87 protein-coding genes and 1 pseudogene (1 of these 88 running past the window's edge) are annotated in these 115343 nt (G+C 70.7%); 40 read left to right on the forward strand and 48 right to left on the reverse strand.

Translation table 11 applies throughout. The features are described 5' to 3' along the window. Positions 1-3155, reverse strand: partial view of a hypothetical protein gene (locus WMF17_RS17875; protein WP_437650561.1) — the 5' portion only. The gene continues 1324 nt to the left of window position 1, outside the view; the window shows 3155 of its 4479 coding nt (coding positions 1-3155); it begins with the start codon at positions 3153-3155; its stop codon lies off the left edge, out of view. A gap of 129 nt (positions 3156-3284) precedes the next feature. On the opposite strand from WMF17_RS17875, the gene WMF17_RS17880 reads away from it, so the two are divergent. The 6 genes from WMF17_RS17880 to WMF17_RS17905 all read left to right on the forward strand — a co-directional run bounded on the left by WMF17_RS17880 (position 3285) and on the right by WMF17_RS17905 (position 15146). After that, complete coding sequence (locus WMF17_RS17880) at positions 3285-5705, forward strand: peptide ABC transporter substrate-binding protein (RefSeq protein ID WP_437650562.1); 2421 nt, start codon at positions 3285-3287, stop codon at positions 5703-5705. A gap of 173 nt (positions 5706-5878) precedes the next feature. Beyond that, entirely contained in the window at positions 5879-6895 is a 1017-nt protein-coding gene (gene galE, locus WMF17_RS17885; RefSeq protein ID WP_437603292.1) for a UDP-glucose 4-epimerase GalE, read from the forward strand. A 176-nt stretch (positions 6896-7071) separates the two neighbouring features. Beyond that, complete coding sequence (locus WMF17_RS17890) at positions 7072-9399, forward strand: peptide ABC transporter substrate-binding protein (protein ID WP_437603293.1); 2328 nt, start codon at positions 7072-7074, stop codon at positions 9397-9399. Positions 9400-9496: 97 nt separating this feature from the next. Next, positions 9497-11890, forward strand: coding sequence for a glycoside hydrolase family 31 protein (locus WMF17_RS17895; RefSeq protein ID WP_437603294.1), 2394 nt, complete (start codon positions 9497-9499; stop codon positions 11888-11890). Positions 11891-12204: 314 nt separating this feature from the next. Continuing rightward, entirely contained in the window at positions 12205-13140 is a 936-nt protein-coding gene (locus WMF17_RS17900; RefSeq protein WP_437603295.1) for a fibro-slime domain-containing protein, read from the forward strand. A 278-nt stretch (positions 13141-13418) separates the two neighbouring features. After that, positions 13419-15146: an ABC transporter substrate-binding protein gene (locus tag WMF17_RS17905; protein ID WP_437603296.1), complete on the forward strand. Its 1728-nt coding sequence runs from the start codon at positions 13419-13421 to the stop codon at positions 15144-15146. 48 nt (positions 15147-15194) lie between these two features. On the opposite strand, the gene WMF17_RS17910 is transcribed toward WMF17_RS17905, so the two are convergent. The 6 genes from WMF17_RS17910 to WMF17_RS17935 all read right to left on the reverse strand — a co-directional run bounded on the left by WMF17_RS17910 (position 15195) and on the right by WMF17_RS17935 (position 22901). Beyond that, positions 15195-15548 (reverse strand): hypothetical protein, encoded by a 354-nt coding sequence (locus WMF17_RS17910; RefSeq protein ID WP_437603297.1) that lies wholly within the window; start codon positions 15546-15548, stop codon positions 15195-15197. A gap of 470 nt (positions 15549-16018) precedes the next feature. Then, entirely contained in the window at positions 16019-17548 is a 1530-nt protein-coding gene (locus WMF17_RS17915) for an IS1380 family transposase (protein ID WP_437604211.1), read from the reverse strand. Between the two features lie 129 nt (positions 17549-17677). After that, positions 17678-18292 carry a hypothetical protein gene (locus WMF17_RS17920; RefSeq protein ID WP_437603298.1) on the reverse strand — a complete coding sequence of 205 codons (615 nt, stop codon included), beginning with the start codon at positions 18290-18292 and terminating at the stop codon, positions 17678-17680. A 523-nt stretch (positions 18293-18815) separates the two neighbouring features. Beyond that, a complete protein-coding gene (locus WMF17_RS17925; RefSeq protein WP_437603299.1) occupies positions 18816-20228 on the reverse strand; it encodes a hypothetical protein in 1413 nt (470 codons plus the stop codon). A gap of 247 nt (positions 20229-20475) precedes the next feature. Further along, entirely contained in the window at positions 20476-21282 is an 807-nt protein-coding gene (locus WMF17_RS17930; RefSeq protein WP_437603300.1) for a glycoside hydrolase family 43 protein, read from the reverse strand. Between the two features lie 59 nt (positions 21283-21341). Next, complete coding sequence (locus tag WMF17_RS17935; protein WP_437603301.1) at positions 21342-22901, reverse strand: GH1 family beta-glucosidase; 1560 nt, start codon at positions 22899-22901, stop codon at positions 21342-21344. A gap of 96 nt (positions 22902-22997) precedes the next feature. On the opposite strand from WMF17_RS17935, the gene WMF17_RS17940 reads away from it, so the two are divergent. The 8 genes from WMF17_RS17940 (at position 22998) to WMF17_RS17975 (ending at position 30403) form a co-directional block, all read left to right on the forward strand. After that, complete coding sequence (locus WMF17_RS17940; protein ID WP_437604269.1) at positions 22998-23966, forward strand: quinone oxidoreductase family protein; 969 nt, start codon at positions 22998-23000, stop codon at positions 23964-23966. A gap of 22 nt (positions 23967-23988) precedes the next feature. Continuing rightward, positions 23989-24117 carry a hypothetical protein gene (locus WMF17_RS17945; RefSeq protein ID WP_437603302.1) on the forward strand — a complete coding sequence of 43 codons (129 nt, stop codon included), beginning with the start codon at positions 23989-23991 and terminating at the stop codon, positions 24115-24117. Between the two features lie 120 nt (positions 24118-24237). Beyond that, on the forward strand, positions 24238-24603 hold the full coding sequence (locus WMF17_RS17950) for a glutaredoxin domain-containing protein (RefSeq protein WP_437603303.1): 366 nt from the start codon (positions 24238-24240) through the stop codon (positions 24601-24603). A 145-nt stretch (positions 24604-24748) separates the two neighbouring features. Further along, a complete protein-coding gene (locus WMF17_RS17955; protein WP_437603304.1) occupies positions 24749-25669 on the forward strand; it encodes an ABC transporter permease in 921 nt (306 codons plus the stop codon). A 2-nt stretch (positions 25670-25671) separates the two neighbouring features. Continuing rightward, entirely contained in the window at positions 25672-26733 is a 1062-nt protein-coding gene (locus WMF17_RS17960; protein WP_437603305.1) for an ABC transporter permease, read from the forward strand. A 35-nt stretch (positions 26734-26768) separates the two neighbouring features. Next, complete coding sequence (locus tag WMF17_RS17965; RefSeq protein WP_437650563.1) at positions 26769-27782, forward strand: ABC transporter ATP-binding protein; 1014 nt, start codon at positions 26769-26771, stop codon at positions 27780-27782. Beyond that, positions 27779-28795 carry an ABC transporter ATP-binding protein gene (locus WMF17_RS17970; RefSeq protein WP_437603307.1) on the forward strand — a complete coding sequence of 339 codons (1017 nt, stop codon included), beginning with the start codon at positions 27779-27781 and terminating at the stop codon, positions 28793-28795. The genes WMF17_RS17965 and WMF17_RS17970 overlap by 4 nt, the downstream gene beginning before the upstream one ends. A 138-nt stretch (positions 28796-28933) precedes the next feature. Beyond that, positions 28934-30403: a hypothetical protein gene (locus tag WMF17_RS17975; RefSeq protein WP_437650564.1), complete on the forward strand. Its 1470-nt coding sequence runs from the start codon at positions 28934-28936 to the stop codon at positions 30401-30403. Positions 30404-30423: 20 nt separating this feature from the next. On the opposite strand, the gene WMF17_RS17980 is transcribed toward WMF17_RS17975, so the two are convergent. Next, complete coding sequence (locus WMF17_RS17980; RefSeq protein WP_437650565.1) at positions 30424-31110, reverse strand: hypothetical protein; 687 nt, start codon at positions 31108-31110, stop codon at positions 30424-30426. 327 nt (positions 31111-31437) lie between these two features. On the opposite strand from WMF17_RS17980, the gene WMF17_RS17985 reads away from it, so the two are divergent. Both WMF17_RS17985 and WMF17_RS17990 read left to right on the forward strand, forming a co-directional pair. Then, entirely contained in the window at positions 31438-31788 is a 351-nt protein-coding gene (locus WMF17_RS17985; RefSeq protein WP_437580928.1) for a BolA family protein, read from the forward strand. A 14-nt stretch (positions 31789-31802) separates the two neighbouring features. Then, positions 31803-32615, forward strand: coding sequence for a metallophosphoesterase family protein (locus WMF17_RS17990; RefSeq protein WP_437603310.1), 813 nt, complete (start codon positions 31803-31805; stop codon positions 32613-32615). A 343-nt stretch (positions 32616-32958) separates the two neighbouring features. Here WMF17_RS17990 and WMF17_RS17995 read toward each other — a convergent pair whose 3' ends face one another. Continuing rightward, the gene (locus tag WMF17_RS17995; RefSeq protein WP_437603311.1) at positions 32959-33363 is read right to left on the reverse strand and encodes a CBS domain-containing protein; all 405 of its coding nucleotides are present in this window, start codon (positions 33361-33363) and stop codon (positions 32959-32961) included. 665 nt (positions 33364-34028) lie between these two features. Between WMF17_RS17995 and WMF17_RS18000 the strand changes: the two genes are divergently transcribed. From WMF17_RS18000 to WMF17_RS18015, 4 genes are all read left to right on the forward strand, one after another. Continuing rightward, positions 34029-34850 carry a hypothetical protein gene (locus WMF17_RS18000; protein ID WP_437650566.1) on the forward strand — a complete coding sequence of 274 codons (822 nt, stop codon included), beginning with the start codon at positions 34029-34031 and terminating at the stop codon, positions 34848-34850. Between the two features lies 1 nt (position 34851). Beyond that, complete coding sequence (locus tag WMF17_RS18005; protein ID WP_437650567.1) at positions 34852-38979, forward strand: serine/threonine-protein kinase; 4128 nt, start codon at positions 34852-34854, stop codon at positions 38977-38979. A 455-nt stretch (positions 38980-39434) separates the two neighbouring features. Beyond that, positions 39435-40346 carry an esterase/lipase family protein gene (locus WMF17_RS18010; protein WP_437603314.1) on the forward strand — a complete coding sequence of 304 codons (912 nt, stop codon included), beginning with the start codon at positions 39435-39437 and terminating at the stop codon, positions 40344-40346. Between the two features lie 52 nt (positions 40347-40398). Further along, a complete protein-coding gene (locus WMF17_RS18015; RefSeq protein WP_437650568.1) occupies positions 40399-41403 on the forward strand; it encodes a lipase secretion chaperone in 1005 nt (334 codons plus the stop codon). 97 nt (positions 41404-41500) lie between these two features. On the opposite strand, the gene WMF17_RS18020 is transcribed toward WMF17_RS18015, so the two are convergent. Beyond that, positions 41501-42157, reverse strand: a complete 657-nt coding sequence (locus tag WMF17_RS18020; RefSeq protein WP_437603316.1) for a hypothetical protein — start codon at positions 42155-42157, stop codon at positions 41501-41503. Positions 42158-42626: 469 nt separating this feature from the next. After that, the gene (locus tag WMF17_RS18025; RefSeq protein WP_437650569.1) at positions 42627-44180 is read right to left on the reverse strand and encodes a GMC family oxidoreductase; all 1554 of its coding nucleotides are present in this window, start codon (positions 44178-44180) and stop codon (positions 42627-42629) included. Positions 44181-44353: 173 nt separating this feature from the next. Here WMF17_RS18025 and WMF17_RS18030 point away from each other — a divergent pair, with 173 nt between their 5' ends. Continuing rightward, a complete protein-coding gene (locus WMF17_RS18030) occupies positions 44354-44698 on the forward strand; it encodes a molybdopterin oxidoreductase (protein WP_437603318.1) in 345 nt (114 codons plus the stop codon). A gap of 171 nt (positions 44699-44869) precedes the next feature. After that, complete coding sequence (locus tag WMF17_RS18035; protein WP_437650570.1) at positions 44870-46774, forward strand: protein kinase domain-containing protein; 1905 nt, start codon at positions 44870-44872, stop codon at positions 46772-46774. 27 nt (positions 46775-46801) lie between these two features. Here the strand turns inward: WMF17_RS18035 and WMF17_RS18040 are convergent, their stop codons facing one another. The 4 genes from WMF17_RS18040 to WMF17_RS18055 all read right to left on the reverse strand — a co-directional run bounded on the left by WMF17_RS18040 (position 46802) and on the right by WMF17_RS18055 (position 50527). Continuing rightward, positions 46802-47524, reverse strand: a complete 723-nt coding sequence (locus WMF17_RS18040; RefSeq protein ID WP_437650571.1) for a hypothetical protein — start codon at positions 47522-47524, stop codon at positions 46802-46804. Positions 47525-47601: 77 nt separating this feature from the next. Beyond that, positions 47602-48243, reverse strand: coding sequence for a hypothetical protein (locus WMF17_RS18045; protein ID WP_437650572.1), 642 nt, complete (start codon positions 48241-48243; stop codon positions 47602-47604). 113 nt (positions 48244-48356) lie between these two features. After that, positions 48357-48992 (reverse strand): hypothetical protein, encoded by a 636-nt coding sequence (locus tag WMF17_RS18050; protein ID WP_437603322.1) that lies wholly within the window; start codon positions 48990-48992, stop codon positions 48357-48359. 206 nt (positions 48993-49198) lie between these two features. After that, positions 49199-50527 carry an ISL3 family transposase gene (locus tag WMF17_RS18055; RefSeq protein ID WP_437644356.1) on the reverse strand — a complete coding sequence of 443 codons (1329 nt, stop codon included), beginning with the start codon at positions 50525-50527 and terminating at the stop codon, positions 49199-49201. A gap of 788 nt (positions 50528-51315) precedes the next feature. Between WMF17_RS18055 and WMF17_RS18060 the strand changes: the two genes are divergently transcribed. From WMF17_RS18060 to WMF17_RS18080, 5 genes are all read left to right on the forward strand, one after another. After that, positions 51316-51645, forward strand: a complete 330-nt coding sequence (locus WMF17_RS18060) for a hypothetical protein (protein ID WP_437650573.1) — start codon at positions 51316-51318, stop codon at positions 51643-51645. Positions 51646-51846: 201 nt separating this feature from the next. Further along, positions 51847-53262: a hypothetical protein gene (locus WMF17_RS18065; RefSeq protein WP_437650574.1), complete on the forward strand. Its 1416-nt coding sequence runs from the start codon at positions 51847-51849 to the stop codon at positions 53260-53262. A gap of 307 nt (positions 53263-53569) precedes the next feature. Continuing rightward, entirely contained in the window at positions 53570-55102 is a 1533-nt protein-coding gene (locus tag WMF17_RS18070; RefSeq protein WP_437650575.1) for a hypothetical protein, read from the forward strand. A 644-nt stretch (positions 55103-55746) separates the two neighbouring features. Beyond that, positions 55747-56694: a hypothetical protein gene (locus tag WMF17_RS18075; protein WP_437650576.1), complete on the forward strand. Its 948-nt coding sequence runs from the start codon at positions 55747-55749 to the stop codon at positions 56692-56694. A 75-nt stretch (positions 56695-56769) separates the two neighbouring features. After that, on the forward strand, positions 56770-56949 hold the full coding sequence (locus tag WMF17_RS18080; protein ID WP_437650577.1) for a hypothetical protein: 180 nt from the start codon (positions 56770-56772) through the stop codon (positions 56947-56949). A gap of 328 nt (positions 56950-57277) precedes the next feature. Here WMF17_RS18080 and WMF17_RS18085 read toward each other — a convergent pair whose 3' ends face one another. Beyond that, positions 57278-58597, reverse strand: a complete 1320-nt coding sequence (locus WMF17_RS18085) for a hypothetical protein (RefSeq protein WP_437650578.1) — start codon at positions 58595-58597, stop codon at positions 57278-57280. Between the two features lie 161 nt (positions 58598-58758). Between WMF17_RS18085 and WMF17_RS18090 the strand changes: the two genes are divergently transcribed. Continuing rightward, positions 58759-59718, forward strand: coding sequence for a PPC domain-containing protein (locus WMF17_RS18090; protein WP_437650579.1), 960 nt, complete (start codon positions 58759-58761; stop codon positions 59716-59718). Between the two features lie 30 nt (positions 59719-59748). After that, entirely contained in the window at positions 59749-60633 is an 885-nt protein-coding gene (locus WMF17_RS18095) for a M23 family metallopeptidase (RefSeq protein WP_437650580.1), read from the forward strand. Here WMF17_RS18095 and WMF17_RS18100 read toward each other — a convergent pair. The 3 genes from WMF17_RS18100 to WMF17_RS18110 form a co-directional block, all read right to left on the reverse strand. Continuing rightward, positions 60626-61858, reverse strand: coding sequence for an MFS transporter (locus WMF17_RS18100; protein ID WP_437650581.1), 1233 nt, complete (start codon positions 61856-61858; stop codon positions 60626-60628). The two genes, WMF17_RS18095 and WMF17_RS18100, sit on opposite strands and share 8 nt — an antisense overlap. A 364-nt stretch (positions 61859-62222) precedes the next feature. Continuing rightward, positions 62223-63470, reverse strand: coding sequence for a hypothetical protein (locus WMF17_RS18105; protein ID WP_437650582.1), 1248 nt, complete (start codon positions 63468-63470; stop codon positions 62223-62225). 17 nt (positions 63471-63487) lie between these two features. Continuing rightward, a complete protein-coding gene (locus WMF17_RS18110; protein ID WP_437650583.1) occupies positions 63488-63955 on the reverse strand; it encodes a hypothetical protein in 468 nt (155 codons plus the stop codon). A 255-nt stretch (positions 63956-64210) separates the two neighbouring features. On the opposite strand from WMF17_RS18110, the gene WMF17_RS18115 reads away from it, so the two are divergent. The 3 genes from WMF17_RS18115 (at position 64211) to WMF17_RS18125 (ending at position 69482) form a co-directional block, all read left to right on the forward strand. Next, the gene (locus WMF17_RS18115; protein WP_437650584.1) at positions 64211-64960 is read left to right on the forward strand and encodes an RNA polymerase sigma factor; all 750 of its coding nucleotides are present in this window, start codon (positions 64211-64213) and stop codon (positions 64958-64960) included. Next, positions 64957-67395: a protein kinase domain-containing protein gene (locus WMF17_RS18120; protein ID WP_437650585.1), complete on the forward strand. Its 2439-nt coding sequence runs from the start codon at positions 64957-64959 to the stop codon at positions 67393-67395. The genes WMF17_RS18115 and WMF17_RS18120 overlap by 4 nt, the downstream gene beginning before the upstream one ends. A 590-nt stretch (positions 67396-67985) precedes the next feature. Further along, positions 67986-69482, forward strand: a complete 1497-nt coding sequence (locus WMF17_RS18125) for a glycoside hydrolase family 44 protein (RefSeq protein ID WP_437650586.1) — start codon at positions 67986-67988, stop codon at positions 69480-69482. A 96-nt stretch (positions 69483-69578) separates the two neighbouring features. On the opposite strand, the gene WMF17_RS18130 is transcribed toward WMF17_RS18125, so the two are convergent. The 6 genes from WMF17_RS18130 to WMF17_RS18155 all read right to left on the reverse strand — a co-directional run bounded on the left by WMF17_RS18130 (position 69579) and on the right by WMF17_RS18155 (position 78489). Continuing rightward, entirely contained in the window at positions 69579-70286 is a 708-nt protein-coding gene (locus WMF17_RS18130; protein ID WP_437604270.1) for a glutathione S-transferase N-terminal domain-containing protein, read from the reverse strand. A 170-nt stretch (positions 70287-70456) separates the two neighbouring features. Continuing rightward, positions 70457-72463, reverse strand: a complete 2007-nt coding sequence (locus WMF17_RS18135; RefSeq protein ID WP_437651358.1) for a sodium-translocating pyrophosphatase — start codon at positions 72461-72463, stop codon at positions 70457-70459. Between the two features lie 314 nt (positions 72464-72777). After that, positions 72778-73941, reverse strand: coding sequence for a pyridoxal phosphate-dependent aminotransferase (locus tag WMF17_RS18140; protein WP_437650587.1), 1164 nt, complete (start codon positions 73939-73941; stop codon positions 72778-72780). Positions 73942-74146: 205 nt separating this feature from the next. Further along, a complete protein-coding gene (locus WMF17_RS18145) occupies positions 74147-75283 on the reverse strand; it encodes an endo-1,4-beta-xylanase (protein ID WP_437650588.1) in 1137 nt (378 codons plus the stop codon). A gap of 344 nt (positions 75284-75627) precedes the next feature. Next, positions 75628-76458: a class I SAM-dependent methyltransferase gene (locus WMF17_RS18150; RefSeq protein WP_437650589.1), complete on the reverse strand. Its 831-nt coding sequence runs from the start codon at positions 76456-76458 to the stop codon at positions 75628-75630. A 102-nt stretch (positions 76459-76560) separates the two neighbouring features. Further along, entirely contained in the window at positions 76561-78489 is a 1929-nt protein-coding gene (locus WMF17_RS18155) for an SIR2 family protein (protein WP_437650590.1), read from the reverse strand. Positions 78490-78759: 270 nt separating this feature from the next. Between WMF17_RS18155 and WMF17_RS18160 the strand changes: the two genes are divergently transcribed. Both WMF17_RS18160 and WMF17_RS18165 read left to right on the forward strand, forming a co-directional pair. Next, positions 78760-79659 (forward strand): DNA-formamidopyrimidine glycosylase family protein, encoded by a 900-nt coding sequence (locus WMF17_RS18160; RefSeq protein ID WP_437650591.1) that lies wholly within the window; start codon positions 78760-78762, stop codon positions 79657-79659. A gap of 415 nt (positions 79660-80074) precedes the next feature. Next, positions 80075-80542, forward strand: coding sequence for a hypothetical protein (locus WMF17_RS18165; protein WP_437650592.1), 468 nt, complete (start codon positions 80075-80077; stop codon positions 80540-80542). Positions 80543-80713: 171 nt separating this feature from the next. Here WMF17_RS18165 and WMF17_RS18170 read toward each other — a convergent pair whose 3' ends face one another. From WMF17_RS18170 to WMF17_RS18190, 5 genes are all read right to left on the reverse strand, one after another. Beyond that, positions 80714-81814: an AI-2E family transporter gene (locus WMF17_RS18170; RefSeq protein WP_437650593.1), complete on the reverse strand. Its 1101-nt coding sequence runs from the start codon at positions 81812-81814 to the stop codon at positions 80714-80716. 438 nt (positions 81815-82252) lie between these two features. Then, positions 82253-82783, reverse strand: coding sequence for a pyridoxamine 5'-phosphate oxidase family protein (locus WMF17_RS18175; RefSeq protein ID WP_437650594.1), 531 nt, complete (start codon positions 82781-82783; stop codon positions 82253-82255). Between the two features lie 204 nt (positions 82784-82987). Then, on the reverse strand, positions 82988-83992 hold the full coding sequence (locus WMF17_RS18180) for a zinc ribbon domain-containing protein (protein ID WP_437650595.1): 1005 nt from the start codon (positions 83990-83992) through the stop codon (positions 82988-82990). Next, positions 83989-85056 carry a hypothetical protein gene (locus WMF17_RS18185; RefSeq protein WP_437650596.1) on the reverse strand — a complete coding sequence of 356 codons (1068 nt, stop codon included), beginning with the start codon at positions 85054-85056 and terminating at the stop codon, positions 83989-83991. Before WMF17_RS18185 ends, WMF17_RS18180 begins: the two co-directional genes overlap by 4 nt. Positions 85057-85096: 40 nt before the next feature. Further along, entirely contained in the window at positions 85097-86161 is a 1065-nt protein-coding gene (locus WMF17_RS18190) for an alpha/beta fold hydrolase (protein ID WP_437650597.1), read from the reverse strand. Positions 86162-86513: 352 nt separating this feature from the next. Here WMF17_RS18190 and WMF17_RS18195 point away from each other — a divergent pair, with 352 nt between their 5' ends. Further along, entirely contained in the window at positions 86514-88115 is a 1602-nt protein-coding gene (locus WMF17_RS18195) for a vWA domain-containing protein (RefSeq protein WP_437603343.1), read from the forward strand. A gap of 102 nt (positions 88116-88217) precedes the next feature. On the opposite strand, the gene WMF17_RS18200 is transcribed toward WMF17_RS18195, so the two are convergent. After that, positions 88218-89267: an extensin family protein gene (locus WMF17_RS18200; RefSeq protein WP_437603344.1), complete on the reverse strand. Its 1050-nt coding sequence runs from the start codon at positions 89265-89267 to the stop codon at positions 88218-88220. A 618-nt stretch (positions 89268-89885) separates the two neighbouring features. On the opposite strand from WMF17_RS18200, the gene WMF17_RS18205 reads away from it, so the two are divergent. Together WMF17_RS18205 and WMF17_RS18210 are read left to right on the forward strand one after the other, a co-directional pair. Beyond that, on the forward strand, positions 89886-90488 hold the full coding sequence (locus WMF17_RS18205) for a DUF4360 domain-containing protein (protein WP_437603346.1): 603 nt from the start codon (positions 89886-89888) through the stop codon (positions 90486-90488). Positions 90489-90582: 94 nt separating this feature from the next. Further along, entirely contained in the window at positions 90583-91476 is an 894-nt protein-coding gene (locus WMF17_RS18210; RefSeq protein ID WP_437650598.1) for a hypothetical protein, read from the forward strand. 51 nt (positions 91477-91527) lie between these two features. Here the strand turns inward: WMF17_RS18210 and WMF17_RS18215 are convergent, their stop codons facing one another. The 6 genes and pseudogenes from WMF17_RS18215 to WMF17_RS18240 form a co-directional block, all read right to left on the reverse strand. Further along, positions 91528-91953, reverse strand: coding sequence for a hypothetical protein (locus WMF17_RS18215; protein WP_437603348.1), 426 nt, complete (start codon positions 91951-91953; stop codon positions 91528-91530). A 205-nt stretch (positions 91954-92158) separates the two neighbouring features. Next, the gene (locus WMF17_RS18220; protein ID WP_437603349.1) at positions 92159-92758 is read right to left on the reverse strand and encodes an RES family NAD+ phosphorylase; all 600 of its coding nucleotides are present in this window, start codon (positions 92756-92758) and stop codon (positions 92159-92161) included. Between the two features lie 18 nt (positions 92759-92776). After that, on the reverse strand, positions 92777-93409 hold the full coding sequence (locus tag WMF17_RS18225; RefSeq protein WP_437603350.1) for a hypothetical protein: 633 nt from the start codon (positions 93407-93409) through the stop codon (positions 92777-92779). A gap of 181 nt (positions 93410-93590) precedes the next feature. Next, on the reverse strand, positions 93591-93797 hold the full coding sequence (locus WMF17_RS18230) for a hypothetical protein (RefSeq protein WP_437603351.1): 207 nt from the start codon (positions 93795-93797) through the stop codon (positions 93591-93593). A 271-nt stretch (positions 93798-94068) separates the two neighbouring features. Beyond that, positions 94069-94437, reverse strand: a pseudogene (locus tag WMF17_RS18235) (ATP-dependent DNA ligase); the annotation flags it as partial. 79 nt (positions 94438-94516) lie between these two features. After that, the gene (locus WMF17_RS18240) at positions 94517-95752 is read right to left on the reverse strand and encodes a hypothetical protein (RefSeq protein WP_437604272.1); all 1236 of its coding nucleotides are present in this window, start codon (positions 95750-95752) and stop codon (positions 94517-94519) included. Positions 95753-96186: 434 nt separating this feature from the next. Here WMF17_RS18240 and cysK point away from each other — a divergent pair, with 434 nt between their 5' ends. Then, positions 96187-97179 carry a cysteine synthase A gene (gene cysK, locus WMF17_RS18245; RefSeq protein WP_437603352.1) on the forward strand — a complete coding sequence of 331 codons (993 nt, stop codon included), beginning with the start codon at positions 96187-96189 and terminating at the stop codon, positions 97177-97179. A gap of 7 nt (positions 97180-97186) precedes the next feature. Next, on the forward strand, positions 97187-98182 hold the full coding sequence (locus WMF17_RS18250; protein ID WP_437603353.1) for a serine O-acetyltransferase: 996 nt from the start codon (positions 97187-97189) through the stop codon (positions 98180-98182). 122 nt (positions 98183-98304) lie between these two features. On the opposite strand, the gene folK is transcribed toward WMF17_RS18250, so the two are convergent. From folK to WMF17_RS18300, 10 genes are all read right to left on the reverse strand, one after another. Further along, positions 98305-98841, reverse strand: coding sequence for a 2-amino-4-hydroxy-6-hydroxymethyldihydropteridine diphosphokinase (gene folK, locus WMF17_RS18255; RefSeq protein ID WP_437603354.1), 537 nt, complete (start codon positions 98839-98841; stop codon positions 98305-98307). Between the two features lie 75 nt (positions 98842-98916). Further along, positions 98917-99681: a pteridine reductase gene (locus WMF17_RS18260; protein ID WP_437650599.1), complete on the reverse strand. Its 765-nt coding sequence runs from the start codon at positions 99679-99681 to the stop codon at positions 98917-98919. 29 nt (positions 99682-99710) lie between these two features. Continuing rightward, on the reverse strand, positions 99711-101093 hold the full coding sequence (locus WMF17_RS18265; protein WP_437650600.1) for a tetratricopeptide repeat protein: 1383 nt from the start codon (positions 101091-101093) through the stop codon (positions 99711-99713). 89 nt (positions 101094-101182) lie between these two features. Further along, positions 101183-103993: a condensation domain-containing protein gene (locus tag WMF17_RS18270; protein ID WP_437650601.1), complete on the reverse strand. Its 2811-nt coding sequence runs from the start codon at positions 103991-103993 to the stop codon at positions 101183-101185. A 52-nt stretch (positions 103994-104045) separates the two neighbouring features. Next, positions 104046-106091: a dehydrogenase E1 component subunit alpha/beta gene (locus WMF17_RS18275; RefSeq protein ID WP_437650602.1), complete on the reverse strand. Its 2046-nt coding sequence runs from the start codon at positions 106089-106091 to the stop codon at positions 104046-104048. 7 nt (positions 106092-106098) lie between these two features. Next, positions 106099-106674, reverse strand: coding sequence for a 6-carboxytetrahydropterin synthase (locus tag WMF17_RS18280; protein ID WP_437603358.1), 576 nt, complete (start codon positions 106672-106674; stop codon positions 106099-106101). Continuing rightward, on the reverse strand, positions 106671-107366 hold the full coding sequence (gene folE / locus WMF17_RS18285; protein ID WP_437650603.1) for a GTP cyclohydrolase I: 696 nt from the start codon (positions 107364-107366) through the stop codon (positions 106671-106673). Before folE ends, WMF17_RS18280 begins: the two co-directional genes overlap by 4 nt. A 729-nt stretch (positions 107367-108095) precedes the next feature. Then, positions 108096-108386, reverse strand: a complete 291-nt coding sequence (locus tag WMF17_RS18290; RefSeq protein WP_437580990.1) for a SelT/SelW/SelH family protein — start codon at positions 108384-108386, stop codon at positions 108096-108098. A gap of 39 nt (positions 108387-108425) precedes the next feature. Next, positions 108426-109661: a magnesium transporter gene (locus tag WMF17_RS18295; RefSeq protein ID WP_437603360.1), complete on the reverse strand. Its 1236-nt coding sequence runs from the start codon at positions 109659-109661 to the stop codon at positions 108426-108428. Between the two features lie 107 nt (positions 109662-109768). Continuing rightward, positions 109769-109978 (reverse strand): hypothetical protein, encoded by a 210-nt coding sequence (locus WMF17_RS18300; protein ID WP_437603361.1) that lies wholly within the window; start codon positions 109976-109978, stop codon positions 109769-109771. 166 nt (positions 109979-110144) lie between these two features. On the opposite strand from WMF17_RS18300, the gene WMF17_RS18305 reads away from it, so the two are divergent. Then, entirely contained in the window at positions 110145-111767 is a 1623-nt protein-coding gene (locus tag WMF17_RS18305) for an SEL1-like repeat protein (RefSeq protein ID WP_437603362.1), read from the forward strand. Positions 111768-111780: 13 nt separating this feature from the next. On the opposite strand, the gene WMF17_RS18310 is transcribed toward WMF17_RS18305, so the two are convergent. After that, complete coding sequence (locus WMF17_RS18310; RefSeq protein ID WP_437650604.1) at positions 111781-115080, reverse strand: UvrD-helicase domain-containing protein; 3300 nt, start codon at positions 115078-115080, stop codon at positions 111781-111783. Between the last annotated feature and the right edge of the window lie 263 nt (positions 115081-115343).

Consider the following 115343-nt stretch of genomic DNA (forward strand, 5'->3'; position numbering starts at 1 on the left):
CGGAGGCCGAGGCCGAGCTGGAAGCTCGTCGACCTCTCGAGGAGCCCGGCGCCGTACGAGACGTCAAAGCTGAGCGAGAAGACGCGGGTCGCGGTCATCTCCTGGTAGCGGTAGGTCATGCGCGGCACATGCAGGCCGCGATCGTCGGCGGCCGCGAGGACGCGGTCGAGCGCGTCGCGCGCCTCGGCGCGCCGGCCGCCGGCGAAGTCGCGCATGGCGCCCATGATCGCGAGCACGTCGCCCGCGTCGGCCGTCTGGCAGGCGTCGTCCGACGCCTCGCGCATCGCGTCCGCGTAGGCCGACGGGTCCGGGGGGACGCCGCGCCGGGCCTTCGCGATCTCGCTCAGGTACGAGAGCACCCACGCGACCCGGCTGCCGCTCTCGTTCGCGTGCGCGACGGCCTCCGGCGACGGCGGCCTGCCCACCACGGCCGCGCCGAGGAGCGAGGTGAGCAGCCCGAGGTCGGCCTGATCGCGCAGCCCGAGCGCCGAGAGCGCCCGGGCGTAGCCGACGAACAGGTCCAGGAGGTCGCCCTCCGTCCGGGAGGCGGGCAGCGACGCGAGCGCGTCGAGGAGGGCGCCGCCGCCCGGGCCCTGCCCGGCGCCGGTCTGCGCCGTGTCGTCGCGGAACGCCGCGGCGAGCCCGCGGAGCACCCGGCCGAGCGGGGCGCCGCTCTGCTCTGCGAAGCGCTCCGCGGTGGCGGAGGAGAGGAGCGCGCGGGCGAGGGCGTAGCCGCCGGTGAGCGCGTCCGGGAGGCCGCTGTCGCCCCAGCTGGAGAGGCCCGCGGCGACGGCGGCCTCGGCGTCCGCGGTCGGGACGGTGAAGCGCACGCGGGGCTCCGATGCGCCGGCGCGAGCCGCGCGGGCGCCGGGCGCGGCGAGCAGATCGAGCGCGTCGGAGAGGAGCGTCACGAGGAGCCGCGCCCGGCGCACCCACGCGCCGTCGCCCTGCCTGTACCGCGGCGCGCGCAGGATCCGGCCGCGGACGTCGCCGAGCCGCGCGAGCGCGCGGCGCGCCTCGGGGCTCGGCCCGCGCCCCGCGGCGGGGCAGGCGTCCGCGGCCGGGGGCGGCTTGCGCGAGCGCTCGGTGAGCAGCACGGCGAGGACGCCGTCGGCGAGCGCGGTGACGTCCTCCACGAGGCCGGGCGGCGGCGCTTCCACGTCGCCCGCCGCGCCGGCGCCGGCGTCGCCCGCCGCGAGCCCCGCGACGGCGCGCCGGAGCGCGTCGCGCGCCGCGCGGCGCTCGGGAGGGAGCCGGGGCGCGTCGATCGCCCGCAGATCCAGCGCGCCGGCGGCGTCGAGCGCGGCGTAGCGCGAGAGGCTCGCGGCGAGCGCCGCGAGGCCGGGGTAGGGGAGCGCCGGCGCGGGCGAGAGCGCGCGCTCGATCTGCGCCGACGAGAACGCGAGATCGGGCGACCGCTCCGAGAGGAGCCGGTAGAGCGCGTCGGCGGCGTAGAGGCCGGCGACGCCCCAGCCGGTCTGCGCGGCGAGGTCGCCGCGCAGCTTGGCGGTGAGGGCGCCCTGGAGGGCCAGGAAGTGCGCGGGCTGCACCTCGGGCGGGTACGACATGCCCGCGAAGACGCCGGCGAGCGCCGCGCCGAGGACCGCCTCCGGATCGCGCGCATCGGCCATGCGGCGCTGCACGGCGACCTGCGTGAGGTCGATGATGGCGTCGCGGAGGCGCTCGTCGGCGAGCACCCCGGGGCTGTAGGCGAGGGGGAGCTGCGCGAGCGCGCGGTAGCGGCGCGGCTCGGCCTCGGCGAGCGCGCGCAGCGCGGCGAGGTGCGCGAGGCCGAGCTCGGTGACGCGCCGGTGGGCGGCGCTGCCCGCCTGGCCTGCGGCGGGCGCGGGGCCGCGCTCGTAGAGCAGGCTCGGCGCGTGTGCCCACGCGGTGCTCGTCTGATCGACGGCGCGGACGAGCGCCTCGTAGCGCGGCAGCCACGCGTCGAGCGGCAGCCGTCTGCCCGGCGCTGCCGCCGCGGCGCTCCCGGTGGCGGGTGCGGCCGATGCAGCCGATGCAGCCGATGCAGCCGATGCAGCCGATGCAGCCGATGCAGCGGATACAGCCGCGGCGTCGCCCGGGGCGAGGGCGCCGGCGAGCGCCGAGGCGAACACGAGGTCGCGCGCGCCTTCCATGGGCGGGGCGACGTCCCGGCCGCAGCCCGGCGCCTTCCCGAGCAGGTCGTCGAGCGCGGCGCGCCGGCCCGCGGGCACGGCCCGCAGCACCGCCGCGCCGCGGACGCGCCACGCCGCGCGGCTGTCCCGGGCCGTGCGCACGCGGAGGAGGTCGCCGTAGGGCGTATCGTCCGGCGCGGGCGGAGGATCCAGCCGGGGGGCCGCGGGCGCGCCGGCGGCGCCGGTCGCGTCGCCGTCGTCCTCGAGCGCGACGCCGGCCGTCCCGAGCAGCTGGAGCGCGTACCGGCCGCGCAGCGCCGGCTCGTCGTTCGGGTCGCGCCCCTTCAGCGCGGCGGCGAGGGCGTCGGCCGCGCGCGCGGCCTCGACGTAGCGGAAGCCGCCGGCGGCGTCGAAGGCGCGGCGCACGAGCGCCGCGAGCGCGATGTCGTCCGCGACGCGCGCGAGCGCCGCGTCGCCGCGCGCGATCGGCGCGACGCCGGCCATGAACGGCGCCAGCGGGTCGCTCGGGAAGAGCTGGACCGCGCCGCCGCCGCGGGCGCGCGCGTGGACGAGGTGCTCGACCCCGAGGGCCTCGCCGATCGCGAGGAGCAGCGCGTCGGCGCCCAGCGCGCCGGGGGCTGGCAGCGGCGCGGCGCGGATCCACGTCGCGTCCGCCGCGCCACCGCGCTGCGCCTTGCCGGCGGCCTCCGCGCCTGCCTCGACGATGACCGCGACGCGCGGCGTCGCCCCGCCGCGGCGGTCGAGATCGCGGAGCAGGAGCGCCCACGGATCGCCGGCGTCCCGGGCGGCGCGGGCCTCGACGTAGCCCAGGGCGAACTCGCGCGGCGCGCGGCCTTCGGCGAGGGCCGCGGCGAGGGCGCGCTCGCACGCGTCGAGGTGCGCCGGATCGCAGCGCGACGCTGGCGGGGGCGCGGTGCCCGGGGGGCTCGCGCCGCCGCAGCCGACGGCGAGGAGCCCGAGGACGAGCGCCGAGCAGACCGAGAGAGCGCGCGACGAGACGACCACGCGGGCGTGCAGCATGACGAGCGCGCGACCTTACACGAAGACCGCGGGCCGGCCGCGGTCGTCTCGCAGATCGGACGAGCGACGCCCCCCGGACCGGGCAGCCGCTGCCTTCCTGCCCCCCGGGGGCCGTGCTACTCCCGCGGCATGCGACGGGCTCCGGAGCGACGAGGTGCCGGCGGCGAGGGGGGTGGCGGGAGCGCCGGTTGCGCGGCGCGGGGCGCCCTCGCTGCGCTCGGGCTCGCGTGCCTCGCCCTCGCGGCGTGCAGCGAGGGCGAAGGCGGGTACGCCGGCACGACCGCGCGCGTCGGCAAGGACGAGGCGACGATCTACATCAACAACGGCACGGAGCCCGAGTACGTCGACCCCGGAAAGTCGAACGACTCGGCGAGCTCCACGCTGCTCCAGCAGATGTTCGAGGGGCTGACCACCTACGCGGCCGGCGATCTCCATCCCGTGCAGGGGGTGGCGACGCGCTGGGAGCAGAGCGACGACAACCGGATCTTCCGGTTCCACCTGCGGCCCGAGGCGCGCTGGTCGGACGGCAAGCCGGTGACGGCGCACGACTTCGAGTACGCGTGGAAGCGCGTGCTGCGCCCCTCCACCGCCTCGCTCGCCGCCACGAACCTCTACATCGTGAAGAACGGCGAGCTGTTCAACCACGGCAAGCTCAAGGCGCTGCGCGAGGCCACCCTGCTGCGCACCGCGCCGCGGCTCGACGCGCCGTCCGCGCTCGATCTGCCCAAGGGGTCGTTCGTCGTGGTGCTGGCGCGCTCGCCGATCCAGGTCGACACCGCGATCGCGCCGCTCGCGGCGCTGCCGGAGGGCGCCGCCGCGGTGACGTTCACGAAGGGCGACGCGAAGGGCGGCCCCGGAGACCGGCTCGTGTTCGACGCTGCCGCCGGCGGCGCCGCGCCGCTCGGCCCCGCGCCCGGCGGCGGCTGGCAGGGCGCCGTTGTCGACATCGTCCGCGCGGGCCCGCCGTGCCAGTGCAACGGCGCCGCCGATCGCTGGTTCGAGGTCGAGCGGGGCGGCGCGCGCGGCTTCCTCCCGGGCTGCCTGCTCGTCCCCCCCGCCGCGGGCAAGGACGGCGCGGGCGCCGCGCCCCGCGAGACCTACGCGGTCGTCGCGCCGCACGCGGACCTCCCCACGTACGACGCCGCGGCGGCCCCCGCGGCCGCGCAGGGCGAGCCCCCGGTGGGGTTCGTGCCCGAGGCGCTCCTCGTCGAGGACGACGGCGCCGTCGGCGTCCGCGCCAGGGACGACCTCACGCTCGACGTGCAGCTGGAGCAGCCCACGCCCTACTTCATCGATCTCACGAGCTACGTGACGCTCTTCCCCGTGCGCAAGGACGTGATCGAGGCGTTCGCGCAGCGCGGCGAGCCCGAGCTCTGGTTCCGCCCCGAGAACATCGTGGTCAACGGCCCCTACACGCTCGATGAGTGGAAGTTCCGTTACGAGATCACGATGAAGCGGAATCCGATGTACTGGGACCGTGACAAGCTGAAGATTCACCGCGTCGTCTGGCTGGAGATCGAGCAGTACAACGCCGCGATGAACATCTACAAGGCCGGAGATCTCGATTACGGAGGCGACAACTCCTCGCTCCCCGCCGAGCACCTGGACTGGCTGTCGACAAAGAAGGACTTCAAGCGGTTCCCCTACCTCTCCACGTACTGGCTCGAGTTCAACACGAGGAAGCCGCCGGTCGACGACGTCCGCGTCCGCTGGGCGCTCAACCTGGCGGTCGACAAGCAGCAGATCGTCGAGAAGATCACGCGGGGCGGGCAGATGCCGGCCACGCACTACGTCCCGGACTACACGGGCTCGGGCTACGACGAGGCGCTCGACGAGGACAGGAGGCTCGGGGTCGACCCGTTCTCGTCGCCGGACGTCCTGTTCAACCCGGAGCGCGCCCGCGCGAAGCTCACCGAGGCGGGCTACGAGGTCGTCCGGGAGGGCGACGGATACCGGGCGAAGAACTTCCCGGCCCTGGAGATCCTCTACAACACGAGCGAGGGGCACAAGCAGATCGCCGTCGCTGTCCAGGACATGTGGAAGCGTCACCTCGGCGTCTCCGCCACGCTGCGGAACGAGGAGTGGAAGGTGATGCTCAAGAACGTGCGCGACGGCAACTTCCAGGTCGTGCGGTTCGGCTGGATCGGCGAGTACAACCACCCGGCGACGTGGCTCGGCACGCTGCTCTCCTACAGCCCGCAGAACCGGACGGGCTGGGCCGACAAGGAGTTCGACGACCTGATGCGCACCGCCGCGGCGACGGCCGGTCGGAAGGAGAGCATCCAGGTGTTCCGCAGGGCGGAGAAGCGGGCCGTCGACCGCATGCCCAAGCTGCCGCTGTATTTCTACACGAAGTCGACGCTTGTGAAGCCCTGGGTCAAGGGGTTCAAGGGCAACGCGCGGAGCGTGCAGCTCGTCAAGTGGCTCTGGATCGACCCGCGCTGGCGCGACAACCCGTCGAACGAGATCGCGTTTCCGCAGCTCGAGTTCCCGGCGCCGGGCCGGCTCGGCCCGACGCTGGGTGGGCCGGCCGGGCCGGCGGCGCCGTGACAGCCGATCCCCGTCCACCACGATCTCCGTCGCCGTCCGACAGCCGCTCCGCTCGGCCGCGCGGCGACGCCTTCGCGCGGCCGCGGGGGGTGAGGGGACGTGCCCGTTGACGTGCTGGCCTGGGCCATGGCCTCATTCAAGGAGAGCAGCATGGACGCTCTCGGGAGAACGACATGAGCAAGACGATCCTGGTCACCGGAGGCGCGGGCTACATCGGCTCGCATACCTGCGTGGAGCTCCTCCACGCGGGCTACCGGGTGGTCATCCTCGACAACCTCTGCAACAGCCGCAAGGCGGCCGTCGAGCGCGTGGAGCGGATCGCCGGCAAGCAGGTGACGTTCGTCGAGGGCGACATCCGCGACGCGGCGCGGCTCGATCGGTTGCTCGCCGAGCATCCCATCGACGCGACGATCCATTTCGCGGGGCTCAAGGCGGTCGGCGAGTCGGTCGCGAAGCCGCTCTCGTACTACGAGAACAACGTCGCCGGGACCGTGTGCCTGCTCAAGGCGCTCGACGCCCGGGGCGCGCGGAAGCTCGTGTTCAGCTCGTCTGCCACGGTCTACGGCGATCCGGAGCGCGTGCCGCTGGACGAGGGGTGCCGCCTCGGGCCGACCAACCCCTACGGGCAATCCAAGCTCATGGTGGAGCACATCCTGCGCGACGTCGCGGCCACCGGCGGCTGGTCGCTCTCGTCCCTGCGTTACTTCAACCCGGTCGGCGCGCACGAGAGCGGGCTTATCGGCGAGGACCCGAGCGGCATTCCGAACAACCTGACGCCGTTCATCACGCAGGTGCTGGTGGGGCGGCGCGACAAGCTCCGGGTGTTCGGCGGCGACTGGCCGACGCCGGACGGCACGGGCGTGCGCGACTACATCCACGTTGTCGACCTCGCGCTCGGGCACCTCGCCGCGCTGAACCGCATCTTCACCGTCGGCGACAGCTTCACCGTCAACCTCGGCACCGGGCGTGGATACTCCGTTCTCGATATGGTGGCCGCGTTCGAGAAGGTCAGCGGGAAGCGGGTCCCCCACGAGATCGTCGCCCGGCGCCCCGGGGACGTCGCCTCCGTGTACGCGGATCCGGCGCGCGCGGCGGAGCTCCTCGGCTGGCGCGCGGAGCGCGACCTCGAGACCATGTGCCGCGACAGCTGGCGCTGGCAGGAGCAGAACCCGAAGGGGTTTGCCGACTGACACCGCGTCTCCTGAGCGCGTTCCCGGGTCCGTGATGGGGGGAATTTGAATCACAGAGGCACAGAGGGTACGGAGGAGAGAGAAGAAGATCATATTTCATCTCTCTTCTCTTCCCTCTGCGTCCTCTGTGCCTCTGCGGTTCATTCTCCTATGAAGCCCGGGACCAAGGAACAGCGATGACGCCGTTCGCCCGCGAGCCGCTGCGCCCGCGCGTCGCCCTCCTCGGCGCGCTGCTCGCGCTCGCGGCGTGCACGGGCGAGGGCGATGGGTACGTCGGGACGACGACGCGCACCGGCAAGGACGTCGCGACCTTCTACGTCAACAACGGCGACGAGCCGGAGTACCTCGATCCCGGCAAGGCCGTCGACTCCGTGAGCATCACGCTGCTCCAGCAGATGTTCGAGGGGCTGACCACCTACGCGGCCGGCGATCTCCATCCCGTGCAGGGGGCGGCGACGCGCTGGGAGCAGAGCGACGACAACCGGATCTTCCGGTTCCACCTGCGGCCCGAGGCGCGCTGGTCGGACGGCAAGCCGGTGACGGCGCACGACTTCGAGTACGCGTGGAAGCGCGTGCTGCGCCCCTCCACCGCCTCGCTCGCCGCCACGAACCTGCACATCCTCAAGAACGGCGAGCTCTTCAACCTGGGCAAGCTCAAGGCGCTGCGCGAGGCCGCGACACTGCGCACCGCGCCGCGCCCCGACGCGCCGCCGGCGATCGAGCTCCCCAAGGGGGCGTTCGTCGTCGTGCTCGGCCAGTCGCCCGCCCGGGTCGCGTCGGGGGTGCCGCCCCTCGCGGCGCCGCCTCCCGGGGTGGCCTCGGTGACGTACGCCGAGCCCGACGAGAAGACCGGCGCCGGCGAGCGGCTCTCGTTCGACGCGGCCGGCGCGGCCCCGGTGCCCGCGCCGATCGACGCGACCCCCGGCGGCGGTTGGCGGGGCGCCGAGGTCGCCCTCCTCGCGGCCGGCCCGCCGGTCGCCTGCAACGGCGCGGCCGACCGCTGGTTCGAGATCGAGGGGCCTCAGGGCCGCGGCTATCTCCCGGGCTGCCTGCTCGCGCCGGCCGCGTCCGCGGAGGCCGCCGCGTACGCCCTTGTCGCGCCCCACGCGGCCCTCCCCACGTACGACTCCGCCGCGCCACGGGCGGCGCCGCCTTCAGGCGGGGTGACCGGGTTCGTCGCCGCATCGGAGCTCGTCGAGGACGACACCGCCGTGGGCGTGCGGGCGCGGGACGACCTCACGCTCGACGTGGAGCTCGAGCAGCCCACGCCCTATTTCACCGATCTCACGAGCTTCGTCACGCTGTTCCCGGTGCGCCGCGACGTCATCGAGCCGTTCGAGGCGCGCGGCGAGCCGGAGCTCTGGTTCCGCGCCGAGAACATCGTGGTCAACGGGCCCTACCAGCTCGATGAGTGGAAGTTCCGGTACGAGATCACGATGAAGCGGAACCCGGCGTACTGGGCGCATGACGCGCTCAGGATCCACCGGATCGTCTGGATGGAGATCGCCCAGTACAACGCCACCCTGCAGCTCTACAAGGCAGGGGACCTCGATTATCTGGGCGACAACTCCGAGCTCCCGTACGACCACCTCGGCTGGCTGTCCGGGAAGAAGGACCTCCGGCGGATCGAGTACCTCTCCACCGTGTACTATGAGCTCAACACGAGGAAGCCGCCGCTCGACGACCCGCGCGTGCGGTGGGCGCTGAACCTCGCGATCGACAAGCGCGAGCTGGTCGAGAAGGTCACGCGGATGGGGAAGCCCGCGACCCACTACGTGCCCGACATCACCGGATCCGGCTACGCCGAGCAGGTGGCGGAGGACAGGGCGCGCGGCGCGGATCCGTTCTCGAGCCCTGACGTCGGCCACGACCCCGCGCGCGCTCGCGCGCTGCTCGCCGAGGCCGGATACGAGGTCGTCCGCGAGGGGGACACGCTCCGCGCGAAGGGGTTTCCGCCGATCGAGGTGCTCTACAACACGGGCGAGGGGCACGGGCAGGTCGCCGTGGCCATCCAGGACATGTGGAAGCGCCATCTCGGGATCTCCGTGACGCTGCGGAACGAGGAGTGGCGGGTGATGCTCAAGAACCTCCGCGACGGCAACTTCCAGGTGATCCGGCTGGCCTGGTTCGCCGACTACAACCATCCGCAGACGTGGCTCGGGACGTTCCTGTCGTACAGCCCCCAGAACCGGAGCGGCTGGGCAGATGCGGAGTTCGACGAGACGATCCGCAAGGCCGCCGCGATGGCCGATCCGAGGGAGAGCATCCGGCTCTTCCGGACGGCCGAGCGGCGGGCGCTCGACGGGATGTTCAGGATCCCGCTCTATTTCGAGGAGAAGTCGACCCTGGTGAAGCCGTGGGTGAGGGGGTACATCCCCAACGCGCGGAACACGCAGCTCGTCAAATGGCTCTGGATCGACCCCGACTGGCAGCACAGGCCGGCAGGCGAGCCCCCGCCGGCGCTGGAGATGCCGCCGCCGGGGCGGCTCGGAGGGGGGCAGTGAGCAGGCCTCCGGGACGGTGATCTGCAGGGCGTGGGGCCGTGACGAGCGCCCCGGTCGATTCGTGGTCCGGACGGCCACGCCCGGCTAGACTCGCGCCATGCACCTCACCGACGCCTTGCTCGGCGCGACTCACGTGCTCCTCTCGGGCGCCCGCGCCGCGATCGAGATCCGCTGTCCAGGTCCCGGTGTGCTGCGCGTGCGCCACGCTCCCTCGTCCGCCGTGACGGGCTTCACGCACCCCGATCTCCCCCCCAAGCGCTCGTTCGCCGTGGTCGCCGACGGCGCGCTGCCGCTCTCCGCGCGCCGGGAGGGGGACACGCTCCACGTGACCGCCGAGGGCGCCTCTCTCGAGGTCTCCCTCGCCTCGGGCACATGGACCTTCGGCGACGGACAGGGCTGCATCCTCGCGCGCAGCGAGGGCGTCTCCGGGGAGGTCCGGCCGGCCTTCCCGGTGGACGAGCTCCGCGCCCGGCTCTCGCTCGCGGCGCCCCCGGGCGAGGCCTACCTCGGCTTCGGCGAGAAGGTCGGCCCGCTCGACAAGCGCGGCCTGCGCTTCACCTTCTGGAACACCGACGCTTTCCCGCCGCACGTCGAATCCGACCCGCTCTATGCCTCGATTCCCTTCTTCGTGGCCCTCCGCGGCGGGGTCGCCTGGGGCCTCTTCCTCGACGAGCCGTGGCGCTCGGAGGTCGACATCGCCCTGAGCGACCCGGATCGCATCGAATGGGAGTCGCGCGGGCCCGAGCTCGACGTCTACCTCCTGGCCGGCCCGCACCCGGCCGACGTCCTCCGGCGCTACGCCGCGCTCACCGGGCGCCCGGCGATGCCGCCCCTCTGGAGCCTCGGCGCGCACCAGTCGCGCTGGGGCTACGAGACCGAGGACGACGTGCGCGGCGTCGTCCGCGGCTATCGATCGCGCGGCCTCCCCCTCGATGCGGTCCACCTCGATATCGACTACATGGATGCTTACCGGGTGTGGACCTGGGACCGCTCGCGCTTCCCGGACCCGGCGCGGCTCGCGCGCGATCTCGCGGCCGAGGGGGTCAAGCTCGTGACGATCGTCGACCCGGGGATCAAGGCGGACGTGGGCTATGCCGTCTACGAGGAGGCGCGCGCGCGAGACTTCCTCGTCCGGCTGTCGCGCGGCGACACCCTCGTGGGAGAGGTCTGGCCCGATCCCGCCGTCTTCCCGGATCTGACGCGCGAGGACGTGCAGCGCTGGTGGGGCGATCTCCAGAAGTCCTTCGTCGACGCCGGCATCGCCGGCATCTGGAACGACATGAACGAGCCGGCGTGCTTCTCCGTCCGGCCCGACAGGGGCCTGCCCGCGCCGAACGGCGGGCGCACCTCGGGGCTCGGCACGATCGAGGGCAGCACGCTCCCCTACGACGCGCGCCACGGCGCCCGGCGGCACCTCGAGGTCCACAACGTCTACGGGCTCGGCATGTCGCGGGCCGCCTACGAGGGGCTCGCCCGCCACGCGCCCGACCGGCGCCCCTTCGTGCTCACGCGCGCGGCCTTCGCCGGCATCCAGCGCTACGCCGCTGTGTGGACCGGCGATTTTGCGAGCAATTTCACGCATCTGGAGGCGTCGATCCCGATGCTCGTCGGCCTCGGCCTCTCGGGCGTGCCGTTCGTCGGCGCGGACATCCCCGGCTTTGCCGGCCGCGCGAACGGCGAACTGCTCGTGCGCTGGATGCAGGCGGGGCTGTTCTATCCGCTCATGCGCAACCACGCGGCGAGGGGCAGGCCGGCGCAGGAGCCCTGGCGCTTCGGCGAGCCGTACCTCGGCCTCGCGCGCGCGGTGCTCGAGCGGCGCTACCGGCTCCTGCCGACCCTGTACACGCTGATGCGCGAGGCGGCGGAGACGGGCCTGCCGGTCTTGCGGCCGCTGTCCTTCCTGGCCCCGGAGGATCCCGAGGCGCTCCATGCCTACGATCAGCTCCTCTTCGGCGACGACCTGCTCGTCGCGCCGGTGGTGCGGCCGGGGCAATCGAAGCGGCTCTCGTACCTGCCCGCCGGCGCATGGATGGACTTCGCCAACCTGGAGCGCGCGGGGAAGGTCGAGGAGGGCAGGCGCCACGTCATCGCCGATGCGCCGCTCGGGGTCGTCCCCGTGTGGCTGCGCGCCGGGGGCGCGGTGGCGCTCACCGCGCCGCGGATGCACACGACGACAGCGCGCTGGGAGGAGATCACGTGGCACGTGCACGCGGCGGAGCGGGTGAGCGGCCGTCTTTACGAGGACGAGGGCGACGGGCAGGGTCCGTCGCGCATGACGCGGCTCTCGGGCGGATTCGACGGCGCGACGTTCACGCTGGAGCGCCGCGTCGAGGGCGATCTGCCGCCCGCGCGCGAGGTGGAGACGATCCGGATCTACGGCGTGCCCCCGCCGCACGCCGTGGCCGGGGCCATCTCGCACCGCGTCCTGGAAGGGGTCGTCGAGATCGAGGTCGCGGCCGACTGGCAGCGAATCGAGCTGCGGGCGTCCTGAGCCGGGAGGCGCGGAGACGCGAGGCAGCGCAAAAGCAAGGCGGGAGCTCAGCACAAGCGAGCTCCCCGATCTCGCTTGTCTTCCGCGGCGGACCGACCCACCTCGCCCTGAGCCGCCTGCGTGAGAGCGACGCGCCGCATTACGCTTCTGTCCCGTCGAACAGGGCACGTTCGGCGGGCTGCAGCCGGACTGAATTAAACGATCATCACGAGATCCGGCGGACAGTGCCACGCGATCTCGCGTACAGCGTCCATGGGACGCGGTTGACAACTTCCACCAAATGTGGTTGTCCTACTTTCTCACTGGAGTGCTCTATGTCCCCTCGATCCTTCCTTCTTGTTACCTTCGCGGTCGCTGCCCTGGCGTGCTCTTCGGGGCCCGGCGAGAACGGCAATTTGACCTCCGGCTCCGGCGGCAGCAGCGGGACGACCACCGGCGGCACCAGCGGGACGCCTTCGGGGGGCGATAGCAGCTCGAGCGGCGGCGACTTCGGGAGCATGGCGGGGGGCAACGTGACGGTCGGCGCCGGCGGCGCCGGCGGGGGCGAGTGCAAGAGCACGCTCGAGGTCCTCTACCGCGACTTCAACGCCACGCACCCCGACTTCGAGATGGACTTCAGGGGCGACGTGGTTCGACGCAAGCTCGTCGAGCCGGCGCTCGACAGCGACGGGAAGCCGGTGTTCCTCGACTCGATCGGCTGCCAGGCGGACCTGCAGACCCCGCTCGACTGCGGGGGTGGGAACCCCAATCAGGTCGTCATCAACAGCAAGGCGTCGTTCGACCAGTGGTACCGGGACGTGCCGGGCGTGAACATGACCTTCCCGAAGCAGCTCGAGCTCGAGGAGTCGCCGCCCGGCTCGGGTCAGTACGTCTTCGACAGCATGGATTTCTTCCCGCTGGCGCCTGAGGAGGGGTTCGGGATCACCCCTCAGAACCACAAGAACCAGAACTTCCTCTTCACCACCGAGATCCACCTGAAGTTCGGCTACGTCGCCGGCCAGCAGTTCAGCTTCCGGGGCGACGACGACATGTGGATCTTCATCAACGGCAAGCTCGCCCTCGATCTCGGCAGCATGCACGGGCCCGAGTCGGGTGTCATCGACTTCGATGCGCAGGCCAGCTCCCTGGGCATCACTCCGGGCAACAGCTACACGATGGATATCTTCCACGCGGAGCGCCACACCGACGGGTCGAACTTCCACATCGAGACGAACATCTCCTGCTTCGTGCCCGTCGACGTGCCGAGGTGAGGCGCGCCGGCGCCTCGGGCGCTGGCTGACGACGAGCGTCTCGAGCGGCCCGAGCCCTCCCGATTGCCGGGCGACGGACGCCCGCGCTGACCTGCGCGCGTTCACGCCGCAAGTTGACATGCTCCCAGGTGAACCGGTAAAGTTCGCCCCCTGATGTGCCGCCTCCGGCGCGACCGGGCGGTCCTGAGGTCGCGTTTTCCGCCGTACGGGGCGGCGGTGCGGCGTGCTGGGGCTGACGTGGACTGTCGCGGGTCCTGACTCCCGCGTGGAGCATGCTGATGAAGAGTCGAACGATGACGCGCCGCGTGTTCGCGGCGGCGGCGCTGGCCCTGTCCGCGGGCGTCACGGCGGGCTGTCCTTCCAAGCAAGAGGCGCAGCCCTCGCCCGGCGCCAGCGCCTCGGCGGCCGCGCAGAGCGGCGCGGCGCCCGCGAAGAAGGGCACCGCGTTCGTCACGATCTCCAGGGAGCAGCAGGCCTCCTGGGTGCGCAACTTCAACCCGCTGCTCGCCGAGGGCAGCGTGCGCTTTCCCACGGTCGCCGGCATCTACGAGCCGATGCTCGTCTTCAACACGATGAAGGGCGAGTACACGCCGTGGCTCGCGACGAAGTACGCGTGGAGCGACGGGAACAAGAAGCTCACCTTCACGATCCGCTCCGGCGTCAAATGGTCGGATGGACAGGCGTTCTCGGCGAAGGACGTGGCGTTCACGTTCGAGCTCCTGAAGAAGCACGCCGCGCTCGATCTCTCGGGGGTGTGGAAGTTCGTCGAGTCCGTCAAGGCGACGGACGACACGACGGTCGAGTTCGCGCTGAAGCGGGCGTACGTCCCGGGGCTCAGCTACATCGGCCACCAGCCGATCGTGCCGGAGCACAAGTGGAAGGACGTGGCCGATCCGGTCACCTACTCGAACGAGAACCCCGTGGCGACAGGGCCGTTCACCGAGGTCAAGGTCTTCCAGAACCAGGTGTACGAGCTCGGCAAGAACCCGAACTACTGGCAGCAGGGGAAGCCGGCCGTCGACGGGCTCCGCTTCCCGGCGTACCCGGGCAACGACCAGATCAGCCTGGCGATCATGAACGGCGAGGTCGACTGGGCGGGCGCGTTCGTGCCCGAGATCGAGAAGGTCTACGTCGCCAAGGACCCGGCGAACCACCATTTCTGGTTCCCGCTCGTCGGCGGCATGGCCACGCTCTACCCGAACAGCACGAAGAAGCCGTTCGACGACGTGCGCGTGCGCAAGGCGATCAGCATGGGCCTCGATCGGGAGCAGATCGTGAAGATCGCGTCCAACAACTACACAAGGCCGGCGGACGCGACAGGGCTCGACGACTCCTACGAGCGCTGGCGCAACCCGAAGGCCGCTGAGGCGGGCGACTGGGTGAAGCTCGACGTGGCGAGGGCGAAAGAGCTCCTCGACGAGGCCGGGTACACCGCGGGCCCGGACGGGATCCGGGTGAAGGACGGCAAGCCGATGCGCTTCGAGATCAACGTCGTCACCGGCTGGTCCGACTGGGTCCGCGCGGTCCAGATCATCACGCAGAACCTCAAGCAGCTCGGCATCGACGCCTCGCTCAAGACCTACGATTTCAGCGCGTTCTTCGAGGCGCTCCAGAAGGGCACGTTCGACATGTCGATGGGGTGGACGGTCGTCGAGCCCACGCCCTACAACTACTACCGCGAGCTCATGTCCGCGGAGCTCGTGAAGCCCGTCGGCGAGGCGAGCGCGCGCAACTGGCACCGCTACGGCGACAAGGGGGCCGACAAGCTGCTCCAGCAGTTCGAGGCAGCGACGGAGTTCGCCGAGCAGAAGCGCATCCTCGACGAGGTGCAGATGCTCTACGCGCAGAACGCGCCGGTGATACCGCTCTTCAAGAACCCGTCCTGGGGCGAGTACAACACGAAGCGCTTCACCGGCTTCCCCACCAAGGAGAACCCGTACGCCAAGCTCTCGCCGAACAACCCGCCGGAGTACCTGCTCGTCCTGACCGAGCTCAAGCCGAGGTGACTCCGATCGGCCCGCGCCGGCGCGGGCCGCGAGCCTGCGTCTCGCCGGTCAGCTGCCCGAGGCCGACACGATGCAGGCGTCGAGCTCCGGCGTCTCGCGCCAGCCGCACTGTCCGGACGCGTCGCGCTCGCAGATGCCGTGCTCGCCATAGAAGGCGTACTCCTCGCGCCACTCGCACGTGGTGGCCACGTGCTCGCTGGCGCAGACCTGCCCGCTACAGCCGGTGACGACGCATCGGCCGGGACGCACGATACCCGCGGCCTCCTCGACGCCGGGCGCCCGGAGCTCGTCGAGCGCGGGGGCAGGGCGGCCGCAGCCGCTCTCGTCGGCGCCGGTGAGCGCGGGGACGCAGAGAAGGAGCACCGAGAACGCGAATCGATGACGCTTGACGAATGAGCTCATCCTGAGACCGCCTTGATAGAGACGCAGCAATGCCCCGAGCAGGGCGAGTCGGCGCCTGTGTACAACGCGACGCTCCTCGGTTCATGCGCTCTGAGCGTCGAGCGATGCGGTCGCCCGGGGGTAGGACCGGCCCGAGATCTGCGCTACTCCCTGACGACGCGATGGCGTCACTCCGTCGCTGCGGCGCCGTGTCGACGGCGGTCCGCGCGTCGCACGCGAAAGGCGGGTCGGCGGCGGCGACGATATCATCGTCGCGAGGCGGGGACGGTCCTAGTCCTCAAACAAGCGCTTGGCGACCCTCGAAATGGGCCGAACCGCCGTCTCGAATCGCCGAGCGGATCCGTCCTGCCGGAGAGCCGGGATTCGGTGATCGTCGCTGCGGCTGGTCAAGGATCCCTCGTTTCGTGGTTCGAGGTTGTGGGTTCGCGGTCGGGCTGCCCGTGCCTCAGTGCGTCGGGCAGCCCCGGCCGTCAGAGCGCATCAAGGAAGCGGAAGAAGATGGGCAGCTCGGGACGCCAGGCAAGGAGCCGATAGACGAGAGTTCGACCGGTATGGAGGATCTGCGCCGGAACGAGAATGAAACGCTGCACGAAGGAGCGGAATTCCATGCGCAGAACGCGCTCTCGATCGGCTTGGTGTGCTTCGTGCCATCGCGGCGCCGTGGGCATGAGCAAAGAGAACCAAGCCTTGAGCGACCACGCGAGCGACGCGATCACCATATAGGCCCAGTTCGACTCGAGCGTGTTCAGCGGGGCGCGCAACGCCGGGACGCCGCTCTTCAATTGCGCGAGCAGATTTTCCTGGTTGCAGCGGCAGTTGGCCTCGCGGACGACCTGCTCGCACGTCATCTCGCGATCGTTGGTCACGTAGAAAAAGTAGCGGAAGGTCTGTCCCAGGTACCGCTGGCCCCTTTCCTCAACGATCGTCTTGCGAAGCACGACGAAGCGGTACGATCGCGCCGCCTTGGTGGGTCGATGCTCGAATTCCGCCAACTCCTCACGCTCGAGGCGCATATTACGATACTCGCGCTCACGGACGATCTGCTCCTTGATGCGTGGTTGCTTCGCGCGCCGCTTGCTCTCCTCGAAGAGGGTGTCGGCCTTGCGAACGAGCTCTTGATAATCGCTCACATCGTCACCTTCAGCGCGTGCCACCATCGGCTTGTAGGCATCGTACCCGAACACGAAGCGTACGCCGTCGTCGTGCCAACGGTCGAAGTACGCGGCCTGCGAGAAGGCCGTGTCGCCGCGCAGCAGGATGTCCGTCCAGCCGGCGCGACGGCAGAGCGTGATCGCGCGCGCGAAGAATTCGGGCGCTCTCTCCTCGGAAGGTCGGTTCCCGCTGCGGTTGACGACGAACAGCGGCTCCCCGGTGTTCGCCAGCGAGACCACAAGCGGGTGGTAGCCCCATATTCCGTTGTACGCGATGTCCATGCCCTGCTTGCACTCACCGCTGGTGGCGACGAGCGAGCCGTCCGCGTCGATTCGCGCCGTCTGCTCGAAGAACGCCTGCGACTGCCTCTGCCAGACGCCGACGCGCACGTCGTTCACGACGTCCATCAGGCCCTGGATCTGCTCGGCCCCGAAGCGCCTGCAGAAGTCGCCCGCAGTGGTGGGATCCGGGATCGTACGCGCACCGAGCGCATCGAGGAACGCCCTGTCGTTGCGGCGCACCTCGATGTCATCGAGCACCGCTCCGCCGCACAGGAAATTATAGGCAATGTTGAGAACATGGTCGGCCTCGCTGTACGGGCGCCGGCGCTTCAAGATCGGCAGCCTCGTGTCGAGCGCGGTCACCAGCCCGACCTTCCAGGCCAGTTGATGAATGGCCCCGAGCCCGCCACAGGGGATGGCGTGAACCCGGTCGGACGCCTCGTAACGAATCGTGCGTGCAGCGAACTCGGGACCCGTTCCACGCGGCTCGCGTCCGCCCTCGACGGGCTTCAGTCGGCGCGCGATCTTTCTCGCTTCACTTTCGGCCCAATTTCGTCGATCCTTCACCTGAAAAGCCTCCGGGTGTTTTGTGTCAAGCTTCAGCAACTCGACGAACACCCGGGCTTTTCATTTTGATCCCGCTACGAAGCGATTTCGACGCGCTTGATCGAGGCCTAGTCCGCAGGCCCGGTGGCCTCAAGGGATCGCGCTGTCGATGGCGTAGCCGGCGCTCCCGTTGGGGACCGTCACGGCACCGGAACCGATCGCGAACAGGCCGTTCGGCGCGAGGTTCGCCGGGGATTGCGCCGCCAGGATCGTCTGGTACCAGGTCAGCTGCGTGATCTCGCCGCCGTCGACGTCCACGCGGAGGTACATGCTGCCCTTGTCGTAGCGGAAGCCGCCGCTCACCGGGTCGTTCGAGAACGAGGCCCAGGGCAGCAGCCTGGGCACCTGGAATTGCTGCGTACCGCTCAGCTGCGGAGGCGTGCCATCGCCGTCGACGTGGTTGAAGAACACGTTTTTCTGGCCGAGGTAGCCCAGGTTCGCCTTCGTCACATACCAGTACTCCGTGTTGGCCTGGTAGGGGCCCACGTTGCTCCCTGTGATTGCGAGCATTCGAAAGAAAGGCTGGCCGTTCGAGAACGTCGCCGTGTACAGACGCCATTTCTTCATTCCACCATCGAGCTGCGCCGCGCTCGCCGAATCGAGGTCTTCGTCGTCCTCGGGCTCCCCGCCCGCGGTCGCGATGCAGCCCGCCGTCGCGAGGCACAGAAAGACCGCCGCCCCTGCCTGCATGAGAATGCTTTTCATGTGATTTGTGCTCCTGTGGTGATTGTATCGTTGATGCTGGCTGCTCGACCAAGCGGGGCGAGCTGCCGTTCGAGGACGGTACGGAGGAAGCCCATGCGCGGTGGTATCAAGGAATCGCGCTGTCGACGTAGTGGCCGATGCTCCCGTTCGGGGCCGCCACGGACCCGGAGCCCGCCATGAACACGCCGTCCAGCGTGACCTTGGCGGGTTGTCTGCGCCGCCGGGATCGTCTGGTACATGGGGGGGGCCGGCCAGGGGCAGATTGCAAGCGCTGTGCCGATCCGTCGCGCGAGGACAGCGGACGGCGGGGCGCTCGGCGACACGTCCCGCAGGTCAGGGCTGCATCGGCGTCCATCGTGACATGTCACGGATGTCACGTGACATGTCACGGATGTCACGTGACATCCGTGACGGCGAATGGATTCCCACCTGAGCGCTTCACGACGGGGTGGATGCCTCTCCTCTGTGCCCTGTGTGGTTCAAATTCTTCCCATCGCGGAACCAGGCACGAAACACCGATGCGTTACTGGTCTTCCGGGCAGGTGGGCATCGGGTCAGGGCACATTTGACCCTCGACCCAGGGGCGCGTCTGCTTGCAGCCGCTCACGTCCTCGAACGTGTTCCCGGCGACGAAATCGGGCCCGGCCGTGCCGACCCACCCGCGGGTGACGCCGTGGCCGGCGACGTGCCGGAACGTCGATCCCTGGATGAACGCGCTGGCCGGCGCCTCGCTGAAGATGACGGCGCCGTTGAACGTCGTGAGGTCGTTGCAGCTGAGCAGGCTGCAGCCGCAGTCATAGCCCGCGTACTCGATGATGACGTTCTCCAGGACGTTCTCGTCGCGCGGGATGCCGCCGAACCAGAGCCCGCCCCAGTCGCCGGGCGCCGGGTTCTCGGCGGCCGAGGTGAAGACGATGGGCCTCTCCGGCGTGCCCAGCGCGCGGAGGACGCCGCTCGCCGCGAACTCGCCGGTGAAGTGCTCCATCTGCATGACGTTCCCGGGCTCGAACCGGATGGTGACGCCGGGCTCGATGGTGAGCGTCGTGAGCGGCGCGCCGTCGCCGCCCGCGCCGATGTTGAAGCGGGCGTCGTGCCAGTCGCCGAAGTGATAGGGCACGCCCCGGTCGCGCAGCGTCGTGTCCTGCTGCAGCCCGTAGGTCTGATTGGCGCCCTCGTCCAGGATCAGGATCTCGTCCCTTCGATTGCCGGTGTACTCGCCGACAGGGATCGAGCCGATCGCCTGCTCCCCGAGCTCCAGCGGATACGGGTGCTCCTCACTGCCGCTCTCCGTGATCACGAGGTCCGTGGAGCCCTCGGCGAACGACGACGCTTGCAGGAGGAGCACCCCGGCGCCGAGCGATCCGCGCACCGTCACGTGATCGACGAGGAGGGCCGGCGCCGCGGGGGTCACGGACGCCCCGTACGCGGAGAGCGTCGCGTTCGCGTGGAAGCGATCGCCGCCGCCCCCCTCGAGGATCACGTGCCGGAGGGTCGCCCTGGCCGGCCACGCGACGTGGACGTTGTTCCACCGCGCGCCCTCGCTGCCGCGAAACGCGATGGGCTGCGCCTCGGTGCCCTCGGCGTTCAGCTCGGCGCCCTCTTCCATCGCGGAGATGCCCGTGTCCTCCTCGAGCAGCACCTCGGCGCACGGCTCGATCGTGAGGGTCACGCCGGCGCGGAGGCGGACAGGGAAGCTCACGATGTGCGGGCTCCCCTCCGCGGTCCAGGTCTCGTTCTCGCTCAGATCGCCCTCGTGGACCGTCGGACCGCCGGAGGGCGCGCGACACCCCGGCTCGACCGTGCCGCCCGAGCCTCCAGAGCCGGAAGCCCCGCCCGCGCCGCCAGCGCCGGAAGAGGGCGGGTCGCCGGGATCGCACGCGGCGAGGAACATCCCACCTGCCGCGGTGAGCGTGACTACAACGTTGCGTAGAGCCATATCCTTGTATTCCTTGTGAGCGCCTGTGTGTTCATACGCGCCCAGGCAAAGGCGCAGAGAGTAGCTCATCTGCGCCCGATCCGCAGAGCCTTCGTAAACATCTTTGCAATCTTGAGCCCGGCCGCTCGCGGCTGGCCTCGCATTGCGAATCTGCCGAGCCAAGGTGTTCTCCGGGACGGTGGACAGCAGCGCTCGTGTGACGGTCGACGCCCGGCACTCCCGCGGTCGCGCGGTCGACCGATGGGCTTCAGCGCCGCGGCGCCGGCTGCGCCATGCGGAACGACGCGAACCTCGCGGAGGCCTCGCTCGGGCCGCGCACGAACAGAGCCGCGCGCACGCCGCGATCCCAGGGCGGCAGATCGGGGCCGGCCTCGGCGTCCACCACGTCGCCGACCGGGGCCCAGGCGGCGGCCCCGCCGGCGCGGATCGTGAAGCGGAACAGATGCCCGTCGGCGACCGTCATCCGGAGCTGCGCGCGGTCGGGCGCCCTCGTCTCGGCCACCACCGCGAGGGCGCCGTTCGCGACGCGGAATCGAGCGCGTCGCCGTCGAGCTCGTCGACGATCTCGGCAGGCCAGGGAGCCGACCTCCATGCACGTGAGCGGCCCGTGATCGGTGTACGGCCCGCCCGGCGCGGCAGCGCTGGCCGCGGCGACGCACAGCGGGCCGCCGCGCTGCCGGGCCGTGTAGAAGACGTCGTATCGGCCGCCATCCTCGCTGATCTCGGGCGCCCAGAGGCTTCCGGCGGCCCAGGACGGGAGCTCGGGGAACACGGTGTCCACGCGCTCCCAGTTCACGAGATCGGTCGAGCGGAGGAGCGGAAACGGCGCGCCCCACTCGGAGCTCGTCGCCGTCGCCCAGGATTCGTGCCCCACGCGGATGACCGACGGGTCGGCGAAGTCCCCGGGAACAACCGGGTTCGTGGACACAGCGGCGGCGCCGCTGTGCCCCGCGGCGCCGGTGGACCGCGGCGCGCCCGCGAGCTCGGTATCGTCCCCGCAGCCGCCCAGGAGCAGCAGGGAGACAAGAATTTGAACGGGCGTGACGAGGTGCACGGCGCAGGATAGCGCCCGCCGCGCGGCCCGAAGCGAGATCGGGCCGCGGGCCTCCCGGATCAGCCGGTCACGTTCTCCCAGGCGACGGCGGTCGGCCCGAGGAGCGAGCGCCCGTTGGTGGCGATGACCTCCTTGTACCAGGAGAAGGAGTCCTTCGGGATCCGGCGCTGGGTCTGGTAATCGACGTAGACGAGCCCGAAGCGCTCCTTGTAGCCCTCGGCCCACTCGAAGTTGTCGAGGAGCGACCAGGCCCAGTACCCGACGACGGGGACGCCCTCTTTCACCGCCCGTGCGAGGCCGAGCAGGTACCGGTGCATGAGGTCGATGCGCTGCGGGTCGTGCACCTTGCCGTCGAGGAAGACCTGGTCCCTCGTGGAGGTGCCGTGCTCGGTGATCCCGATCGGCAGCTTGTATCGCTCCCAGAAGTACCTGGAGCCCCAGTACAGGGTGCTGGGGACCACCTGCAGCCAGTCGAGCGTCGCGCGCGGGTAGCCGGGCGGGGAGGCGACGCGCTCGGGCTTGCCGTCCTTGCCTTGCCGCCACGTGCCCGCCGAGTACATGTTGAGCCCGAGGTAGTCGATAGGCCGCTTGATCTGGTCGAAGTCGCTGGCGGGGAAGTCGGGCATGTCGTTGCCGAAGAGCCGGAGGCCGCTCTCCGGATACCGCCCCTCGAGCACCGGCGCGATCCACCAGGCGTTGTTCCACGGGTGCCGCTCGTAGACCGAGAAGATCGCCTCGCGCGCCGCCTCGACGTCGCCCGGGTCCTCCGTCGCGGGGCGCTGCACCTGGGTCGCGAGCACGTAGCCGATCTTCGCGGCTTTGACCGCGGCCCGCAGGGCGTCCACCTGCTTGCCGTGGGCCCGCATCTGGTTGTGGGCGGCGGTCAGGTACTCCCGGTACGGGAGCTTGAGCCCGGGGGCGAAGTGCCCATCGAGGAGCGCGTTGCCGATGAACGCCTGCGGCTCGTTCTGCGTCACCCACCACGGCACGCGATCCCCGAGCCGCCTGGCGACGACCGTCGTGTAGTCGGCGAACCAGTCGGCGACGTCGCGCTGGAGGAACCCGCCGCGGTCCTGGAGCGCCTGGGGGAAGTCCCAGTGGAACAGCGTGCACATCGGCGTGATGCCGAGGCGGAGGAGCTCGTCGACGAGCCGGTCGTAGAAGTCGAGCCCCTTCGGGTTGACCTTGCCCGTGCCCTCCGGGAGGACCCGTGTCCATGAGACGCTGAAGCGGTAGCTCTTGGCGCCGAGCTCGGCGAGCAGCCCGAGGTCCTCCTTGTAGCGGTGGTAGTGGTCGCACGCGACGTTGCCGGTGTGCCCTTCGAAGACCTTGCCGGGGGTGTTCGAGAAGACGTCCCACACCGAGGGGCCGCGGCCGTCCTCGGCGGCGGCGCCTTCGATCTGGTAGGCCGCGGTGGCGGAGCCCCACAGGAAGCCCGCGGGGAACGGCGCGGCCGTCGCGCCTGCCGGGCCCGCGCCGGCCGAGGGGGCCGGCGACGCGGGCGCGGAGGTGGACGAGGCTGCCGCGACGGGTGGCGCCGCCGCCGCGGCGGACGGGGCGGACGCGGCTCCAGAGGCGTTGTTCTGGGGGAGCGACTCGGAAGGCGTGGAAGCGGACATGGGGACGCATCATCCACAGCGCCCGGTGGGCAAGCAATGGGGTCGTGCCTGCGCCGGTTGCTTGACGGCCCGCGCCGGCTCGACAACATGGGCGACATGCTCGCGATCCGTCCCAAGACCGCCGGTGGCCCGGAGGTGATGCAGCTCGAGGAGCACCCGACACCCGCGCCTGGCCCGGGTGAAGCCGTGGTCCGCGTCGAGGCAGCGGGGGTGAACTTCATCGACATCTACCAGCGGAGCGGCCAGTACAAGCTCGATCCGCCGATCCCGCTCGGGCTCGAGGGCGCCGGGCGCGTCGAGGCGGTGGGGCCTTCCGTCACCGAGGTGAGGGAAGGGGATGAGGTCGCGTGGACCGGCGGCCCCGGCTCGTACGCCACGCACGTCCGCATCCCGGTCGAGAAGCTCGTCCCCGTGCCCGCGGGCGTCGGCGCGAAGCGCGCGGCGGCCGCGATGCTCCAGGGCATCACCGCGCAGTACCTCGCGCGCTCCACGTTCCCGCTCGGGCCCGGCCACACGTGCCTGGTCCACGCGGCCGCGGGCGGGGTCGGCCTGCTGCTCTGCCAGATGGCGAAGCGGCTCGGCGCGCGCGTGATCGGCACCGTCTCGACCGAGGAGAAGGCGCGGCTCGCGCGCGGCGCCGGCGCCGACGAGGTGATCCTGTACACGCAGGCCGATTTCGAGGCCGAGGCGCGCCGGCTCACGGGCGGCGCCGGCGTCGACGTTGTCTACGACGGGGTCGGGCACGACACGTTCGCGAAGAGCCTCGGCGCGCTCCGCCCGCGCGGCATGATGGTGCTCTTCGGCCAGTCGAGCGGGGCGGTGTCCTCGTTCGACCCGCAGATCCTGAACCAGAGGGGGTCGCTGTACCTCACGCGACCGAGCCTCGCGCACTACACCGCGACGCGCGAGGAGCTGCTCCAGCGCGCCGCCGACGTGCTCGGCGCGATCGCGCGCGGCGAGCTCACGATCTCCGTCGGCGCCACGTACCCGCTCGCCGAGGCGGCCGAGGCGCACCGCGCGCTCGCCGGGCGGGCGACGACGGGGAAGGTGCTGCTCATTCCGTAGCGCAGGCAGGGGACGAGCTGCCATGGCGCCAGAAGCAGAAGCAGATTTGAACGCCAAGGCGCCAAAGCGCCAAGATGCGATGAATGATTTGAACGCCAAGGACGCCAAGCGATTGAAATTTCTGAGCACTTCGTCGCGTCCTGGCAGTTGAATCTTCTTCTTTCTCTTTTTCTTGCGCCTCGGCGTTCAAATCTCTCCTCTTCCACGCGGCTCCGATGTTGACCGCGCGTCCTCCGCGCCGGTACGCTGCCGGCGCAGAGGTGCACATCTCATGATCGAACGTCCCACGCTTGCGCCCGAGAAGGTCTCCGAGGCGGTGAAATCGCAGATCGCCAGCTTCCATCGCTCCGTCGTCGACGAGGTCGCGGCCGCGGTGAGCCGCGACCGGGTGGTCGTCGTCGGGATGGCCCAGAATCCCATCGTGAAGAAGGCGCGGCAGCTGCTCGATGGGGAGGGCGTGAAATATACCTACCTGGAGTACGGGAGTTACCTCTCCAAGTGGAAGGAGCGGCTCGCTCTCAAGTTCTGGGCCGGCTTCCCGACGTTCCCGATGGTGTTCATCGACGGGGTCCTCGAAGGCGGCCACAGCGACCTCGTGAAGCTCCGCGACCAGGGCAAGCTCAAGGGGCAGTCGTGACGAGGCGCGGCTGAACGTCGGGCACAGAACGCGCAGACACAAGGACGGCAGCTCGGAGGCACCTCGTGACATCGCTCGGGATCCACGGAAGACGGCGGGATGACGAGGGGAGCCGCGCGGCTCGACGGCCCGGAGGCGGCGCGCCGTGAGCTCCTACGCCATCAAGCGGCTGCTCTCCATCATCCCCACGCTCTTCCTCGTCGCCACCCTTGTGTTCGTCCTGGTGCGCATCGTGCCGGGCGGCCCGTTCGACCAGGAGCGGGCCGTGCCCGTCGAGGTCCAGCGGCAGCTCGACGCAAAGTACCACCTGAACGATCCGGTGCTGAAGCAGTATGGCGACTGGCTCCTTGCGCTCGTCACGAAAGGCGACCTGGGCCCGACGTTCAAGTACCCGAACCGCACCGTCAACGAGATCATCGCCCTCAGCCTGCCCGTGTCGATGCAGCTCGGGTTCTGGGCGATGCTCTTCGCCCTCGCGATGGGCATCCCCCTCGGCATCGTCGGGGCGATCCGCCAGAACACCTGGAAGGACACGGCGGCCATGGCGGTCGCCATGGTCGGCCTCAGCGTGCCGCGGTACGTGCTCGCGCCGCTGCTCATGCTCGTCTTCTCGCTCAAGCTCTACTGGTTTCCGGTCGCCCGCTGGGAGACGTGGCGGCACATGGTGCTCCCGATCATCTGCTCCGGGCTCCCGGTGGCCGCCTACATCGCCCGGCTGACGCGCGGCGGGATGCTCGAGGTGATCCGCTCCGACTTCATCCGCACCGCGCGCGCCAAGGGCCTCTCCGAGCGCAAGGTCGTCCTGAAGCACGCGCTCCGGGGCGGGCTGCTCCCGGTCGTGAGCTTCCTCGGCCCCGGCTTCAGCGGCCTGCTCGTCGGCTCCCTCGTCGTCGAGAAGATCTTCAACATCCCCGGCATGGGCCGCTACTTCGTCGAGGCGGCCACGAACCGCGACTACAACCTCGTGATGGGGGTCATGCTCGTCTACGGCTGCCTGCTCATGCTCTTCAACGCGATCGTCGACGTGGCGTACGCCTTCATCGACCCGCGGGTGGAGCTGCGCTGACCATGCCCGCCGCCCCCCCGCCGCACGCCGCAGAGCGCGCCGCCGGCGCCGCGCCCGGCGACCTGCCCGCCGTCCCCGGCGGCGCGGCGCCGCGCCCGGCCGCCCCGCTGCGGCTCGACGCGCTCGAGCAGGGGTCGAGCCTCGGGCGCGACGCGTGGCGGAGGCTCCGCAAGAACCGCGCGGCGGTCGCCTGCGGCGTCGTGCTCGTCGCGATGATCCTCGCCTGCATCCTCGTCCCCGAGCTGTCGAGCTACCGGTACGACAAGGCCGACCTCAAGCTCGGCGCGCAGCCGCCGTCGCTCGCGCACTGGATGGGCACCGACTACTTCGGCCGCGATCTCATGGCCCGCGTGTTCTTCGGCGGGCGCATCTCGTTCGCCGTCGGCATCGTCGCGACGCTCGTCAGCTTCGTCATCGGCGTGAGCTGGGGCGGCGTCGCCGGCTACTTCGGCGGCAAGGTCGACGCGATCATGATGCGCATCGTGGACGTGCTCTACACGTTCCCGTTCCTCATCCTCGTCATCCTGCTCATGGTCTTCTTCGCGAACGACCAGACGGTCCTCTACCGCGCCTGGCAGGCCGCGCTCGGCCTGTTCGTCGAGGATCCCTCGGATCCCAGCTACTTCCCCATCTTCCAGATCGTCGTCGTCTTCGCGGCCCTCGGCGGCATCTCCTGGCTCACGATGGCCCGCATCGTGCGCGGCCAGGTGATCTCGCTGCGCAGCCAGCCGTTCATCGAGTCGGCGCGCTCGATCGGCGTCGGCCACGCCGCGCTGATCTTCCGGCACCTCGTGCCGAACGCGCTCGGCCCGATCATCGTCTACACGACGCTCACCATCCCCGAGGTGATGATGACCGAGGCGTTCCTGAGCTTCCTCGGCCTCGGCACGCAGGAGCCGCTGTCGAGCTGGGGCCTGCTCGCGTCCACGGGCGCCGACGCGATGGATCTCTTCCCCTGGCAGCTCATCTTCCCGGCGCTGATGCTCGCGCTCACGCTGATCTGCTTCAACTTCCTCGGCGACGGGCTCCGCGACGCCCTCGATCCACGCATCCGAAAGGACTGAAGGGACGCCGCTCCCACGGCGCGCCCGCACGGACCATGCTGCTCGAGGTCAAGCACCTGAAGACCCACTTCTTCACCGAGGAAGGGGTGGTCCGCGCGGTCGACGGCATCTCCTTCAGCCTCGATCGCGGCGAGGTCCTCGGGATCGTCGGCGAGTCCGGCTCGGGCAAGAGCGTGACGAGCCTCTCGCTGCTCCGGCTCATCCCCGACCCGCCGGGCAGGATCGTCGGCGGCCAGATCCTGCTCGAGTCCGAGGGGGGCCTCGTCGAGGACCTCGCGGAGGCGAGCGAGGCGCGGATGGAGCGCATCCGCGGCGACCGCATCGCGATGATCTTCCAGGACTCGATGACGTCGCTGAACCCCTACCTCCGGGTGAGCGAGCAGCTCATCGAGGTGCTGGAGCTGCACCGCGGCATGCGGCGCGCCGAGGCCCGCCGGCGCAGCGTCGAGATGCTGCAGGCGGTGGGCATCCCCGCGGCGGCGTCGCGGATCGACGACTACCCGCACCAGCTCTCGGGCGGGATGCGGCAGCGCGTGATGATCGCGATGGCGCTGCTCTGCGACCCGGACCTGCTCATCGCCGACGAGCCGACGACGGCGCTCGACGTCACGATCCAGGCGCAGATCCTGGATCTCATCCAGGAGCGGAAGGAGGCGCTCGGCGCGGCGGTCCTGCTCATCACGCACGACCTCGGCGTCGTCGCGAAGATGGCCGATCGCGTCGCCGTCATGTACGCCGGGCGCATCGTCGAGGAGGGCCCGGTCGGCGCCATCTTCCACGCCCCGCGGCACCCGTACACGATCGGCCTGTCGCGGTCGATCCCGCGGCTCGACGGCGCGCGCGGCGACGCCCTCGTCCCCATCCCGGGGATGCCGCCGTCGCTCGCGCGGCTGCCGCCGGGCTGCCCGTTCCACCCGCGCTGCGCGCACGCGGTCGCTGTGTGCCAGGAGGAGGCGCCGCTGCCGCGGGTCGTCTCGGGCGAGGGGGACAGGAGGGCGCTGCACGTCGTGCGGTGCCACGTCGAGGACGTCGCCGGACGAGCGCCATGACCACACCCGCCACACCCCCGCCGCTGCTCTCGGTGCGCGATCTCAAGGTCCACTTCCCGGTGCGGCGCGGCCTGCTCCAGCGGCAGGTCGGCACGGTGCGCGCGGTCGACGGCGTCTCCTTCGACGTCGAGCGCGGCGCGACGCTGGGCCTCGTCGGCGAGTCCGGCTGCGGCAAATCGACGACGGGGCGGGGGATCCTCCGCCTCGTCCCGCCCACGTCGGGGAGCGTGAAGATCGACGGCCGGGAGGTCCTGACGCTCGACCCGCGCGCGCTGCGCAAGGCGCGCCGCGAGATGCAGATGATCTTCCAGGACCCGTACGCGAGCCTGAACCCGCGCATGACGGTCCACGACCTCATCGCCGAGCCGCTCTCCACCCACGGCCTCGTCTCGTCGCGCGACGAGTCGCTCCGCGAGGTGGCGCGCCTGATGGAGCTCGTGGGGCTCTCGCCCTCGTACATGCGGCGCTTTCCGCACGAGTTCTCCGGCGGCCAGCGGCAGCGGATCGGCATCGCCCGCGCGCTCGCCCTGAGGCCGAAGCTCGTGATCGCGGACGAGCCGGTCAGCGCGCTCGACGTGAGCATCCAGGCGCAGATCGTCAACCTGCTCGCCTCGCTCCAGCGCGAGCTGTCGCTCACGTACGTGTTCGTGGCGCACGACCTCGCGGTGGTTCGCCATCTGTCAAGCGAGATCGCGGTGATGTACCTCGGCCGGATCGTCGAGCGCGCTCGTCCAGATGCATTATTCCGCTCACCGCAGCATCCGTACACGCAGGCGCTGCTGTCGGCGATCCCGATCCCCGATCCCGACGTGGAGCGCAAACGGCGTCGCTTGACGCTCGTCGGCGAGGTACCGAGTCCGCTGAACCCGCCGTCCGGTTGCCATTTCCACACCCGCTGTCCCTATGCGATGGAGCGGTGCAGCATCGAGGCGCCTCCGCTGGAGGAGCGCCATCCTGGTCACTGGGCTGCTTGCCACCTCACCGAGCTACCCACGGTACCTATGCATCCGTGAGGTGATCCAGCAGCGCTCAGTTCCCGACAGCCGTTCCCGACATCGGTTGAGCTCGCTCTCCAGACATGACGGGGAATGTCCGATGACAGGATTTTCCTGACCTCGTTCTGGGCCGGGGAGGTTAGAATTCCAGGACCGATGCCGCGAATTTCTGACGCCACGCTTCGCGCCCAGATCCCGACGGCCCTTCTCATCGGCGGCGATCAGGCGCTGCTGGAGCGCTGCCAGGCGGCGGCGATGGACGTGGGGATCGTTGTCAAGGCGTGTCCTGTCTCGATGGCTGCGGCGCTGGCGGAGGAGCGTCGGCCGGTGGTCATCGTGGTCACGTCGTCGACCTACGCGCTGGCTCCCGAGGCGTTCGAGGAGATCGCGCGCGAGGTGGTGAGCACGCTCGTGCGGGTCGACGAGACGCTGAAGGACGACGAGCTCGGGGCGATGCTCGGCACGGCGGCGCGCGAGAGCCGCAAGCAGCGCTCGTGGCAGCTCACGCCGGGGCGCTACTCGATGACGCCTGGGGACGATGGGTCCTCGGCGCCGCGCTCGGAGCGCTGGACCCTCGGGGTGATGACGGCGGATGCGTCGTCGCGGCGCGACGCCGAGTCGACGCCGCTGCCGCGCTCCGGGCCGCGGAGCGCGGGCGCGCACGAGCTTGCGTCCCGCGAGCGCGTGGCGGCTGCCGTGGCCGCGCAGCGACTGGAGCGCTCGGGTGCCGGGGCGTCCGGGGAGGCGGCGTACCGGCCGCTCGATCCGGCTGCGCCGCGCTCGGAGCGTCTGGGCGTCATGACGCTGGCGCCGTCATCTTCGCGCGCGCGCCGTGAGGTGCCCTCGTCGCCGCCGACGCCGGCCGGCGTGGTGGTTGCGCGCCGGGAGGGGTCGTTGCCGGGCTCGCAGCCGGCGGGTGCGTACGCGCGACGGGAGACGCCGTTGCCGGGCTCGCAGCCGGCGGGAGGGTACCCGCGGCGGGAGACACCGTTGCCGGGAGGGTACCCGCGGCGGGAGACGCCGTTGTCGGGAGGGTACTCGCGGCGGGACACGCCGTTGGCGGGCTCGCAGGAGGCCGCGATGTATTCGCGGGGGGCGACGCAGCCGCCCGCCACGTATGCGCGGCGGGACACGCCGGCGCCGCTGTCGCAGCAGGCCGCGGTGTACCCGCGGCGAGACGGACAGCCGGCCGCGGGGGGGTACCCGCGGCGAGACACGCCGGCGCCGCTGTCGCAGCCGGCGGCGCCGAGCTCGCGGCAGCCTGCCGGGGCGCCTCCCCGGCGGGAGACGCCGTTGGCGGCCTCGCAGGTGGCAGCGCCGAGCTCGCGGCGGGAGACGCAGCCTGCGGGGGCGCCTCCTCGGCGGGAGATGCCAGCGCCGGCGTCGCACCGGGGGGCGGGGCACCCGCGGCTGGAGACCCTGGGGTCGCAGCCGGGAGCGGCGTCGCCTCAGCGAGAGGCGCTCGCGCCGGGCGCACAGGAAGGTGAGTCCTACGGCGGTCACCCCACGCCGCCGCCGAGCTCACACCGGGCGCCGCCGTCCTCCCGCAGAGCTCAGTTCCACGTCGACATCGCTCTGCTGTTCGATGAGCGAGGCCTGCCGCGCGCCGATCCACAGGCGAAGTGACAGGTCTCCGAGCGTTCGGCTCAGCCGCCGCCTGAGCCCCCTGCGCCAGCCGAACCCCCTGCGCCGTCGGAGCCGCCCGAGCCACCTTCGCCGCCTGAGCCGCCCGAGCCACCTTCGCCGCCGGAGCCGCCCGAGCCGTCGGAGCCACCTTCGCCGCCGGAGCCACCTTCGCCGCCTGAGCCGCCTTCGCCGCCCGAGCCGCCCTCGCCGCCGCCGTCTTCACACGACTCCGCGATGGTCAGCGACAGGCTTCGGGTGAGCGGCTCCTGCTTGCCCTCGCCGCCGAGGAGAGGCTCGCCCGTGTCGCTCACGGCGGTGATGGTGATCGCGAGCTCGCCGTAGCGTTCCTCGGGCTCGAGCTTGTCGAGACGCACGTCGATCACACGGCCGGCCGCGGCGTTGTTCTCCTCGCCGTTGACGCTGAGCTCCAGGTGCCCGCACTGCCGGTACGTCAAGCAAGTGCCGGGAGGGCGGAGGAGGAGCTCCGAGACCGTGACGCTGATCGGAACCGTCGGCCCGTCGTCGGAAGAGGCGGTCGAGCGCGCCCCGATCGCGACGCATGCGCCGTCCTTCGGGCTCACGATCTCGATCCGGGGCGTTCCGGTCGGGCCGGGGGCGCTCGACGTCCCGTCGTCGCCGCAGCCGGAAGCGCCGGAGAGCCCGGCGACGAGGACGAGCGCGAACCGCGCAGCGATCGGGGATGCCATGCCGCGCGGTTTATCCGTTGGCGTGGCGCCGGGCAATCCCTTCGTCCGCGAACGGCCGCGCCCGTGGCCCGCAGAGGGCCCCCGCAGGCACCGCCAAGGGCCGCGCGGCGCCGCTAGGGGCCGTCGCAGGCCCCACCGAGGGCCCCGCGGGCACCCGCCGAGGTTTTGCGGAGACGGCGCCGCCCCCCTGGCGGCCGCGGAGCGATCGCCGCTCGGGCCCGGCGGACCGCGCTCCGCCTGGGCCCCGGCGGGCGGACGCTCCTCCGCCTTCCCGCCGACGCTCACCCGGTGACCGGCGGTGCCGCCGAGGCTAAGCTTCGCGCGGCCATGACGACAGCGACGAGGCAGGAGTCGATCCAGAGCAAGCTCGCCCGCGCGCTCGATCCCGTGCACCTCGAGGTGGAGAACGAGAGCCGCATGCACAGCGTGCCGGCGGGCTCGGAGACCCACTTCAAGGTGCTCGTGGTGAGCGAGGCGTTCCGGGGCATGAGCCCCCTCGAGCGCCACCGGCGCGTCAACGACGTCGTGCGCGAGGAGTTCGGCGCCGGGCTGCACGCCTTGACGATCCGCGCGATGACGCCGGACGAGTGGGAGCGACAGGGCGGCGCGGACTTCCGCTCTCCCGCGTGCCTGGGCGGCTCCAAGGCGGCGCCGGGCTCCGGCGCGAAGTCGAGCTGAGCGGCGAGCCGCGCATGGAGCTCGTCGTCGCGCTCGTCTCGGATCTGCACTTCGGCCCGCAGGCGTCGTTCGGGGGCAAGCTGCGCAAGCTCACGGGCGACGCGCCCGCGCTCACGCGCGCCTTCGTGGAGCGGATGAACGAGATCACGCGGCCCGAGCTCGTCGTGAACCTGGGCGACGACATCGAGGACGAGGGGCCCGAGGCCGATCGGGCGCGCTACGGCGAGTGCATCGCCGCGCTCCGCGGCGTGCGGGCCGAGCTCTTCCACGTCGCCGGCAACCACGACGTCGTCCACCTGAGCGAGGCCGATCTGCTGTCCGCCTGGGGCAGGCCCGAGGTGACCCGGCTCCACTACGCGTTCGACCGCGGCGGGTTCCACTTCACGGTCCTGCACACGCGCGAGCGCAAGGATCACGATGTGTCGGTGGGGCCCGAGCAGCTCGCCTGGCTCGCCGACGACCTCGCGGCGTCCTCGCTGCCCAAGGTCGTGCTGATGCACCACAGCGCGGCCGATCAGGACCTCCGGGGCAACCGCTGGTTCGAGGGGAGCCCGCACATCTGCCTCGTGCGCGAGCGACGGGCGATGCGGAGGCTCTTCGAGGAGCACGGCGTGCTCGCCGTCTTCAACGGCCACCTGCACTGGAACCACCTCGACGTGATCCACGGTATCCCGTACGTGACGCTCCAGAGCCTGATCGAGAACCTCGACGACGACGCGCCGGGCCGCCCCGCCGCCGCGCACGCCGTCGTGCGGCTCGGCCCGAAGCGCATCGTGGTCGAGATCGAGGGCGCCGAGCGGGCGCGGTACCAGTTCGAGCGGCGGTAGGGCGGCCGGCGCGTTCACCGGCGCTTCACCCCGCGCACGCCGACGACCGGTCCGTTCAGCGCAGGATCACGCGAGCTCGAACGTGCCTGTCTCCGCGATCCCGCACTGCATCGATCGCAGCATGGATTCCAGCTCTCGCTCTCCATCCCATCCGCTGCGAGCAGGAGGTATCCAGCGCGATGCACGAGAAGACTTCCCCGTCTGCTGGAGCGGATCGGGCTCGGCCTGAAACCGCTCCAGCGTTCTCAGAGACACAGGTGAACATCGCTTCCAGCGCGCCGGCGCCGAGCGAGATGCCGAGCGAGATGGAGAGCGATGAGCTGCCCTCCGGGGGCCCTTCGCCTCAGGCGGAGGCCGGCGGGAGCGGCAGCACCCGCTCCACGAGATAGCGCAGGATGTCCTGTGGCGTGATGATCCCGACGAGCCGCCCCTCGCGCACGACCGGCAGATGGTGGATCCGGTTCTCGCGCAGCAGGGTCATCACCTCGTCGGTGGGCATGAACTCGTCCACGCAGATGGGCGGGGTGCTCATCACGTCCGCGGCCGTCATGCTCTCGTACTCCTTGCGCAGGAGCACGCCCAGGAGATCCGTCTCGCTGACGAACCCGACGATGCGGTGGCCCTCGTCGATGACCGGCGCGCCGCTCAGGTGATGCTTCGCGAACAGCTGCAACATGTCGGTGACCGGCGTGCCCTGCTCCAAAGCGATCACGCGCTCGGTCATCAGATTGCGCGCATGGCCCTTCATGGTGTGCGGCATGTAATGATCAAGGCGCAGCGGCGTCAAGGGCGCAGCGACGCGCCGCGCCGAGCAGTCCGTCCAGCCGCCGTTCGTCCTCCCCACCGCCCCCCCGTCGGGCGAACGCCGCAGAGAGCGGCGCGCGCCCCGGCCCGGACGAGCTCAGCGCGGCCCTCCCGGCCGACCCCGCAGGCCGGCAGAGAGCCGTCCTCCACCCGGGGCGACGCCAGCGCGGCGAACGCCCCCGCGCGCCGCCCGGCAGGAGGGTGGCTGTCAGCGACAGGAGGCCGCCTCGCCGCTCATCGCGGCTACGTCGCCCATCGCGCCTCCGTCCCCGGTACCAGCATCGCTGTTCTTGATACCGTGGACAGAGCGGGAGTCTCGCGTCGACAGCGCCGACAGAGCGTTCGCGCCGCGACACAAAAAAAGAGCGTATTGCGTGCGCGCCGGTCTTTGCCGCGCGATTCATCAGTGACATCTTTCCATGCGTTGCTGTAACGGAGACGACCGACATCGGCCGCTCCGGCCTTGTTGGTTTCTTCGCGGCTCGTGCACTTGAACCAAGAACTACGTACCGGCGCTGCGACGCGAGCTCCCGTGGCCCGCGTCGCAGCGCCGGTCGTTTCGGGAGCTCACGGGCGAAGAGCTCATGGGCATCCCAGGGGGCGTTGACCATGGAGCATTCGCCGAAGCTGGCTGCACTCGTCCTGGCCGTCGCCGCGCTGTTCACAGGCGCATGCGTGGCCCCGCTCGATCCGGAGGCCGAGGCCGCGGACGACGCCGCGTCCCAGCCCGTCCGGTCGCACAACGCGCTGACGTCGAACGCGCTGACGTCGAACGCGCTCACGGCCGAGGCGCTGACGTCGAAGGCGCTGACGTCGAACGCGCTGACGGGCCAGGCGCTCTCGGGCAACTCGCTCACGGCCCAGGCGCTCCGCGACCCGTCTGCGCGCACCGTGCTGCGGTACATCGCGAGCTGCGCGCTGCCAGCAGGCGAGCGCCTCACCGTCGCGCTCGACGACGACGAGCTCTCCTTCCCGGGAGAGCTCGGCCTCGCGCCGAGCTGGGGCCAGGTGGGCGGCTCCTGCGACGGCGCGTGCCGTACCTGGGTCAGCGGCTGCGTCCTCGCCCGCGTCAACTACCTCGGACAGAAGGTGAGCCTCTCCCTCCGCGGCAATCGCGCGGAGCTCCGCGCCGACAAGGTCGAGCGCTCCGCGTACCCCATGCGGGAGGCGACGTACTACGGCGACATCTTCGCGGAGGTGCCCCGCTACCACGCGTGCCTCCCGCCGGAGGCCTCCGCCATCCCCCGCGTCTGCGGGCCGTCGCTCGAGACGTGCGCGATCGAGGTCGCCGGCTCGTGCGACAGCCTGTGCGACGCGCCGAGCGGCGACGGCAGCTTCCCGAACTGCCGCGGCAAGGTCCGCGGCCGCTCGGGCAAGCTCACCGTCGAGAAGACGCCGCACCCGGGCTCGGTCACCGCGTTCCTGCGCTGACGTGGGCCACGCGGAGATCATCGCGGGGCGCTTCGTCATCGAAGGAGAGGCCGCCGCGGGCGGGATGGGCACCGTCTACAAGGCGCACGACCGCCTCGGCGGCGTCTCGGTCGCCCTCAAGATCGTCCGCCTGAGGAGCGCGATCCAGGTCGAGCGGTTCGAGCGGGAGGCCGCCCTCCTCGCCGCGCTCGTCCATCCGGGCATCGTGCGCTACATCGCGCACGGCAGCACGCCGGAAGGCGACCGCTACCTCGCCATGGAATGGCTCGACGGCGAGGACCTCGCCGCGCGCCTCGCCCGCCGCTTCCTGCCCGCGAGCGAGGGGCTCTCGCTCGTGCGCCGGGCCGCCGACGCCCTCGCGTTCGCGCACGCGCGCGGCGTCGTCCACCGCGACATCAAGCCGAGCAACCTCTTCCTCCCCGGCGGCGACGCCGGGCGGGTCAAGCTCGTCGACTTCGGCATCGCGCGGCCCAGCGCGGACGCGGGGCGCGTGACCGTCACCGGCGGCGTCCTCGGCACGCCCGGGTACATGGCCCCGGAGCAGATCGAGGCCAGGAGCGCGCCCGATCCGCGCAGCGACGTGTTCTCCCTCGGGTGCGTCCTGTTCGAGTGTCTCACCGGCCAGCCCGCCTTCGCAGGCGCGAGCCCGATGGCCGCGCTCAGCAAGATGCTCCTCCTGGATCCGCCCCGCCTCCGCGACCTGCGCGCGGACGCGCCCGCGCCGCTCGACGAGCTCGTCGCGCGCATGCTGTCCAGGCTGCCCGGCGATCGCCCGCGCGACGGCGCCGACGTCGCGGCGGAGCTCGACCGGATCGTCGCGATGGGTGGCGCGTGGACCGCGCCGCCCGACGCGCCGACGCTCTCGGGGAGCGAACCTCCCGGCGCGCCGACGCTCGCGGGGGGGAGCGCGCCGGCCCGCGGCCCCGGCCCGCGCGAGCGCGTCGCCCTCACGCTGGACGAGCAGCGCGTCGTGAGCCTCATCTTCCTCGGCGAGGCCGACCACGGCGCGGCCCGGGCGCCGCAGCCGGCCGCGCTGGCCGCGGCGGTCCCGGGCTCGCCGCCGCCCGCGTCGGCCAGCTCGCCGCCGCCCGCGTCCACCTCGCGCGCCGCCGAGCTCCGCGCGCTCGTCGAGCTCCACGGCGGCAGGCTCACGCAGCTCGCCCCGGGCGTCGACCTCGTCATGATGTCCGGCCCCGGCAGCGCCGTCGATCGCGCCGAGCGCGCCGCCCAGTGCGCGCTCGCCCTCCGCGCCGAGCTGCCCGGCGCACCGCTCTGCGTCATCACGGGGCGGGGCGTCTTCTCCGCGGGCCTCGCCGAGGGCGACGTCATCGACCGCGGCCTCGCCGAGCTCCGCGCCGCGCCCACCGGCGCCGTGCGCCTCGACAGCGCGACCGCCGGCATGCTCGGGCCGCGCTTCGTCGTCGCGCGCGTTGTCCACTCGACGACCCCCGCCCCCTCGGCGCCGGGCGAGCCGCTCGTCCTCTCCGGCGAGCGCGCCGTCGACGAGATCGCCCCCGCGCTGCTCGGGAAGCGCACGCCCTGCGTCGGCCGTGCCCGCGAGCTCTCCATGCTCCACGGCGTGCTCTCCGGCTGCATCTCCGAGTCGCTCGCGAGCGCCGTGCTCGTCCTCGGGCCGCCCGGCGCCGGCAAATCCCGGCTCCGCCTGGAGCTCTTCGCCGCCCTGCGGCAGCGCGACGAGCCGGTCGAGATCCTCTGGGGCCGCGCCGACTCGGGCTCCCCCGGCTCGCCGTTCGGCATGGTCGCCGACGTGCTCTGCCGGGCCGCCGGCCTCCGCGCGCGCGACCCGGCGTCGGCGCGGCACCGCAAGCTGAAGCAGCGGCTCGGGCGCCACCTCGCCGGCCCGGCGCTCGAGCGCGCGGCGGCGTTCCTCGGCGAGATCGCCGGCGCGCCGTCGCCGGAGCACGCCCGCGTGTTGCGCGCCGCGCGCCAGAGCGCGGCCGGCGTGAGCGACGGCGTGTGGGCCGCGTGGGAGGACTGGCTCGCGGCCGAGTGCGCCGCGCGCCCGGTGCTCGTCGCGCTGGAGGACCTGCACTGGGGCGACGTCGCCACCGTGCGCCTGCTCGACGCGACCCTCCGGAACCTCCGCGAGCTGCCGCTCATGCTGCTCGCGCTCGCGCGCCCCGACGTCCACCGGCAGTTCCCGAGCCTCTGGGCCGAGCGCGAGGTGCAGACGATCAAGCTCGGCCCGCTGCCGCGCCGCGCGAGCGCGGAGCTCGTGCGCGCCGCGCTCGGCGCGTCCGTGGCCGAGGGCGTGGTGGCGCACCTCGTCGAGCGCGCCGGCGGCAACCCGTTCTACCTGGAGGAGCTCATCCGGGCGGTCGCGAGCGGCAAGGGCGAGCTCCTGCCCGACTCGGTGCTCGGCACGGTCGAGGCGCGGCTGGATGCCGAGGGCAACGAGGGCAAGCGCGTGCTCCGGGCGGCCAGCATCTTCGGCGATCGCTTCTCGAAGCCAGGCGTCGCGGCGCTGCTCGGCGGCGAGGGGCACCTCGCCGACGTGGAGGCCTGGCTCAGAGCGCTGGCCGACCGCGAGCTCGTCGCGCCGGCCTCCGGGTCGGGGAGCCTCACCGACGCCGCCGACTACGTCTTCCGCCACACGCTCGTCCGCGAGGCCGCCTATGCCATGCTGACCGAGCCCGATCGCGCGCTCGGCCACCGGCTCGCGGGCGCGTGGCTCGAGCGGGGCGCCTCCGCGGATCCGAGGGTCGTGGCCGAGCACTTCCGCCGTGGTGGAGAGCCCGGCCGCGCGGTGCGCTGGTACCGGCGCGCGGCCGAGCAGTCGCTCGAGGCGAACGACCTGCGCGCCGCGCTCGAGCGCGCCGACTGGGGCGAGACGTGCGGCGCCGCGGGCGAGGACCTCGGCGCGCTCCGGCTTGTCGCGGCGGAGGTCAAGGTCTGGGAGGGCGATCTCGCCGCCGCCGAGGAGCTGGGCGCGTCCGCTGCCGAGCTGCTCCCCGCCGGCGCACCCGGGTGGTTCCGGGCCGTCACCCAGATCGCCGCCGCGGCGGGGAAGCTCGGCGCCGTCGATCGCGTGGCGGGGTGGGCGGCCGTCGCCGAGGGCCTCGTTCCGGCCGCGTCGCCGCCCTCCGCGTCGCCGCCCCCCAGCACGCTCGCGTCGCCGTCCCCCAGCACACTCGCGTCGCCGCCCTCCGCGTCGCCGCCCTCCGGCGCGGCCGCGCTGCGGCGCGCGCGGATCGCGTGCTTCTGCGAGTGCGGCGCGCAGCTCGTCTTCGGCGGCCGCTACGCCGAGGCCGACGCCCTGCTCGCGCGCATCGACGAGGACCTCCGCGCGCTCCCGCCGCCGGACGCCGAGCTCGTCGCGATGGCGCAGCAGCTCCGCGCGATCCGCGCCTCGGCCGGCGGCGATCCCGAGGCGTGCCTCGAGGGCCTGGAGGCGGCGCTCGCGGCCTTCGAGCAGGCCGGGGACAGGCGCAGCGCGTGCGTGATCGGCGCGAACCTCGGCTTCATCTACGCGGAGCTCGGCGAGCTCGTGGCGGCCGAGTCCGTCCTGCGCGCCGCCCAGGAGGCCGCCGATCGGATGGGGCTGCGCGAGCTCGCCACCGTGGCGCTCCACAACCTCGGCCACGTGCTCGGGCAGCTCGGCAAGCTCGACGAGGCGCTCTTCGTCGAGCGGCGCGCGGTGGAGGCGTTCCAGCTGCGGGGCGACCTCCGCATGGAGGGCGTGGCGCGGACCTACCTCGCGAAGATCGCGCTGCTCTCGGGCGACGCCGCGACGGCCGAGCGGGAGGCGAGGGCGGCCGAGGCGGCGCTGCACGTGGCCCCGCGGCTGCGCGCGCCCGCCGTGGCGGTGCGCGCGCGCGCGCTGCTGGCCGGCGGCCAGGTCGAGGCGGCGCTCGACGCGGCGCGGGAGGCGTTCGGCGAGCTCGCGGCGCTCGGCTCCCTGGAAGAGGGCGAGTCGCTCGTGCGGCTCGCGTACGCCGAGGCGCTCGCGGCGTCCGGCGCCCACGGCGAGGCGGGCGCCGTGCTCGCCGAGGCCAGGGAGAGCCTGCTCGCGCGGGCCCAGCGGATCGCAGACCCACGGCGGCGCGAGCGGTTCCTGACCGCGGTGCCGGAGAACGCACGCATCGTCCTGGGCGCCGCAGCGACGTAGGCCCGGGCGCCGCAGCGGGCTGGCCGGCCCGAGGGGTGCATGCCCCCCTCCGCCTCGCCCGCCCGTGCGCATCCGCTTCCCGGGCGACTCGGCCCGACATGGACGGTTTGACGCCGCCGCGCTGATGGCCTGTCGCGCCGCCTGGACCAACGCGACCCGTGCGGGGAAGGACACCGACCTGCCGATTGTCCAGGATAAGCGAGACGCTTGTTGTGCTGAGAGCCTGTGAGTTCCTCTTGATTCGAATTAAAAAAATACTCTATCAGAGGTGACAGGTGATCAGACGAGCTCATTCCTCCAACAGGCGCGCTGTACTACCCACTACCGTCACACCTGCTCGAAATCAGCAGAGAGTCGAGAGAAAACGAGGGGCTGGGTGCCGAATGTGGATTGACGCGTTGCGCTGTGCAGCGGGAGCTGCCGTGCTGCTGCTCTCGCAAGGATGCGTTGCGTCGATGGATGAGGCGATTGACGCAGAGCGCGCCGAGGTCGGCGAGGCGGCTCTGGCGCAGAAGAGCTATGCAAAGACGCAGTATCCGATCGTGCTCTGTCACGGGATGGCCGGCTTCAAGGCGATGTTCGGTGTGGTCGACTACTTCGGTGGGATCGCCTCGACGCTGCGCTCCGACGGAGCGGAGGTGTATGCCACCGCGGTGCCCCAGTTCGACAGCACCGAGGCGCGCGGGGAGGCGCTGCTCGCGCAGGTCGAGGATATCGTCGCGCGCACCGGGAGCGGGAAGGTGAACCTGATCGGGCACAGCCATGGAGGGCTCGACGTCCGGTACGTCGCCGCGGTGCGGCCGGATCTCGTCGCCTCGGTGACCACGATCGGGGCGCCGCACCAGGGGGCCGAGCTCGCCAGCTATCTCCAGGAGAACCTCCGCGACGGCGGGCTCACCCAGGGGGCGCTCTCGTTCCTCGCCAACAGCCTCGGCTCGGTGCTCAGCCTGTTCAGCGGGCACTCGACGCCTCAGGACTCGGTCGCCGCCGTGAGGTCGCTCTCCGCCGAGGGGATGCGCGAGTTCAACGCGCATTATCCGGCCGGGCTGCCCGACAGCCGGTGCGGGCAGGGCGCCGCCGAGGAGAACGGCGTGCGCTTCTTCTCGTGGTCGGGGACCGGGATCATCACGAGCCTCCTCGATCCGACCGACCTGACGCTCGGGCTCATCTCCAAGCTGTACTCGGAGTCGAACGACGGGATGGTGGGCAGGTGCAGCTCCCACCTGGGAGAGGTGGTCCGCGACGACTACGGGATGAACCACCTCGACGAGGTGAATCAGCTCTTCGGGTTCATCAACCTGTCTGGACCGAACCCGAAATCCGTGTTCCGGGCGCACGCGAGCCGCCTGAAGAACGTCGGTCTCTGAGCCGGCGAGGGCCCTCGTGGAGCGTCGTGGAAGAAACGTTCTCCTCGCGGCGATGGCGCTCGCCGCGCTGCTCGGCGTCGGGCAGGTCGCCTCGCGGGAGCGGCCCAGGCCGTCCGCGCCGGGCGCCCGATCGAGCGGGCTGACCGCGCGCAGCTGGCGGACGGAGGCGTTGCCGGCGCTGTCGACGGCGCCGGCCCCCGCGCGCCTCCGGCAGGCGCTGTCGGTCGCGCCGCCCGACAGCGCGCCGCGGCGCGTCGCAGCGCCCTCGCTTCGCGGCACCGACGTCGACGGCGCGGTGCTCGTCGACGCGAACGGCGATCTGATCGTCGGCCCCGAGCTCCTTTCGCTGTTCGACTACTTCCTGAGCGCGACCGGCGAGGAGCCGGCGGCGGTGATCAAGGCCCGCATCGTGGCGGCGATCCGGGAGCGCGCCACGGGCCGCGCGGCGGAGCAGGCGATCGCGCTGCTCGACCGGTACCTCGGCTACCGCGAGGCAGCCGGCGCGGCGCGCGTCGCGCAGGCGGCCGATCCGGCGGAGCGGCTCGCCGCGCTGCGCGAGATCCGGCGGGAGCAGCTCGGCGCGGACGTCGCGGCGCAGCTGTTCGGCGACGAGGAGCGGGAGGGGGAGGCGGCGATCGAGACGTCCCGCCTCCTCGCGGACGCGACCCTCTCGCCCGCGGAGCGCGACGCGCGGATCGCGGAGGTCGAGGCGGCGCTGCCCGAGCACCTCCGCGAGGCGCGGGAGGCGGCGGTGCGCCCGCTCGTCCAGCAGGCCGAGGAGCAGGCGCTCCGCGACGCGGGCGCCTCGGACGAGGAGCTGCACGCGCACCGGGTCGCGACCGTGGGCCCCGAAGCCGCCGACCGGCTCGCCGAGCTCGACCGGCAGCGGGCTGTCTGGCAGCAGCGCCTCGACGCGTTCGCCGACGCGCGCGCGGCGATCGCGGCGAGCGAGCCCGATCCGGAAGCGCGGCGCGCCGCCGAGGAGGCGCTGCTCGCGCGCGCGTTCACGCCGGAGGAGCGGCTGCGCGTGCGGGCGATCCTGAGCTCCGCGCCGTGACCCGCGCGCCGGCGCGGCGCGAGCACGCCGCGGCGAGGTGCGTCCCGCGATCGGGCCGCGAGCGGCGACGTCGCGCCGTGGCACCATCGCGCCGTGGCTACATCGAGCCGTGGATCGAGAGCCCGAGCCCGTCGGCGGTGACGAGCGGCGCTGCGCCCATCTGGAGCACGCGGCCGCGCTGCACCGGCACGCGCACCTGCCGCGGCAAGGCGACGCCGCCGAGCAGCATCCCGAGACCGACGGCCTGGCCGGCGCCCAGGACGGAGAGGCCGACCGCGCTGGCCGCCGAGTGCCGCCCCGTGCCGAGGTGGATCCAGGGGCCGGCCACGGGGATGAGCAGCGAGCTGGGGCTGGGCGCGACCCTGCCGCGTTGCGGGACGAGGGAGCAGGCGCACTTGGTGCATTTAGGCACGAGGCGGGGCTCCGGCCGCTCGAGCGAGAGGGCGGCGCCGTAGAGGGCCGACGCGGTCCAGAAGCCGCCCAGCGTGGACGCTCCCGCGATGATCCAGCGCCTCTTCTGAGGGTTCGCGACGTAGGTGGTGGCGGCGGTCTGCTGCGTGGTGATCGCGGCCCGCTGCGGCCCGAGGCTGCCTTGCGTCGAGGCCCGAGGCGAGATGACCTGTGTGGCGTCGCCCGCGGAAGCGCTGGAGATGCCGAGACAGACGCCGAGCCCGAGAAGCCCGGCGAGCCCCGCGACGACGCCTCTCCCTCCAGTTGACCTACGGCTGTATCTCCCCATCTTCGAAGTCCGCATGAGCCCCTCCCGGTGCCATGAAACGCACCTGCGCTGGAGAGAGCAAGCCCCGGGCCCTCTCGAGATGCCTGGGCCCCGGTCGGCTCGAATGCCCGAGATCCGAGCCACGGAGGCACAGAGAGCACAGAGGGCAAGGAGAGCACAGAGGCTCTCTGCGATTCCCGCCGTGTCCTCTGCGCCGCCGGGATTCCGCTTCCTGGAGGGGAGACGCCGGGTCCTGCGTCCGGGGAGGACCTGGAGAGCGGCGCTCGGCTCCGACAGGCACACCGGCCCGGATCAAGAAAACCGCAAGGACGCCAGGGACGCCAGGAGAGGTCGGAAGATTCTTCTCCCGGCGTCCTTGGCCCCTTGGCGGCCCGTATCCTTCTCTTCCGAGCACCGCGCTGGACCGGTTCTCGTCCCGGCGGAATACACACCTCACGAGACAATGCGACGTGACGCGCGTGATTACCTGGCTGAGAACGACAGGCTACACAGCGCCCTCGCGGAGCCACTCGCCGAACCGCTCGCCGATCATCAGCGCGGTCAGGTTCGTGTTCACGCTCGGGATGGTCGGCATGATGCTCGCGTCCGCGACGAGCAGCCCCTCGACGCCGCGGACGCGCCCGCGCCCGTCGACCGCCGCCGCCGGATCCCCCTCGGGCCCCATCGGGGCGGTCCCGCACGGGTGGTAGCCGGAGCCGCAGCTCCGGTAGATCCACCGCTCCAGCGCCTCGCGCCGCATCAGCGTGCGCTCCGTGGGCCAGAGAAACCAGCCGAGCTCGCGCATCGGCGCGGTGCGGGCGACCTCGTACGCGAGCTGCATCGCGTCGACCGCGCGCGCCAGGTCGTCGCGGTCGACGAGCATGTTCGAGACGATGCGCGGCCGCGCGTGGGGATCGGCGCTCAGGTGCTCGATGCGGCCGACGCCGCGCGGCTTGCCGATGCAGCACGCGATGGCGAACGCCGGGATCGTCAAGCGCGGGTGCAGCGGGAAGAAGGAGCCCGGCTGGAGCTGCATGTCGTTCGGGTACGGGCTGCCGCGCGACGTGTAGCGGAGCACCGTCTGGACGAGCGGCTGGCGCAGGACGTCGATCAGCCCGCGGCGGCGCGGCCACAGGCCGATGGCCGCCCCCGGATGATCGAGCAGCCGCGCCCCCACCGCGGGCACGTCGGACACGGGCGCGACCCCGAGGCGCGCGAGCTCGGCCCGCGGCCCGATCCCGCTGCGCAGGAGGATCCCGGGCGTCGCGATCGCCCCCGCGCTCAGCACCACCTTGCGCGTCACGACCACCTCGACGCGCCCGTCGGTCTCGATCTCGACCCCCTCGACCCGGCGGTTCCGCACGAGCACCCGCCGCACCGTCGTGCGCGGCCGGAGCCGCAGGTTCTCGCGCCGGCGCACCTCGGCGGTCAGGTAGCAGCGCGCCGCGCTCATGCGCTGGCCGTCGATCTTGTTCATCGCGTGCGGCCCGACGCCGCCGGGCGCGCGCGGATCGTTCGTGTCCGCGCACTCGGGGTGTCCGAGCGCCCTGCACCCGTCGACGAACGCCGCCTGCCACGGCACGAGCTCCTCGCGCCGCGCGCGGCGGATCGGCACCGGGCCGCCCTTGCCGTGCCAGGGCTCGCCGAGGTCGCGGTCGTCCTCGAGGCGCTTGAAATAGGGGAGGCAGGCGTCGAAGCCCCACTCGGGCAGGCCGAGCGCGGCCCACTCGTCGTAGTCGTACGGCTGGCCGCGGATCGCGATGCAGGTGTTCACGGCCGACGAGCCGCCGACCACCTTGCCGCGCGGAAAGAGGAACATGATCTGCCCGGGCGTCGGCCGGTGGCGGTAGCCCCAGTCGTGCGCGAGCCACGAGTTGCGGGTGCCGTCCCGCAGGTCGGCGGGCAGGCGGTCCAGGTCCGGGTAGTCCGGGCCCGCCTCGAGCAGCAGGACCTCGCGATCCGCGCGCTCGGTGACGCGCGCGGCGATCACGGCGCCCGCCGAGCCGGCCCCGACGACGACGAGCTCAGCGGTGCTGCCAGGGTGGGACGAAGAGGACATCGACGTTCGAAACACCTTGGAAACTCGACCTACACGGGATCGCGTCGCCAGGCAACGTGCCCTCGAAACCGGGTGCGCCGTATGCCTGTCGTGCAGTTGCATCGCGTCCCACGCGGCGCGCGCCCATCCGACGGCGGAGCGCGCCCGTCCGGCGACTCGCCCCGGAGGCCACATTGGAAACACCGAGGTTCATACAGGGTGTCTACGCGTTCGAGGGGCAGGGCCTGGAGCAGCCGGTCCCCCTTCGCCCCGTGATCGGGTACACCGTCCCGCGAGACAAGCGCGCGCAGCTCATCTACCTGCGCGCGGGCAACTCCACGTCCGAGCTCATCTACCTGCTCCTCCGGCGCGACGGCCAGCCGATGCGCTACTTCCCGATCGGCGCCAAAGGCGCCATCCACGTGCCGCTCGTCATCGTCGAGGACATCCACCCCGAGACCGTGCTGGAGCTGTCCGTGGGCGCGCCCGAAGGGGTGCGCGGCCTCGCGACGATCGACATCGGCCTGGCGGAGATCTGAAGTCGTATCGCACGTCCAGGAGCTGCGTCGGGTGGATCGCGCCCGGCGCGGCGGGGACCCGACCCTGGCGGCGGCGGCGGCGGGCGCTTTGCGGCGCCCCTGGACCGCGCGTCCGGGGGTACGCTACCGGGATGCGTCGCCCGCGACGCCGCCCGGAGGGTCCCTCTCGCCATGGCCGATTTCACGACAGCCGCACCGCTCGCCCCCGGCACCGTCCTCGGGGGCGATTTCCGCATCGTTCGCCCCCTGAGCCAGGGCGGCATGGGCGCCGTGCTCGTGGCCGAGCAGCTCTCCACCGGCAAGCCGCGCGCGGTGAAGCTGATGCACGCGCAGCTCGCGCAGGACCCGCGCTTCCGCGAGCGCTTCGAGCAGGAGGCGAGGGTCGGGGCGCGCATCGAGAGCGACCACGTGGTGGAGGTGGTCGCGGCCGGCGTCGATCCGGTGACGCAGACCCCCTGGCTGGCGATGGAGCTGCTCGACGGCGCCGACCTGTCGGCCGTGGTGGCGCAGCGCGGCGCGCTGCCGCCCGACGAGGTCCGCGAGCTGATGGGGCAGCTGTGCCACGCGCTCGCGGCGGCGCATCGCGCGGGCGTCGTGCACCGCGATCTCAAGCCCGAGAACGTCTTCGTCGCGCGGCCGCGGCAGCAGAACGTCCGCTTCAAGGTCAAGGTGCTCGACTTCGGCGTCGCGAAGATCGTGGCCGAGGCGCGGGCCACAACGGCGGTGACCGCGTCGGTCGGGACGCCGCTCTGGATGGCGCCCGAGCAGACCGAGGCTGGCCAGCACGTCACCCCGGCGTCGGACGTCTGGGCGCTCGGGCTGCTCGCCTTCACCCTGCTCACCGGGCGCATGTACTGGCTCGAACCCACCCGCGGGCCGAGCGCCTCGGTCATGTCGCTCATGCGCGAGGTGCTGTTCGTCCCGCTGGAGCCGGCGTCCGCCCGCGCCGCGCGCCACGGCTGCGCGCACCTGATCCCCGCGGGCTTCGACGCCTGGTTCGCCGCGTGCGTCGCGCGCGACGTCCGCGCTCGCTTCGCCGACGCGGCGCAGGCGATGGCGGCGCTCGATCCCGTGCTCGCCGCGGCCGTCCCCCGGTCCGCGGCTCCGCCGCCAGGGCCGTTCGCGCCGGCCCCGCCGCCAGGGCCGTTCGCGCCGACCCCGCCGGCCACAACGGGCTCGCCGCCGGCCACGACGGGCCCGACCTACCCGACGATGGCCGGCACCGACGTCGGCGGCATGTCCGGCGGCACCCTGGCGCTCGTCCAGGCCCGACCGGTGCGCAAGGCGCCCTGGGGCCTGCTGCTCGCGATCGCCGGCGGCGGGCTGCTCGCCGTCGCCGCCCTCGTCGTCGGCGGCATCGTGGTCGTGGAGCGCCTGCGCGCGACCGAGCCCACCGCCCTCCCGCCGCTGTACGGCAGCGCCGGCGCGACCCCCGGCAGCGCCCCGACGGCGCCGATCGGGCCATCGAGCACCGCCGCGGCCAGCGACATCGACCTGGCCGGCACCTACGACATCACGTCGTCGCGCAACCCGGGCGGGCAGGGCAGCTACGCGGGCAACGTCCTCCTGTCGAGGAGCGGGGACACGTACCGCATCGCCTGGATCATCACGAAGGGCGCCGGTTACGAGGGGATCGCGCTCGTGCAGGGGCAGACCGTCGCCGTGGGCTGGGCGAGCGGCGGCCCGTACGGCGCCGCCGCCTACCGCATCGACGGCGATCGCCTCCGCGGGCAGTGGATCTCCACCGATCGGCCGGGCCGGATCGAGGTCGAGACGCTAGAGGGGCCCGAAGGGCTGACCGGCAGCTACAGCATCGTCGAGGGCCTCCGGAAAGGGACGGTCGTGATCGCGCGCACGGGCGACACGTACGCGGTGACCTGGACGCTGAGCACCGGCGGCACGCTGAAGGGGGTGGGCCTCCGCTCGGGCGATCAGCTCGTGGTGGGCTGGTCGCCGGGCCAGCAGGTCGGGGTGGTGAGCTATGCGATCGAGGGCAGGCAGCTCACGGGGCGATGGGCGAGCCTGGGCGGCACGCAGGCGGGGACGGAGACGCTGCTGCGCCGGTCCGGTTCGTGAGCCGGTGGCGACCCCGGGCGCGATCGGTCAGAGCTGCCCATACTCACGGATCCGGTCGCGCTGTTCTCCCTTGTCTCCCTTGTCGGGCTCCAGATCGACGACGATCCCGAGGCGCGATTCGACGTAGGCCGCCCAGAGGGTTCCATGCGTCGGAACGCTGGTCCAGGTATTCATCTCCGTGATCGACAGGAGCCCATCCATGCTCCGATCGAATATTCTTATGTCCCTGAATCGTAATCCGCATGTGAGGCCGAGCTGGACGTTGACATTGAGGGAATACACGTCCCCACCGAGGAAGAGATCGACGTGCGTGGTCCGGACAAGGGTCGCCTGCGGCCTCAAGGTCGTGGTGAACATGGGAAGAACGGCTCCGATCAGTTGGTATAATTGAAGGCTCGTAGCCGCGCTCCCTCGGAACGGTCCGGCTTCGAACGTGGCATGGATCCCCAATTTCTTGCCTTCTATCGTCGACATGTTCTCCTTGCCCACTCCAGCGCCGATAAAATACCCGATGTTGAGCTCCTGGGTGGGGCTCGCGGTCTGTCCGAAGCTCACCATGACCGTATGGACGGCCCCCGGATCTGTTCCGCCGCCGTACGTGGCTCCGAGTCTCGCGAGATGGGGGAGCTTCGTTTGAGCGATGCCGTTGAGGTGGAGGCCGTCCCAATGGAATTTCTCAGGCGGCCGTGGCTCCTCAGCTGATGCCAGAGCGGCGAGGGTGAATACTCCGAGACCTGTCAGCGCGCGCAAGAATGGCGGCCCTGGCCCATTCGACCAGCGGGTCGATGGCTCCCACGAGATGAACGGCGGCGTGAGATAAGTTCGAGTCATTCGACCTGCATGCGGGCGATGCACTCTGGGTTCTTTACTAGTTCGTCGATGTCGATGTCGCCGTACTCGTCTTTGGTCATGTAGGCGCTTTCCATGGCGCTGACTCCGCGGATGTCGCTCGTGACGTCTGGCTGCGATGCGCTCTCGAAGTGTCTTAAAACGGCGGAGCAGATCGAAAATTGGTCTCTTGCCAGATCTCGAACGCTCAATACAGATTCGCAGTCGATTGAGGTGTTGCTCAGTATTTCCTCGTATGCGTTGAATTGCCACCTGAAGTCCCTGCAGCTCTCGGCCATCCTGTTGAGCTCCGTCGCTCGCGATGCGATGTCGCATTGCTTCGAAAGCGCTGGCTCAGGTGGAGGTGTGGGGCTGCCTTCGCCGGCGTGGGGCTGTTCCTCTCTCTGCTGGATGTGGTGGTCGCGGCGCTGGAGGGTCTCTTCGCAGCTGATCAACTTCTTCCGGGTGACGCTCAGAGCTGACCGAACATCGGAGTCGTCGTTTCTGGCGGCGTCCTGGTGTGATTGATGTTGGCTTTTACTCTCCGCCGAGGCTCGCCCCAGATTGTATGTTGCCGCCGACGCGGCGATCGCGATGATCCCAAATCCAAGCCATCTTGTCGGTTTTGATGATGTTTTCATGCGTCGAACGTCGCGGATCGAGGTCCAGATGGTACTCGCGAGAACGGCGACCTTGGCCTGTTGGACTGACGGGGCGATGGCTCCCGCGACCTGAGCGGAGGAGTGGATTCGAGTTATTCGGCCTGCATGCGGACTATGCACGCTGGGTTCTTTACCAGCTCATCAATGTCGATGTCGCCGTATTTGCTAGTGATTGTGTAAGCATCGTCTACCGCGCCGACGGCGAGAGGATCGCTCGTCGCGTCCTGGGATCCGGGTTCCTCGTTGATTCTTGTAATGAGAGCGCAAGTCTGGCGCTGTCTCTGGGCTAGGTTTCGAATGCTCAAGACGGTTTCGCAGCCGACCGTGCTGTTTCCCAGGATCGCCTTGTATGCATCGAAGTGTCTTCTAAAGTTCCTGCAGTGCGCGCCCGCTATATTCAGATCTTGCGCTTGCATCGCGATGATGCATTGCTTCGAGAGCTCTCGCTCAGGTGAAGGCGTGGGGTTGGCTTCGCTGATGTAGGGCTCCCTCGCTCCCTCGTGAAGATCGTGGTCGCGACGCTGGCGGGTCTCTTCGCAGATGGCCAACCTTTGCTGGGTGGCGCTCAGAGTTGACCGAAGATCGGGTTTGTTCTTTCTGACGTCCTGGCGCGTTTGAGGCCGGTTGTCGCTCGGCGCCGAGATTCTTCCCAGGTTGTACGCTGCCAAAGCGGCGACGGCGATGAACCCCAATCCAATCCATGTTGTCGGTTTCGGTGATGTTTTCATCTGTCGAGCCTTGTGGATTGATGGCGATCGTCGTCGGAGCCGCAGCTGGTGAGGTGTGGAGGAGTCTCCCGGTGCTGTGAGCTAGTAGTAGCAGGGATCCTTCTTGGTTGGCGTTATCCCGACATTCTGAGGCTTGATGATTAGGGTGGTACCGCTGTTGGGTTGTAATGACTCGCGCCATTCATTGCATGATTTAGGGCTCTCTTTTAGGTTTGGTGGAAGCGTGGCCACGTGTGAACAGGTTGCAGCGAGAGACCTGAACAGCAGAGATGAATCAGCGCGATGAGGGAGGAGGCTCCGTGGAGGCCGTAGGACCGTCGCGTGATGGTGCGCACCTTGCCATTGGTGCCTTCCGAGCGTGCGTTCGACAGCCCGCTCGCGACGTAGGCGACGATGCCGTCGAGATGGTGACCAATCGTTCGCGCCGCTTTGGCGAAGGGCTTGAGACCCGAGTGCGTGGCCCACGACATCCACTCTTCGAGTTTCGCCAGTACGACATTCGGCTGACGCCGATCGAGAATGGCTGCGAACGACTCCTTGAGCAGGTAGGCGCGGTAGAGCGTCGCGTTCGTCTTCGGCAGTTCCGTCAGCTTCGCTTGCTCGATTGCAGTCAGATTCCAAGGGTTCTTCTGCAACGCGAATCGGGTATGCTTCAGCGCGCTGCGGTCTTCGGGGTCTTCGATTGTCCTCACTTCTGCACGGCGTACTTCGTCGAGCGCGTCATGAACCAGCCGCTGGACATGAAAGCGGTCAAAGATGATCTGCGCGTTCGTCGCCGACTCCGAGACCGCCGAGATGTACGCTTTCGACATGTCGATCGTGACCGCCTGGATGAGCGCGCATCGCTCCGAGCCGAGCTCTTGGAAGAAGGCCCGGAGCGTGTCGGCGTTCTTCCCCTCTCGCGCCCAGACCACGCGCCCGGTGACGTGGTCGACCACGATGGTCACGTACTTGTGGTGTTTCCTGTAGGAGAGCTCGTCGATGCCGATGTGCGTGAGCCCGTCGAGGATGTCGCGGGGAAGCCGCCGCTCGACCACGCGACTAATGATTGCACCGACCGTCGCCCACGCGACGCGCATCATCGTCGAGACGACGGTCTTCGAGGTCATCTGCGCCAGGTAGCCGACCGTCTCCTCGAAAGCGTGCGTGAACCAGCTCATCGGGTCGGCCCACGGCACCATCTCGGTAGTCACTCCGCACCGCGGGCAACGCAACCGCCGCGGCGAGTACCGGAGCTCCAGCGACATCCCCGCGAGGTCGAGGTGACGCCAGCAACGCGGTTTCCGCTGGTCGTACACCTTCCTCACCGGGCGACCGCACCCTCCGCAGCGAGGGATCTCCGTGGTCGGCTCGACGTCGCAGACCAGCCCGTCCGCCGTGAATTGCGCGCCCGTGACGCGAGTGAACTTGATTCCGAGGACATTGTTGAGCAGAGTGGTCGCGCGCACAGCCGATCGGGCTCCAAGGGTTGGTGTCGTAACCCCCGAGGTAGCCCGTCGGCTGTGCGCGTTCCATCCCCAATCGCACCGCGCCATTCCTGCGCCGAGCTCGCCCGCAACGCCGCGGGGGCCGGGACCAGGTCACGCAGCCGCGCTTCCACCAAACATCTCGGAGAGCCTGATTTAGTGGCGAGTATGAGGAGGAATCGGTCTTGTAGCGGCGTCGTCCCCTCGCAGTAGATTGGCTGGGGCCAGACGGTCTCTTGTGCGCACAGCGCTTGGCACGTGGGGGATGGATCCATGCATGTCGGTGGTGGCTTTCCATCGAAGATCGTGCATCCGGTCTGGGATAGTACCGTCACGGAAATGATATGGGCGAGGCTGGGACGGATTGTCATTGAACGATGAAGTGCTGCGGTCATAGACTCTTGCTCTCAGGGGCATCTGGTGGGGCCTCGCGTTTGCCTCAAGAAGGAGGGAGGAGGATACAGGAAAGGTTGCCGTTCTTCGATGAATCCGTGCACATGGTCGCGGCCGGACGCCGCGAGCGAGCGCGTCGAGCTCGCCAAGGCACGCGCACGATGCCCAGGACGTCGCGAGCAATCGATGACTCGCGCGGCCGGTCGCGGACGATCTCGTTTCGTTTCCAGGGGATCGACGGGGGGCCGATCGGTGCGCGCGGTTCACGTCGCGAATGCTCGTTGGCAGCGCTCCCACGCCGCGCTTCAGAGAGCACCTTGCTGCGCAGCGCGCCCCCGTCGGCGAGCTCCGCGACGACGGCGGCGTAGCGCTCGATCGGGACCGGCTCCTCGAGGGGCGCTCCTGATGCCCACGCCGGCGACCACCATCAGGCGCTCGCGCTGCGCGAGGTCGCGCAGATCGACGTGGGCGCGCCAGGTGAGGAGGTCTACAGCGCGATCGACGCGCAGCACCACGACCTCGGGGACCTCGACGCGGGCTCGGACGGCTACAGCTTCGGGCCGTTCGCGCTCGGAAACCGGGGCGGCGTCTACGACGCCATCGCGGGGGAGGACGACGACGTCGAGATCGACGAGACCTCGGGCGGCGACCGGTTCGCCTGGAGGGGAGAGGCGTCTGCGACGCGTGAAGGCGCGCGGAAGCGATTGTGCGGTCTGATTTTTCTGCCTGAGCGGTCGCTCCACATCCAGGTCGCGGTGGCGCAGCTAACGAAATGCGTTGCAACGGTGACCTGACCCACGTATGCGTTCCATCGTGGGAGACCACGTTCGCATGGTGCTCCGGCGTTGCCGAGGCATCAGGGCGATGGTGGTCCTCCCATGGGCACTGGAACTTCTCGTGGAGGGATCAGACTCATGAACCACCAAGTTCGATACGCTCTCTCGGCGCTGTCCATCGCCGCGTCGGTGAGCGTGGCAGGACCAGCGAATGCAGACGTGACCATCTCGGGAAACGTATCTCCCCAGAATCCATCCGACCCTTGGGACCTCGGGCTGAGCCAGCTCGTCGTGGGAGCCGGGACGGTCGAGGTGACCCATGGCGGGACGTTGATCAGCCCCGGCGCATCGGTGCGAGGGGGAGGTGATGCCTGGTTCGGTACCGTCAAGGTCGACGGGTATGGCTCGACCTGGGTCAACAATGGAACCATTGAGCTCGGCGCGAGCCTTATCGAGAGTTGGCTCGTCGTCCGGAACGGCGCCGAGGTGACCACCGATGAGCTCAGGGTGGGCGTCAGAGGCTCGCTGGGTGACGCTTTTGTACTCGTCGAGGGGTATGACGCCACCCTGACGAGCAGGACGAACCTCTCCATCGGCCATACTGGGCAAGGCCACGTCGAGCTCAAGGAGGGAGCGAGCATCTTCTCACATAACGTCTATATCGGCGGAGTCGGCAACTGCACAGTCTGCGGGGGTGACGTCGCCATCACGGGTTCCGCGACGACGTGGGTGAGCACGGGGGAGTTCATCCTGGGCGTGAAGACTGGCAGCTTGCTGAACATCCGGCGCGGCCAGCTCTTCACCGTGGGCGCGCGCATCGACGGCGATGACCTCCGGCGCAGCCACGCGAGCGTGAGCGGCTGGGGCGGCACGTGGACCAACCAGGGGCTCCTGCGCGTGGGGGCAAGTCATAGACAGGGCACGATCACCGTCGGGGCTTACGGCACCCTCGTCACGGAAGACACCGAGATTTACTCCGCGTTCGCCGAGGGCTTCATCAAGGCGAACGATGTCTATGCATCGTGGCTCAACAGCGGCGACGTCACCCTCTTTGCCATAGGCAATCACTCTCCGTCGATCCTGGTCGACAAGGGCGCCTTCGTGAGCATCGGCGGCCTCCTCCGGACTGCGCAGCCGGCCAGCGTCCCCTATCGCTACCTGGGGCCCTCGGTGCGTCTCGCGGACGGCGACCTCGTCGCGGGCGCGATGGAGGTCGCGGAGGGCGATTTCGACCTCGCCGGCGGGCGCCTCGAGATCGGCAGCTTCGTGGGCGATCTCGCCAACATGCAGGGCGGAGAGCTCTCCGTCGGAGCGGTTCACGCTTCGACCGACATCGCCGGCAGCTACAGCCAGGGGCCGGGCGCCGCCCTCAGCATCGCGGTCGCGGGCTCGAGCGCCTTGCCGCTCCTCCAGGTGGATGGGGATCTCGTTCTCGACGGGGCGCTGGAGGTCCGGCCGGCCGACGGCGCCGTGTCGTTCGAGGCCGGGGACACCGTCGTTCTGCTCGGTTGGCTCGGTGACCTCACGGGGACGTTCGCTGCCGTGAATATCGCCTTGCCGCTCGCCCCAGGGCTCGCCTGGGACGCTTCGGCGCTGTACACGACCGGCGAGATCACCGTCGTGACCGCGAACTGAGCGCCCTGCACGCGGCTGCAGGTCTCGCCGGGCTCCTCCCCGAAGACGGTGATGTTGTAGCGGCCCCGGACGCCGCACGAGATCAACTCGTCCGGTGTTATGTTATCTGATTTATGCCGCCCGAACGGTCACTCCATATCCGAGTTGCGGTGGCTCAGCTGACGAAATGCATTGCAGCGGTGACCCGACCCACGTATGTGTTCCATCGTGGGAGACCACATCCGCATGGTGCTCCGGCGTTGCCGGGGCATCAGGGCGATGGGGGTCTCCCATGGGCACTGGAACTTCTCGTGGAGGGATCAGAATCATGAATCATCAATTTCGACGCGGTCTTTCGGCGCTGCTCGCGGTTGCGTCGCTGAGCGCGGCAGGACAAGCCTATGCGAACGTGACCGTCACTGGGGATGTGTCGCCCGAGGACCCGAGCGATCCGTGGGACCTGGGCTCGAGCACGCTCCTCGTGGGGGGCGCGAGCGCCGTTTGGGAACCGACCTTCGACAATGGGGAAGTGATCGTCACGAGCGGCGGGAAGCTGTTCAGCGCAGCCGCGCTGGTGGGGAATAACGCCAGCGGTACGGTCCAGGTCATCGGGTACGGCTCGATGTGGACCAACAGCGGATCCATCCAGCTCTGCGCGAGCGGCTACTGCGATGGGTCGCTCATCGTCCGGAACGGTGCCGAGGTGAGCACCGATGAGCTCGTCGTGGGCAATCGAAACTCGATGAGCCTCGGTCGTGTGCTCGTCGAAGGGTATGACGCCACCCTGACGAGCCGGACGAATACATACATCGGCCTCAGGGCACGAGGTCGCGCCGAGCTCAGGCAAGGAGGGCGCTTTTTCTCGAACAACGTCTATATCGGCGGCGCCCTGGGGTGCTCGGTTTGCAATGGCTCGGTGACCGTGGCCGGCTCTGCGACGAGATGGGTCAGCACGGGCGAGTTCATCGTGGGCGTGTACAGCCCGGGCACGTTGGACATCTACCGGGCCGAGCTCTCCACGGTGAATGCCAGGATCGGGCTCTCCAGCACGTTTTCCAGCAGTAAGGCCAGCGTGAGTGGTTGGGGTGGTACGTGGACCAACCAGGGGCTCCTGCGCGTGGGGACGGATCTCGGATACGGCGAGCTTACCCTCGGGGCTTATGGAACCCTCGTGACGGAAGACACAGAGATTCACTCCGAGCTCGGCGGGGGCTTCATCAAGGTGAACGATGTCTATGCATCGTGGCTCAACAGCGGCGACGTCACCGTCTTCGCCATAGGCAATCAGTCTCCGTCGATCCTCGTCGACAACGGCGCCTTCGTGAGCATCGGCGGCCTCCTCCGGACTGCGCAGCCGGCCAGCATCCCCTACGTCTATCGCTACCTGGGGCCCTCCGTGCGTCTCGCGGACGGCGACCTCGTCGCGGGCGCGATGGAGGTCGCGGAGGGCGATTTCGACTTCGCCGGCGGACGCCTCGAGATCGGCAGCTTCGCGGGCGATCTCGCCAACATGCAGGCTGGCGAGCTCTCCGTCGGAGAGGTTCACCCCTCGACCTACGTCGCCGGCAGCTACAGCCAGGGGCCGGGCGCCGCCCTCTCCATCACGGTCGCAGGCTCGAGCGCCTTGCCGCTCCTCCAGGTGGATGGGGATCTCGATCTCGACGGGGCGCTGGAGGTCCGGCCGGCCGACGGCGCCGTGTCGTTCCAGGCCGGGGACACCGTCGTTCTGCTCGGTTGGCTCGGTGACCTCACGGGGACGTTCGCTGCCGTGAATATCGCCTTGCCGCTCGCCCCGGGGCTCGCCTGGGACACTTCGGCGCTGTACACGACCGGCGAGATCACCGTCGTGACCGCGAGCTGAGCCCATCTCGATCATCCGCCCGCTCTGCGCCGCCGGCCCCGCGCCGCCGCCGGCGCAGAGCACCTCCAGCCGGTCGGCCGGCCGCGGATCGTTGCGGTCGAGCCTCTGCACGAGCGCCGTCGAGGCCGCGAGGCGGAGGCGCTCCCGGTCGCCACCCGGGCAGCTGAGCTTTCCTCGGGCATCGGAGGCGGTCCTGCCGGGGCAGCTGAGCTTTCCTCGGGCATCGGAGGCGGTCCTGCCGGGGCAGCTGAGCTTTCCTCGGGCATCGGAGGCGGTCCTGCCGGGGCAGCTGAGCTTTCCTCGGCCATCGGAGGCGGTCCTGCCGGGGCAGCTGAGCTTTCCTCGGGCATCGGAGGCGGTCCTGCCGGGGCAGCTGAGCTTTCCTCGGCCATCGGAGGCGGTCCTGCCGGGGCAGCTGAGCTTTCCTCGGGCATCGGAGGCGGTCTTCCCGGGCGCCCCCTCACGACGTCCGGCGAGCTGCCGTCGGGATCTTGCTAGGTCCGTTGACCGTACGGGACAGGTGGTTACTCCTGCCCGGAACGTCCGGCGGGGGCCGGACGCTCACAACGCGTCCAGCTCCGGGGGCAGGGGGGTCATGTTCCTCCGCCGCCCGGCGAAGGGCATCAACGAGAGGTGTTCCCCTCATGGCCAAGCCTTCCACTCCGGTCGACAAGAAGAAGCCAGCTCCCACGAAGCCCGCGGCCCCGCCCCGGGCGGCGGCGGCGTTCGACAGCATCCTCCCCGAGATCGAGGCGCTGAGCCCGGATCGGCTCATCTCCATCAAGATCGACATTCCTCGCGCCGTCTCGCTGGTGCTCGGCGTGCTGCCTGGCCTGCTCGCGCTGCGCCCCGCCATCGTCGAGCACCTGCGGCAGCACGATGTCGCGGCGCTCGACCGTCTCGAGATCTACGCGCTCGCCGCCTGGTACGCGCACCTTCAATGGCTGTCCACCGGAGGCGCCGAGAACGCGCTGAAGCCGCTGCTCGCCGAGGCGGCCGCGCTGCGCGAGAACCTGCTGGGCGACGCCGAGGCGCTCGCCCGTCGCGGGCTGCTCGACGCGGAGACGGTCGCGGAGATCCGCGCGGGCCACGGGCACATCGACACGGCCAACGACCTCGTGGCGCTCTCGGCGCTCTTCGGCGGGAGCTGGTCCGACATCGCCGGCAAGACGGCGGCGACCGAGGACGAGGTGAAGCGCGCCGGGGAGATCGGGCCGCAGCTCCTCGCCGCCCTCGGCGTGCGGGAGCACGGCAAGGGGCCCGGACCGACCGAGGCCGCGGACAAGCGGGCGCGCGCGTTCGCGCTGCTCGCGCACGCCTACGACCAGACCCGCCGCGCCGTGGCCTACCTGCGCTGGAACGAGGGCGACGCCGACACGATCGCGCCGTCGCTCTACAAGGGCCGCGGCGGCCGCGGCGGCCGCGCGGCGGCGTCCAGCGACGCCGCGCCCGAGCCGGAAGACGCCGAGGCGCCGCCCGTGGCGGCCGCGCCAGCGCCGGCTGCCGGCGCGGCGCCCGCCGCAGCACCGAACGGCGCGGGGGCGCCGCCGGCACCGATGGGGACGTCCGAGGGCGCGCCGCCCACCGGCTAGCGCCGCGTCGCCGAACGATGAGGCGGCCCCGAGGTCGGAGAGATCGCGACGGCCGAGCCGTCGCCTCGGGCAGCGGTGGTCGCCTCGCTCGCCAGCCCCCCGAGCCGCGCCCTCGCGCTCGGGGATGAGGGGCACCCCGGGTCGACCTCGGCCATGGGCTGCGCCGGCTTCGGAGCAGGGAGCTTGCTCGCGGTGCTCGTCGCGCTGGCAGCCAGCGCGATCGCGGCTGCGCCGCTCCGGTGGCGGCCCGCCTAGCAGTACTGCGCGACGGCGGGTTGCAACTTGTCCTTCGGGCAGTCACCGGAGGGGCTGCCGCAGCGACGGAGAGAGGACATCGCGAGGGTAGGAGCTGCGGTGCGGGAAGCGGTCAAACAGACTCGAAATCGGGCGTCGCAATGCGCTTCAGGTGAACGTCGAGCTCCGCACCATCTTCCGGACCTACTGCTGGAAGTCGCGCTCGCGCAGCGTCTCGACGTCGGTCTCTATGCCAGTGATCGCGCGGACCGCTTCGCGAAACAGCTGGGTCTCGGGGTAGACAGGCATGGACCCATGTGTATCGCGCCGTGCGGGCCGCGACCACCGTTCACACGCCGCGCGGGCGCCGTGGACCAGCCTTGCCCATCGCGTCGATGAGGCGCTGGACCTCGGCCGCGGCCGGGACGTCGCCGGCCTTGAGATAGAGCGTGTGCGCGGACTTGAGATCATGGATCGGGAGGGTGGCGCCGGTGGGATCGGCTTGCTCGATGAGCGCGCGGACGTGGCGGAAATACGCCTGGTCGTAGGTGGCCTCGATGCGGGCGACGAGCGCCTCCGCCTCCCTGAGGTAGCGCCGCGCCTCCGCGACGTCGCCCATCTCCAGCGACCAGTGCGCGCCCGCCACCTCGGCCAGCGCCGAGTCGCTCCCCACGCCGAACTGCGCGCAGACACGCCTGCACATCTCGACGAGCTCGAGCGGCTCCCTGTCCATCGCGCGCCCCTCGCGGACGAGCGCCGCCCGGTGGCAGAGGGCCACGTTGTACAGGGTCGCCTGCAGCCGGGCGTGATCTCCCGTGATCGCGAATAGCGCCGCGGCGCGCACGTGATGGGCCTTGCCGGCGGCGAGATCGCCCGCGCGGCGCGCGAGCACGCCCATCGCGTTGAGCACCGCGCCGAGCGAGCCGATGTCGCCGTGCAGCTCGAGCTCCGCGGCCAGCCTGCTCAGCGCGGACAGGGTCGCGGACGGGTCCTGGTACCGATAACGGAGCGCGAGAAACGTCCGCAGGCGCACGCCGACCGCCCTGCTTGGCGCGTCGGTGCGCTTCAGGTACTTCTCGCAGAGCCGGCTCAGCGCCTCGTCGTCGTCGTCCTCGTGCAGGTGCGTCGCGCGGCCCTTCACCAGGGTCGACCACCCCTCCAGCGCCGGCTCGACCGCGCCGAGGTCGGGCGACAGCGACGCGGCGAGCGCGAGCGCCGTCTCGGCGTCGCCGCGATGGATGGCGACTGTCGCGTCGACCAGGGCGCCTAGGTCGCGCACCCACCCGCGCGCCTCGTCCGCGCCCGCCGCGCCCGCCGATCTCGCCCGGAGCCAGTCGCCGACCACCGAGCGGCTGGGCCGGAGCCGCAGCGCGCGCGGCGCGAGCGCCAGCCTCCAGGCGCGCGTCCGACCCCGGTGCTCGACGACGTCGCCGAGCCCCCGCTCCGCGAGCTGCGCCAGGTGGCGCGCGATCTCCTTGCCGACGCTCGCGACCGTCTTGTGCCGCCACGGGCCTGCGCGCGCGACCGCCTCCGCGCTGACGTACGCGGGCGTGTCACCCTCCGCGGCGCGCGAGAGCGCCAGCATCGCATAGAAATCGACCCACTGCCCGGTCAGCGTCGTGTCGCCGAGCGCGACCCGCTCCGCCTTCACATCGATCCGAAGCTCCATGTGCGCAGGGTAACAACGCCGGGGCCTGTGAAGCGTTGTGAACTCGCGAGGTGCCTAGAGTCAGTCCTGCCGGCGCCGGGCAGGGTGAACGGAGCGGCCACTCGCGCCGCAAGCGCTCCCTCTGTCCGGGTCGAATCAACATCAGGAAAGGGCATGAGATCATGGATGCCAGGAGCGTGGGTTGCGCTGTGTGGCTCGCGGTCGCCGTCGTGACACTGCCGTCAGGCTGCGTCGCGCCGACAGAGCCACTCGCGGAGGACGGCTGGAGCGAGGGAGACGCCATCGGGGCCGCCTCGCTCGCGATCACGACGCAGGAGGAGGCGGAGCCGAACGACGCGCCGGGCGACCCCGGTGTGCGAGGCATGGTGATGGGAGACGACAACCGCGGGCGGTTCGGGCCCGGCGACGCCGCGGATTACTGGAAGTTCGAGCTGTCCGCGCGCATGTACGTCAACCTGTTCCTCGGGGATATCCCGGCCGGCAGCGACTACGACGTGGCCCTCTACCGGAGCCCCGATCTCGCGAATCCGGTCTGGAGAGGCCAGCAGAGCGGCAATGAGGTCGAGATCGCCATGCCGCTCGATCTGGAGGCGGGCCTCTATCACGTCAAGGTCTACCCTCGCGCCTCCCCGCGCGGCGACGTGACGTACCGGCTCCGTTACGCGTCGACCGCCGTCTCCCGCGGCTGGAAATGGGTCGAGGCGCGCGTGCCCTACTGCGGCGGTCCGAACGGCGGCCGCGATATCCTGTGCGGCGGGACGTGTAATCGCACGGGCGACGCCCAGGACCCGGCGTGGGACGCCTATCGCTCGGACTGCTCCGGCTTCGTCTCCTGGGCGTGGGGCCTCCCCGCGCCGGGGATCACCACCCGCAACATCCCGGACGTGGCCGCGCCCATTCCCAGCGAGCACCTCGCGCCCGGCGACGCGCTGCTCGGTCCAGGCCATGTCGTGCTGTTCGCCGCCTGGATCGACAGGAGCGCCCTGCGGGCGTTGATCCTGGAAGAGCCCGACTGCAGCGGGGTCGCGAGGGATCTCGCCGTGACGCTCGCGCCTTCCGACCAGCCGACCGTGAGCCTCTTCGGCACCACGTACACCGCGTACCGGTATCGCATGCCCTGATCGACCAATCCCTCATCTCGGAGATACATCATGACAACGTTCAAGCAGCTCTTCACGAACTCGATGGTCTGCGGGGCGGCGGCCGCGCTCGCGTGCGCCGCCGGCTGCGTGGCGGCGGATCCCGCGGGCGGCCACGAACACGAGCACGGCGGCGCCGAGGAGGAGACGATCGCGTCGGCGGCGGATGCGCTCACCGAGCGCGAGCTGAGCGTCCTCGTGCTCGGCGGCGACTTCCGGGTCACGAACGGTTACCGCCCGGCCGACGGCCACGCCGGGATCGACTTCGGCGGCACCGGCGACGGGGTGACGGCGGTGCGGTCGCCCGTGGAGGGGACCGTCCTCGCGAAGACCGGCGAATGCGGGAAAGTCGCCGTCTTCGATGGCAACCACACCGTCATCATGGCGCACATGATCGAGCTCACGGGGCTCGTGCCCGGCGACCGGGTGGAGGTCGGGACGTACCTCGGCAAGGCGAGCCGCACGGTGGGCGGCGGCTGCACCGCGACCGGCGCGCACCTGCACATGGAGATCCGCACCGGGAGGAACACGTCCATGGCCGCCCCGGCGCGCGACAATACAGCGACCACGCTCGACCCGCTGACATACTCCTACGGACCGTTCGCGCCGGTCGCGCTGCTCGCACCGGCTGACGGGGCGGAGGCGCCGAGCGCGGTAACGTTCCGCTGGGAGCCCCGCCAGGGGGCCACGGCGTACCGGCTCCAGGCGAGCACGGTGAACAGCTTCGACGGGGAGACCTGCCTCGGCGGGTGCGAGTACGACGACCGTACCGAGGGCACGTCGCTCACCCGCTCGCTGACGCCGGGGCGGACCTATTTCTGGCGGGTCCGGGCGGGCAACGCGGCGACGGCCCAGGGGGGCCGCTGGAGCCCCGTGCGCTCGGTGCGCGTCAGGTAGCGGTCTCCGGCCGTGTGAAGAGCGCCCGCGGCAGCAACGGGACGAGGAGCAGCGCGACCGCACTCGCCGCCGCGCTGACGACGATGAGCTCGAAGATCGAGAGCTGAAACCAGCTCTCGATCCGCGTGCCGATGACCTCCGAGAGCGCGCCGCTGAGCAAGCTCGCGCCGAGGAGCAGGGAGTAGCCGACCGCCTCGAAGCCGCGCGGCGCGGCGCGGATGGTGAGCTCCTGCACGGCGAGCAGCCCGAGCCCGCCGAGGAAGCCGTCGGCCGCCTCGGTGAGGATGGCCGCCGGCAGCGACCGATAACCCAGCCAGACGAGCGTGCTCGCGGTGAACAGGGCGACGCCGGCGGCGAGGCGGCGAGGGCTGAAGCGGCCGCCGTACCGCGCGTAGACCGCGGCGGCCAGGAGCCCGAACACCCCGTTCACGGACCTGAGGATACCGATGGTGCCAGTATCCAGGCCGAGCGTGTTGGTCTGGTGATAGAAGATCAGATTCCAGTAGCCTGGCGCCGCGAAAAAGAAGACGAGGAACGCGGCGGCGCCGAGGAAGGGCGCCGACCACAGCCGGCGCGCGCTCTCCAGGAGAGGCTCGCGCGGCGCCGCCGCGACGGGCTCGTCGACGAGCAGCCAGGCCGAGAGCGCCACCGCCATCGCGAGCAGGGCGCCCAGCGCGCACGTGAAGCCGAAGGCAACCGTGGCCAGGTAGCCGCCAACGGTCCCCGCGGCGACCTGGGCGGTGTACTTCATCGAGACGCGCAGGGCGCTGAGGTGGCTCGTCGCGCCGCCCTTCGCCTTCTCGTCGGCGATGAGCCCCGCGACGGCTGCGCCGGCGAAGACGACCGCCGCGTTGAGCGCCGTGATACATACGAGGAGCGGACCATACGCGCGGGGCGCAGCGGCGGTCAGGAGCCAGAGCAGCGCGGCGGCGAGCGAGCTGAGGAGGAGGTAGCTCCGCCGCCGGCTCCCGAAGAGCGGCAGCCTGTCGTTCAGCAGGACGGCGAGCGGTATCATGTAGGCCATGAGCCCGGCGACCGCGAAGAAGTCGGCCATCGCCGCCGGCGAGTGCCCGAAATCGTCCTTGATGAGCCGCTGGAGCGGCAGCTTGGCGAGCTTCTCGATGTCGCAGAACGCGGTCACGAAGACGCCCACCGCGATGGCGAGAGCGCGCCTTCGCGCGATGGGCAGGGGTGCCTCGACGTACTGCTGTGCGGCGCCGTTCATGGGAACGGAGGATACGCGAACGCGCCGCCCCAGGTGGTGGTTTGCTGCGCGGGGAGGCGGAGATCGTGCGGCGATACGGCTCCTTCCAGGACGGAGTACAAGGCATCTCCGCGAGCGTCCGTTCACATCGTACCGAGCGGGCGCAAGAGCTGCCTCGCCGCGTCGCTGCATCGCTTCGCTGCGCTTCTTCGCGACACGATCCGCGCGCTCCTGCCTGGAGGGGGGCGAGCGTCGATCGAGAAGCTCGCGCAGCTTTAGGAGCCGTTCGGCGATGAAATCGAGCGCCGTGTCCCACCGCGGGGTTCGACGGAATGTGCGTCAGGTAAATCGGCAGCGGCGCTCGGAATTGGCCCAGCTCTCGACGTCAGTTCCAGCGGTAGGCCACGCCGAGCGGCAGGGACGCCGCCACGCCGTCCTCGCCGATGAGGAACAGCGGCGTGGCCTGCAAAAAGAGCGAGCCCGCCGGGCTGTCCATGAGCTTCATCCCGAGCTCGGCGCCAAGGCCCAGAGAAAATCCGAGAGGCAAATCGGTCTCGACCGCGCCTCCATCGCCGTAACCGGTGCTGGACCCAGCCGGTAGATACCCGCCCTGCTCGTAGACCTCCGCGGTATGCGTCGCCGTGCCGAAGAGCAGTGTCGCGCCCACCCTGAAGCGCTCACCGAGCAGGTACGACGCCGAGGGGCCGAGCGCGAAGAGAATGCCCTCGCTCGAGTGAAGGCCGATCTGGGCGCGAAGGCCGAGATCGAGGCGCTCCATCGCCGTGTATCCGACGAACCCCGTCGCCCCTGCGAGGAAGCTATCGGTCTCGGCATGGAAGGAGCATGCCCCGTCCATGGTGATGCAGCCCTCGTTCTTGCCTGCTTTCAGCCAGAGATAGCCGACGAGCACGCCCGCCTCATAGACGAAGCGGCCCGCTGCCCCCGGCGCGGCGGCGCGCGCGCTCCTCTCCTCGCGCGGCGCCGCGGGCCGCTGCTCCGGCCTCGACACGGCCGCGGGGGCATGGACCGGCTCCGCCGGCGCGGCCGCCGGGACGGCGACGTCCGCGCGCTCCGACTCCCTCAGCGTCACCGTCGTCTGCCAGAACACCTCGCCGCGGCGCGCCGCGGCCACGACGTGCTCGCCCGGATCCACCGGCAGCTCCTTGTCCCACGCGACCGGATCGAGCGCCGCGCCGTCGAGCAGGATCGCCAGCGGATCCGCGCCGGCGTCGCCCACCGAAACGCGCACCCTGAGCCAGGGCACGCGCGGCGCGATCGCCTCGATCCGGCTCCTGGCGAACGCCTCCCGCGCCGCGTCGCCCTCGGTGCGCGCCGTGGTCGACGCTTCCTGGAAGCCGACCCAGGCCGTGGCCACGTCGCCGAGCCGCTCATGGCAGAAGGCCACATTGAGCTTCGTTCCCAGGCTCGGCTCCAGCCGCTGGCTCTCCTCGAGCCTGGGGCAGGCCTCGGCGAAGCGCTGTTCGACAAGGAGCGCGCGGCCCTCCCGGAACAGCCTCTCGGCGGCGCTCTCCTCGGCGGCGACCTGCCGGCCCCAGAGCAGCGCCGAGGCGCCGAGGAGCGCAGCCGAGAGGGGCGCCCAGAGCGTGCTGCGAAACGGACGGAGCGGGTTCACGTTGTCCTCGGGGGGCGCTAGCGGTCGGAGGTGGGCGGAGCATCGCTCGGGTCCGGGAGGCCGCTCTGCGGGCACCCGCCCTCGGCCGGAATGCCCAGCACCCTGAAGGTAACCTGCTCCCCATTCAAGTCGACAACAAACGAGTCCTGGCCGCCGGACTCCCCGAACGCGCTGTCGTAGGTTCGCTCCGCGAGGACGGGCCACCTCGCCTCCTCGTCGACCGCAGTCGCGTCGGACACCCGCACATGGTAGACCTGCTCGTCGGAGTCCGACTCGAACTCGAACTTGTAATGGGGCCGCGGCGGCTGCTGTGCGTCGTCGAAGACGGTGAGACTGCCGATGGTCTCGGTCTCCCCTGCAAGAGAGCAGTGAGATGCCGAAAACTCGGGATCGTACGCCTGGACGTCGATCCCGAATGCCATCCTTTTTTCTTCTTCACACGCGGTGAGCAGCAGGGCGAGCGCCAGGAGAGATGCCTTTTTCATGTTCTGTTCTCCTCTTCTTCACGGATTCACGGAAGGTTGGGTCCAGCGTCGAGCGCCCGCGAGGCCGTGCCACGGCGTGGCCGCGACGAGCGCCCCGCAGCGCGGAGCGCAGAGCAGCGCCGGAGCTCGGAGCGCCGGCAGGCCCGTGATGCGCCCTGCGCCGGCGGCCCGCCGGAGCTCCCGTCCGGGGTCGGCCTGTGGTAGCTTCGCGTCGTCGATGATCCTATTCCGCGCGCCCCCCACGTTCCTTTAGACATGGACGACGATTTCTCGCGCGGGGCCCCGCGGGGCAGGTTTCCGACGACCCACAGGTCGGCCGTCGTCGCGGTGGGCAGCGACGACCCGGCGGAGCGGGCGCGCTCGTTCGAGATCCTCGTGCGCGCCTACTGGAAGCCGGTGTACAAGCACCTCCGCGTCCGCTGGCGCATCGAGGGAGAGCACGCCGCCGATCTGACGCAGGGCTTCTTCGCTCGCGCGTTCGAGCAGCGCACGTTCTCCGCGTACGACCCTGCGCGCGCGCTGTTCCGCACCTATCTGAAGATGTGCCTCGACCGCTACGTCATGAAGGAGGCCGAGAGCAGCGGCCGCCAGAAGCGCGGCGGACATGCCGTGACGCTCAGCCTCGACTTCCCCTCTGCCGAGCGGGAGATCGGTGCGCTCGCCGTGCCAGCACCGGAATCGCTCGACACGTACTTCGACCGGGAGTGGACGCGTCACCTGGTCGGCATGGCGGTCGATGCCCTCCGCGAGCGCTGCGAGCGCGGCGGCAAGGAGCTCACCTTCCGCGTCTTCGAGCGCTACGTGCTCCACGACGGTCCCGAGGACCGTCCCACCTATGCAGAGCTCGCCACGGAGCTCGGGATCAAGGTCACCGACGTGACCAACTACCTCGCCTCCGCGCGGCGCGAGTTCCGCGGTCTGCTCCTCGAGACGCTGCGGGAGATCACCGGCTCCGAGGCCGAGTTCGAGGCGGAGTCCCGCGCCTTGCTCGGGGGCGCCCGGTGACCTTCGTCGACGACGCGGGGGTCGGACGCCTCGTCTCGCTCGCGGCCGAGCCCGAGGTCGTCGCGGGCAGGTTCGAGCTCGACACGCTGCTCGGCGAGGGCGGCATGGGCGTCGTCTTCGCGGCCTGGGACCGCGAGGGGCACCGCAGCGTGGCGCTCAAGCTCCTGCGCGACGTCGACGAGGCGACGAGCGCGCGCTTCGACCGGGAGGCCGAGGCGCTCGCGGCGCTCTCCCACCCGGGGATCGTCGGCTACGTCGCCCACGGCAGCACCGCGCTGGGTGAGCGGTACCTCGCGATGGAGCGCCTCGTCGGCGTGACGCTCGCGGAGCGGCTCGCCGAGGGCCCGCTCGGCGTCCGCGACGCGGCGCGCGTCGGGCACGGCGTCGCCGCGGCCCTCGCCGCCGCGCACGAGAAGGGCCTCGTCCACCGCGACATCAAGCCGAGCAACCTCTTCCTGCAGGACGGCGCCGCCGATCGGGTCAAGCTCCTCGATTTCGGGCTCGCGCGCGGGAAGGAAAGCGCGCCCGCGGTCACGGGCCCCGGGGCGCTCGTCGGCACGCCGAGCTACATGGCGCCCGAGCAGGTGCGCGGCGCGGCGACCCCCGACGCGCGCACCGACCTGTTCGCGCTCGGCGCGGTGCTCTTCGAGTGCCTGACCGGTCGGGCGCCGTTCACGGGCGCGGACACCGAGGCGGTGCTGGTCAAGATCCTCGTCGAGCGCCCGCTCGCGGTCCGGGCGCTCTGTCCGCTCGCCCCGCCGGCGCTCGAGGCGCTCATCGCGCGGATGCTCTCCAAGGCCCCCGAGGGCCGCCCGGCGAGCGCCGCCGAGGTCGCGCGCGCGCTCGCCGCCCTCCTCGCCGACGAGGGCCTCGACGCCGCGCCGGCCGCCGGCGATCCGGCGCAGCCCGCGGCGCCGGGGACGCTGATCGCCGGCAAGTACCGGGTGATCCGGACGCTGGGCAGCGGCGGGATGGGCGTCGTGCTGCTCGCGTGGCACGAGCCGCTCGACCGGAACGTGGCGCTCAAGCTCCTGCGCGGCAGGAAGAGCGGCGGGGACGTGGCGCGCTTCCTCCGCGAGGCGCGGGCGGCGTCGCGGCTCGAGAGCGAGCACGTCACGCGGGTGATGGACGTCGGCACGCTCGACGACGACACGCCGTTCATCGTGATGGAGTTCCTGAGCGGCAAGGACATCGGGCAGGTCCTGCACGACAGGAAGCGGCTGCCGGTCGGGGTGGCCGTGGACTATGTGCTCCAGGCGGGGGAGGCGATCGCCGAGGCGCACGCGCTCGGCATCGTCCACCGGGATCTGAAGCCTTCGAACCTGTTCCTCACCACCCGGAGGGACGGCTCGCCGCTCGTCAAGGTGCTCGATTTCGGCATCTCGAAGATGTCGCGCGCGAGCGACGCTGCGCGCTCGGAGACGCTCGCCGTCGACGCGAGCATCACGGCGCCGGACGCGGTCATGGGCTCTCCGCTCTACATGTCGCCCGAGCAGCTCGAGAGCACGAAGCGCGTCGACGCCCGCGCGGACATCTGGTCGCTCGGCGTCGTGCTGCAGGAGCTCCTCACCGGCCGTCCGCCGTTCGAGGCGGACAGCTTCATGGCCATGGGCGCGAAGATCGCCGCCGGCGCTCCCGCGAGGCTCCGCGACGGCTGCCCCGAGGCGCCGGAGGGCCTCGCGGCGGTGGTGCTCCGCTGCCTGGAGAAGGATCCGGCGCGGCGCTTTCAGAGCATCGCCGAGCTCGCGCAGGCGCTCGGGCCGCACGCGCCGGAGGGGTCTCGGCTCTCGGTGGAGCGCATCACCCGCGTCGCCGGCGCCGGCGCCGCGGTCGCTGACGAGCCGGCCGCGCGCCCGGAGGACGTCGCCGTGGACCGGGCGATCTCCGCGCGCACCTGGGATGCGCCGGCCGCTCCCCGGGGGCGGCGCGGCGCGCTCGTCCTGGGCGTGGGCGCGGCGCTCGCGCTCGGCGCCGTGCTGCTCGCCGCGCAGCGCGCGCCGGGGGTCGCGGACGGCACGCCCGCGGCGTCTGCCTCCGTCGCTCCGACGGCGCCGTCGGCCGAGGTGACGCCTAGCGCGAGCCAGGCCCTCCAGGGCAGCGCAGCTGCGGCTGCAGCCGCGCCCTCGCCGCCCGCGGCGACGACGAACGCGGCGTCGCCGACTCCGGACGCCGAGGCCTCGGCGGACGCGCCGCCTTCGCGGGGCGCCGGGCCCTCGAACGGCGCGCCGCCTTCGCAGCGCGCAGGGCCGGTGGCCGGGGCGCCATCGCCGAGCCCGCCAGCGCGCCCGCCGTCCAGCGCCCGCGCCCGGCCCGCCGCGCCGCCGGCCCAGCACAGCCCCCCTGCGGCGCCCGCTGTCGAGCGCTCACGCCCTGCCGCCGAGCCGCCCCCCGGCGACGTCGTGGACCCGATGGATCCGGCGCTGATCCGCCGATAGCTCGCTTCGAGGCCAGATGCTCTTTTCTCCTGGCTGCGCGCGAAAGGGGGGAGAGGACCAGCCGTTCCACACGACGCCGACCACCGGTGGATCGAGCAGAAAATGATGGTTGGCAGGAGATCATTGTAATGAGTGCTTATATATCGGGTGCGTTCGCCTCCGAGCGCGAGGCCTTGTCACTTTTCGGTCGGGGAGGGCGCTCGCGAGCCCATGGCATGAGATGCCCCGGCCTGGTCGCGACCGCCGGCTGTGGCGAGCGCACGCCAGGAGGAGCGGCGACGCCGCCGAACAGGGGGCACCATCGCCCCGCGCCCTCTCGACGCGCTCCGCTCCTCCGCGCTCTGCTTGCCCTCGTCGCGTCTGCGGCCTTCCTTGGCTGCGGCGATGATGGTGCCAGTTCCTCGAACGGCAGCGGAGGCGCCGGCGCTGCTGGCGGCGGTGCCGGCGGTGCCGGCGCTGCTGGCGGCGGTGCCGGCGCTTCGGGCGGCGGCACCGGCACGGCCAGCAGCGGCCAGGGCGGGTCGGGCGGCCATCCTCCCGCGGGCCTCGTCGAGCCCGGCGATCCCGGGCCGGGCGATGTCGCCTTCACGGTGCGCGCCGATCAGGGGGTGCGCCCCATCAGCCCGCTCATTTACGGGGTCAACTGGGCGGAGGACCTGGACGGCGAGCAGCGCGGCACGACCGTCGTGCGCATGGGCGGTAACCGCATGACCGCGTACAACTGGGAGAACAACGCCTCCAACGCAGGCTCGGACTACATGCATCAGAACGATGCCCACCTCGTCGGGAACAGCCAGCGCGGCGATGTGCCTGGCGAGGCGGTGCGCGTGCTGGCCGAGGACGCGCTGGCGCACGGCGCCGCCTTCATCGCGACCGTCCCTGTCTGCGGTCATGTAGCGGCCGACAAGGACGGCGGCGGCGACGTCAACCAGACCCCGGACTACCTCGAGACCCGCTTTCATCCCACGATCGCGCGCAAGGGCGCTCCCTTCTCCTCGTCGCCCGATCTCGACGACAACGCCGTGTACCAGGACGAGTTCGTCGCCTGGATGAAGCAGGCCTTCCCCGACGCCTTCCAGGGCGAGGTCGCGAGCGTCCTGTTCTCGCTCGACAACGAGCCCGACCTCTGGAACCACACCCACGAGCGCATCCACCCGGAGCCGGTGACCTATGCCGAGCTCGTCGACAAGAACATCGAGTTTGCGTCCGCGATCAAGGACGTCGCGCCGAACGCGCTCGTCACCGGCTTCGTCTCGTATGGATACTCCGGCTATGTCAGCTTGCAGGGCGCGCCCGACGCGGACGGCAACTTCATCGAGCATTACCTCGACGCCATGAAGGCCGCCGAGGCGAGCGAGGGGCGCCGGCTTGTCGACGTGCTCGACCTGCACTGGTACACCGAGATCTACGCGAACGGCGAGCGCATCACGGGCGAGGATGCCTCCCCGGCGTCCGTCGAGGCCCGCGTCCAGGCGCCGCGCTCGCTCTGGGATCCCACCTTCGTGGAGGACAGCTGGATCGCGAACGACGTCGTGAACGGCCCGATCCTGCTCATCCCGTGGCTCCGCGGCCTGATCGACGCCCATTACCCGGGCACCGCCCTCGGCTTCACCGAGTACAATTTCGGGGGCGGCAACCACATCTCCGGCGCGATCGCCCAGGCCGACGCCCTCGGCGTCTTCGGCCGAGAGGGCGTGCTCGTCGCGACGATCTGGGACCCCGGCGACGAGGTCGCCATGCTCCGGGCCGGCGTGCGCGCCTTCACGAGCTACGACGGGCAAGGCGGGCGCTTCGGCGACACGTCCATCCACGCCGAGACGAGCGACGTCGCCAGGGCCACCGTGTACGCGAGCATCGACGAGGCCGATCCGAGCCGCATGGTCCTCGTCGCCATCAACAAGACAACGGCCCCGCTCACGGCCGCGGTGACCCTCGCCGCCTACGGGAGCTACACGGCCGTCGACGTGTGGCAGCTGACGGGCGACGAGGCGGAGCTCGTGCCTGCGGATCCGGTCGCCCCGGGCGCCACGAACGCCTTCACGTACGCGATGCCGGCCCACAGCGTCTCGGTGCTGGCGCCCCGGTAGCAGCTCGTCGCTTCGGTCCGTCGCGAGGGGTTGCCGCGCTGCCCGGCCCGGGGCCCACGGACGTACCCGGCCCCGGCGCCTCCCCCAGGCTGGCGGTCAGGCGTTGCTCGCCGGAATGTCCAGCCCGCGCACAACCGCCGGCCGCGCGACGAAGGCGTCGAGCACGCGCTTCACCTCCTTGAAGTCGTCGAACCCCACCAGCTCGCCCGCGCCGTAGAAGCCCACGAGGCTGCGCACCCACGGAAAGATCGCGATGTCGGCAATGGTGTAGTCATCGCCCATCATCCACGCGCGGCCGCGCAGGTGGCCGTCGAGGACGCCCAGCAGCCGCTTCGATTCCGCCACATAACGGTCGCGCGGCCGCTTGTCCTCGTAGTCCTTGCCGGCGAACTTGTGGAAGAAGCCGAGCTGGCCGAACATGGGGCCGATGCCGCCCATCTGGAACATCACCCACTGGATCGTCTCGTAGCGGCGCGCCGCCTCCTGCGGCAGCAGCCGCCCGCTCTTTTCCGCCAGGTACAGCAGGATCGCGCCGGACTCGAACAGCGCGAGCGGCTTGCCGCCCGGGCCCTGCGGGTCGAGGATCGCCGGGATCTTGTTGTTCGGGTTGAGCGAGAGGAACTCGGGCGAGAGCTGGTCGTTTGTGTCGAAGGCGACACGGTGCGCCTCGTAGGGCAGGCCCATCTCCTCGAGCGCGATCGACACCTTCACGCCGTTGGGCGTGGGCAGCGAGTAGAGCTGGATGCGGTCGGGATGCAGCGCGGGCCACTTGCGCGCGACGGGGAAAGAAGACAGATCGGTCATGCGGTCTCTCCTGCTGTTGGAACCGCGAGTGTAAACCACCCCGGGAAGCGCGGGGCGGGGACGCAAGGCGTTCTCACTCCCGGGGGAGCAGGGAATCCAGAGGTTTTGGAGAAAATCGAGAACGCGGCCGGCAGGGGCCGCGTTCTCGGTCGTCGCGACGACGCGCTCGCTCAGGCGATGAGCGGGGCGATGAGGAGCGACACGACGCCCATCACCTTGATGAGGATCGAGATGCCGGGGCCCGACGTGTCCTTGAAGGGATCGCCGACGGTGTCGCCGACGACGGCGGCCTTGTGGGCGTCGGAGCCCTTCGCGTGGCCGTCGAGGCCGCCCTTCTCGATGTGCTTCTTGGCGTTGTCCCAGGCGCCGCCGCCGTTCGCCATCATCAGCGAGAGCACCGCGCCGACGACGAGCGCGCCGGCCAGCGTGCCCGCGAGGACCTCGGGGCCGGCCACGAAGCCGACGACGACCGGCGCGAGCACCGCGATGGCGCCGGGCGCGATCATCTCGCGGATGGCGGCCGTCGTGGCGATGTCGACGATGACCTTCGGCTGCGGCTCGACGCCCGGCTTGCCCTCGAGCAGGCCCGGGATCTCGCGGAACTGACGGCGGATCTCCTCGACGATCGCGCCGGCCGCGCGGCCGACGGCGGTCATCGTGAGCGAGCCGACGAGGCAGGGGAGGAGGGCGCCGAAGAGGAGCCCCATGAGGACCTTCGCGTCGGTCAGGTAGAGAACGAGCTCCGGAAGGCCCTTCGCGCGGCGGACCGCGTCGACCTCCATGTTGAAGGCGGCGAACAGCGCGACGACGGTGAGCACCGCCGAGCCGATCGCGAAGCCCTTGCCGACGGCCGCGGTGGTGTTGCCGACCGCGTCGAGCTCGTCGGTGATCGCGCGGACCTCCTTGCCGAGGCCGGCCATCTCGGAGATGCCGCCGCCGTTGTCGGCGATCGGGCCGTACGCGTCGACGGTCATGACGATCGCGGTGCCCGCGAGCATGCCGACCGCGGCGAGCGCGATGCCGTAGAGGCCGAGGTAGTGGTTCGAGATCCAGCCCACGGCGCAGAGGGTCGCGAGGGGGATGGCGACGCTCTCGAGGCCGACCGCGATGCCGCGGATGACGTTGGTGCCGGGGCCGGTGAGCGAGCTCTGGGCCACCTTGTGGATGGGGCCCATCGACGTGTAGTAGTCGGTCACGAGGCCGACGATGCCGCCGCCCGCCGCGCCGGCCGCGAGGGTGATGACGGCGCCGGAGCTGTAGCCGAGATCCGGGAGGATGACGGCCGCCGCGAGCACGACGAGGAACGGCGGGACGATGAGCGCGAGGCGCAGCACCCGGGCCGGCGGCATGTTCTTGAGCGCGCGCGTGATGAAGATGCCGACGACCGAGACCGCGAGGCCGATCGTCGCGAGGAGCAGCGGCAGCGACACGGCCATCGCGCGGAGCTCCTGCTCGCTCGCCGACGGAGCGAGCTGCTGCAGCCTGGCGATCGGCAGCGTGAGGCCGAGCGCGATCGCGGCGACGACCGCGGCCACGTAGCTCTCGTAGATGTCGGCGCCCATGCCCGCGATGTCGCCGACGTTGTCGCCGACGTTGTCGGCGATGACGCCCGGGTTGCGGGGGTCGTCCTCGGGGATGTTCGCCTCGACCTTGCCGACGATGTCGGCGCCGACGTCGGCGGCCTTCGTGTAGATGCCGCCGCCGATGCGGGCGAACAGCGCGATCGAGCTCGCCCCGACGGCGAACGAGTGGACGACCGTCGCGAGGTGCTCGTCGTTGCGGAACAGGGCGTAGATGCCGCCCAGCCCGATGAGGCCGAGCCCCGCGACGCAGAGGCCCATGACGGCGCCGCCGTCGAGCGCGGTGACGAGCGCGGTGGGCTTGCCGTGCGCGCGAGCGGCCTCGGCCGTGCGCACGTTGGCGTAGGTCGCGGCCTTCATGCCGAAGAAGCCGGCGATGAGCGACAGGAACGCGCCGGCAGCGAAGGCGCCCGCGGCGAGGAGCCCGAGCGTGGCGGCCAGGAGCGCGAAGACGACGGCCACGTAGACGGCGAGCACCTTGTACTCGCGCGCGAGGAAGGCCATCGCCCCCTCGCGGATGTAGCGCGCGATGCGCGCCATCGTCTCGTTGCCTTCAGGGGCCTTCTTGACACGCACGTAGAAGGTGCGTGCGACCATGAGCGCGACGGCGCCCGTCACGAGCGACTGATAAGACAATGCATCCACGGGTGATGGTCCTCTCGCTCGCCCCCGGCCGGAGCGAGCGCCGGCTCACTTGTCCGTCCATGACGGCGAATCAAGTCGGAAATCGCGGCGCCGCGGTTCTCTGGGCCGTCCTGGGCGAAATCTGGAGCTGGCGTCAGGGGAACATGGCGTCCGCAACGTCGGTCCTGCTGGGTCCCGCGCGTGCCGACCGTGACCGTGGCATTGAAATGTTACAGGCAGGGACGACGTGAGCGACGCGTACCGGCTCGATGGTCACCGCGCGTCGGTCACCGCGCGCGCTGCCAGGTGACGATCCGCGTCACCGCCTCGTCGACCTGCTCGACCGGGGCCGCGAAGGACAGCCGGACGTGCCGCGCGCCGCGTTCGCCGTCGAAGTCGGTGCCCGGCGTGAGCGCGACGCCCGTGTCGGCGAGCAGCCGCTCGCACCACGTGACAGAGTCGTCCGTACCGACGTCGGCATACAGGTAGAAGGCGCCGTCGGGCGGGGCGACCTCCCAGCCGAGCTCGGGCAGCCGCCGCAGCAGCAGGTCGCGCGCGGCCGCGTAGCCCTCCACCAGCCGGTCCGCCTCGGCGTACGCCTCCGGGGTCAGGGCCGCGAGCGCCGCGTGCTGCGCCAGGGCGGGCGGGCACAGCGCGAGGTTCCCCGCCAGCGCGTCGACCGGCGGGACGAGCTCCGGCGGCAGCACGAGCCACCCCAGGCGCCAGCCCGTCATGGCCCAGTACTTCGAGAAGCTCGAGACGACGACGGCGCCCGCGTCGCCGTAGCGCGCCGCCGTCGCCTGGCGCCCGGCCCACGCGCCGTACGTGAGGCCGTGATAGATCTCGTCGCTCACCAGCCGGACGTCATGCCCCGCGCACCAGCGCGCGATCGCCTCGAGCTCCGCGGCGTCGACCATCGTGCCCGTCGGGTTCGCCGGGCTCGCCAGGACCAGGCCGTCGAGCTTTCCGCCGTCGTAGGCGGCCATGAGCTGCGACGTGGTCGGCTGGAAGCGGCTCCCCGGGCCGCACGGCAGCTCGACCACCTCCACCCCGAGGGAGCGAAGGATGTTCCGGTACGCCGGGTAGCCCGGGCGAGCGAGCGCCACGCGGTCACCCGGCTCGAACGCCGCGAGGAACGCGAGCAGGAACCCGCCCGACGACCCGGTGGTGAGGGCGACGCGCGACGGGTCGAGGTCCACGTCGTACCAGCGGCCGTAGTGCTCCGCGAGCGCAAGCCGCAGCGCCGGGATGCCCAGCGCCTCGGTGTACCCGAGGTCGCCGTCGGCGAGGAGCGCGGCCGCCCGCGCGCGCACGACGGCGGGCGCCCCTGAACCCGGCTGGCCCGCGCACAGGCTGATGACCGGCTCGCCCGCCGCGCGCCGCGCGTTGGCGGCGGCGAGCACCTCCATGACCGCGAAGGGCGGCACCTGCGAGCGGCGGCTGCTCCTCACCCGGCCATCCTCCCGCCACGCATCAGGTCGAGCCCATGAGGGTGATTGCGGAGAAGCCCTGGGAAGTTCGCATCGAATCTTGTGGTGATGAGGTGAACGCCATCATCCTGAACGGCTCATCGGCCATTTGCAACACCGAAGCTTTGTTGTCGGCAGAGGAAGCTCGACGCCGGTCGCCGCGCCGTCCGGGCCGCGGGGCGAGGGATCACCCGTCGCGATCGAGGAAGTCCATCAGCCAGGCCATGGCCGGCCGCAGGGTGCCGTCCGGGTGCAGGAGGCCCGTGTTGTCCAGCCAGGTGGAGCCGACGACGTAGCCCCACAGGGTGATGCCTTTGACGGCGCTGTGGTCGTAGAACATCGTGAACTGCTCCTCCATCACCTGGCGCTGCGCGTCGTCGTCCGAGAGGCCGATGTCGTACTCGGTGATGTACACGGGCAGGCCCGTCGCGGCGAGCCCGTCGATGTAGCCCTTCACGGTGCTGGTCTCGAACTTGTACGCGTTGTGGGCCTCTGCGCCGAGGGCGTCGATGGGAGCGCCTGCGTCCAGCAGCGTCTTCACGAGCTCGACGAAGCGCTCGTGCTCGCTCTCGTACTCGATGTTGTTGTAGTCATTGAGGATCAAGGTCGAGCCCGGGCAGAGCTCGCGAGCCCACTTGAAGGAGTTGACGATCCAGTCATGGCCGCTCTCGCCGTCGCCCCCGATGGCGTTCTTGAAGACAGGCGTGGTGTGGGGCGGCGGCTCGTTCACGACGATGATGTACTCCGTGTCGGGGTACCGCTCGCAGAACGCCTGCATCCAGTCCCGCACGGCCTGCCGCTGCTCCTCCGCGGTGAGCCTCCCGAGCCAGCTTGGCGGCGTGGCACCCCACACGAAGTTGTACTGCGTGAAGGGGATGTCGTTGTCCTGCGCGTACCTGTAGACCGCGTCGAGCCTGCTCCAGTCGCGAACGCCGCGGGACCTCTCGATGGATGTCCACCTGCCCTCGAGCTCGGGCGTGATCTGGTCCCAGTACTGGATGAAGTCGTCGCGCACGGCGCCGTTCGTCGTGATGTTGCCGACGAACTTGCGGGGGCTCGAGCCGCCCGAACCCCCCGACCCGTCGCCGGAGCCGCCCGCACCGGAGCCCAGCGTACCCGTGCTGTCCGTGCCGGCTCCGCCTGCGCCGGTTGCGCCGGCGCTGCCGCCATGGCCCCCCGCTCCCGTCGCGCCGCCCGCGCTCGACGAGCCGCCCGGGCCAGCGTCCGCCGTGTCCACCCTGCCAGAGCAGCCGGAGAGGGCCGCGATCCCGAGCGCGATCGAGACCGTGCCGTACAGCCATCGAGAAGAAGGGTCCTTGTTCATGCCAACCCCCGCAAGCAGGAAGATCTTGAGCTGTGACTCTTGGAGCGGGAAAGCCGTGTGGCATCCGCGCGGGCCGGAGAGCACGCGCCCGGCGTCACGTCGCGCGTCGGGTGGCGCGCTCTCCCTCAGGGAGGAGGCGGGGTGCAGAGGAAGCACCCGCCGCACTCGTGGTGCGGGGTCTTGGTGCCCCACGCGATCGGGTAGCAGGGCCGAACCGACGCATGAAAGCTCCTCGAGCGAAGGAGGCCTGTTCCGGCCTCCGGTTCTCTGCGGGACACCTTAAACCGATTGTCCGGCCAGAGCAAGCGCTCCGGCCGGAGCGCCCTGTGCGGCTATCTGCCAATTCAACCCTTGACGGCCTGCAAGGTGTAACTCGCCGCCAGCCGCTCCGGCTTTTCGCGGAGCCGCCACTCGCCGCGCCCGTCGTCCACCATGGCCGCTCCGAGCGGATTCCAGGGGACTGAATCGTGCTCGGTGAGCTCGGTCAGCCTCAAGTTCGCCGCGAAGAGCGCGGAGATGATCTCGCCGAGGCCGTGATTGAAAGCGATGGTGTCGGGCGCGGCGAGCTCTCCCTCGTGGGACACGTAGGTCTGCTTCTCGTGGAACAGCGTGCCGCCCTCGACCTCGAAGTAAGGATACTCCACGACCAGGAGGCCGTCCGGGCGCGGATCGGCGAGCGACCACAGCATCGGATGTCCCTCGCGCATGAACAGGCGCCCCCCCGGCTTCAGCAGCGCCGCCACCGTGGTGGCCCAGCGCTGGATGCTGTCAAGCCAGCACAGCGCGCCGACGCCCGTGTACACAACGTCGAAGCGCTCGGCCCCCAGCGCCGCGACCGCGTCGTAAACATTGCTGCACACGTACTCGATCTCGGCGCCGCAACCCGCGGCCAGCCGCCGCGCCACGGCCAGCGCCGGCTCGGAGAAATCGAGGCCGGTCGTACGCGCTCCGAGGCGAGCGAGCGACAGCGTGTCCGTGCCGATGTGGCACTGCAAATGGACGACGTCGAGGCCGCGCACGTCGCCGAGCCGGGCGCGATCGAAGTCGACAACACCGGAGAGATGCCGCGGGTCCTCGAGGAACCTGTGAAGCTCATAGCCTTTCTCGTGAAACGGAACACGACTGTTCCAGTTCGCGAGGTTGATCGCCACGTAGTCGCGTTCGTGAGAGCTCATGGCGCAAGTATGCCATGGATCGCTCCACGCGGCGCAGCGCGGTCTCGAGGTGCTCGCCCCGCAGGCTGCGGAGCGAAGACGGCTCCCTCGAGCCGTGGGCGTCTAGCGCCGGGGCGAGAGGACGACGATCGACGTCGGCGTCACCAGCAGGTCGTCCGCGCTCGACGGGTCGACCTTGCTCGGCCGGGGGAGGATCTCGGCATTCCATCGCGCCGGGGGGAGCCCGCAGAGCGCCTTGATGTCGCCCACGCGCGTCGGGCCGCGGGCGGTCACCGCGAAGATCTCCGAGCTGCCGCTCGCGTCCCGGATGTCGACCCAGATCTTCATCATGGTGGACGACAGCATCTGCGCGACAGGAACCTTGCCGGCGACCACGGGGAACCAGACCGCCGACGAGAGCACATGGAGCTCGACGAGCTCGATGCCTGTTCCGGGATGCTCGGCAAAGAACCTGCGGAAGCCGGCGAGCGTCTGGACGAACGGGTGGAGCGGGTGCCACAGGCGGTGCTTCCCCGAGGCCACCGGGCCGATATGCACGTGGCGGAACCCCGCCGCGTCCGCGGCGCGCAAGGTCTCGCAGACGGCATCCGCGATGACGCCGAGATCCCGGCTGTCCTCCGGATCCTCGCTACCTCGGTCTCGAGGCACATCCAGCCTCCGGTCGCGGGCGGCGACGCCGAAGATGGGCGCGCCATCGAACCGGTAAGCGGTGGACGGCGCAGCGTCGAGCGGGCGCCAGCGTTCGGGCGCCGTGTCCGCGACGAGCCCTGCTTCATGCGCCTTGACGAGAAAGCCGTTCGCCTGGGTCCCCGGGATGGCGCGGTTGTCCGAGGGCGTCCGGCCGACGCTGACGAGCACGCACTCGCGGCCGTCCCCGGCGGCGGGCACGGGGAGCGGCGCGTACCGGAGACGGAGCTTCCTCGCCCCGCCGGAGGGGTGCTTCGAGCCATCGGAGAGGCTGAACCCCAGCTCGTCCGGCATCCATGCGACCGGCGGCCGCTCGGCGCCTGACGGCGCAGGCGCCCGGCGCTCCCAGACGGCATCGGTCAGCCGGCCGATCAGCTCCGTCAGCTCCGCGTAGTGCCCGTAGAACACAGGGGCGATGCCCAGCCGCGTCTGCAGGAAGCGGACGTCGAGGGTGTCCCGCTTCTCGCTGGAGAACAGCGCGAAGTGCGGGTGAGGCCCGGGCCCGTGGTGGTGGGCGATCTCTCCGAAGAGGTTGATGAGGTAGTCCTCCAGGATGCCCGAGCCGAGGAACAGCAGCGAGCGCCGGGAGAGCACCTCGGCGAACGCGCGCCGGAAGTGCGGCTGCGCGTTGACGGCGTGCTGGTACTGCTTGTAGCCCGCCACCACCTGGCCCGCGAGCTCGGCGCGGCGCCGCTCGTCGAGGACGAGCTCCTCGACAAGCGCATCGAGCCGCGCGGCCTGCCCGCCCAGAAAGCCCTGCAGCGCCCACAGGAGGGGCCGCGTCGGCGACTCCAGGGAGCGAACGACCTTGTGGCAGTCCTCGATGCTCCGCCCGAGCACCTCGGGGACGTCGGTCTCGTCCCGCTTCGCCTCCCGGGAGGGCTTGCCCGTGCGGCTCACGCCGGCCATCTCGCCGGCGCGCGACTGCCGCATCCGGCTCACGACGTAGAGATCATCGTAGTTGGTGGTCAGCACGAGCGGCCAGTAGCAGCGCGCGAGCGCCGCCGTCTGCGCCGGCACGTCGCACTCGCCCGCGGCCCTGCCGCCCTCGTTGAGGGCCCTGCGGTACGCCTCCGCGCGCGCCTCCACGCCCAGCGCGGCCAGCCCGAGCACCGCCTTGTCGGCGAGGCGGTAGAGCTCCGAGGGGTCCAGCCGGTCCTCGGGCCTCGCCCGCCGGAGAGGCTCGGGGACGTCCACCCCGGCCTCGCCGGCGAGCCTCACCAGCAGATCCAGCCAGCCTGCGCAGGCGGGTCTGCTCATCCCCGAGCCGATGAACGGCGCCAGCACGCCCCGCCGGTACGCGCTGGCGAGGTAGGGCAGGATGTCGTCGAATCCGAGCTCCATCAGGTCCTCCGCCGCCCCCCGGCCGCCTTCGACGCGGCCTTCGTTCCGGCCATGAAAACCGACGGCGCGCCGATCTGCAAACCCCTCGATCGCGCCGCGTCGCGCGAGCGCCGGGGTGCGCGGCGAGCTCGGCCCCTGTCTCCGGCGCGGCGACATCGAGCCACGCGCCCACAGCGCGAAGGCGCGTCCGGCGGTGGAACACCTGACCTTCTCCGCGCTCGTGCCCCTTGCGATCCGGCCGGTCTGCACAAGAGCCTCCGGGAGCCGCTCATGCCTGAAGGCGACACCCTCTTCCGGATCGCCGCTGCCCTGGGCCCCGTGCTGGAGGGCGCGCGCGTCATCGCCCTGGAGCTGCCCCGGAGCGACCGGCGGTGCGACCAGCTCGTCGGCCGCCGGGTCGAGCGCGTGGAGGCGCGCGGCAAGAACCTCTTGATCTTCTTCGACGACGGCACCGTCCTCCACACGCACCTGCGCATGAGCGGCGCCTGGCACCTCTACCGCGCGGGGGAGCGCTGGAGGCGGTCCGAGGCGACGGCCTCGGCCATCCTCGCGGTCCCGGGCTACGTCGCCGTCTGCTTCCGTGCGCCGATCGTGCGCCTGCTCCGCGCGAGCGCCGTGCGCGGCGACCGTCTGCTCGGCGGCCTCGGCCCGGACCTGCTCGGCGACGGCTTCGACGCCGCGGAGGCGCTCCGCCGCCTCCGCGCGCTCGACGACGTGCCCCTCGGGGTCGCGATCATGGACCAGCGCGTCGTCGCCGGCATCGGCAACGTCTACAAGAGCGAGCTCCTCTTCCGGAGGCGGCTCGACCCGTTCGCCCCGGTCCGGGCGTACTCGGACGAGGAGCTCTCCGCGATGCTCGACCTCGGCCGCCGCCTCCTGCAGGCCAACGTCGAGCCGCGGGACGCCTCCGGCGCGTACCGCGGCCCCACCGCGCACTACCTCCACACGCGCACGACGCGCACCGGCTTCGATCGCGGCAGGCGGCCTGTCGGCGTCTACGGCCGCGAGGGGCGCGCCTGTTACGACTGCGGCGCCGCGGTCCAGATGCGCCGGCAGGGCACCATGATGCGATCGACGTACTTCTGTCCCCGTTGTCAGCCGACCCGCGCCGCGGCAGAGCCTGCGGACGGATCTGCGCCGCCGGCCGGATCTGCGCCTCCCGCGCCGTGACCTCCGCCGCCGGAGGACAGCGCCTGCGCTCCCGGGGAGCACACAGCGCGCCTTGTTTACCGGCAGACCTTTCCGGCGGATCGATCGTACGATCGGCCTCATGTGCACAACCCGCTTCTCCCTGCTCCTTCTCCTCGTGTTTGCCCCTGCATGCAGCCATCCCCTGGATGAGCCCATCTCTCCGGATGCCGAGGGCGAGAGGGCCTCTCCCTCCGGCGGCGCGTCTATCTCTCCGTCCACTGCGCCCCCCACTGCGCCCCCGGCGGCGCCTGCTGATGGGGCCGCCGAGATTGACGCCCGTTTCGCCCCGCTCGTCGCGTCGGCCTTTCGCGACTACAAGGCCTGGGGCCGCGTCGACGACGAGCTCCGCTGGGCGCCCTGGCTCTGCCGCCTACCGCTGCCCGGCCGTGCCCGCATGAGCGCCGCCGAGGACGGCGGCCACGCCCGCAAGCTCTACTCGGTGTTCGCCAGGCACCGCGATCGCTATCCACTGGTGCAGGACGATGCGCCCGTATCCCAGCCGGTCGGGCAGGTGCTCGTCAAGGAGAGCTACCACCCCGAGCTCGTCGAGGAGGGGGCTCCCGAGCTCCCGTCGCATCCGCCCTCGGCGCCGGACGGCGCCTCCGGCACACCGGATCATTTCGATCCTTACGTGCGCGACGGCGATCGCGTCTACCGCGCGTCGCGCTTCGCCGGCGCCTACGTGGTGCTCAAGGTCGCGCCGGACACGCCCGGCACCGACGCCGGCTGGGTCTATGGCACGGTCACGCCCGATGGCGAGGTGACCTCCGCCGGCCAGGTCGCGTCGTGCATGGGATGTCATGTGAGCGCCCGCCACGAGCGCGTCTTCGGGATCGCGCCGGCGCCGTCCGCGGCGCCCTGACGGGCTCGGGGGCGGCGCTGCCAGCTCGCGACGCTCGCGATCCATCAGCGCAACTACGCGGAGGCGCGAGAGCGGATGCGCGAGGCGCTGAAGCTCAGCGAGGAGATGGGAAATGCAAGGTATCGTTCGGTGGCCGCGGACGCGCCACGGTAGGCCGCCGGCAGAACCTCGCTACCCCGATCTCCGCGCCCCCGCGACGCTCGGCCGCAGCAGCGATGGCGGCGGCTCCTCGCTCGCCTGCGCCGCCTCGCGCTCATGCTCCTCGGGCGCCGGCTCCATGATGCGCGCGATCCACGACAGTCCCTCCACGTTCTCCAGCGTGATCTTCGCGACCATCATGATCGGGACCGACAGCAGCGCCCCCGACGGCCCCCAGAGCCAGCCCCAGAAGAGCATCCCGAGGAGGACGGCGAGCGGGGACAGCCCCAGCGTCCGCCCGAGGACCCGCGGCTCCAGGACGTTGCCCACCAGCAGGTTGATCAGGAGGTATCCGATCGCCACGATCGCCGCGGTGCCGGGTCCCTGGCTCGCCAGCGCGGCGAGCACGGCCGGGATCGTCGCGACCGCCGCGCCGATGTTGGGGATGAAGTGCAGGACGAACAGGCTCGACGCCAGGAGGAGCGCCAGATCCACGTCCAGCAGGACCAGCATCACGTAGGCGAGCACGGCGACGAGCAGGCTCGTCATCGTCTTCACGACAAGGTACTTCTTGACCTCTCGCACGATGCGCTCGACGTGCTCGAGCCCGCGCCCCGGGTCCGTGATGATCGCCCGGACCTTCGCGCCGGCCCCCGCGAACTCGCAGAGGGCGAAGAAGACGACGAGGAGCACCACCCCCAGGTTCGACGCCGCGCTGGCGACCGTCACCGCGGCCCCGCCGAGCAGCGGCACAAGGGACGCCGTGTGCAGCGTGCGCGACAGGAACTCCGGGTTCACCGGCAGCCCGCGCTCGGTGAGCGTCGCCGCGAGCGCCACGGTCATGCTGGAGACGCGGGCCAGGTAGGCCGGCACCTTCTCCTCCAGCTCCACCCCGGCGATGGTGACCACCGCCCCCACGAAGGCCAGGATCGCGAGGTCGACGACGAGCGCGGCCAGCGCCCCGAGGGCCGGGGGGAGCCCCCGCCGGGTGACCCAGCTCGCGATCGGCGAGGAGATGGCCGCGAGCGCGATCCCGAAGAGCACCGGCACGAGGAACGGCTCCGCGTAGCGCAACCCCACGATGACAACGACCGTCGCCGCCGCGACCATGATCATCTGAGCTCGACGAGACATCGTGAAGATCCCCATGCCTGACCTCGTTGCTGCCGGGTTCCCGCGTCACGTCCATCCCAGAGGAGGAAGCACGGCGTAACGTGATTCCACGAATAGCAAGGGGTGCGCCACGCTCCATCCCGCTGGATCCGCGGCGCGCGGCGCGTGTTGCCGCCCGGCATCGGCGGTATTCGCGAGCTCGCCGCGCTGCGCGAGGCGCTCGGTCATCGTGGGGGAGCATGGATGTGGGGCCAGCGTGCGCGCAGCGGTGCGATCTGCGACGCGCTGGCCTGGACGCTGAAGGGAAGGGGACAGACTCAGGAGCACCGCAAAGGGCGGTGGGGCGCGATGTCGCATGCGGCGCCGCGCCACGTCGGCCGCGCGGGCTGCGTCGGCCCGCATGGACCGCATCGGCGCGATGCGCCGCGCCGATCTGGCGCCGCGCCCCGGCGGAGATCGCTACCGCGCTGACACCCGGCCATCGCCGGTTGGCCCGCCGTTCAGCGGCACCGCGGCGTGCTGGGCGGCGTCGGTCTTCGGGGTCGTCCCGGTGACGTAGGCCTTGACCGCCTCGACAAGGAACCTGAGCCCGGCGGCGCCCTGGTCGTCCCAGTACTCGCCCTCGCGCGGGCTCACGTGGATGAGCGCGAGGTGGGGATCGTCCTTGCCCTTCGGGAAGAAGACCTTCGCCTCTTCCGACCACAGCTCCTCGATCTTCGCCCGGCTCCGCACGATCGTGGCGCGCCCCGAGAGCGACAGGAAGCGGTGCTCCTCCTGGAGGGTGACGTTCACCTCCGGGTGCGACGCGATCTCGTCGACCTTGCCCGAGTCGAGGCTCGTCATGAACCAGATGTCCCCGGTGCCGTCGTCGACCTTTGTGAGCGCCATCGGACGCGCCCGCAGCTCCCCGTGGCTCGCCTGCGTGACGAGCATGGCATTCCGGAACTTCTCGAGGATCTCCAGCAGCTTTTCTCGTGACCCGGTTTCCATGGTGTCCTCCGTTGAGTCCCGGCGGCAGTTGCGAGATCCGGACCATGCCGGCTCACGCGCGAGATCGCGAGAGGAGCGGCTCTGCCGTGCCGCACCGGGCGTGCGTTCGAGGCATTCCGCCACAGCCTCCGGCGCGGATCCTCGCGCGTGCGAGCCGCCGGCCGGAGGAGCGGAGGAGGGGGTTCGCGCGGCGCCCGCGAGGAGCTACCCTGTGCGGGTGAGCGCGAGCACCGCGACGACGATCGCGACAAGCGCGAGCGCGCCGGCGACCACCAGCGCCACCTTGCCCCACGCGATCGGCGCCGTGCCCGTGACGCGGCTCGCGTCCTGGCCGTGCACGATGGCGCGGTAGCTGCGCCCCTTGTAGCGGTAGGCGAGCACGTACGACGGCAGCGCCACCCGGCGCGCCTCGAGCGCGCGCAGGAGCACCGCCACGTGCACGTTCCGGAAGGTCGACCCGGGGATCACGCCCTGCCTCAGGGTGTCCTCCGCGGTCGCGGCGATCCGCTCGCTCAGGATCTTCCGCGCCGCCGAGCGCTGCGCGTCGAACTGCTCCAGCACCGCGTCCGCCGGGCCGAGCTGCTGCTGTGTCCGGTGCGCGGCCGGCACCGCCTGATCGAACCGGAAGTACGGCGCGAGCTCCCGGGCCTCATCGAGCGACAGCCCGCGCGACGCGGACACGAGCAGGCTGCGGAACGGCAGCTGCGTCTGTCCGGCGTGCGGGGCCCAGGCGCTCCGCAGGGCGCCCGCGTTCGAGTCCGCCGTCCAGCTCACCACCGCGTCCGCGTTGACGAGCCAGCCGGCCCACCAGAGCGGGCGCAGCCCCTCCACGGTCGCCGCCTGTGAGAGGTCCGACGGCCGGAAGAAGCCGAGGGTCGACATCCACTGCCGCAGCGCCTTGTCGGCCTGCGCGGGGGGCACCCCGAACGGGAGCAGCCAGTCGGCCTGCTCGATCGGATCGATCGGCTGCTCCAGCCGCGTGACCGCGCCGCAAAAGCGGCACTTCGGCGCCTGCGCCTCGGCCGAGTACGCGACCGCCGCGCCGCACTCGGTGCACCGCAGCACCTGCACCGGCGGCGGGGCCGGGCCGCTCTCCTGCGGCGTGGCCAGGCCGCAGACGGCGCAGCGCAGGTCGCCCGGCTCCAGCGGCCCCTGGCAGCGGGCGCAGCACCGCGCCACGGCCGTCGAGACGCCCATGCTCATGCTCATCGCGTCCCTCCGGTCGGGGTGGGCCTGCTCCCGCCGGGGCGGACGCGCTCGGTCGGCGCGGGCGCGGGCGCGGTGACGAGCGCCGGCGGCCTCGCCACGCCGCGCCGCTCGGCCGGGTCGCGGTCGCGGGCCGCGGCCAGGACGAACGGCGCCGCGATGAGCAGGATCACGAGCAGCACGGCGAGGACGATCTTGACCCAGGAGAGGGGCGCCTTGCCGTGGATCGCGCCGGTCTGGCCGTTGATGAGGACCCGGAACGGCGGCTCGCGCGGGTCGTGCCGGATCGCGAGCACCCAGAGGGGTACGTAGAGGAGCTCGAGCGTCTCGTGGTCGAGGCGCGTCTCGTGCGTGAGGCCGTGGTGGCTGTCCCCGGGCATGAAGCCCGCGAGGTCGCGGCCGATCTTCTCGAGCGCCTCCCGCCGCGCCAGGGCGTAGCACTCCGGCTGCGTCATGGTCGGCTCCTCGGCGATCCAGCCGCTGAGCACCGCGGGCGTGTAGCGCCGCATCGTGCGGAGGTCGAACGGCTCGATCGCCTCGAGCTCGGCGTTCTGGACGGCGCGGGACGCCACGACGAGCACATCCATGACGTAGGTGGCGTGCTGGCCTTCGAGGTGCCGGTGCTCGGTCCTCGTGACGACGCGGGTGCGGGTGACGCTGTTTCCCTTGTCGTCGGTCGTCGTGTACGTCTCGGTCTCCTGGTAGTTCTCGCCGATCTGCGCCGCGTAGCGCGTCTGCGCCATCGCCGAGTACAGGTACGCGGGCGTGTAGACGCCGCGGATCGCGTCGATCGTCCCCCTCTTGACGCTCGACTGCACGAAGAGGCTCCGCTTCCCGAGCCACGCCGTGACGGCGCCCTGCGCGCTCTCCCGGGTCATGGTGAACCCGAGGACGAAGTGCGGCGACGGCCGGTCGTTCGACGGCGCGCGCTCCACCACCGCCGGCGAGGCGCAGTAAGGGCACACCGCGGTCCGCTGGTCCGCTTCGATGCGCAGCGAGGCGCCGCAGGTTTCACATTCGAGTTGCACCGGCGCCCGAGAGAACCGCACCGGAGGGCGGGGCGTCAACAGGGAAGGGACGTCGCCGTGTCGGCAGGGTCGCGCGGCGTCAGCAGGGGACGGGCGGCGGGCGGCTCCCGAGGTCGGCGGGAGAGGCCGAGTGGTCGGCGTCCTGCTGCGGTGTTTGCCGGAGCAGCGGGGAGAGCGTCCGCGTCGCCCATTGCCGGACCGGGGCGTCCGCCCACGGCTGCCACCGCGGGCTGGCCTGCGGCGCGACCGCCGCGCGGGGCGCGCGTGCACCGGCGCGCAGGCGCGGCGCAGGCCGAGGCTCGTCGAGGAAGCGCAGGAGATCGGGGGTGAGGTCGGCCACCGCTTCCCGGTGCGGATAGTGTCCCGCCTTCGCGTAGCGACGCACCGCCACGCCCTCCAGGTAGCGGTCGATGTCGGCCGCGTGGCGCACCGGGAGCACGGGGTCGCGGTCGCCCCAGTAGACGGCGAGAGGCGGTATCTCCGGGATGCGGTGCGCGATGTCCATGAGGTGCTCGCGCTGGCCGCGCAGATCGATCGCGTGGCGGAGCGTGCGCGACAGGGCGCGCGCCGTGCCGGGCCGCGCGTTCACCCCGGCGAGGTGCCTGCGCTCGTCCGCGTTGAAGTTGCCGCCGAGCACAAGCATCCCCGCGTGGGTGCCGACGCCCATGAGCACCGGCGCGGCCAGCTCCAGCAGCCCAGTCACCGCGGCGAAGCGCAGCGGCAGCGCGACCTCGCTCCCGATGCCGCCCGCGGCGACCAGCCCGAGGCGGTGCACGCGCCCCGGCCGCTCGGCGGCCACGCACATGGCGATGCTGCCGCCGAACGAGTGCCCGATCAGATCGAAATCGCCGAGCCCGAGGGCGCGGATCCATTCCGCGACCGCGCCCGCATACCAGGCGACGGTGTAGGGAGCGTCCGGGCGGGCCGAGTGTCCGTGGCCTGGCAGGTCGACCGCAAGGACGCGGCGCCCTCCGGCCGCAAGCGCGGGCGCGAGCCGGTTCCAGGTCCGACAGCTGTCGGACAGGCCGTGTACGAGGACCACGGGGCGCGTGCCCGCGCCGCCGTTCCGGGCAGCGCTCCACTCCTCCCAGTGGACCTCGCCTGCGGAAACGACGCGAACATGGTTGCGACACCTGATCGACATGTTCTTCTTCAAGAGTTCGCACGAAGCGCTGCGTCTGTCCAGATTGCACACCCGTCAGCTATTCGTTGTGGGCGGCCGGGCTCCCCGCGAAGCCCATTTCGCGTTCGTGTGGGTCGGATGACGCCAGCGTGCGCCATGCTGGGACGTGAACCGGACAACACTGTCATGGTATTTGTGCCATCGGAGCGCTGGTGACCGTGGTTTGGGCTGCGTGGCCCGAGCGATCCGGCGCGTTGGGGCGGGCGGCGCTCCGGAGCGGGGCGGCGTCGGGACGGCGCCGCGCGTACGGCACCGAGGTTGCTCAGCGGGTCGCCCCGAGCGCGGTGCGGTCGCATCGCGGAGGAGGATGCCTGTGCGAACCGTTCCCGTTGCGATATCTCTCTGTCTTCATGCCGTGTCGGCGGTCCTCCTCGGCGGTGCAGGCCTCGCCGCCTGCAGCGGGGGGGATGCCGCCGACTCGGGGGGGCTCCTGGGCAACCAAGATCCCGCCCCGGAGCCGCCCCGCAGCGACGGCATCGGGAGCACCGGCGCCGGCGTCGGGAGCACCGGCACCGGCTTCGGGAGCGCGGGCGCGGGCGGCGGCTCTTCCGTCGATGGATCCCAGGCCGAGCCGCCCCCGGAGCCATTGCCGGGCGAGGACGCCGGCGCGCCCCCGGCGTTCACCTGCGAGGGGCTCGACTCGAGCCAGCCCGTGGTCCTGTACGTGTCGGCCGACGACTCCAACTCGATGAGCTCGCCGGTGCATGCGCGCGAGCTCCTCCGCGGGGGCCTGGGGCCGGAGCCGTGGCAGGTGCGCACGTACGAGTTCCTCAACTACTACCGCATCGATTACGCGGCGCCGGACGAGGGCGAGCTCCGCGTCGAGCCCCAGCTAGAGCCCGGCGAGGAGGCGGGGACCTACACGCTGCAGATCGGCGTTCGCGCGTTCGACCCGCCGGCCCAGCGCCGTCCCGTCGCGGTCACGTTCGTCCTCGACACCTCCGGCTCGATGGCAGGTGAGCCGATGGCGCGCGAGAAGGCCACGGTGCGCGCCGTCGCCGCGAGCCTGTCCGAGGGCGACGTCGTGAACATGGTCACCTGGAACACCGAGAACTCGGTGATCTTGAGCGGTCACGTGGTGAGCGGCCCGGACGACCCGGCGCTGCTCGAGGCGGCCGACGAGCTCTCCGCCAGCGGCGGCACGGATCTCGAGAGTGGCCTCCGGGTGGGGTATGGGCTCGCGCAGGAGCACTACGAGGCTGACCGGATCAACCGGGTGATCCTGGTCAGCGACGGCGGCGCCAACGTGGGGGTCACCTCCGCGGATCTCATCGCGCGGCACGCGGAGGACGCCGACAAGGAGGCGATCTACCTCGTCGGCGTGGGGGCGGGGGCGGCGCCGGGTTACAACGATCGGCTCATGGATACCGTGACCGACAAGGGTCGTGGCGCCTATGTCTACCTCGATGACGTGGACGAGGCGTTCCACATGTTCCGGGATCGGTTCGACGAGGTGATGGAGGTGGCCGCCCGCGGCGTGCAGGTGGAGCTCACCTTGCCGTGGTACTTCAAGATGGAGAAGTTCTACGGCGAGGAGTACTCGACAAACCCCGAGGAGGTCGAGCCGCAGCACCTCGCGCCGGGCGACGCGATGATCTTCAACCAGCTCGTGCGCGGGTGCGATCCCGGCGTGATCAACGACGCTGATGCCCTCACCGTGCGCGCGCGCTGGCAGACGCCGCTCACCCATGAGCCGAAGGAGGCGAGCCGCCAGGCGACGCTCGCGGAGCTCACCGCCGGCAGCAAGGAGCAGCTCGTCAAGGGCAAGGCCATCGTGGCCTACGCCGAGGCGCTCAAGAGCAATTCGAGCGAGGCGCTGCGCGCGGCGCGCGAGCAGGTGCTCGCGGCGAACCCGGGCGGCGATCCGGAGCTCGACGAGATCGCGGAGCTGATCGCGCTCCATCCGCAGTACTGAGGGCTCTCCACGGCCTCTGGAGAGGCAACGGTGTGAACGCCGAGACGGAAGAGACGACGTCCTGGCCCTCCTGGCAGCGGCGCCGCCCCCGCGCAGCGCGGCTCACTCCAGCAGGAAATAGTGGGCGTTGCGCTTGATATCGAAGTGAAAGTGGTCCGCGTGCGCCTCGTTCGCGTTGGGCGTGAGCACGACGTTGAACAGCCCGCTCGTGTGGACGGCGCAGATGACCTCCCGCAGCTCGATGGCATGAGGGCTCGGCTCCTTCGGCTCCGACCCGGGGCCGCACGGCGGCGCGCCGATGGCGCCGTGCCAGTCGGTCTTCACGTCGAGCCGCGCGCCGTCGGCCTTCACGAACGCCGCCACATCGATGGCGAGCCCGAGGGCGTGCTGACTGGGCCGCGCGGGCGCGGCCGCCGGCTTCTCCGGGGCGCGCGCGCCCGGCTTCGCCGCCTTGGCAGCGCCCTTCGGGGCCTTGTTGCCAGCCGGCGACTTCGCGGGCGCCTTCTGCACCTTCTTCGGCTTCGGCTTCGGCGCGGCCGTGCCGGCGGGAGCGGGCCGGTGCATGCTGACGTGCACCACCTCGATGATCCCGCGCGTCGCGAGGAAGGCGGCGAGATCGTCGAGCGCGAGGACCAGCCGGCAATCGGCGATGTCGAAGGGGGAGATCGACCGGGATTTCGCCACCCCGTCGCCGCGGAACGTGACCCCGTGCAGCGCGCCGGTGATCCGAACCGGCCGGTCGACAAGCGGGGCGCCGCGCGCCGCCGGGGCGTGCGGGATCCCGCGGCGCTTCATCTCCCGGTCGCAGGCGTCGCTCGAGAGCCCTCCGTACGTGGCCGCGCGCGACGTCGCGGACCACACGGGCTTCTCGAACGGCGCGCTGCCCGCGTCCGCGCCGCCATCGTCCAGAAGGCCGGCCCCACCGTCTACCGGCGCGCCGGCGTCGCCGTCCAGAGGACCGGCCCCGCCGTCCGCGAGCGCCGTCGCCGCGCCCGCGGGCCCGGGCGCCGCGGCTGCCGGGCCCGCCGCGGCCTCGGCCGGCCCCGCCGGCTCGCTGCGCAGCGAGGCGATGCCGAGCGGCGTGAGGAGCGCCGCGCCGCCGATCAGGGCCGCTCCGACGGCCAGCGCACGGCGGGAAGGGAGCGCGCTCATCCGCGGCGCAGCTTAGCCCGGCCCGGCCCCAGAGAGCACGCCTTGCCGTTCTGCGCGGAATTTAGAGCGCCGAACAAAACCGGACCGAGCCAGGCAGCCGAGGGGGGGTGCAGCGCTAGGCGCGACGAGGAGCCCTACTGAAGTAGGGCGACGAGGAGCAACGACGCGATGCGCCCGCTCTCGGCTGCCTGGCGACGGGAGGTTTTGAGAGGCGCTCTTAGTCGACTCCCGCGATGTTTCGCCTCCGCGCCGCGCTCCTCCCCGAGCTGCTCGACGGCGCCATGGCGCACGGTGCCCTCGCGCGACCACGGCGCTCTTCGTCCCGGTGTTCGACGTCGTTGCCTCGCCACTCCCGGGCTTCGAAATACAGTGAGTCTTCTATCCACCTTTCGCCTGCGCTCCGGGTTCTCATCGAATGTCCTCGGGTCCCGCGGACCTCACGGCGCTCGATGGATTCCGGTCAATCCGCGGCGCGGGCGCCCCGCGCAGGTTGCGCGGAGCGCGCCCTCATCGCATGCTCGTCAACACATGTCGGCCGGCCTGCGACAGCGGTGATGCGCGCGCGGGCGCCGACGGACGGCGACGCGATGTCGTCTGAAGATGAAAAGGGGGGCAAGCATGTTGCTGCGATGGGCGTTCGGCTTTTCTTCGGCGTTTCTCTTCGCCTTTCCTGCGCTGGCGCAGAATGCGCGGATCGAGTCGTTCACATATGCCGGCAGCGGATGTCCCGTCGGCTCCGCTGCGGGGGTGATCTCGCCTGATCAGAGGGCGTTGACCGTCATCTTCGACCAGTTCGAGGCGCAGGCCGGCCCGGGCACCGCCCGCGCCGCGAACCGCGCGTTCTGCCAGCTGGCCGTGGATCTGCGGTTCGATCCGGGATGGCAGGTGGCGCTCTTCGACGCCACGTACCGGGGCTTTGCCGACCTGGAGCCGGGGGTCCATGGGCTCCACGAGACATCGTATTATTTCTCGGGCTCACGGCTCACCTCGGGGCCGCTCACGTGGAGCATGGTCGGGCCGTTCACGAACGATTTCTCGCGCACGGACACGTTCGCGACCACGGTCTGGTCCGACTGCGGCACCGTGCGGCCGCTCAACATCAAGACGAGCCTGTACGTCACGAACCGCCTGGCGCAGGCGGGCTCCGGGGTGCTGACGAACGACACCACAGACGTCCAGGTCCGGATCGACTATGCCCTCACGTACCGCCGCTGCATCTGAGCTCCGCGGGACGCCCCGCCGCGCGTCGTGCGACCCGCGGTGACGGGCGTCGACGCTCTGGTGCGGAAGGGCGCCGGCCTGGTACGCTGACCCGATGACGTCCACCCTGCTGATCATTGTGCTCAGCGTCATTGTGCCGCTCGGGATCACTGCGGTGGTCCTCTGGGGGGTCTGGAAGAAGGTCCTCGGCCCGCTCCGGGCCCAGCAGCAGGAGCAGCAGCAGCTGCTTCGAATCGGCGTGTCGTGCGCGGCGCGGGTGCTGCAGTACCAGGAGACCGGCATGAAGGTGTCGATGGGCGCCCAGGATTCCTACAGCCTCAAGCTGCTCCTCGAGGTGATGCCGCCGGGCATGCCGCCCTATCAGGTGGAGACGGTCGCGCTCGTATCGGTGCTGGCGGCTCCCCGTATCCAGCCGGGGTGCATCGTCACGGTGCGCTACGACCCGGCCAATCCCCGCCGTGTCGCGATGGAGGCGGCGTACCCGCCCGGACAGGGGCCGGCCGCCGCTGCGGCGCTCGGGGGCTATCCCCCGCCGGGGGCTCACGTGGGGCCAGGGGCTCAGGCCGGCGCCTACGGCGCGCCTCCCGGCGCCTACGGCGCGCCTCCCGGCGCGTACGGCGCTCCCCCCGGCGCTTACGGCGCTCCTCCCGGCGCCTACGGCGCGCCTCCCGGCGCCTACGGCGCGCCTCCCGGCGCCTACGGCGCACCGCCCGGGGCTCCCCACGGCGCTTACGGCGCTCCCGCTGGACCCTACGGCGCGCCGCCCGGGGCTCCCCACGGCGCCTACGGCGCTCCCGCGGGCGCTTACGGCGCCTTCCCTGGAGCTCAGCCCGGCGCCCACGGCGCGCCACCCGGCGCCCACGGCGCCCCCGCGGGCGCCCACGGCGCACCGCCGGGCGCCCACGGCCCGTACGGCGCTGGTCCCGACGGCATTCCCGGAGGGCCGGCGGGGCCTTTCGGGCCCGGCGGCGGCCGGCGCGGCTCCTGAACGGCGTCCTCCCCCGGGCGCTGGCCGCGCCGCATGGCCCCGCGCTCGCGCTCAGACCACCACGCAGCCCGCCGACGATCCTTGCATCGGCAGGATGGCCTTGATCTCGCCGGTCTCCCCGAAGACCAGGAGCCGCGCGACGATCGCCTGCTTGCCCGCACTGCAGAGGGGCAGGAGCGCGAGCCGGAGCGCCGGCCCGTTGCCTCCATCGAACTTGAGGGCGAGCAGCTGCTTCTCATCGCACTCCTCGAGGAGCTCCACGTCCGCCTCCAGGTGGATCGGCGCCACCCGCACGCACGCCTTGGCCTCGCCGAAGCTGTCGATCGTGCAGCGGTTGGAATCGAGCGAGAGCTGGACCCGGCACGACCCCTCTCCGCCGATCGTCGCGATCTGGATCTGGTGAATCGCCATCCCCTTCTGGAGTGGAATGGGCTCCACGAGATAGCTTGTTTCCAGCCGCAGATTCTTGATTTTCATCGGACCCCCCGCCGCTCGGCCGCGCGCGCCGTGGCCACCGCCCGCCGCGACGCCGCCGCAGCGCGCCTGCCTTCATGGGAAGCACCGGCTGTGCCGGCGCGAGCGCGCGCTCGGTTCGCACGCGCACGGGGCCCCCGCGCCCGGCGCCGCCATCGCGCTCGGCAGCGCGCCCCGGGACCCCACGCCGCCGTCCGCTCGTCGAGCCTCAGACGAGCCCGAACTTGTACGCACCCAGGATCCTGGCGAGGAGCGCCGCGTGCGCCGGATCCGCGAGGGAGCCGAGCCCGGTCACCTCCAGATCCGCGCTGGCGCGCTCGAAGAGGGCGGCGCAGACGCGGCTCGGGTCGTGGCGCGCGGCGTAGGCGATGCCGTCGGGTCTCCTCGGGTGGTCGTGGATCGCGAGCGCCCACCGGTGAGCGGCCCCGTAGGACTCGCCCGAGGTCAGGCGGGCGTCGGCCCCGAGGCGCGCGAGCCCCTCTCCGGTGAGGTTCACGAGCCGCAGCGGACGCCTCGGCGAGATGCACGCGAGCCCGCGCGCGGCGAGCTCGCCTTGCTCCACGAAGCGCACGCCGGTCGCGTGGCCGAACACCTCGATGAAGGAGCAATGCTCGTCTTTCCCGGCGTACAGCACCCCGAACTCGCCGGCTGGGGCGTCGAAGCGGTTGTCGCCCGAGCGGCCGAAGTACAGCGGATCGCGCGCGAGCCAGTGAATCCGGAACCAGCACCGCCGGAAGCTCGTGACGGGAAGCGGCCTTGCCGCGAAGTCGAGGGGCGGGTCCGGATGCGGCCCGAGCGTCGTCGTCATGTCGGCACGGCGGCGCTCTCAGGCCGCGCCTTGCTCTCCGAACGTGCGCGCGGCGAGCCGCACCGGCTCCACGTCGCCGCGGCGGAGCCGGTCGAGCGGCCGATCGCCGTCGAGGCGGTGGTTGCCGGAGAGGAAGAACCGGACCTTCGCCAGCGGGGGGTGCTCGTCGAGGAGGGTCAGGATCTCCTCCAGCCCCGGCAGCACGCCCTCGTCCGCGAACTGCCATGCGGGGTAGAGGTGCCCACGACGGCCGATGTCCACGGCCAGCAGCCTTCCGGCTGCGCGGCGCGCCTCGATGGCCTGCGGCGAGAGGTGGAGCCCTTCGCCGACCTCCTCCGCGATGAGCGTGCCCCCTTCGGCGGCGAGGAGCGCGTCCCTCGCCTGGAGGCCGCGGAGGCGGGCCGGCATGAGCGGATCCGCACCGGAAAACAGGCCGACGGCGCTCGGCTGCGTGAGCGCCGTCACCAGCGCGTCCGCGTTGCTGGGCGACGCGACGACCTCGCCAAGCTCGCGCTGATCGAGCCGCTCGGCCACCTGGGTGAGCGCATCGATGCCGCGCGCCAGGAACGCCATCCGCAGCGGCTCACCGTCGAACTGGTGGAGTCGCTCGGCAATTTCCGCCAGAGCGCTGGAGTTCCGATTCTTGGTCATGGCAGACCCAGGGACGATGCTGCGCGCTCGCGGCCCCGTCAACCAAGCGCACGCCGCCCTGCTGCGATATGACGACCCTGCTGAACGGAACATCAGTGAATGTACATTCCCTGTGTCGCCTGTGTCTTTCTTCTTCGCGTGCTCACCGCCTCCTGGGTTTGTCGGGGACGTCGGGAGGAGGTCAGAGACCGACCTTCTTCATCATGGCGCCGGTGATGGACTGGCGCGCGGTCGGGAGCTCTGCCCATGGATCTGCGATGGACGCGAGCCGCCGCGGCACGGTCTCGATGGTGAACGAGGCAGGATCGAGCGGCGCGTCGAGCTCGTCCCACGCGAGCGGGGTCGCGACGGCTGCGCCGGGGCGCGCCCGGGTCGAGTACGGCGTCACGGCGGTCGCGCCGCGCTCGCCGCCCTGCCGCCCGCCGTGCGCGTCCCGTGGCTCTCGGCCGCGCTCGTCGCCTTGCGCGAGGCGCCGGCCGCCTTGCCGGGCGGCGGTTGCGCGCGCTCGACGGTGACCGACTCCGGCGCGCGGTCCTCGCGGAGGCCCTCGAACGACGGGTGCCGGAGCCGCCCGTCGCTTGCCGCATTTCACCTTGAGCCAGCTCGCGCTTGCGGGCGACCTGCGTGCAGCCGTGGAGATCGCGGCCGTCGAGGTAGAGCAGGTCGAACAGGAAGTACATCAGGCGCCCGTCGCGCCCGTCGTTCCCCTCGCCGAGCGCGTTCTGCAAGGCCTGGAAGTCGGTCACGCCGTCTCGCCCGACGACGACGATCTCGCCGTCCAGCACGGCTTCCCGGGCTGGCAGACGGGCGAGCTCATCGCGCACCCCTGCGAACCGCTCGGTCCAGTCCTGGCCGCGGCGGGTCAGGAGCGTCACGCGGCCGCCGCGGAGCTGCGCAAGCATGCGGTAGCCGTCGAGCTTCACCTCGTAGAGCCACCCTTCGCCGGGGGGCGGCCCCGTGACCAGGGTCGCGAGCTGGGGTTCGACCTCGTCCGGGAATGGCCCTCTCCGGGAGCCCTCCAGCCGCATTCTCAAATGAAGACGACTTCGTCTCCGTAATAGACCGTCTCGTCGACGGCGCGCCCCCACGACACGCGCGCTCCGCCCGTCACCGCGCGGGGGACTCGCTCCAGTGGCGGACGAGATCGGGCACGGCCGTCTCCGCCATGCGGGTCAGGTGTTTCACGTGGTCTGGCTTCTGGGTGCCTGGATAGCCGCGCACGTGGAACGCACCCCGGTGCGCCTCGGAGAGCGGGTCGAACCGGGGTTTCGCCTCGCCAGCCGTCCCGGTCAAGTCGTAGACCGCCTGCGCATCGGCGCCGGCGCCCGGAGCGCGATGCGCGCCCGTGAGCTCGAGGAGCGCGTCGGTGCTCTCGTGCGTGCCGGCGTAATCGCCGTTCGGGGTGATCTCCGAATGGGTGATCGACATGAGCTTGTTGCCGGCGACCGCCTGCTCGGCGAAGAGCCCGAACGGCTTGAGACGCTCCATGTCCAGGCTATGGTCGAGCGGCATGTAGCCGGTATGGATGCCGTCGAGGAGGAGAACGGCGTCCACCTTGTCGGCGAACCCGGGCTGGTTCAGGAGCCCGCGGACCGCGGCGTACCCCGCGCTGAACGCCGAGAGCGCGACGCGCCGGAGCCGGGCGTCGCGCAGCCCGCGCGCCTCGAGCGCGGCCTGCGCCTTCGCGAGGAGCGCCGGCAGGTAGGAGCGGATCGAGAACCGGGTCTCGTACGCCCCCGAGCTGATGCCCATGTTGATGATCATCACGACCGCGTTGAGCCCGGCGCGCTCGTACCCCGCCTGGACAACATCGTTGATCCCGTGGAAATGGACCACCAGGTCGTAAGCCCCATCCGCCGAGGAGAAGGACGCGGGGAGGGTGACGATCCCGTCGGGGATCGGGATCACCCCCGCGCGATCCAGCGTCGCGTCGGCGCGAGCGTCGAGATCGATGGTCGGCGCAACCGCCTCCGGCTTCGCCTGGACCGGCGCAGCCGCTTCCGCCCTCGCCTCGACCCGCGCCGCCGCCCCCGTCGAGCGCAGGACGGCCGCCGCGGCCGCGGCGGGCTGGATCGCCGAGCCCGCGCGGAGATCGATGCCCGCCGCGCCGAGCTGCATCGAGACGACCGCGCCGAGCACCGCCGCGAAGCCCAGGCCCGCACCAGCGCTCAGCGCGATCAGGCGCGATGTGGAACGCCGCGCCGGAGCGGCCACGACCGGAGCCGGCGCCCCGATCGGCATCGCCATGCCCGAAAACGATACGGGTGGACGGCGGAAAATTAGAGTGGGTTCATCATCGTCGAGCAGTTGGACCTCCGCGCGGGGGGACTCAGCGGGGAACATGGTCAAGCATGATGCGAGGCCTGTGCCACGGAGGGCAAGTGCCAAATTTGGCAAGATAAGCCCGCATTCGCGCCCGTCAAGAAGGTGGACCTGGTCTGACGTGGTCCCATGGAGATGGCTAACCGAGTCCCCAGGGAAGCACCTTACTTGCTCAGGCGACCACGCCGACGACTCTCGAGCAGCTGGTCACGCGCCGCCCCCGCCGGGCCTCGCGGTCCCTTGGACGTCCAACGGGTCCGTTGCAGGTCCAACGGTCCGCCGAGGGATCGCGCTCAGCGCGGCGCGCCTGACGGGCGAGCTGGCGCTGGGGCGCGCCGGGCGCCGTCGCCTCTTGCTCTGGAAATACGGCGCGACGGAGGCGGGGCGCACGTGGATCTTGACAGCGCGGGGCGCCTCTGGATCTCCTCTTCCTCCCTCTCACCAGCACGGCCCCCATGACCAACTTCCCCCGCGTTTACGAAGACAATACCCAGAGCATCGGCCGCACGCCGCTCGTCCGCGTCCGCCGGGTCACCGACGGCGCCCGCGCCACCGTACTGGCGAAGATCGAGGGGCGGAACCCGGCCTACTCGGTCAAGTGCCGCATCGGCGCGGCCATGGTCTGGGACGCCGAGCAGCGAGGCGTGCTCGGCCCCGGCAAGGCGATCGTCGAGGCGACCAGCGGCAACACCGGCATCGCGCTCGCCTTCGCCGCCGCCTCGCGTGGGATCGAGTGCGTGCTCAGCATGCCCGAGACGATGAGCATGGAGCGGCGCAAGGTGCTCGTGGCCCTCGGGGCCAAGCTCCTCCTGACGCCGGGCCCCCAGGGGATGAACGGCGCCATCGCCAAGGCCGAGGCGCTGGCCGCCTCGGACCCCGGCCGCTACGTCCTGATGCGGCAGTTCGAGAACCCCGCCAACCCATCCATCCACGAGACCACCACCGGCCCGGAGATCTGGGACGACACCGATGGCAACGTCGACGTCTTCGTCTCGGGCGTGGGCACCGGCGGCACCCTGACCGGCGTCAGCCGCTACTTCGAGCGCGTCCGGGGCCGCGCGCTCCACACCGTGGCCGTGGAGCCGGTCAGCTCGCCTGTCATCGCGCAGACGCTCGCCGGCCAGCCGCTCACCCCGTCGGCCCACAAGATCCAGGGCATCGGCGCCGGCTTCGTCCCCAAGAACCTCGACCTCTCCTTCGTGGACCAGGTCGAGGCGGTCTCCAACGAGGAGTCGATCGCCATGTCGCGGCGCCTGGCGCGCGAGGAAGGCATCCTCAGCGGCGTCTCCTGCGGCGCGGCGATGGTCGCGGCGAGCCGCCTCGCGCGGGATCCCAAGTGGGAAGGCAAGACGATCGTGGTCATCCTGCCGGACGCAGGCGAGCGGTACCTCTCGGGGCCCCTCTTCGAAGGTATGTTCACCGATATCGAGACCATGAAGGCCTCGTGAGGTCGACGTGAGCAAGAACAGCGATGCTGCCCCTGCCCAGGCGTCGGGCGACCTGCACGGCATCGTCGATGCGCTGATCGCGAGCTACAGGGAAGACGCGCGCGGGCATCTCATCGACAAGCGCTTCACCCCGTCGCGCCAGGAGATCACGGAGATCATCGATCTCCTGCTCCAGATCTTCTACCCGGGCTACCACGGGCGGCAGGACCTGTCGGACGAGGACTTGCTCTACCACGTGGGCACGCTTGTCTCGACGCTGCGGGACAAGCTCGAGCGGCAGATCGAGCGCTGCCTGTGCTTCCAGGACGAGACCGCGGACGCGGGCCGCCTCGACGTCCCGAAGTGCAGGCAGCGGGGGCACAACGTGGCGCGCGTGTTCGTGAGCAGGCTGCCGGACGTCCGGCGGCGCCTCCTGCTCGACGTGCAGGCGGCTTACGACGGCGACCCGGCGGCGGCCTCGATGCATGAGATCATCCTGGCCTATCCGGGCCTGCTCGCCGTGACGGTGCACCGGGTCGCGCACGAGCTGTACCTGCTCGGCGTCCCGCTCATGCCCCGGATCATGAGCGAGTGGGCGCACACGAGGACGGGCGCCGACATCCACCCGGGCGCCAACATCGGTGACAGCTTCTTCATCGATCACGCCACCGGCGTCGTCATCGGCGAGACCACCGACATCGGCGCGCACGTCAAGCTCTACCAGGGCGTCACGCTCGGCGCCCTGTCCTTGCCCCAGCACTCGCGGGGCGCGCGCGGCCAGAAGCGCCACCCCACGGTGGAGGACGATGTCACCATCTACGCGAACGCCACCGTGCTCGGCGGCAAGACGGTGCTGGGGCAGGGGAGCGTGGTGGGCGGCTCGGTGTTCCTGACGAAGAGCGTCGCCGGCGGCCAGCGCGTGGCGATCGAGGCGCCCAGGCTGCGCGTCGCCTCGCCGCCCCAGGGCTCGCCCGCCGTTGGCGACTCCGAGCTGGAGTCCAGCATCCTCGACTTCGACATCTAGCGCGGCGGGGCGGCCCCGTCGCTCCAACATGCCGACGGCTCAGCAGAACCGTGCCGTGGCGCTCGTCGCGCACGTCATCGGACGCTCCACGAGACGTGGCCCAGGGCGGACCGCCGCCCCCCTCACCCGGCGCGATTCGACACGAACATCAGTTCGCACCTGGATACACAGGCGTCTTTCGCGTGCAGCTCTCCCAGACGCCGCTCCAGCGCCCGGATCGAGGTCCCCACGCCGGGATGCATCGCCTCGGGCAGCAGATCACACAGCGGCGTCAAGGCAAAAAAGCGTTCATGCAGCCTCGGGTGCGGGATGACCAGGGAGGGCTCGGAGATGACCTCTTCGCCATACAACAACAGATCCAGATCGAGCGTCCTTGGTGCATTGCGGAACGGGCGCTCCCTGCTATTGCTCGCCTCGATTCCGAGCAGCTCCGACAGCAGCTCGCCCGGCTCCAGCGATGTCTCGAACGCGACCGCCGCGTTCAGATAGTCCGGCGAACCGGCGCTGTCCACGGCGACGGTCCGGTAGATGGGGCTGAACCTGAAGTTCTCGCTGCCTCTCAACGCCAGCAGATGCTTCTCTGCATCCAGCAGGTACCCATACGTGTCGCCGAGATTGCTTCCGATCGCGACGGCCGCCGTTGTCCTTTTGCGCCGCAAGACTTACTCCCTCTGCTCCTACCCGCGCCGCCGTTCTGCCGTGCGCCTACTTGAACCGGACGTCACATGTCACCATCAGGTCAGCAGGGCCCCGCCGTCCACCGTGATGATATGCCCCGTCACGTAGTCCGCCAGCACGAGATACCGCACGGCATCGGCGACAGCCGCGCAAGATCCTATCCGTCCCAGAGGAATCTTCGCAAGAGCCATGCGCTGCTCGATCTCGCTCAAGGCGTTCTGCTTCTCCGGCCACATCATGGTTCCAGGGGCAACGCCGTTTACACGAATTTCAGGGGCCAGCTCGAGGGCCAACGCCTCCGTCAGGCTGACGAGCCCTGCCTTCGCGGCGCAGTAGATCGGATACCCCTTGAGAGGTCTCTTGGCATTGACGTCCACGAGATTGACGATACAGCCTCGCGCCTCGCGCAGCCAAGGCAGAGCCGCCTGCGCCATGAAGAACGGGACCTTCAAGTTGACGTCGACCAAGTCGTCCCACTCTCGCTCCGTAGCCGTCTCGACGCGGGTCGGGTAGTACGTCGAGGCGTTGTTCACCAGCACGTCCAGGCGCCCCCAGTCGCGAGCGGTGGAGCTCACGACGCCCGATATGCTGGAGAGGTCGTCCAGCTTGGCACAAATCAGGCTCGCCGAGCCCCTGCGAGTCGAATTGAGCTCGTCGACGAGCTGCTCGGCTTCGGAACGCGAGGAGTGAAAGTGCACAGCGAGGTTGAAGCCTTCTGCATGCAGCTCCCTCGCGATGACCGCTCCTACCCTGCGGGCCGCGCCTGTGATCAGCGCGACCTTGCCCGTACGTCGCGATGCCGAATCTTCGATACCCATCATGCTGCTCCACGATAGCAAATCAACATGCTTCACCTCGACGCGATCGCGAGCGACGTCGCCTGCGTGCGCTCACGGACTATCGTCTCATTGATCCGAACTCGCCCCAGAAATGATCTCCGACGCGCCTCGTCGTTGATCCTGCTCGCGATGTCGAGGACCGTGTCGTAAGCCGTCCCGAGCCAGCGCGCTGCTTGCTCCAGGTCCCCGTGCCTCGCCTGTACGACGTGGTGATTATAGTAGACCTCCTGGGCCCGCAGGGCCGGTAACCATCCCATGCCCATCAACATCTCGACAGCGGCCTCGCTGGACCGGATCGCCTGCGCGTTGTCCCCTCGAGCCAGGGACAGCTGGCCAAGCAGCGAGAGGGAGAGGATTTGGCTCCGGTAGATACCGGTCCGATGGCACTCCTCGATGTTCTCACGTAAGAGCTCTTCAGCGAGCAAAAGATCCCGTTCAACCTTGGACTTTGCGCGCAGCATCAGAAATTCCGCGTGGTAATTTCGTACGAGCGTGATCAGCGGAAGGCTGCGCACCACATTGCTCTCACGCCACCCGGAGATCAGGTGCTCGTGCGCGGCGTCGATCTTGTCCCATTCGAGGTACAGCTTCCCCAGGAGCGCCCGGTTGTTCGCGTTCCATGCGTGCAGCGCGCCGCCTTGGCGGAAGCGCTCGATCGCGCTGACGAGCACCGACTCTGCCGACTCAAAATCTCCAAGCGCGACGTAGAGCTGGGCGAGGTAATTGCTGGCCACGGCGATATCGCCCCTCAGACCGAGGCTCACGCTCTCTCGGTGAGCTCGATTCAGGTAATCGATGGACGTATCGTAGTAGCCCAAGTCGAACTCGCAGATCCCACGGATGGCATGGATCGTGCTGGCATGGCGTCGGGACTCCATCGACATGACATCCTGGGGCGCGCACGGGCTCACCATATCGCACGCCGCTCGAGCCAGCTCGGCTCCGCGTCGCAGGTTGACCTTCATGGTCTTGTGCCCAAGCTCAGCGGTGGCGAGCGCCAGGACGAGCGGCCCGCAGCCCGTCTGAGCCAGGGCGAGCGCTTCTCCCATCGCCTGGATGGCGTCGATCGCCGACTTCGTGCGTGAGAGCCAATTCCCCTTCAAGATCTTCAGCTTCACGAGCGTATCGATGCGATCCGCTCGCGCCGGTAGAGCGTCGGCCCACGCGAACAGATCTTCCTGCGTGTATTTCCCGTCGAGGATGGGCGTCGAGCCTCCATCCAGGATATCGTGTGCCAGCAGAAGCAGATAGATGAACTCGAGGTGACTGTCGGCGGTCGAGGTGTCTGGCTGCCGTATCTGGCCGAGCGCCTGATCGCAAGAATCCACACAGCCATCGAGGTCGAGCCTATCGAGCGCGTTGCGGGCCAGCGCGTACAATTCGTCGAGTCGCATAGGATATCACAGGTACGAGGTTGAACACCCTCCGGCGCACGAGAGGCTACGACGTGCCCATCCATCGAACGCAGCCGGAAAGGCGCCGCTCAGCCGCAGATTTCTTTCAGACGCTCAAGCGTCACGCGAGGCTCGGCGGACACCCGGCGGAGCACCTTCAGGTAGGACTGCGCCATTGCTCGTATCGCATCTCTTCGGAACAGGTCCACGTTGTAAGACAAAGTCATGCGCGCACCCTGCTTCGAGACAGACGCCCAAAGCGTCATATCGAGCACCGTGCCGTCGAAAGGCTCTTTGCCGCTGCTGCTCTCCAGGGCGAGCGGGGACACCTCGACGTCAGGCCAGGTCAACTCTGCGCTGGGCAGCATGATCAACATCGCCTGGAAGACGCGCGGGCGCGCCTTGGGGGCTTCATCGGGAGCCAGCGAGTCGGCGACGCAGCCAAAAGGGACATCCAGGTTGTCGTATGCCTCGAGGGTGCTCGCGCGCACGGAGCTCAGCAAGGATGAGAACGTCAGCTCACCGCGGGTCGACATCCGCAGCGGCCAATTGTTCGCAAAGAAACCGATGACATGTTCCAGGCTCCCTCTGTCTCTGCTCGCCGAGGCAGCGCCAACGACGATGTCATCTTGGCCCGTATACCGCGAGAGCACCACCCCCCACGCCGAGATGAGCACGGTGAACAGCGTGGCTCCCTCACGCTTGCTCAGATCGAAGATACCTGTCTCTCGAGGGATGTCGAAGATCTCCGAGGCCGACACGCCCGTCTGCTTCGCCCCTCGCGGCTCGTCCAGCGGCAGCGTGAGGGCAGGGGGCGCGCCGGCCATCCTCTGCTTCCAGTAACTCAGTTGCCGTTCCATGACGCGCCCCTCCAGGTGCCGACGTTGCCAGCCCGCGAAGTCGTAGTATTGCCTCGGAAGCTCTGGCAGCCTCGCCGTCTGGTCCCCGCGGGCTCGGCGGTACAGGATCGAGAGCTCATCGGCCAGGACGCCAACGGACCATCCGTCCGCGAGCAAATGATGCACGCACAGGGTCAGGACGTGCTCGTCCTCGCCCATCCCGGCCAGGGTCACCCGGACCAGCCGGTCGCCGAACAGGTCCCACGACCAGCGGGACTCTCGTCGCAACACCCTCGCTATGCCCGCGGTTCGATCTCCGGCGGGCAGGCCGGACAGGTCGATCATCTCGATCGGCAGCGCCGCGCTCTCGTCGACGACCACGCTCGGCGCGCCGTCCCCACGTCGGAACCGTGACCGGAGGACCGCGTGGCGCCCCATCAGGGAGCGCACGCTGTCCGCCAGCGCAGCCGTATCGGTCTTCCCCTTCAGGTGAAACGCGCGGAACAGATTGTAGTCGGATGGGTCCCCGTCGACGCACAGCTGGAGGAGGCGCTCCTGCACGAGCGATACGACCGGGGTTCCTGCCGATCGCGCCGGTACGCGCGGAGATGTCTCTCGCCCGAAGGCTCTGCCGCGCTCCGAGACGCAACGAGCGAACCCCTGGAGCGTGGGGTTCTCGAAGAGCGATCTCAAGGGGATCTCCATGGAGAGCAGGCCAGCAACCCGCGATACCGCTCGAACGGCCAACATGGAATCGCCTCCGAGCGCGAAGAAATCGTCGGAGGGGCCGACTGCCGGCAGCCCGAGAACCGCTCGCCATACCTTGGCGACATCCGCGGCGACCGAGCCCATATCTCCGGACGCCGCGGAATCTCGCGCTCCCCGGTCATCGCGCCCCTGGCAGGCCTCGGCAAAGGGCTGCAGGCCACCCGTCAGGACCTTTTGCTTGAACGCGCGGAGAAACTCGGCGACCTCCGCGCCGGTCAGGACGCGGTGGTCAAAGACCAGGGTGAACGACATGGGATGCCCGGGCATATCTCGGTCCCCGCCGATCCCCAGCACAGCGGACTGCCGGCGGTTCAGCATCGGCTGGAAGTGCGAGATGTCATGGCCGGAGAGATCGGTTACCGTCATGGTCGCGCCTCTCACGTCCTCGGGCGTGAGCCGGTCTTCGTCGTACCGGCTCACGCAGTCCGCGACCGCAGCCTCGATCTCGCTCAGGCTCAGCTTGTTTGCATGCCGGACGACGGGGACCCGTAGGCCCCTCCCGAGATCCACGGCCAGCGCGATATTCACCTCGTTGTAATAATAGATCCGCCCCGCGTTATAGTAGGCCGTCAGCTTCGGGTGCTCGTCGAGCAGCCGCGCCAGGACCCACAGGCAATAGGGGAGCACCTGACCGTTGCTGCTGGGATCGCCTTTGAGCCTCTCCCTCAGGGGAGACGACATGAACTGGACCGTCAGCGCGCTGCACAGGGCTCCTCGCTGTGCCTCCGAGAGCACATCGATCTCGCGCCGCTTGGCTGCGCTGGTCACCTCTGACGTCATGGCCCCGAAGAGAGCCCGCTCGTTCGCCGTCGGCCCGGTGAAGGATGCATCATCCGTCGGCGTCTCTGCGCGGCTGCCGCCGTCGGCGAGCACCTTTTTGAGGTCGGCGACGGTCACCAGCCCGGGCAGGCTGAGCCGAGCGGGATCGATGTTGTTCTGCTCCAGGAACCTCCGCGCTGGCCGCGAGAGCCGCGCCACCGCTCCGACGGCTCGTCCCTCGCCCTCGGCCCCGCCCTCGGGCGATGCTTCCGACGCCACGGCAGCGTCGAGCTCGCGGCGCTCGGCGTAGATCTCGGCGATCGGGGCGCCGACCGGTAGCTCGTCCCCGGCTCTGCACCGCGTCCGCAGGTATCCCGAGGCCTCGCTGTGGACATCCACGATCGCCTTGGACGTCTCCACCCGCGCGATGACCTGCTCAGCGGCCACGTGGTCGCCATTCTTGGCCAGCCACTCCGTGATCAGGATGGTCTCGTCGTTGGAGCTCAACTTCGTCAGACGAATGATGCTCTTCATGAGTGGGGCTCGATCCTTCTGGGGGCGCCCTCATCGGCGCCGGGGCGGCGCGTCAGCGGCAGGAGGTCTCCTCTGCCGGCGACGAGGTGCGCGAAATGCTCCTAGCGGGGCCCGTGCTGCTCCTCAACAGCTCCAGGATTCGCTCGACGATGCTGTCTGTTCCAGAGAACATCCGCCCTTCGAGCGGCTTGCTCGCCGGAATCGTCGCGCTAGGCGGGCTGATGCGCGCGACCTTCGGCAGCGATGGTCCCTTGAGCTCCGCGAGCTGCGTCACGACCTCCGCGCCGAAGCCCGCGAACCCTTGCCCTTCCTCGACGGCGACCACCAGCTTGCTCCCCGACACCAGCTCGGCATAGGGGAGCACGCTGAACGGGAACACTTGCACAGGACATATGATTTGCGCCACCACGTCGTGATCCTCGAAGAGCTTGTCCGCGACGTCCACCAGCACGTCGCCCAGCCCGCCATAGCCGAAGATCGTCACGTCGACGTGGGTCGACCTCGGCGCCACAACGACCGTGGGGAAGGGCTCGTCGGACATCCTTCGCTCGAAGCCGGCCGGCGCGTCGCTCCGAACGTGTCTCGTATAGAGGACCTTGTTCTCGACCAACAGAACCGGATCCTCCTGGTGCTCGACGAGCGCCCGATAGACGAGCTTCGGATCGATCAGGTTGTTTATCGCCAGCACCGTGAGCCCGGGGATGCCCATGAAATGCTTCTCCAGCGTCTGGCTGTGCGTCGGACCATACCCTCTGCCCGCTCCCATCGGCGTCCGGATGACCATGGGCACCCTCACTTGCTCGTTGTACATGTACCTGAACTTGGCGGCGTGGTTCAGGATCTGGTCGAACGCCAGCGTGAGGAAGTCGCCGAACATGATCTCGACGAAGGGTCGGTATCCAGCCATCGCGAGCCCGCAGCCGATGCCGACGACCGCGCTCTCGGAGATCGGGGTGTTGAACACGCGACCCGGAAATCGATCCGACAGGCCGTCGGAGATCTTGAACGCCCCGCCATAGGGTGACTTGACGTCTTCTCCAATGAACAAGATCCTCGGGTCCCGCCCCATGAGCTCCAGGAACGCCTCGTTGATCGCGCGTGACATTCGGAGCGGCGCCGCTTGGCTCGCGGGCACCGGCGAGAAGGACGGCGCCCGTGGCGCGGGCGCGACGCTGGCTGGCGACGGATAGGGCGATAACCGTGCGGCCTCTACCGCCTGTTCGACCGTCCCGCGGACCTCCGCCAGATCCGGCGCGAGCTCCGCCTCGCGCTCGCGCAGAGCGACGTTGATCGGGTCGATGCTCCTGAAGTGCTCGATCTCGCGGATGTCCCTGTTGTCATCGCCCTTCGAATGCGCCTTCAGCCGGTAGGTGTCGATCTGCAGCAGCGACGGCCTCGACTGGCGTCTCGTGTATCCCACCAGGTCTTCTGCCGCCGCGAACAAGCCACGCCAGTTCCAGGTGTCGGCCTTGACAGAGCGTACCCCGAAGGCGCGCGCTCGTTCGCAGATGTCGCCCGCCAACGTCTCGGAGTGATGCGTGGACTGCGCGTAGTAGTTGTTCTCGAGCACGATCAGCAGCGGCAGGCTCCACTTGGATGCGATGTTCAAGACCTCGTAGAGCACGCCCTCTCCGAGCGTTCCGTCGCCGATGAACACGACGGAGATACTGCCGCTGTCGAGCAGCTTCCTCGCGAAGGCTAGACCGGCCGCTACCGGGACGATCCCGCCTTGAATCCCGTTCGAGAAGAAGCCGTCCTTGCACAGGTGCTGGCTGCCCCCTCTGCCGCCACACACCCCCAGCTCCTTCCCCAGGATCTCCGCGATGAGCCCCGTCACATCCCCGACGCGCGACAAGAAATGGCCATGGCAGCGGTGGTTCGAGAAGATCGAGTCGTCCGGCTGGAGAAACTCGCACACAATCGCACCGGACAGCTCCTGTCCTATGCAGGTGTGGACGGTCCCATGCAGCTCTCCCTCTGCATACAGGCGCAGCAGCGCCTCCTCCGTCTCTCGTATCAGCAGCGATTTTCGAAGGAGTCGCCGCTCGACGTCCGAGAGCCGGCTGGCAACGGTCACCCTGGTATCTCCGACGCTCATCACGGGACTATCCCTGCTTGGACGAAGCTCTGGACTTCCTGATGTCGTACTCGATCTTGCCTATCGATTTGGCGAAGAATGTCAGCTCGTCGCGCCTCTGCGCGAGAAACATACCTCTCTCATCCGAGTGTATCGCGTCGGCACCACAGTCCGTATAACAGTTTGGAGTCTCGTACAGCCGGATGTGGTGAATCTTCAGGTGGTCCCATTCCTGAAAGAGCAGTTCCATCGCTAGAAATATCTCCTTCGCGATGTTCTCCACGGTCGGGTTGCAGTAAGCGCCGTCGCCGTTCAGGCTCATGAGCCAGAACTTGCTCCGCGTGGCATGGACCGCCGTGATGAGGTCTGCATCTCGAGGGTTGAGGATCGATGCATGATCGAGAAAATCGTCGATCCAGGCCGATCCTACCCGCTTGATCTCCTTGAAATCGATGGCGTACCCGATGTGCTGCATCTGTTTGAACGCGAACGTGAGCTCATACAGGTACGTGTGCCCATGGATGTTGAAGCACTTGAATCCCTCGTCCATGACCCGGTGGGCGGAGTCGAAGGAGCCCTTGCGGGTGATATACTGTACGGTCACTTGATCCCTCGAATGAGCTCGTAGAACTCGGCCCTCGCTGGTCCAGCGGGGTCGTCGAACAGGCCCGAGAACATGTGGGTCTTCATGCGGCTGTCGTGATGCCTTACCCCCCTGCATCGAACGCAGTTGTGCACGGCGTCGACCAGGACAGCGACCCCCTCGTTCTCCTCGCACACCTTGTCGATGCCGTTGTGGATGGACACCGTGAGCCGCTCCTGGATGAGCGCCCGCCTTCCGAAGTGCTCCACGATCCGGTTAAGCTTTGATAAACCGAGAACACGGCCGTGCTTTCCCGGAACATAGGCGACATGGACGTGCCCGACGATCGCCTGATGATGATGGGAGCACATGGAATCGAGGGCGATCCCGCCTTCGAAGATGTGCCCGTTGTAGCTGTCCGCCGGGAAGGTAGTGATCTTCGCCATGGGCTGGTAGCGACCCTTCCAGAGGTCGAAGACGTACGCGTTGGCGACTCTCTTCGGGGTGTCCGCGGAGTTCGGGTCGCTCTTCCAGTCGACCCCCAGCGCCGTCAAGAACTCACCGAACGAGATGGCCGCTCTCTCAACAATCGCTGACAGCTCCTGTTCCGTCAGGCTCGCGTCAGCGCCGTGCGTGGCGCGCTTTTTCGCCAAATGCGTAGAGATGCCGTCGGCGTGGCCGGGCGGCGCGACTTCTAATTCATGGTATCGCATTTGCATTCTCCCGCGTGTACCAGGACTTCGGGGCCCAGCTCAGTCGTCGAGAATCGGACGCGCTGGCATCATGGGCTCACAGTGGCCGCTCGTGGGGTCGATCCCCGCGCCATGGCAAGGCGCTGGAGGGCTCGCGCAAGCGGGCTGAGCATGCGGCATGGCCGGCCCGCAGACGTCATTTCGTAACTCGCTCGTCTCGCTCTCGTGTCCAGCCTCGGGTGAGGCCGTCGCCTCCCCGGACCCGACGCACTGATCCGCTGTGGCCGAGGGCTACAGCCTCCCGGGTCGACCCCGATGCCGGTCTCGACGCCGGGATTGCTGCAGCGGCCCCCTCCGTGACGGATCGCTGTTGCACGCCTACTGCTATGTATCCGGTGCCCGCGCGCGAGCGGCGCGAGACACATGTTCGGATACACAAGTTTCGCGCCGGGAACCCGAACTGCCCCCCCCGGCGGTTACACGGATTACATCAGTGCCTTGGTTGTGTCAACTCGGCGCCGGGCATCTCTGCAATCTTCTTCGCACGATTCTGCAATCAGAGGCTGCCGCGCACGAGGAGGTACGCAGGAGCGTCGCCGGAGGAGCCGCCGCTGTCGCCGCGAGCACACGCACCCTTGGCAATCGTCCAGGTAGACAAATGAGTAGCCGCTGGCGACTGTACAATGAGGGCGATTTGTTTCAGTGTCGGCATTTGCGCGGCCGGGCTGAGCTCGCCGGAGCAGCGCCTCCTTATCGGTCGGAGTGGCCGAGAGGGCGGTCCGGGGCGATGCGGTCGCGGATCGCCTGCTTGAGCTCCTTGGGCTCGGGGAAACGCTCGGCGGCGGCGCGCGAGAAGAGCAGGTCGCCGTCGAGCGTGACGTCGAAGAGGCCGCTCGCGCCGGGCGACAGGAGCACGTCGATCTCGTCGGGGAACGTGATGAGCAGCTCCTGTGCAAGCCAGGCGGCGCGCGTCAGCCAGCGGCACTTCGGGCAGTACCGGATGGCGACGAGCGGCCGCTGCGGGCCCGGGGCGGTGTCCATGGCGCGATCGTAGCGCGCTCGGGCGGCGCGAGGGCAGGCTCAGACGAGGAACGCCCGGGCCAGCCCGAGGAAGATGAAGAAGCCCATGCTGTCCGTGGTGAACGTGAGCAGGACGCTCGACCCCTGGGCCGGATCGCGGCCCAGGCGCTGGAGCACGAGCGGCACCGCGCAGCCGACCATGGCCGCCACCACGAGGTTGAGCAGGATGGCCGCGGCCATCACCAGCCCGAGCGGGACGCTGCCGTAAAGGGCGATGGCGGTGAGCCCCACGACCGTGCCCCAGACCGCGCCGTTCATCAGGCCCACGAAGAGCTCTTTCTGCAGGAGATGGCGCACGTTCGCCCGCGTGATCCGGTCGAGCGCGAGGCCCCGGATCATGAGCGCCACCGTCTGATTGCCGGTGTTGCCGCCGATGCTCGCCACGATCGGCATCAGCGCGGCCAGCGCCACGAGATCCCGAATGGTGCTCTCGAAGATGCCGATGACCCGCGAGGCCACGAACGCCGTGATCAGGTTGACCAGGAGCCAGAGCCAGCGGTTCTTCGCGCTCGTCCACGCGGGGGCGAAATAGTCCTCCTCGCCCGCAAGCCCCGCGCGCCGCAGCGGCGGGCGGAGCAGCAGGTCCTTGAGCGAGAGCGTGCCGCGGAGCACGTTGCGCACGTCGACAACGAACAGCGTCTCCGTGTGCGACGGCAGCTCGGCCCGCCGGCGCACGTCCTCCAGCGCGCCCGCGATATCCCAGCTGTCGCGCACCCAGACGAACTCCGGGCTCATCAGGTGACCCGCCGAGTCGTCCGGGTACGCGATCGTCGACCGGAACAGCGACTGCTCGCGTGCGTCCAGCGACTGGTACACCTCCGCCACGATCTCCGGCTCGATCGAGTCGCTGACGTAGGCGAGATCGTCGGGGTCGAGCTGGCCGAGCAGCGCGACGAGGCGACCGCGCTCCGTCTCCGCGACGAGCGAGTCGCGGACCGAGCGCGAAGACTCGAGCAGCACCTGTGCTGCGTGGTACGGATCGAGCTCAGCCCAGACCACAAGCCGATCCGCCTGGGGGAGCACCTCGATGATGTGGGCGAGGTCCGCCGGGTGCAGATCCCTGAGCTTCCTCTGCAGCAGCGCGAGATTTTGACGGTGGACCAGCGACTCGATGAGCTCCTTGTTCTTGCTCTCCTGCTTGTGGGTCAGGGCCTCGATGACGCGTTGCTTTTCGAGCAGGGTAGTTACCAGGCTCAGGCTCTCTTGTAGTCTTTCCTGGGACCTGGACGTGTTCATGGAGGCTCCGGGCGAGGGCGACGCGCGGCGAGCATAGCCCGGCGCGGCAGGCGTGACCGGTGGTCGCGAGCGCGGCCGCGCTCGCCGTATTGACCGGACCCCACGGCTCATGGTTCTGTCGGCTCGATGAAGCGCGCCTTCGATTTGTGCGTGGTTGGGCTCTCGCTCGCAGCGACGGCCTGTGGACCGGGCCTGGAACCCGAGGTGGTGGTGCACCCTCCCCGGCCCACCATCTCGCCGGCGAGCAGCGACAGCGCGAGCAGCGGCGGGTGTCCGGCCATCGGCCACACCGAGCCGCTCATCGTCGACTGGCTCACGACCCGCCGCTCGGATCTCGGACTCGCGATGAAAGAAGGCGTCGCCGTCGTCGCCTACGACTGCACGACGCTGAACCTCCTCGCACACTGCAAGCTCCAAGGGACCTACTCCTACGCCGGCGTGACCCGGAATGAAAAAGTAATACAATTAACAAATCCTGCGGAAATGCAGGCGAATGTCCCGTTCGGCGCCCCGGCGTTGAGCACCGCGATCGAGGGCAGCGGCACGGCGGCGATCGACGTGGCGCTCGTGCCCTCGGGGAAGATGGCGACCACGGTGACCGCGGCCACGGCGCAGGACCTCTCGGGCAGCTGCGAGGGCGCGACGCACTTCGTGCGCACCGCGCTCCTCGGGGCCTTCGCGATGGCGCCGGGCAGCCGGGGCGCGGCGCGGACGGTCGATCAGGTCTTCGCGGCGGTCGGGCCTGCGGCGGCGTCGAGCCAGGGCGGCACCGCGAGCCGGGAAGGGGAGGTCGAGGCGTGCCGGGGCGCGAAGCCCAGCGCGCAGGCGCCCACGGAGCGCTGCCATGCGCCGCTGCGCCTGGAGCTCGTCCCGCTGGCCGCGAAGAAGGCAGCGACGGTCGAGCCGGCGGCGAAGGCGACGGAGGAGGAGCTCCCGAAGCTGTCGAGCCCATGCCTGACCGGGACGGTGCTGAGCGGGGCGAAGTGCTCCTCGCCGGCGCTCGCGCCCGCGCACCTCTGCGAGCCCGCGGACTCGCGCGCGTGCGCGGCGCAGTGCGGGAAGGGCGATGTCGGCAGCTGCTATCACCTCGGGATTCACTACCTGAACGGCAAGGACCTCCCGCGCGACGACGCGAGGGCGGCGGACCTGTTCGAGAAATCCTGCGGCGCCGGCGTCGCGCAGGCCTGCTACGCGCGGGCGAAGCAGCAGCTGCGCGACATCCAGAGCGGCAAGGTGTCCCCCCGGGACGGCGCGGGGCGGGCGAAGGTGCACGAGTTCGCCGACAAGGCGTGCGATCTGGGCGACGGCTGGGCGTGCTTCAGCGTGGCCGAGTGGTACCTCAGCGAGGGCCCGCTGGCGGTGCTGCCGAAGGACCCGACGCGCGCGGTCGCGCTCCTCCGGCGCGGCTGCGATCTCGGGTACGGGCCGAGCTGCAGCGCGCTGGGCAAGATGCTCGTCGAGGGCAAGCTCGCGACGAAGGACGTGGCGGTGGCGGTGGGCGTGCTCCAGCGCGCGTGCGAGGGGGGCGAGACCGAGGACTGCGTCGACCTCGGCGACATCCTCCGCAAGGGGCAGGGCGCGCCGAAGGACGGGGTGAAGGCGATCGCGGCGTACCAGCGCGGCTGCGGCCTCGGGGACATGCGCGCGTGCAACGCCGCGGGCTCGGTCCACGGAGAGGGCGACGGCGTTCCGAGGGACGTCGCGAAGGCGTATTCGTTCTTCGAGAAGGGCTGTCCGGAGAAGGGCTTCGGCGCCGAAGCGTGCATGAGCCTCGCCGGGATGTACGAGAAGGGGACCGGCATCCCGAAGGACATGGCGCGCGCCGCGGCGCTCTACGAGAGGGCGTGCGGCTCGGGCGGCTGCCTGCGGGCCGCGGAGATCTGGCAGCGCGGCGACGGGGTGACGGCCGACCCGGCGCGGGCGTTCTCGCTTTACGAGAAGGCGTGCACGCAGTGGGGAGAAAAGAGGGCGTGCGATGCGTTCGGCCCGCTCCTGGAGCGCAAGGACAAGGAGCGCGCGCGGTCCTTCTACGCGGACCAGTGCACGCGGACCCAGGACAAGGCGGTGTGCGCGAGCCTGAAGCGGCTCGGCGGCGGGACCAAGTAGGCGCGGCGCCAGGCTAGAACAGCTTCATCTGGCGGTCGGCGCCCGCGCGCGGCTTTCTCTGCGCCTCCGGCGACGGACCGACGCGCAGGAGCAGCCGCTCCTCGACCTCGCGAACGAACGGCGAGACCTCGGTCTCCATCACCTTGCCGTGCCGCGCGCGCTGCATGGCGCGGGTGAGGAACAGCCGCTCTCGCGCCCGCGTCATGCCGACATAGAAGAGCCGGCGCTCCTCGGCGACGTCCGTCTCCTCTCTGCCAGGGAACCGCAGCGGGAGCAGGCCGTCCTCGCACCCCACCAGGAAGACCACCCGGAACTCGAGCCCCTTGGCCGCGTGCAGCGTGAGGAGCGAGATGCGATCGGCCCGCGGATCCCACGTATCGATCTCGGCGCACACAGCGAGCTCGATCAAGAAGCGATCGAGGTCGTCTCCGCAGCGCTCCGCGAGCGGCAAGAGCAGCTCCAGCGCCGCATCGACGTCGGCCTCGCCGAGGGGCGCCGCGCCCGCCGCTCCCTCCGCGGCCGCCCCCTCGGGCGGAGCGCCGCCGCCCGGGCCCGGCTGCGCGACCTCCTCCCGGAGCCGCGCCGCGGCCACCCTGAGGCGCGCCGTGAGCGGCCCCGGCGGCGGAGCGCCGGCGAGCGCCCGCGCGAGCGCCTCGGAGCCCGCGCGCTCGGCGACGCGGCGCTCGGACCGCCGCTGGAACGGCATGCCGGAGCGGGCGAACGCCTCGCGGAGCGCCTCGGACTGCGCCTCGGTCCGGTAGAGCACCGCGAAATCCGAGAAGGAATACTCGCCGCCCGGCGCAGACGAGGCCAGGCGCCCGCTATCCATCGAGAAGAACGTGGACCCACCGAGCAATTGCTCGATGGTGTGGACAACGCGCTCGGCCTCGGCCGCCTCCGTGGGCGACTCGTGAACCGCCACGAGCTCCACGCTCCCAGCGCCCGGCGCGCTCGGCAGGAGCTCCCGCGCGCCGAGCGTCGGCGAGGGCGCGATCACCTGGAGCGCCGCCTCGACGATGGGACGCGACGAGCGGTAATTCCGCCTCAGACGCACAATGTGCGCTGCTGGAAAATCCTGCTGAAAGCGGAAAAAGAAGCCCACGTCCGCGCCGCGGAAGCCGTAGATCGCCTGATCCGGATCCCCGATGGCGCAGACGTTCCCCCCGGGAGGGACAAGCGCGCGCACGAGTCGGTACTGGCGCTCGTCGATGTCCTGGTACTCGTCGATGGAGAGATACCGGGCCCGCGCGCGCGCCGGGGCGAGCGCGTCGCCCTGCTCCTCCAGGAGGACGACCGCGTGGCCGATCAGGTCGTCGAGGTCGAGGAGCCCGCGCGCGGCGAGCTCGTCCTCGTACACCTTCCACGCGCGGTCGACGTGGCGGTCGATCCCGCCGCCGGTGGCCGGCGCGCCCTGGGGCCGGTGCGCGTCGGCGTGGCGCGGCGCGCGCCGCTTCAGCGCGGCGATGTCGGCGAGCAGCCGGGCCGCCCGCCGCTCCGGGCCGCCGAGCGCCGCGGCGAGCAGCGCCGTCCGCTCGCGCTCGCCGGCGATCCTGGGCGGCGCACCGCCGGCGCGCTGCGCGTCCTCGCGGAGCAGCGAGAGCCCGAGCGCGTGGAAGGTCATGGCGCGCACGCGGCCGCCGGACGCGCCGAGCAGCGCGCCGAGCCGCTCCCGCATCTCGTCGGCAGCCCGGCGGGTGAACGTGATCGCGAGGCACTGCTCCGGCGGCACCCCGAGATCCAGGACGAGATGCGCGATCCGGTGCGTGAGCGTGCGGGTCTTGCCCGTGCCAGGCCCCGCGAGGAGGAGCACCGCGCCCTCGGTGAGCTCCGCCGCTGCCCGCTGCTCCGGGTCGAGCGCGTCGAGCAGCGCCGCGCCGCCCGGCGCAGGTGCCTCGGGCGGCGCGCCGAGGGAGGCCTCGCTGACAGGCCCCCGGCGCGGCTCGGCGTGGGCCCGGCCGCGGCGCGGGCCCGGCCGCGGCGCCTCGGACGCGCGCGCCCCTGCCGGAGGCGGCTCCGGCGCCGCGGGCTCGGGCTGGAAGAGGAGCCCGCCCCCGCGGCGCTGCGTGAGCTCCTCGGGCTGGAAGACCCGGATCGCGCCGTACTCGCCGTCGTAGCCCGCGTCGCGGATCACGCGCCCCTCGCGCATCCGCCCGATCGCCTCGGAGAGGAGCGGCGTCCCGGCGCGCTCGATCTCGTCGAGCGGGGCGTCGCCGAGGAGGAACAGCTCGGGGCCGAGCCGCGACAGCACCCGGTCGTAGCTCCGCTGCACCGCCTTGCTGGAGGCGCCCAGGCCGTGGAGCTCGGCCAGCACCTCGGGCAGCGGCACGAGGTTGCGGAACGCGCTCGCGCCCTCGGGTCGCACCCCCTCCTCGCGGTCGGCGAGCTCCTCGACCCGGTGCAGCACGCCCACCGTGACCGGGTGCCCGCACACGGGGCACGCGAGGGAGAGCGCGCGCGTCTCCGCGGGCGAGAGCACGACATTGCACTTCCGGTGGCCGTCGAGGTGGTATTTGCCCTCCTCCGGGAAGAACTCCACCGTGCCGCCGAAGCCCTGGCCGGTCTCCAGGGCGCGCCGGATCGCGAAGTAATCGAGCGGCGCGTCGAACGCCGTGGCCTCGCGGCCGAGCTTCGCGGGCGAGTGCGCGTCCGAGCTGGAGACGAGCCGGTAGCGATCGAGCCCGGAGATGCGCCAGTTCATCGCCGGATCGGACGAGAGCCCGGTCTCGAGCGCGAAGATGTGCGGCGCGAGATCTCCATAGCACTCCTCGACCGCGTCGAAGCCGGCCTTGGAGCCCAGCACCGAGAACCAGGGAGTCCAGATGTGCGCCGGCACGAGGTACGAGCCCTCGCTCGACTCCAGCACGATCTCGAGCAGGTGGCGCGAATCGAGCCCCAGGATCGGCCGCCCATCGGCCGTCAGGTTGCCGATCCTGGAGAGCGCGCGGACGATCCGGTCCGCCGCCTCGAAGTCGGGCGCATAGAGGAGATGATGGATTTTGCGCGTCCGATCTCCCTTCTTGTAGATCGTCGAGATCTCCACCGAGAGGACGAAGCGGGTCGGCCCGCGGCACGCGCCGGGGAGCCGCTCCGAGACCGCGCGCTCGAGGTCGTCCCGCAGGCGAAACAGCCCGGGCTCGGCGGGCACGAGGCGCTCGCGGAGCTCGGCCATCCACACCGGATGCGTGAAATCCCCCGTGCCGATCACCGTGATGCCCTTGCGCTGAGCCCAGTAGCTCAGGTGCGCAAGATCGCAATCGCTGCTCGTCGCGCGGGAATACTTCGAGTGCACATGAAGGTCTGCATAGAAACGCATGGGGTCCGCCTGAGGCGTCGTTACCTATCGAACTCCCTCGCGCTGTCAATCGGCGATACCGCTGCTTTTGTCGAAGTTCGTCCGGAAAATGAGGCATGTTGAACGTAAAGGGTCGCGCTTCGTAAAGAGGCTTTGTCGTGTGGCAAAAATCGAGCGCTCGACGCAATGAGCCTCGAGGAGCTCGCCTGAAAGGCGCTCGGCACAGGCAGGTTGGCCGCTGCGGGGCTGTGCCCCGCGAGCTCCGGCCGGCCGTGTTCGTCAGC

Origin of the sequence: Sorangium sp. So ce362, from assembly GCF_051519845.1 — a bacterium.
GTDB lineage: Bacteria > Myxococcota_A > Polyangia > Polyangiales > Polyangiaceae > Sorangium.

Bases quoted from the DNA above. Each gene is read 5' to 3' on its own strand.
- WMF17_RS17880 (WP_437650562.1), top strand. From the start codon at position 3,285: ATGCGACGGGCTCCGGAGCGACGAGGTGCCGGCGGCGAGGGGGGTGGC.
- galE (WP_437603292.1), top strand. From the start codon at position 5,879: ATGAGCAAGACGATCCTGGTCACCGGAGGCGCGGGCTACATCGGCTCG.
- WMF17_RS17890 (WP_437603293.1), top strand. From the start codon at position 7,072: ATGACGCCGTTCGCCCGCGAGCCGCTGCGCCCGCGCGTCGCCCTCCTC.
- WMF17_RS17895 (WP_437603294.1), top strand. From the start codon at position 9,497: ATGCACCTCACCGACGCCTTGCTCGGCGCGACTCACGTGCTCCTCTCG.
- WMF17_RS17900 (WP_437603295.1), top strand. From the start codon at position 12,205: ATGTCCCCTCGATCCTTCCTTCTTGTTACCTTCGCGGTCGCTGCCCTG.
- WMF17_RS17905 (WP_437603296.1), top strand. From the start codon at position 13,419: ATGAAGAGTCGAACGATGACGCGCCGCGTGTTCGCGGCGGCGGCGCTG.
- WMF17_RS17910 (WP_437603297.1), bottom strand. From the start codon at position 15,548: ATGAGCTCATTCGTCAAGCGTCATCGATTCGCGTTCTCGGTGCTCCTT.
- WMF17_RS17920 (WP_437603298.1), bottom strand. From the start codon at position 18,292: ATGAAAAGCATTCTCATGCAGGCAGGGGCGGCGGTCTTTCTGTGCCTC.
- WMF17_RS17925 (WP_437603299.1), bottom strand. From the start codon at position 20,228: ATGGCTCTACGCAACGTTGTAGTCACGCTCACCGCGGCAGGTGGGATG.
- WMF17_RS17935 (WP_437603301.1), bottom strand. From the start codon at position 22,901: ATGTCCGCTTCCACGCCTTCCGAGTCGCTCCCCCAGAACAACGCCTCT.
- WMF17_RS17940 (WP_437604269.1), top strand. From the start codon at position 22,998: ATGCTCGCGATCCGTCCCAAGACCGCCGGTGGCCCGGAGGTGATGCAG.
- WMF17_RS17945 (WP_437603302.1), top strand. From the start codon at position 23,989: ATGGCGCCAGAAGCAGAAGCAGATTTGAACGCCAAGGCGCCAAAGCGC.
- WMF17_RS17950 (WP_437603303.1), top strand. From the start codon at position 24,238: ATGATCGAACGTCCCACGCTTGCGCCCGAGAAGGTCTCCGAGGCGGTG.
- WMF17_RS17960 (WP_437603305.1), top strand. From the start codon at position 25,672: ATGCCCGCCGCCCCCCCGCCGCACGCCGCAGAGCGCGCCGCCGGCGCC.
- WMF17_RS17965 (WP_437650563.1), top strand. From the start codon at position 26,769: ATGCTGCTCGAGGTCAAGCACCTGAAGACCCACTTCTTCACCGAGGAA.
- WMF17_RS17970 (WP_437603307.1), top strand. From the start codon at position 27,779: ATGACCACACCCGCCACACCCCCGCCGCTGCTCTCGGTGCGCGATCTC.
- WMF17_RS17975 (WP_437650564.1), top strand. From the start codon at position 28,934: ATGCCGCGAATTTCTGACGCCACGCTTCGCGCCCAGATCCCGACGGCC.
- WMF17_RS17980 (WP_437650565.1), bottom strand. From the start codon at position 31,110: ATGGCATCCCCGATCGCTGCGCGGTTCGCGCTCGTCCTCGTCGCCGGG.
- WMF17_RS17985 (WP_437580928.1), top strand. From the start codon at position 31,438: ATGACGACAGCGACGAGGCAGGAGTCGATCCAGAGCAAGCTCGCCCGC.
- WMF17_RS17990 (WP_437603310.1), top strand. From the start codon at position 31,803: ATGGAGCTCGTCGTCGCGCTCGTCTCGGATCTGCACTTCGGCCCGCAG.
- WMF17_RS17995 (WP_437603311.1), bottom strand. From the start codon at position 33,363: ATGAAGGGCCATGCGCGCAATCTGATGACCGAGCGCGTGATCGCTTTG.
- WMF17_RS18000 (WP_437650566.1), top strand. From the start codon at position 34,029: ATGGAGCATTCGCCGAAGCTGGCTGCACTCGTCCTGGCCGTCGCCGCG.
- WMF17_RS18010 (WP_437603314.1), top strand. From the start codon at position 39,435: ATGGATGAGGCGATTGACGCAGAGCGCGCCGAGGTCGGCGAGGCGGCT.
- WMF17_RS18015 (WP_437650568.1), top strand. From the start codon at position 40,399: ATGGCGCTCGCCGCGCTGCTCGGCGTCGGGCAGGTCGCCTCGCGGGAG.
- WMF17_RS18020 (WP_437603316.1), bottom strand. From the start codon at position 42,157: ATGCGGACTTCGAAGATGGGGAGATACAGCCGTAGGTCAACTGGAGGG.
- WMF17_RS18025 (WP_437650569.1), bottom strand. From the start codon at position 44,180: ATGTCCTCTTCGTCCCACCCTGGCAGCACCGCTGAGCTCGTCGTCGTC.
- WMF17_RS18035 (WP_437650570.1), top strand. From the start codon at position 44,870: ATGGCCGATTTCACGACAGCCGCACCGCTCGCCCCCGGCACCGTCCTC.
- WMF17_RS18045 (WP_437650572.1), bottom strand. From the start codon at position 48,243: ATGAAAACATCATCAAAACCGACAAGATGGCTTGGATTTGGGATCATC.
- WMF17_RS18050 (WP_437603322.1), bottom strand. From the start codon at position 48,992: ATGAAAACATCACCGAAACCGACAACATGGATTGGATTGGGGTTCATC.
- WMF17_RS18055 (WP_437644356.1), bottom strand. From the start codon at position 50,527: ATGGCGCGGTGCGATTGGGGATGGAACGCGCACAGCCGACGGGCTACC.
- WMF17_RS18070 (WP_437650575.1), top strand. From the start codon at position 53,570: ATGAATCATCAATTTCGACGCGGTCTTTCGGCGCTGCTCGCGGTTGCG.
- WMF17_RS18075 (WP_437650576.1), top strand. From the start codon at position 55,747: ATGGCCAAGCCTTCCACTCCGGTCGACAAGAAGAAGCCAGCTCCCACG.
- WMF17_RS18085 (WP_437650578.1), bottom strand. From the start codon at position 58,597: ATGGAGCTTCGGATCGATGTGAAGGCGGAGCGGGTCGCGCTCGGCGAC.
- WMF17_RS18090 (WP_437650579.1), top strand. From the start codon at position 58,759: ATGGATGCCAGGAGCGTGGGTTGCGCTGTGTGGCTCGCGGTCGCCGTC.
- WMF17_RS18095 (WP_437650580.1), top strand. From the start codon at position 59,749: ATGACAACGTTCAAGCAGCTCTTCACGAACTCGATGGTCTGCGGGGCG.
- WMF17_RS18100 (WP_437650581.1), bottom strand. From the start codon at position 61,858: ATGAACGGCGCCGCACAGCAGTACGTCGAGGCACCCCTGCCCATCGCG.
- WMF17_RS18110 (WP_437650583.1), bottom strand. From the start codon at position 63,955: ATGAAAAAGGCATCTCTCCTGGCGCTCGCCCTGCTGCTCACCGCGTGT.
- WMF17_RS18115 (WP_437650584.1), top strand. From the start codon at position 64,211: ATGGACGACGATTTCTCGCGCGGGGCCCCGCGGGGCAGGTTTCCGACG.
- WMF17_RS18130 (WP_437604270.1), bottom strand. From the start codon at position 70,286: ATGACCGATCTGTCTTCTTTCCCCGTCGCGCGCAAGTGGCCCGCGCTG.
- WMF17_RS18135 (WP_437651358.1), bottom strand. From the start codon at position 72,463: ATGGTCGCACGCACCTTCTACGTGCGTGTCAAGAAGGCCCCTGAAGGC.
- WMF17_RS18145 (WP_437650588.1), bottom strand. From the start codon at position 75,283: ATGAACAAGGACCCTTCTTCTCGATGGCTGTACGGCACGGTCTCGATC.
- WMF17_RS18150 (WP_437650589.1), bottom strand. From the start codon at position 76,458: ATGAGCTCTCACGAACGCGACTACGTGGCGATCAACCTCGCGAACTGG.
- WMF17_RS18155 (WP_437650590.1), bottom strand. From the start codon at position 78,489: ATGGAGCTCGGATTCGACGACATCCTGCCCTACCTCGCCAGCGCGTAC.
- WMF17_RS18160 (WP_437650591.1), top strand. From the start codon at position 78,760: ATGCCTGAAGGCGACACCCTCTTCCGGATCGCCGCTGCCCTGGGCCCC.
- WMF17_RS18165 (WP_437650592.1), top strand. From the start codon at position 80,075: ATGAGCGCCGCCGAGGACGGCGGCCACGCCCGCAAGCTCTACTCGGTG.
- WMF17_RS18170 (WP_437650593.1), bottom strand. From the start codon at position 81,814: ATGTCTCGTCGAGCTCAGATGATCATGGTCGCGGCGGCGACGGTCGTT.
- WMF17_RS18175 (WP_437650594.1), bottom strand. From the start codon at position 82,783: ATGGAAACCGGGTCACGAGAAAAGCTGCTGGAGATCCTCGAGAAGTTC.
- WMF17_RS18180 (WP_437650595.1), bottom strand. From the start codon at position 83,992: ATGAGCATGAGCATGGGCGTCTCGACGGCCGTGGCGCGGTGCTGCGCC.
- WMF17_RS18190 (WP_437650597.1), bottom strand. From the start codon at position 86,161: ATGTCGATCAGGTGTCGCAACCATGTTCGCGTCGTTTCCGCAGGCGAG.
- WMF17_RS18200 (WP_437603344.1), bottom strand. From the start codon at position 89,267: ATGAGCGCGCTCCCTTCCCGCCGTGCGCTGGCCGTCGGAGCGGCCCTG.
- WMF17_RS18205 (WP_437603346.1), top strand. From the start codon at position 89,886: ATGTTGCTGCGATGGGCGTTCGGCTTTTCTTCGGCGTTTCTCTTCGCC.
- WMF17_RS18210 (WP_437650598.1), top strand. From the start codon at position 90,583: ATGACGTCCACCCTGCTGATCATTGTGCTCAGCGTCATTGTGCCGCTC.
- WMF17_RS18215 (WP_437603348.1), bottom strand. From the start codon at position 91,953: ATGAAAATCAAGAATCTGCGGCTGGAAACAAGCTATCTCGTGGAGCCC.
- WMF17_RS18220 (WP_437603349.1), bottom strand. From the start codon at position 92,758: ATGACGACGACGCTCGGGCCGCATCCGGACCCGCCCCTCGACTTCGCG.
- WMF17_RS18225 (WP_437603350.1), bottom strand. From the start codon at position 93,409: ATGACCAAGAATCGGAACTCCAGCGCTCTGGCGGAAATTGCCGAGCGA.
- WMF17_RS18240 (WP_437604272.1), bottom strand. From the start codon at position 95,752: ATGTTCCCCGCTGAGTCCCCCCGCGCGGAGGTCCAACTGCTCGACGAT.
- cysK (WP_437603352.1), top strand. From the start codon at position 96,187: ATGACCAACTTCCCCCGCGTTTACGAAGACAATACCCAGAGCATCGGC.
- WMF17_RS18260 (WP_437650599.1), bottom strand. From the start codon at position 99,681: ATGATGGGTATCGAAGATTCGGCATCGCGACGTACGGGCAAGGTCGCG.
- WMF17_RS18265 (WP_437650600.1), bottom strand. From the start codon at position 101,093: ATGCGACTCGACGAATTGTACGCGCTGGCCCGCAACGCGCTCGATAGG.
- WMF17_RS18270 (WP_437650601.1), bottom strand. From the start codon at position 103,993: ATGAAGAGCATCATTCGTCTGACGAAGTTGAGCTCCAACGACGAGACC.
- WMF17_RS18275 (WP_437650602.1), bottom strand. From the start codon at position 106,091: ATGAGCGTCGGAGATACCAGGGTGACCGTTGCCAGCCGGCTCTCGGAC.
- folE (WP_437650603.1), bottom strand. From the start codon at position 107,366: ATGCGATACCATGAATTAGAAGTCGCGCCGCCCGGCCACGCCGACGGC.
- WMF17_RS18290 (WP_437580990.1), bottom strand. From the start codon at position 108,386: ATGGACACCGCCCCGGGCCCGCAGCGGCCGCTCGTCGCCATCCGGTAC.
- WMF17_RS18295 (WP_437603360.1), bottom strand. From the start codon at position 109,661: ATGAACACGTCCAGGTCCCAGGAAAGACTACAAGAGAGCCTGAGCCTG.
- WMF17_RS18305 (WP_437603362.1), top strand. From the start codon at position 110,145: ATGCAGGCGAATGTCCCGTTCGGCGCCCCGGCGTTGAGCACCGCGATC.
- WMF17_RS18310 (WP_437650604.1), bottom strand. From the start codon at position 115,080: ATGCGTTTCTATGCAGACCTTCATGTGCACTCGAAGTATTCCCGCGCG.